Here is a 112,520-nt window from a genome sequence, read left to right on the forward strand (position 1 = left end):
CCCTTTCACGGCGGTAACAGGGGTTCGAGTCCCCTAGGGGACGCCATTATTGCGGGAATAGCTCAGTTGGTAGAGCACGACCTTGCCAAGGTCGGGGTCGCGAGTTCGAGTCTCGTTTCCCGCTCCAAATTTTGTTTTTTGGGGCTACGCAGTTTCAAAAAACACAGAGAAGCAGCCTAAGGGCTGCTTTTTTTGTGCCTGCGATTTTTGGCGATGCTTCTCTACTGTTAGTGCTAAGCAAATAACCAATCGTTCTGCAAGAAAAGCGCAGCTCGCGCCACACAGAGGTGACTTCCACTTCTTTGTTGAGCTTCGCGATGGCGCATTTTTTTGATCTTGCCCAGCAACGGGATATACAAGCTCTGGCTCGCACGTTTACTGGCCGCACCCAATGGCCAACCTGGCTGTTACTGATTGCGGTACCCGGCGCATGGTTTACGTTGCTGTTATACAGCCCTCTAATAGGCGTTTTCTGGACAACCGTTTTACTGATCCCGGTTGTCGTGTTGTGGATGTCGGTGCAACACGAGCTGTTGCATGGTCATCCCACCGCCTTTCAGTGGCTGAACAAGTTGCTGGGGTATGCCCCCTTTGCTCTTTGGTATCCGTATACCTTATACCGCCACAGCCACCTTGAGCATCACCGCGACCATGACTTGACAGTGCCCGGCCTTGATCCGGAAAGTCGTTACCTTAAGCGTGCTCATTGGCCGCAAACCCCAGCAATAGTGCGGGGCTTACTTTGGCTGAACAAAACGGTAGCCGGGCGTTTGCTGGTCGGGCCACCGCTGGCGTTGTTCGGCCTCGCTGCACAAGAGCTCACGCGCTTGCGTCAAGGTAATCGTCAGGCATGGTGTATGTGGCTCACCCACGGTTTTTTTACCCTGTTGATGTTTGGCTACATTGCCCATTACAGCGTGTTATCGATTGCACATTACGTCTTTCTGGTGACGGTGCCCGCGCTTTCTGTGGGCGCACTTCGTTCTTATTATGAGCATCGGCCAGCCGTTTGCCCTGAACACCGAACAGTCATCAACGAAGCCGGCTGGCCATGGAGATGGTTGTTTCTCAATCTGAATTTGCACTTGGTTCACCATGACCTGCCGGGCTTGCCATGGTTTTATCTACCTAAGGTTTACAGAGCACGGCGTGAACAATGGCTACAGCGCAGTGGCGGTTTTCTGGTTGAAGGTTATGGCGTGTTCCTGCGTAACCATGGCCTGCGTGTCATCGACAGCCCGCAGCATCCTTTCAGTTGATAGAGCACGGAGCCCACCATGTCTGGACGTTATGCAGAACTCACTATGTACAGTGCTCCGGCGCCCGTTGACGCGGCGAATCAGCACTGGTTGGATCGCATCATGCAGCTGTTGAAGCAGGCCCGGGAGAAGCCGCAAAACCTTGACTCATTGGCACTTTTTCGTGCCCCTGAACTCGTGTTGGCGCAAACCTGCGGCTACCCGCTGGTGACTCAATTGCGCGATCAGGTGCGAGTGATCGGTCGGCCACGTTACGACTTGCCTGATAGCACAGAAGGTATTCATTGCAGTTTGATCATCAGCCGCGCCAATGATAAGCGCGAGGCGCTCGCTGACTTCAAGGGCAGTCGCGGGGTGGTCAATGACGTGCATTCGAACAGCGGCATGAACCTGTTTCGTCATCTATTGGCCCCCTTGCATGAGAACGGGCGATTTTTTTCTTCGTTGGGCATCAGTGGCGCGCATCGACAGAGTCTGCGATGGGTAAAGACAGAGCGCGCGGATCTGGCAGCGATCGACAGCGTCACCTATGCCTATTTGGCGCGTTATGCCCCCCATGAGGTCGCAGGCCTGCGTGTCGTGGCGCGTACTGCGCCAAGTCCTACATTGCCCTACATCACCGCGCAGACTTCCAGTCATGCCGAGGCGGAGCGCATTCGCGCCGCCATGAACACCGCACTTGGGCAATTGCCTGAGGTGGGTGCCTGTTTGGGGATCAAGGAGGTGTTACCGGCACGTCCGATGGACTATCAAATACTGCTCGACTATGAGCATGAAGCGGCCAGGCAGGGATTTGCCACGTTGTGCTAGCACGTGTGTCGACTGCGTTTATATATCCAAAATTGATGTTTAAATATTTTTTTAATATTTAAAAGAAATATAAGCCTTTGCTAGGATCGCCGCACCGGATCACCGGACTGACCGCTATCAACTCATTTTTGGAGCCTTTATGTCCGGGGCCGACACCGCTCACCGTGAATACGTGAGGCAGCTCTTTAGCGCTCACTATTTATGGTTAAGTGCACGTTTAAGCTGCTACCTCAATTCGAGCAGCTACGCTGAAGACATTGCAGCCGATACATTTGTCCAGTTATTGAGTACGCCTCAAGCCTTGGTTATCCGCGAGCCACGGGCGTTGTTGACCACTATTGCACAGCGTCTGGTTTACCAGCTCTGGCGCCGTCGTGATGTTGAGCGAGCTTTTTTGATGACGTTATCCAGCCGTGAGCTGGAACCTGTGCCTTCGCCAGAAACAATGGTGCAGTTTTATCAAACGTTGGACTGGGTGGAGCGCCAACTTGAACATTTACCCGACAAGGTCAAAGCGACCTTTGTGCTCTCTCGTCTCAATGGCATGACCTATACACAAATAGCAGCACAATTGGGTATATCTCAGCGTTCGGTCAGCGATTACATGAACCTTGCACAACGTCGTTGCTCAAAACCTGACAGCACACTGCTGAAAAGCCGTCCCCCCAAAACAAGAGAATACGCATGAACAGACTGAAAAAGTGGCTCGGTGGCTCGATTCTGGCGGTTGGGCTCATCGCTCATCCGGTTTTGGCACAAGAGCAGGTGGCGCCTGTCCATTTCGGTGACATCACCTGGGAAAGCGGCAGTCTGATCACGGAAGTACTGCGATATATCACCGAGCATGGTTACGACGTCGCGACCGATACCTTGCCCGGCAGCACGGTCAGTCTCGAGGCCGCACTGGCCAAGAATGATATTCAAGTCATTGGCGAGGAATGGGCAGGGCGCAGCCCGGTATGGGTCAAGGCCGAGGCTGAGGGCAAGGTTTCAGGCTTGGGCGATATCGTCAAAAACGCGAGTGAAGGCTGGTGGGTGCCAGAATACGTGATCAAGGGCGATCCGGCCAAAGGGATCAAACCTCTGGCCCCGGACTTGAAATCAGTGGCGGATCTGGCCAAGTACAAAGACGTGTTTCGTGATCAGGAAGACCCGACTCGGGGGCGTTTCCTCAATAGCCCGACGGGCTGGACTTCTGAGATTGTTAACAGCCAAAAGCTCAAGGCCTATGGTCTGGACAAGGATTTCGTCAATTTCCGTACCGGTTCAGGTGCTGCACTGGATGCCGAAGTCAGTTCGTCGATTCGCCGTGGTAAACCGGTGCTGTTCTACTACTGGTCTCCGACCCCGCTGATTGGACGTTACAAACTGATCAAGCTGGAAGAACCCGCCTTTGATGCCGAAGCGTGGAAGACCCTGGCCGACGCCAACAACCCCAATCCCAAGGGCACCCGCTCGTTGCCGGCCAAACTGGCAATTGGCGTCTCAGCCCCCTTCAAAGCCCAGTATCCGCAGTTGGTTGAGTTCTATGAAAAGGTCGATTTCCCAATCGATTTACTTAACACCACGTTGGCTAAAATGAGCGAAAAACGCACTGAGCCGCGTACAGCGGCCCAAACGTTTTTACGTGAACAGCCCAACATCTGGCACGGCTGGGTCACTGCGCAAGCGGCTGAAAAAGTTGATCAAGCCCTCAAATCCAACTAACTGACCGAGCGTGGGCATTGAATGTTTCCTGACAACCTGACGTTTTCCATCGCAGGGTGGGTCAATGACGGGGTTGATGCGCTAGTCAGCAATTACGGGGATGTGTTTCGGCACATCTCTGACACCTTGCTGTGGGCCATCGTTAACCTCGAAAACCTGCTGCGCATGACCCCGTGGTGGCTGATGTTGCTCATTGTCGGGGTCATCGCCTGGCACGCCACTCGCAAAGTGGTCAGCACATTGCTGATTGTGGGCTTGCTGTTTTTGGTCGGCGCAGTCGGGCTGTGGGACAAGCTGATGCAAACCTTGGCTCTGATGATGGTGGCCACGGTGATTTCAGTGCTGCTGGGTATTCCCCTGGGCATCCTGGCGGCCCGTAACAACCGCCTGCGTTCGGTCATGATGCCGCTGCTGGACATCATGCAGACCATGCCCAGCTTCGTGTACTTGATACCCGTACTGATGTTGTTCGGATTGGGGAAAGTCCCGGCGATTTTCGCCACGGTCATTTATGCCGTGCCGCCCTTGATCCGTCTCACCGACCTGGGTTTGCGCCAGGTTGATCGTGAGGTGATGGAAGCGATCAACGCCTTTGGCGCCACCCCGTGGCAGCAACTGTTCGGCGTGCAATTGCCGCTGGCCCTGCCGAGCATCATGGCCGGGATCAACCAGACCACCATGATGGCGTTGTCGATGGTGGTCATCGCCTCGATGATTGGTGCCCGAGGTCTGGGTGAAGACGTGCTGGTGGGCATTCAGACGCTTAACGTTGGCAAAGGGCTGGAAGCCGGGCTAGCCATCGTGATTCTGGCTGTGGTCATCGACCGCATTACCCAAGCCTATGGCCGACCACGGCATGGGGCAAAAGATGAGTGATGTTGTGATCAACAAGATTGAAGTGCGCAACGTGTTCAAGGTTTTCGGCACGCGCGAAAAAGAAGCCCTTGCACTGATAAAGGCCGGTAGAAGCAAAGACGAAGTATTGGCTGAAACAGGCAGCGTGGTGGGTATCAACGACTTGTCGTTGTCGATTCACGCGGGGGAGATATTCGTCATCATGGGGTTGTCCGGCTCCGGCAAGTCGACGCTGGTGCGCCATTTCAATCGCCTGATCGACCCGACCAGTGGCCAGATTCTGGTGGAGGGTGAAAACATCCTTGAATACGACATGCCAGCTTTGCGCCAGTTTCGCCGGAAAAAAATCAGCATGGTGTTTCAAAGCTTCGGCCTGTTGCCCCATCGCAATGTCCTGGACAACGTGGCCTACGGTTTAAAGGTGCGGGGCGAAAGCCAGGCGCAGTGCAATGAGCGTGCGCGGCACTGGATCTCGGTGGTGGGTTTGCAGGGTTACGAGCAGGCATTTATTCATCAGCTCTCAGGGGGCATGCGCCAGCGCGTGGGATTGGCGCGTGCACTGGCCACTGACACGGATATCATCCTGATGGATGAAGCCTTCAGTGCTCTCGACCCGCTGATTCGTGCCGAGATGCAAGACCAACTGCTTGAGCTGCAACGCAACCTGAAAAAGACCATCGTTTTCATCACTCACGACTTGGACGAAGCCCTGCGTATTGGCAACCGCATTGCGATACTCAAGGATGGGCAGTTGATTCAAGTCGGCAGCCCTCAAGAGATACTGCAGTCTCCGGCTGATGATTACGTAGGTCGTTTTGTTCAACGCCATCATGCTCAAGCGCGTCATTAACATATCCCGTTACCGCCCTGGGTAAGGTGTTCACGCGTTAAATCACAGAAACAGGCTTAGCCGTCGCGAGTGCACGGGCTAAGCCATTTTCTGTTAACTGACGCGATGAACATCCCATGAAAGAACTCTCAAAAAACCCCGATCTGATAGCGGCGTATTCAGTATTAAGCAGTTTTAAAGCCGAGGATTTTGGCCCGCGTCCCAGCTTTCAGGATGTGGTCAAACACGTGTTCAAAATAGCACTGGAGGATAAATTTCCGACCTTATCTGTCGCTGTTGCTGATTTGAAGTTGGCAGAGCCATTGACGGCATTTGATCCCGATAACGCACAGCCCCGGCACTACCGTTTTATGGCCCCGGACGAGGTCATGATTCAGCGGTTCATAGATGACTCGTCCTTCACGTTGATAGAGGGCGAGCACCGCCTGACAACCAGTTCCGATACCGTGAACCCTCTTGCTCAGTTGGTGAACATGGACAGCTTGCAGACCTTGATCAATGACCATTCACCGTTGTTGATCGGGGCATACCAACAGGCCGTGGCCGCGTTTTGGAGTGAACGGCGTGAAGGTAATCAGACGCCTTTTCAATGGCTGTCTCGATCACTGAAAGCGGGATTGAACTCGACGACTTCCAGTCGCAACCGTGTGCCTGAATTATCGAATGAAAAAGGGGTTTCATTGGCCGTGGTTAGCGCATTTCCAGAAAAAGCCGAGCGTTTGGAAGCTTCTTCTGAAACCCCGTTACACGCTTACCTGGTCAATATTCAAAGTACGGAAAAAACCGGACCACAGCGTTTTCAGTTGCCGGGCACGCTGGTGGTCACCCGGGACATGGCCGATCGTTCTTTTATTCTCAGCTATGCCCCTGAGCGTGGCGTAGAGCAGTTTCGATCAATGCAATGGCTGGGCAACAGTTTTATTCCACGTGTCAGTGAGCGAGTGGGGGCGTCATTATTTACGTGGACCTTGTATGAGCCAGAGGGGGATGTATTTGAAGCGCTAACGCTGACGTTAATTGATGCGCAACTGCACAGGATTGCCAAGCTGGGTCAAACCGCCCAAGCCGAACGCTGGAGTGTGCCGAGGCTGATACGGGCGCTGGATGATGCCGGCGGTCGTATCCCGCTCTTTAATCCGCAAGAGCGTAGTTACCTCGATCATGTCATTGCGAACTTGCCATCGTGGTTGCAGAACGCCGAGCCCGACGATCAGTTGTCATACAGCGAGTTGTTGTCGGCTCAAATCTTTTGGCAGCAAAAAACCAAGGGCCGCACTTTTCTTGAGGGCATAGACGCTTTACCCATCTACGCCGAGCAGATGCTGACGCAGCGACTTCATCTTGATCATCCCGAGGAGCGGGTCGATGTTAAGAACATCCAGGTCATTGAACTGACCGTTGAAAATCTGCAAGTGCCGCAGTTCAACGAAACTCGCACCTCTCTTGTCGAATTCGCGTTGAGTTATAGAGGTGGATGGCCAGTAGGGTTGATTGAAGTTCAAGACAGCCGTGACAGGCCGGTGCCACTATGGTTGACAGGCAGTTACGTTAAAAATCTTATTGATGAGCTGGATATAAGCACCCATTACATCGAGCTCATCAAGCGTTTATTGATGGATGATGAAGTCGGGCTTGTAGAGCGTCAGGCTTTGTTCAAATCGCAGATTAGCGTGCAATTGTCGATGCTGGCGCTAGAGAAAAAAATCAAGAGAGAGGGTGGATTTACGGCTGAAGGCTGGCAAGTTGTGACGCGACTCATGCGCCCTGATGACGGGTTGGTCGTGGGTCATTGCAATATCTGTGTTCGGCCTTTGGGGTTCCATGCTTATGAGGGATCAGCCGTTGATCCGGTATCAAATATGTATGTACTGGGGCCGTACGATATTGATACCGGGCCTTTTATTCTTTATCGGCCATTAACGGCTGAACCTCTGCTTGAGTTCGCCACTTGGGGTGCGCTGCTGGAGGCTATCAAGCAGCCTGGCGAGCTTCAGGTCAGTGTACTGGCATGGTTTGATGAAAACGCACATGGCTTTTATGCCGACGGGGGTTTCGAACGGCCCCACCTTGAGAGTGTATTGAACGAAGGATTTTTAGCGCTATTGCCTAGAAGTCCGGCGATTCTGAGCACTCAGCGTATTGTCGGCGATTATTTTGAGGCGATGTATCAAGCTCATGCCCAAGCGTTGATAACCTTGGCAGATAAACAAACGATTTCGGTCTCTGAGCGGCGCTGGTCTTCAATCAAGCGTTACGGCTGGAGCCTGTTCAACGGCTTGACCTTTTTCATCAGCGGGCCGCTGCAAAAAGCAGCATGGATATTTCAGACGCTTTTAAGCCTTGATAACGGCCTTCAGGCTCGACTCGATGGTGATAAAGAGGCAGCCATGCAAACGGTCGTCGACTTGTTGTTCAACATCAGTCTGGCATTGCTGCATGAAGGACTGAATTTTCGAGCCACTGCTAACGAAAAGTGGCGACTCGATGCCCCGCTGGATGAGCCGATGCTCTCGGTGTACAACGATAAGAAACCTGAGCCGGGCTTAATTCCGGAAGCACCTGCGCTTGTACAGAAAAAACTGCCTGATCTTCAAACGCCGCAAACCATCATCGAGTACTCATCTATGGATTACTCGTGGTTCAGTTCCTCAGTGCAGTTAACCCCCGCATTACGTGCTGCGCTTGACACCTTTGCTGTAGAGGTCGATTTGACTCAAGGCGCGCGTATAGATGAAGGACCCTTTAAGGGCCTGTTTACACTTCAAGACAGGCACTATGTACTGTTGGATGAAAAAGCGTATTTCGTGAGTGCTGATGCTGACGGTGTAGTGATACGCAAAGAACACGATCTACAGGCGTCAGGTCCTCGCCTTAAAAGCAGTTCTTCAGGTGAGTGGAGCCTTGATTTTCGGCTGGGGTTACGTGGAGGCAGTCCCAAAGAAACCGTTAAGGCTAGACAAGCCAAAAATACTGAAAAGGTTAATCGGTTAGTGGCACAAACTGAAAGTATTCAGAGTGATGTCGCTCGCCGTGAGATGGCCATGAATATCCTTGACGGGGTTCTTGATACAGACACGGCGCGCAGGGAAATGCATTTGGACCGATATGAATTTGAACTCGGCGAATGGCGAAAAAAGATCATAGACATTATTCAGCTAATGGATGAGGCCCATAAAATAATCCCTGCTGACGGGCATGAAGTGATTAAACAAAATACATGGGCCCGTCTAGCGCTTAAGTCGTTCAGGTTTCAAAATAAATTAGAGGAATACTTGCGGGAATTGACGGTGAGCACTGCTCAGCCTGATTATGATCTTTCATTAAGTTCAGCGATTGAAGCGTTGGCAAGCGGAATAAGCACGCCCTACGAGCAGTGGGTCGATAACTTGAAAATTACCGAGCGTTTTGAAAAACGTTTGTTTAAAAATTCTATTCTGGAAGTTGAAGCACTTGATCAAGTTAGAAAAAGGCCGCTGTCTAATAGCAGTCCCTTGGCTGAAATAGTAAACAGCCCTAAAAATAGATACTTTGATAGGCACTGGACGGCCACCTATTTAGAGACCCTGTGTGAATTATTGATTCGGCGAGGAAGTGAAAATCTGTCACCGGAAGAGCAATATGCATTTGACTGGTTTGGGCAAGGAACGCTGGTTGATATCGCATGGTCTCAATTAAACCTGGGACGTGAACAGCAAGTCTATACACCCGAACATCTAAGCTTTTTTGACAATGTACTTCAGCGCTATGACGCGACTGAGGCCGTGTGCCAGAGTCTACTGGAGTTGAATTCTGAACACTTACGCAATCAATACCTTCCTCCTATGGTGGAGGTCATCAAGACCTTGCGAGAGTTCGCTGAAAAACAAATGGCTGAAGTGATTATCGACTCGGAAAGTTCATCCTCCGAACCCGATGAGCCGAGGCCTGGGCCGAGTCGAAGTGTCAGTCAGCAGGGCGCCGAACAGGGCTCTAAAAAAAAGCAGCGCATTATCACGACCGATAAAAAACAGATGCTGGTAGGCACGCTTCGCCCTTCTGGTCCTGACTCGGCAGATGAGATTGTCGATGTCATTGAGGGCGTGGAGAGATTGAAGATTCACTCCTATCGAAGGATTCAAAGTGGAGAATGGGAGAAGATTAGCCTTCAGCGGCCTTCGACTTTACAGGCCACTCACGTCAAAACATTAACCAAGCTGGAAATGGATGCTCGAACCTTGCTGGGGCAATTTAGAAATGCGATCGCCAGCGCCCGGGCGAGTGCTGAATTTACGAAGATTCCAATCGAGATGCAGGAAATTCTGGAGTTCAAGGCTATGTCACTTGAGCAAGTGGCTACGCAGATGGACAGCATCATCCAGCGCGCCAGCGCCGAAGTTGAGGCGCTCAGTGATGAGCGAAGAGTTGCCGCCAATGCGCTGATCCACAATCTCAAACAGGGCGCCGCCAAGTTAAGGGAGGAGGGACGCAACCTTCGTATCAGCATTATCAAGCGCCTTCCACCCACGGGGGCCAATGTGGACTATTTAAAAAACCAGGCTGCCATTGAGATTGTCCGGCTAGGGCCCAGAAAGCATTTAACCAAAGGACAACGAAAAGATTTTCTTCAGGAATATGTCGTCAAGGACCTGGAAGGGCGGGAGTTATGGTTTGCTCATTTTCATTACAAAACCATGCTGACTCCGGCCAGTGAGTTCGATGTCGCGCATTTGAAAACTGCCGCGCAGCGCACCTTGAGTGAGAAGGCACTGTATGCCAAGGCTCAAAGCCCCAAGGACTATGTCGAGGTCTATCGGGCCAAGCTGGACCTCGACTTGGCAACACGGTTGTTTTTATCCGTTGAATAATCAGTTCAGGTCATAACGGACGTGACAACACGTGGAGCTTTCTCACTTTCAGTCAGGGTGGCGTGTGGCTTCTGTACAGGCTTTCGCGTTACTTGCCACTGAAAGCTGCGGGTGTTTATCAGGTATCGGATGCAGCGGCTGACGCAAGAGCCACCCTTGGGCTCGTGACAAAAAAACCCGCACGGTTAACCGGGCGGGTCTTGGATATTCAGGTACTCAATCAGTGTTGCGGGCTGTCTTCGTGGGTGGGCAGCGCCATCAGTTGTTTTTCCTGATTCCAGTCGAACGGCTCGTCATTCTGTTCGGCCTCATAACGGCGCTCTTCCAGCGCTTCGTACATGTTCAACTCTTCATCGGACAAGTAGTTAAAGCACGCGCCGCCGAAAAACCACAACAGGTCACGGGGTACCAGGTGGCCAATTTGTGGGTAGCGTTCAATCACTTGGCACAGGATGTCCTGACCCAAATATTGGCTGCTGTCGAAATCGGTCAGCAAACCGCTCTTCATCTCATCGAAACGTTCGATAAACAGAGCGTGGCTTTCTTCCGGAATCTGTTCGGCATCACCGACAGCAACCAGAATGCTACGCAACATATCGAGCAGGACGAGGTTATGGTTGAGATCGTTGGTAGCCATCACGGCGTCCTCTAAAGCAAAACGGGCGCGAGAGTATAAAGCTCTGTGCGCCCGCTGTCGTGCTAGCGAATTTTTCCTTCGCTGAGGGTGAGTTCTTCCTTGTCGAAGTCATCCACGTCAATCACCTTGCGCCGGGCGGTTTCCGCGGTGCGTAATGTCTCGGCTTCATCGGGTTGCAGCACGCCTGCCTGAAGGGCCGAATCGATGGACGGTTCGCCTGCTGCCGGTTTGAACTGGCCGCTTTTATGGGCTTGATGCATTTTTTTGTACACCGGCTGAGCGTTACGCAGCACGTCACTGGCATGTTGCAAGGCGCCTACGGCATCGTCGGGTGACTGCGGGCGGTAACAGCCCGCCAGTAAGGCTTCCAATGCCGGATCGCCCTTGGCGCGGCCCAATACCGCAGCGACCTCAGCGTCGAGAGCGTCCGATGGGCCGGTATGGCGGCGCCCAAACGGGAACACGATGCCACGCAACAAGACACCTAGTGGGCGGCTCGGGAAGTTTCTCAACAATTCATCCAGTGCGCGTTCAGCGTGACCCAAACTTTCCTCCATGGCCCAAATGAACAATGGATTGAGGTACTCGGGCGAGTCAAGGTCGTGATAGCGCTTGAGCGCAGCCGACGCCAGGTACATGTGGCTGAGCACATCACCCAGTCGCGCCGACAGGCGCTCACGGCGCTTCAGCTCGCCGCCCAGCAGCATCATGCTCAGATCGGCAAGCAGCGCAAAAGCAGCTGCCTGACGATTGAGCGCACGGAAGTAACCTTGGCTCAAGGTATTGCCGGGTGCGTGGTCAAAGCGCCCTAGACCCAGATTCAGCACCAGGGTACTGGCTGCATTACTCAGCGCAAAACCGATGTGCTTGAGCAGCAAGCCATCAAATTCCAACAAGGCCTGGTCCTTGTCTTCACGGTGCGCGAGTGCCATTTCCTTGAGCACAAAGGGGTGGCAGCGAATAGCACCCTGACCAAAGATCATCAGGTTTCGCGACAGGATGTTGGCCCCTTCCACGGTGATGAAAATCGGCGCCCCCTGCCAGTTGCGGCCCAAATAGTTGTTAGGCCCCATGATGATGCCCTTGCCGCCGTGGACGTCCATCGCGTGGCCGATGCATTCACGGCCGCGCTCGGTAAGGTGATACTTAAGAATGGCCGACAGTACGGAGGGTTTTTCACCCAAATCCACCGCATTGGCCGTCAGGATACGGGCGCTGTCCATCAGCCAGGCATTGCCCCCTATCCGGGCCAGCGCCTCTTGAATGCCTTCGAAAGCGGCCAGGGGAACATTGAACTGCTCGCGAATTTGAGCGTATTGGCCGGTCACCAGACTGGTGAACTTGGCCGCACCGGTGCCGACTGCAGGCAACGAAATAGAGCGTCCGACGGACAGGCAGTTCATCAGCATCATCCAGCCTTTACCGAGCATCTCCTGACCACCAATCAGGTAATCCAGCGGGATAAAAACGTTCTTCCCCGAGTTCGGCCCGTTCATGAAAGCGGCGCCCAAGGGCAAGTGTCGGCGGCCGATTTCCACACCGGGAGTGTCTGTTGGAATCAGTGCGAGGCTGATGCCCAAGTCGTCTTTGTCGCCCAGCAAATGCTCGGGGTCATAAGCCTTGAATGCCAGACCCAGTAACGTAGCCACCGGGCCAAGGGTTATATAGCGTTTTTCCCAATTCAGGCGCAGCCCGATGACTTCTTCGCCTTGCCATTGGCCTTTGCAAATGATGCCGGTGTCGGGCATCGCGCCAGCATCCGAACCCGCCAGCGGGCCGGTCAAGGCAAAGCACGGAATATCGTCGCCACGGGCCAGACGCGGCAGGTAATGGTTGCGCTGTTCATCAGTGCCGTAATGCAGCAGCAGTTCGGCCGGGCCAAGTGAGTTGGGCACCATGACAGTGGACGCGAGGTCGCCACTGCGGGTGGCGAGTTTCATCGCTACCTGCGAGTGGGCGTATGCAGAGAAGCCTTTGCCGCCGAACGCTTTGGGAATGATCAAGGCAAAAAAGCCGTGAGTCTTGATGTGCGCCCACGCTTCGGGGGGCAAATCCATCGCCTGGCCTATTTCCCAGTCGCTGACCATTGCACACAGCTCTTCTGTGGGGCCGTCGATAAAGGCCTGCTCTTCTTCGGTCAGTTGGGCTTTGGGGTAAGCCAGCAATTGTTCCCAATCCGGGCGGCCACTGAACAGCTCGCCATCCCACCAGACGGTGCCTGCATCGATCGCATCGCGCTCGGTTTTAGACATGGGCGGCAAGGTTTTCTGGAACCAGCTGAATAACGGTGCAGTGAACACTTTGCGCCGCACATCAGGCAGCAACAACAGGGCGGTGGGCACGGCCAGCAGGATCCATAAAATGGCCAGCAACCAGCCCGACACATGGCCAATGACCCCCATTGCCAGCAGGTATACCGCGGTCACACTGATAATCGTCAAAGGGGCGACGCGTCGGTGGGCCAGCCAGGCAATGCCCACGATCAACACCAATATCCACAACAACCACATATTCAATCCTCCATGAAGCCAAGGTCGGGAGCCCTGAGTCTAGAACACCGTACCAAGTGTGACTGCGTGCAAGAGGCGCAGTTCACCATCCCGGCGTAGACTCCTTTGGCGTCTATCAATCAGGAGTCTGGTCATGCTGAAAGTGTGGGGTCGCAAGAATTCGTCGAATGTCAGAAAAGTATTGTGGTGCATTGAAGAGCTGGCGCTGAGTTACGACAGGGAAGAGGCGGGCGGTGCCTTTGGTGTAGTCGACAGCCCGGAGTATCGAGTGTTGAACCCCAATGGCCGTGTGCCCATGATTCAGGATGATGATTTCATCTTGTGGGAATCCAACACCATCGTGCGTTATCTGTGCGCCGAATACGGAGACGATACGTCCTGGTATTCACGGGTCAATCGGGTCAGGGCTCAGGCCGACAAGTGGATGGACTGGACGACCGCATCCTTTGCCGTTGCTTTTCGTGACGTGTTTTGGGGCGTTTTACGTACGCCGCCGGAGCAACAGGATTGGCTGACAATTAACGCTGCCATCAAGGCGAGTGCGCAGTTGCTGGCGATCGCCGATCAGGCGCTGGCGGAAAAACCTTTCCTGTCAGGTGAAGAAATCGGGATGGGTGATATTCCACTGGGATCATTTATTTATGCCTGGTTTGAAATGCCCATCGAACGCCCGCCGATGCCGCATCTGGAGGCGTGGTATGAGCGCCTGAAACTGCGTCCCGCCTACCGCAGCGCCGTGATGACCGCGTTGACTTAATAGACACTATTAACACGGGTGACTGTACTTGTGCGGCAAGGCCGAGCACCATGGGTAGTGTTAAATGGCCTTGTCGGACTTGTCTTACAGACAATCCGCCCTCATTGAGTCATCCCCATTCCCCCACCTTGGTGCGTAATCCGATATGAGTTCCGCTCTGTCCATACGGCAGCTAACCAAAACCTACGGCAACGGTTTCCAGGCCCTGAGTGGTATCGATCTGGATGTTGCTGAAGGTGACTTCTTCGCCTTGCTCGGTCCCAACGGCGCCGGCAAATCCACCACCATTGGCATTTTGTCCACGCTGGTTAACAAGACCAGCGGCACGGTAAATGTGTTTGGTCATGACCTTGACCGCCAGCCTGCTGCGCTCAAACGCTGCATTGGTGTGGTGCCGCAGGAATTCAACTTCAACCAGTTTGAAAAGACCTTCGACATTGTGGTGACCCAAGCGGGTTACTACGGCATACCACCCAAAGTTGCCAAGGAACGAGCGGAAAAGTACCTGACGCAGTTGGGACTTTGGGACAAGCGCGATACGCCTTCGCGTTCATTGTCGGGTGGTATGAAGCGCCGCTTGATGATTGCCCGGGCCTTGGTGCATGAGCCGCGTCTGTTGATTCTCGATGAGCCGACGGCGGGTGTGGACATAGAGCTGCGTCGCTCGATGTGGAGTTTTCTCACCGGTTTGAATGAGCAGGGCACCACCATCATTCTGACTACGCATTATCTGGAAGAGGCTGAGCAGCTGTGCCGCAATATCGGCATCATCGACCATGGCACCATTGTCGAAAACACCAGCATGCGCAATCTGCTGGGACAGCTGCATGTCGAGACCTTTTTGCTTGACTTGAAATTTCCATTGTCAGCGTGCCCGCAGTTGATCGGCTACCCGAGTCAGTTGCTCGACGCCCATACGCTGGAAGTCCAGGTCGATAAGGTGGTCGGCATTACCGGGTTGTTCACTCAATTGGCCGCGCAAAACATCGAAGTGGTGAGTCTGCGCAATAAAACCAATCGCCTTGAGGAGTTGTTTGTGTCGCTGGTCGAGAAAAACCTGGCAAAGGTGGCGGTATGAGTTCAGAGCTGCGTCCCAACCTGATTGCACTGAGCACCATTATCTATCGCGAAGTTCGCCGTTTTATGCGGATCTGGCCGCAGACCTTGCTACCACCTGCGATCACCATGGTGCTGTACTTCGTCATCTTCGGGAACCTGATCGGTCGGCAAATTGGCGATATGGGCGGGTTCACGTACATGGAGTACATCGTGCCCGGCCTGATCATGATGTCGGTGATCACCAACTCCTACGGCAACGTGGTGTCGAGCTTCTTCGGCAGCAAGTTCCAGCGCTCCATTGAAGAACTGATGGTATCGCCCGTCTCCCCTCACACGATCCTGATCGGCTTTACCGTAGGCGGTATCTTGCGCGGGTTGATCGTTGGATTGATCGTGACGTTGCTGTCGCTATTTTTCACCCATTTGCAAGTTCATCACTTGGGGCTGACCATTGTCGTAGTGGTGCTGACGGCGACTATCTTTTCGCTGCTGGGCTTTATTAACGCCGTATTCGCGCGAAACTTCGACGATATTTCGATTATCCCGACCTTCGTGCTGACGCCGTTGACGTACCTGGGCGGGGTGTTTTACTCCATCACTTTGCTGCCGCCGTTCTGGCAGAGTGTGTCGCTGGCCAACCCGGTGCTGCACATGGTCAATGCCTTTCGCTACGGCATCCTGGGCGTTTCTGACATTAAGATCAGCGTTGCGCTGACCTTTATGGTGATCGCAACCATCGTGTTGTATATCGGTTGCGCCCGACTGCTGGTCAGTGGACGAGGAATGCGCCAGTAGACACGTGTTTTTACATCAATGGCCCCTTTTGGGGCCATTTTTCATGGGCGATGGTTTTTTCGTTTCACCCACTTGCGGCTAACCCACCAACGCCAATACAGCATGGTCAGGCAATAAGCCAGCGCGCCAAACACGACGCCGCATACCACCGAGCCCAATAAAAACGGCTGCCATACCGTGGAAAGCTGAGCGCTGATCCATTCCCAGGTCAGCTCGTCGGGCAGGGTGCGCGCGGGCACATTCATCAACCAGGCTCCCAGCTTGTAGGTGCAATAAAACACCGGCGGCATGGTGATGGGGTTGGTGAGCCACACCAGCCCTACGGAGATGGGCATATTGCTGCGTACGTTAATTGCCAGAAAGGCGGCCAGCAGCATCTGAAAGGGCATGGGGATAAAGGCTGCGAAAATGCCTACAGCCATTGCCCTGGACACGGAGTGCCGATTGAGATGCCAGAGATTCGGGTCATGAAGCAGCGTGCCTAAAAATCGTAAGGACTTATGTTCCCTGATCAGGGCCGGATCTGGCATGAAACGTTTGATTAAACGCCGTGGCATGGGCCTCTCCCTCGGTCAAGAGGCCAGTATGACCAAATTCTGCAGGATGCCTATTCAGACTTTGTGACAATTATTTAAGTGCCTGCAGTGGGTTTCAGCTAATCCGGGGGATGGGAAACTTTTGGACGGGCGATGCATACAGGGATGTTGGCGCTGGCGTCGGGCTTGATTGCCTTGCGCTTTTTACCGGAACTGCCGCCGGTGTGGAGTGTTTATCTGTTGCTGGTCGCGGGGCTGGGATTGCTGATTTGGCGCAGGTATCCGGCCGGTTTGTTTTTGCTAGGCATCAGTTGGGCCTGCCTGCAAGGGCAATCGGCCCTTGAAGATCGATTGCCCTCTGCACTCGACGGGCGAACGCTTTGGGTCGAGGGGCGTGTCGTCGGACTGCCACAGCCAACGGACAGCGGCGTGCGTTTCGAACTGCAAGGCGCCCGTTCGCGGCACGTCGAATTACCGGCGAGCTTGCTATTGAGCTGGTGGGGCGGACCGTCGGTCAACAGTGGCGAGCGCTGGCGATTGGCGGTCACCCTCAAGCGTCCTAAAGGTTTACTCAATCCGCAAGGGTTCGACTATCAGGCGTGGTTGCTGGCGCAGCGAGTCGGCGCAACAGGGTCTGTCAAAGATGGTCAGCTCATCACGTCAGCCACCCATGCCTGGCGTGATGGGTTGCGCCAGCGCCTGCTCGGCACGGATGCCAACGGTCGTGCGCCGTGGCTGGCTGCGCTGGTCATGGGCGATGGTTCGGGGCTGAGTCGCGATGATTGGCAACTGTTGCAAGCCACCGGTACCGTCCATTTGTTGGTGATTTCCGGGCAACACATCGGTCTGTTTGCCGGTTTGCTCTATGGCCTTGTCGCCCTGCTGGCACGCTACGGGTTATGGCCCCGTCGGCTGCCGTGGTTGCCTTGGGCGTGCGGGCTGGCGTTTGTCGGGGCGACGGGCTACGGCCTGTTAGCGGGGTTTGAGGTGCCGGTGCAGCGTGCCTGCGTGATGCTCGGGCTGGTGTTGCTGTGGCGGTTGCGCTTTCGTCATTTGGGCGTGTGGATGCCGTATTTACTGGCGCTCAATGCAGTGTTGATGGTCGATCCGCTGGCGAGCCTGAGGCCTGGGTTGTGGTTGTCCTTTGGCGCGGTGGCCGTATTGATTTTAACCTTCAGCTCACGCTTGGGGCCGTGGAGCTGGCGGGCCGCATGGCTTCGGCCGCAAGGTTTGATCGCTCTGGGGTTATTCCCGCTGTTATGGGCACTGGGCTTGCCCATCAGTTTGAGTGGGCCGCTGGCCAATCTGGTGGCAGTGCCCTGGATCAGTCTGCTGGTGCTGCCCACGGCGTTATTAGGCACGTTCATGCTGCCAGTGCCCTGGCTGGGTGAGAGCCTGCTCTGGCTGTCGGGCGGACTGCTGGATGTGCTGATTCGCGGGCTTAACCTGTTATCCGGTGTGTTCACGCCCTGGTTGCCCGTAGAAGTGCCTGTCTACGTCTGGTTATTGACCGCCATGGGCGTCTTGATTCTGCTCTTGCCCGCGGGTGTGGTACTCAGGCCGCTGGGTTGGCCGCTGGTACTGCTGGCCGTTTTTGCGCCGCGCGAGCAGATACCCCACGGTCAAGCCGAGGTGCTGCAACTGGATGTCGGGCAGGGCTTGGCGATCGTTTTGCGCACCCGCAACCACACGCTTTTGTACGATGCGGGGCCCAAAGTCAGGAATTTGGATCAAGGTGAGCGGGTGGTGGTGCCCGTGTTGCGTTCATTGGGGGTTAAGGCGCTGGATCTGATGTTGATCAGTCACGCCGACTCGGATCACGCAGGAGGCGCACTGGCGGTGCAGCGCGGCATCAAGGTGTTGCGAGTCATCAGCGGTGATGTGCCGGGGTTGCCTGCGCAATTACAGGCGCAACCTTGTCGCACCGATGAGCGCTGGGAGTGGGATGGTGTTCGGTTTTCGCTGTGGCAGTGGCAAGAGGCAAAGGACAGCAATCAGAAGTCTTGCGTACTACAGGTAGACGCCGGCGGTGAACGGTTGTTGCTGACGGGTGATATTGACGTTAATGCAGAACGAGCCTTGCTGAAGTCCTCGCTGGCGGTGCCCACGCAATGGCTACAAGCCCCGCACCACGGTAGCCGAACTTCATCTTCGATGGTGTTTCTCAAAACACTGGCGTCCAGTACGGTGCTTATTTCTCGGGGTCACGGCAATACGTTTGGCCATCCGCATCCTCTCGTGTCGGCGCGATATCAGGCGTTGGGGATGCAGGTTCTCGACAGTGCCGAGCAAGGAGCCATCGCGTTCAGGTTGGGAGCCTTTGGTTCTGCGGTGGGTTTTAAAGAGCAGCGCCGGTTTTGGCGTGATTAAATCTGCCAAACCGTGATGCAGCCAGTGCGCGAGAGCGCCAGTCTTGTCGTCGCAGACGAGATACGGGGCTGCGATAAGACTCGAAAGGCCTTCAAAAAGCGGGTGTCGTTGCGCAGCACTTGTTAAGCGAGCACTGAACGCTATGGTAGAGTGGCGCACTTTTTCGAGGGGATTGTCACTGTGTGGGAACTGGTCAAATCCGGCGGCTGGATGATGCTGCCGATCATTCTGAGCTCTGTTGCCGCGCTGGGCATTATTGTCGAGCGCCTGTGGACCCTGCGTGCCAGCCGTGTCACGCCGCCTCATCTGCTGGGTCAGGTGTGGGTCTGGATCAAAGACAAGCAGCTGGACAAGGAAAAACTCAAACAATTACGTGCCGACTCTCCGCTGGGTGAGATCCTGGCCGCCGGTCTGGCCAACTCTCGGCATGGCCGCGAGATCATGAAAGAGTGCATTGAAGAGGCCGCCGCCAGGGTCATTCATGAGCTGGAACGCTACCTCAACGCGCTGGGCACCATTGCTGCGATGGCCCCTCTTTTAGGGCTGTTGGGCACCGTACTGGGCATGATCGATATTTTCAGCTCGTTTATGGGCTCGGGCATGACCGCTAACGCGGCTGTGCTCGCAGGAGGCATTTCCAAAGCGCTGATTACGACCGCCGCCGGTTTGATGGTGGGTATTCCTGCGGTGTTCTTCCACCGTTTCCTGCAACGCCGGGTTGATGAACTGGTGGTGGGCATGGAGCAGGAAGCGATCAAACTGGTCGAAGTGGTGCAGGGCGACCGTGAAGTCGACATGGCCGGGAGCAACGCGTGAAGTTTCGCCGCAAACCACGAGAAACAGTGGATATCAACCTCGCGTCGTTGATCGACGTGGTGTTTATCTTGCTGCTGTTCTTTGTTGTGACCACCACCTTCACACGTGAAACCCAATTGCGCGTGGATTTGCCGGAGGCTGTCAGCGGTTCTCCCGAGCAGGAGCCCAACAGCAAGCAACTGGATGTCGCCATCAGCGCGGACGGTGTGTTTTCGGTGAACAACCAGTTATTGCCAAAAAATGATCTGGCTAGCCTGATCGAAGCCCTGCAAAAAGAGTCCGGGGGGGATACCAGTCTGCCTCTGTCAATCAGTGCCGATGGTAAAACCCAGCATCAGGCGGTCATAACGGCCATGGATGCCGCAGGCAAATTGGGCTTCAGCCATCTGCGCATGACCACTGTCGAGGCGCAGACGACTCCCTGATGGCCATGTCCGATCGTTTGCTGCGTGCCTGGTATGCCGGGCACCCTTTGCTCAAGTTGTTGAGCCCTCTTGAATGCTTGTATCGCCGTGTGGTCGAGCGTAAACGTGCACGTTTCTTGGCGGGCGAGGGCGAGATCTATCGTGCGCCGGTGCCGTTGGTCGTAGTCGGCAATATCACTGTGGGCGGTACGGGCAAAACACCCCTGATCCTCTGGTTGATCGAACATTGCCAAGGTCAAGGTTTGAAGGTAGGTGTGGTGAGCCGCGGCTATGGTGCCAAACCGCCGCACCTGCCGTGGCGTGTGCAGGCTGAACACAGCGCCGCCGTGGCAGGCGATGAACCCTTGTTGATTGTGCAGCGTACTGGCGTGCCGTTGATGATCGACCCGGATCGCAGCCGCGCCGTCAAAGCCTTGCTGGACAGCGAGCCGCTGGACTTGATTCTGTCTGACGATGGTTTGCAGCATTATCGGCTGGCCCGGGATCTTGAACTGGTATTGATCGATAACGCCAGAGGCCTGGGCAATGGCCATTGCCTGCCAGCGGGCCCATTACGCGAGCCAGCTGAACGCTTGAACAGTGTTGATGCGGTGTTATACAACGGCGCAGCCAACGATCCGCCGGGCGGGTTTTCCTTCCAGTTGAAGCCCACGGCACTGATTAATCTGGTCAGTGGCGAGCGTCAGGCGTTGGATTATTTTGCGCCGCAACAGGCCTTGCACGCCGTGGCCGGGATCGGTAATCCGCAGCGTTTCTTCACTACCCTTGAAGCGCTACACTGGCGGCCAATTGCCCATGCTTTCGCAGACCATGCGCCTTACAGCGCCGAGGTCTTGAATTTCAAGCCGTCATTACCCTTGGTGATGACGGAAAAGGATGCGGTGAAGTGCCGCGATTTTGCGTCCCCCGACTGGTGGTACCTCGCGGTGGACGCTGTGCCGTCGCAGGCTTTTGTACGGTGGTTTGACCAACAGTTGTCGCGGCTTTTACCGAATCATCTTTAACCCTAACTCATTCTTTTCAGGGGAACCCTATGGACACCAAACTGCTCGATATTCTCGCTTGCCCGGTTTGCAAAGGCCCGCTCAAGCTCAGCGCCGATAAAACTGAGCTGATCAGTAAAGGGGCTGGCTTGGCTTACCCGATTCGCGATGGCATTCCGGTGATGCTGGAAAGCGAAGCCCGTACCCTCGACACCGATGAGCGTCTGGATAAATGATCCCGGTTTTTACCGTCGTTATTCCGTCGCGCTTTGCGTCGACCCGTTTGCCCGGCAAGCCGCTGCAGATGATTGCGGGCAAACCGATGGTTCAACATGTTTGGGAACAGGCCTGTAAAAGCAGTGCGCAACAGGTGGTGGTTGCCACTGACGATCAGCGCATTGTCGACGCCTGTCATGCGTTCGGTGCGCACGTGGTTCTGACCCGTGCAGACCATGAGTCCGGTACTGACCGTCTGGCAGAGGTCGCGACCCAATTGGGATTGGCCAGCGACGCTATCGTGGTCAATGTTCAGGGCGACGAGCCGATGATCCCGCCGCAGGTGATTGATCAAGTCGCGGCCAACCTTGCCGCTCATCCTGAAGCCCGCATGGCAACACTGGCTGAACCGATTGAAGACGCCCAGACCCTGTTCAATCCGAATGTGGTCAAGGTGGTCAGTGATATTAATGGGTTGGCACTGACGTTCAGTCGCTCAACCCTGCCATGGGCGCGTGATGATTTTGCACTGCACCCCGACACACTGCCGCAGGGTGTGCCTTATCGTCGTCATATCGGCATTTATGCCTATCGCGCCGGATTCCTGCATGACTTCGTAAGCTGGGGCCCTTGCTGGCTCGAAAACACCGAGCGTCTGGAGCAATTGCGGGCACTGTGGCATGGCGTGCGCATTCATGTGGCTGATGTGCTTGAAGCCCCGCCTGCCGGTGTCGATACCCCAGAAGACCTTGAGCGCGTTCGGCGTTTGCTGGAGGTTCGATGATTGAGCTGAAGGGGCGCTTATGAGTTTGCAGTTGCAGGTCAATGCCTCGCTCAAACCGTTTAACAGTTTCGGTGTGGACGTGCGCGCCACCCTGTTTGCCGAGGCTCACAGCGATGACGATGTGCGCGAGGCCTTGCAGTGCTCGGTGCAGCGCAATCTGCCCCTGTTGGTTATCGGCGGCGGCAGCAATTTGCTGTTGACGGCCGACGTACCTGCTTTGGTGGTGCGCATGGCGACCCGTGGGATTCGTCAGGTCGAATGCGACGGTGAACGTGTGGTGATTGAGGCCGAAGCGGGCGAAGTGTGGCACGCCTTTGTGCTGTGGACGCTTGAACAGGGCCTGTGCGGGCTGGAAAACCTTAGTTTGATTCCCGGCACCGTTGGCGCTGCACCCATGCAGAATATTGGTGCTTATGGCGTTGAGATCAAAGACGTCTTTGCGGGGCTGACCGCGCTTGATCGTCAAACGGGCGAGTTGCGTGATTTCACCTTGGACGAATGCAACTTTGGCTACCGTGACAGCGTGTTTAAACAGCAGGCAGGGCGCTGGCTGATTCTGCGGGTGAGGTTTGCCTTGAGCCGCGCCCCACGCTTGCGTCTGGAATACGGCCCAGTTCGCCAGCGTCTGAGCGAGCAAGGCATCGAGCAGCCGACGGCGACCGATGTGAGCCGTGCCATCACGAGCATTCGCAGCGAAAAACTGCCTGACCCTGCGGTACTGGGCAATGCCGGTAGTTTCTTCAAGAATCCGGTGGTGTCTGCTGCCTTGGCTGCTGAATTGAGGCTGGCGCACCCCGATTTGATCGGCTACCCGCAAGCCGATGGCCGAGTGAAGCTGGCGGCAGGTTGGTTGATCGAAGCAGCAGGCTGGAAGGGCTTCCGAGAGAACGATGCCGGGGTGCACCGCTTGCAATCTCTGGTGCTGGTCAACTATGGCTCGGCCACCGGCTTGCAGTTGCTGGCGCTGGCGCAGCGTATTCAGGCAGACATCGAACAGCGGTTCGCGGTGCAGCTCGAGATGGAACCTAACCTGTATTAATGGAGCCAGCCTGACGTATGTATGCATGCGCAGGCTTTTCGGTCTGGATCATCAATGAAGTCTCTTCCTGCTGTGTCGCTAGCGCTCTGTCTGGCGACGTTAACCGGGTGCACGACCGCCCCGCCCAAAGACCAGGGCAATCTCTGTTCGATCTATCGTCAATATCCGGCCTGGTACAAGGACTCGGTAGCGATGGAGAGTAAGTGGGGCACCCCTCCCCATATCGCGATGGCAATCATGAAGCAGGAAAGCAGCTTTGTGGCCGATGCACTTCCGCCCCGTGCCTACCTTTTGTGGGTTATTCCGTGGGGCAGGGTCAGCCCTTCCTACGGGTACGCGCAGGCTCAGCCGCCCGCCTGGAGCGATTTTGAACGAAGTATGGGCAGTGGCGGTTCGCGCGATGACTTTGGTGACGCCATCATGTTTATCGGGTGGTACGTGGCGGGCACCCAGCAACAATTGGGCATTTCCAAGTGGGATGCCTATAACCAGTATCTGGCGTACCACGAAGGCCGGGGTGGTTTCAGCCGTAACACCTATCGGGCAAAACCCTGGTTGAGGCAAGTGGCGCGCAAAGTCGATCAGCAGGCTAAAACCTACGGCGCGCAGCTCAATCAGTGCCGGGGCGAACTGGAGCGAGAACGTCGCTCTTTCTGGTTCTTTTAGAAACTGAAACACGGCGCATAAAAAAAGCCCCGCCAGTTCAGAACTGGCGGGGCTTTTTAGTGGACTTCAGAATCAGGCGAGGGGTTTAGGCTCGTGCTCTGCTTCGGGGGCTACGGTTTCGCTGGCTGCTTGAGCGGCAGCAGCAGCAGCTGCAGCTTCACGCTTGCGGCGACGCACTTCGCGTGGATCGTTAGGCGCTCGACCGTTGCTTGGCTGAGTGCTGACAACCGGTGCGGCCACTACCACTTCAATCACTTCGGTCGTTACTACAGTTTCAGCCGGAGCGGTTACAGCAGTCTCGATCACCGTGGCTTCAGTGACAACAACTTCAGCAGCAACGGGTGCAACTGGAGTCGGAGCCGGAGCAGTTTCTACGGCGGCAGGCTCGGCAATGGGCTCGCGAACAACGCGTGCTTCCTTGACGTGCTCAGGCGCTTTTTCGAAGACTGGCTTATCGGCTGCCGGCGCTTCTGCACGTGGCGCTTCTACTGCCGGCGCTTCAATGACCGCTTCAGCCACTGGTTCTGGCGCAGCAACCGGGGCTTCGATGGCAGGTGCAGGCTCAGCAGTAGCCTTGATTTCAGGTTCTGCTGATACCTGTGCAGCCACTTCAACTTCAGGTGCCTTGACAGCTTCGATTGCTGTTACCGCTTCAACCACAGGTGCTTCGACATTCGGAGCTTCAGCGGCTGGCGCTTGAACCGAAGGCGTCTCAACCACGGGTGCTTCTACCGCAGGGGACTCGACGATTGGCGCTGTAACAATAGCAACGGCAGTCGTTTGGGCTTCAGCAGCCACAACGGTTTGGGCCAAGGCCGAGTCGTGGTTGGCTTGGGTAGCGCGTTCAGCTTGCTGATGAGCCTCGGCTTCAGCGGGTGCGCTGATGACCGAGCTCGCAACGGCTTCAGTGACAGCCAGACCGGCAGCCAGTTCAGCGGTGGTTGCTGGAGCGTTTTCGCCGTTGGATTCTTCGCTTTGCTCTTCAGAGCCTTCAATCACGTTGCCATTGGCATCGCGTTGACGTTCGCGACGGTTGCTGCGGCGACGCTGACCCCGTGAGCGGCGGCGTGGGCGTTCGCCTTCGGCGTTCTCCTGCGACTCGTCCTGGGTTTGTGCTTCGCTGGACAGTACTTCTTCGTCTTCAGGTGCGGCGACCGGCTGAACTTCGCGTGGTGCACGTTCTTCGCGCGGAGCGCGTGGTTGACGTTCTTCACGCGGCGCACGGGCTGGGCGTTCTTCTTCGGTAGCCACGGCTGCAGGCGCCACGACAGGAACAGCGTCCAGAGGCTCACGCAGTTCGCGAACACGCTCTTCACGGGCTTCGCCGCGTGGTTTACGGTCTTCACGAGGAGCACGTGGTGCCCGTGGTGCACGTTCTTCACGCGGAGCACGTTCTTCGCGAGGAGCGGTTACAACCGGCGTTTCTTCGCGTGGAGCGCGTTCTTCACGTGGAGCGCGTTCTTCGCGTGGGGCACGTTCTTCGCGAGGTGCGCGTTCTTCACGAGGCTTGCGCTCTTCGTCGCGGCGGCCATTGCGATTACGGCTTTGCTGGCGGCCATTGCGACGCTCTTCGTTGCGTGCAGGGCGCTCAGGTGCCGCTGGTTTTTCAGCGACAGCAGGTGCGGCCGGCTCTTCTTTGGAGGCGAACAGGCTGACCAGTGACTTCACAAGGCCTTTGAACAGGCTTGGTTCAGCGATGCTGGCAGTCGGCGCAGGTGCCGCAGCGGCAGTTGCAGTGCTGGCTTCAGTCGGTACCGGAGCCGAAGCGCGCGGCGGAGCTGTTTTGACGGCTGCTTCCTGGCGAACCAGGGTGCGGGTCGCAGCGGCCGGTTGAACTTCTTCAACTTCGGCGGCAGCGGCAGCAATTTCGTAGCTGGACTGGTTGGTGTTGGCTTCCGGGCTGTCATCACGCAGGCGCTGAACTTCGAAGTGCGGCGTTTCGAGGTGATCGTTCGGCAGGATGATGATGCGGGCGCGAGTGCGCAGTTCGATCTTGGTGATCGAGTTGCGCTTTTCGTTCAGCAGGAAAGCCGCCACCGGGATTGGCACCTGAGCGCGTACTTCAGCCGTACGGTCTTTCAGGGCTTCTTCTTCGATCAGGCGCAGGATGGCCAGCGACAGCGATTCAACGTCACGGATGATGCCGGTGCCGTTGCAACGTGGGCAAACGATGCCGCTGCTTTCGCCCAGCGATGGGCGCAGGCGCTGACGGGACATTTCCAGCAGGCCAAAGCGCGAGATACGGCCCACTTGAACACGGGCACGGTCTGCTTCCAGGCATTCGCGGACTTTTTCTTCCACTGCGCGCTGATTTTTAGCCGGTGTCATGTCAATGAAGTCGATGACGATCAGGCCGCCAATGTCGCGCAGGCGCAACTGACGGGCGATTTCTTCGGCGGCTTCAAGGTTGGTTTGCAGTGCGGTTTCTTCGATATCGCTGCCTTTAGTGGCGCGCGCCGAGTTGATGTCGATGGACACCAGGGCCTCGGTCGGGTCGATAACGATGGAGCCGCCGGAAGGCAGTTCAACGACGCGCTGGAAGGCGGTCTCGATCTGGCTTTCGATCTGGAAACGATTGAACAGCGGAACGCTGTCTTCGTAGAGTTTGATTTTGCTGGCGTACTGCGGCATCACCTGGCGGATGAAGGTCAGGGCTTCGTCCTGAGCTTCAACGCTGTCGATCAGCACTTCGCCGATGTCCTGGCGCAGGTAATCGCGAATGGCGCGGATGATCACGTTGCTTTCCTGATAGATCAGGAATGGCGCGGAGCGATCCAGCGAAGCTTCTTTAATGGCGGTCCACAGTTGCAGGAGGTAGTCGAGGTCCCACTGCATTTCTTCGCTGCTGCGGCCAAGGCCGGCAGTGCGCACGATCAGGCCCATGTCGGCAGGGGCGATCAGGCCGTTGAGGGCTTCACGCAGTTCGTTGCGCTCTTCGCCTTCAATGCGACGGGAGATGCCGCCAGCACGCGGGTTGTTTGGCATCAGTACCAGGTAACGGCCAGCGAGGCTGATGAAGGTGGTCAGGGCTGCGCCCTTGTTGCCGCGCTCTTCTTTCTCGACCTGCACGATGACTTCCTGGCCTTCGCTCAGGACGTCCTTGATGTTGACGCGACCTTCAGGGGCTTTCTTGAAGTACTCGCGGGAGATTTCTTTGAGGGGCAGGAAGCCGTGGCGCTCAGAGCCGAAATCGACAAAGGCAGCCTCAAGGCTTGGTTCGATGCGAGTAATACGGCCTTTGTAAATATTGGCTTTCTTCTGCTCGCGTGCACCCGACTCGATGTCCAGGTCGTAGAGGCGTTGGCCATCTACCAGTGCAACGCGCAACTCTTCAGGTTGAGTTGCGTTAATCAGCATTCTTTTCATGTTGTACCGTCGGTTTCCGGGCTACCGGAAACGGCGTTCGGCACACACGACTTCTCACGGTCGGTGTCAGGTGCGTCAGGAGTAGTTGGCCACTCCAGTGTCCAGCGAGGTTCGACCAATGGGGGCGAAGTCGCGACTTACGCTTCCTGCTTGCTGTGGTGACTTAAGTTAAGCACTCAGTCAGGAGGAGGAATCAACCAGCGGCTGTGGACGAGATGAAGCGTCTTGAAAAAGCCTAGTGCTACACAGTCCGACGGTTGTGCATCTCCACCCTACACGTATCCCTGATAATTCGGGTGCTGCCGCGCGCAGAATCCGCAGCGGGTTGGCATTTACCGTGTTCTCCAAAAGGGGAGTTCACGCATCATGGCTAATAAAGGCGAAGTTTCCGAAGCATTCGCTCGCATTACCGGCAGCTGACTGCACTTTGTGAACTGGCCGTGAATATCGGCGTAAAAGGCGAGTTTGCACTCTGCTTTCCAGGCTCGCTTCAGGCCTCATGTCACCTGCGCTTGTTACAACTCCAAGTGGTGCGTATACAGCAAAAGCCCCGTAGGACGGCCTCGCGTCCTGATCAAGAGCGTTGGTCAGGGTCGGTGAATCACCGTTAATCCTCTGTCCAGGCCGCTTTTGGCGGCGTTCGCGACTATAGCAGCAATGATTAAGTGCTTCAATTCCATAAAAAATTGTTATCATTCGCGGCATGACGACCACGACCCCCCCGACCCCCAGCGTTCAGCTGCTTGAGGTCTCGCCGGAATATGCCGGCCAACGCATCGACAACTTTTTACTTGCACGGCTCAAGGGTGTTCCCAAGACCTTGATTTACCGCATTTTGCGTAAAGGCGAAGTGCGTGTGAACAAGGGGCGGATCAAGCCCGAGTACAAGCTACAAGCGGGCGATATCATACGAGTGCCGCCGGTTCGCGTGCCTGAGCGCGATGAGCCGGTGCCTCTCGCTCAAGGCTTGTTGCAGCGTCTCGAAGCCGCCATTGTCTATGAAGACAAGGCGCTGATCGTGCTGAACAAGCCCGCCGGCATTGCTGTGCATGGCGGTAGCGGCCTGACGTTTGGTGTCATTGAAGCCTTTCGTCAGTTGCGTCCCGACGCTAAAGAACTTGAACTGGTGCATCGCCTGGATCGCGACACGTCCGGCCTACTGATGATTGCCAAAAAGCGCAGCATGTTGCGTCACTTGCATGCTGCGTTGCGGGGTGACGGTGTCGATAAGCGCTACATGGCTTTGGTGCGTGGTAACTGGGCGACGTCCATCAAGCAGGTGCGCGCACCCTTGATGAAAAGCAATCTGCGTTCCGGCGAGCGCATGGTTGAAGTCAATGAAGAGGGTAAGGAGTCGGTCACCGTTTTCAAGGTGCTGCGCCGCTTCGGTGATTTCGCCACCATGATTGAGGCCAAGCCGATTACCGGTCGTACTCACCAAATTCGCGTGCACACCTTGCACGCTGGGCATTGCATCGCCGGTGATACCAAGTACGGCGACGAAGATTTCTCCAAAGAAATTCGCGATCTGGGCGGCAAACGTCTGTTTTTGCATGCCTATATGCTGACTGTGCCGCTGCCCGAGGGCGGGGAGTTGAAATTGCAGGCGCCGGTAGATGAAATGTGGGCGAAAACCGTGGAGCGTTTGCTGAGTGCAGAATGACTACGCGCTGCTGATCTTTGACTGGGACGGGACGCTGGCTGACTCTATCGGGCGCATTGTCTCTGCCATGCAGGTGGCGGCGCAGCGTGCGGGGCATCCGGAACGTAATGATGAGGCGGTGAAGGGGATTATTGGCCTGGGGTTGCCCGAGGCCATCTTGACCCTTTATCCCGACATGACGCCTGAGCAGGTGGGTTCATTTCGCCAGCATTACGCCGATGTCTATATCGCTATGGATGCCCAGCCTTCGCCGCTTTTTGCAGGTGTTAAGGAATCGCTGGAGGCCTTCAGGGCTGAGGGCTATCGTCTGGCTGTCGCGACGGGCAAGGCCCGGCGTGGTCTTGATCGGGTGCTCAAGGCTAATGGCTGGGAAGATTTCTTTGACATCACTCGTGCAGCCGATGAGTCGGCCAGCAAGCCTGATCCTTTGATGCTGAACCAGATTCTTGCCCATTGCGATGTGCGGCCCGAGCAAGCCTTGATGGTGGGGGATGCCTCCTTCGATTTGCTGATGGCGCGTAATGCAGGCATTGATTCTGTTGCGGTGGGCTATGGTGCTCAGTCGATGCAAAGCCTGATGGCCTATGAGCCACGACTGGCCATTGAGCGTTTTACCGAGTTGCGTACCTGGCTGGATCGCCGGGTTAATTAAAGTCTTTGCTGGGGTAGAGCATGGTTGATCAATGGAAAGCGCCTTCCGAGGCAGAGCCGAGTGTCGGTGATGACAAGAGCTGGAAGCTTCTGGAAAAAACCTTGTTGGCGGGTATTCAGGAGCAGCGCCGTTCGCGTCGCTGGGGTATTTTTTTCAAGTTGCTAACCTTTTTCTATCTGATTGCCATGTTGTTTTTATTTACACCTTTGCTGGATATGGAGCGCAGCGCAACCAGTGGTTCGGGCTATACCGCATTGATTGATGTGCGTGGTGTGATTGCTGATAAAGAGCTGGCCAGTGCCGACAATCTGGTGACCAGTCTGCGGGCTGCGTTCGATGATCCAAAGGTCAAGGGTGTCATTCTGCGCATCAACAGTCCGGGCGGCAGCCCTGTCCAGTCGGGTTATGTCTACGATGAGATTCGTCGCCTGCGTGGCTTGAAGCCGAACATCAAGGTGTATGCGGTCATTTCCGATTTGGGGGCTTCCGGCGCTTATTACATTGCCAGTGCGGCTGATGAGATTTATGCGGACAAGGCCAGTCTGGTTGGTTCGATTGGTGTGACGGCGGCGGGCTTTGGTTTCGTGGGCGCCATGGAGAAGCTGGGTATTCAGCGCCGTGCTTATACCTCGGGCGACCATAAGGCCTTCCTTGATCCGTTCGAGCCTGAAAAACCGGACGAGACCAAGTTCTGGCAGGGCGTGCTGAATATCACTCACGAGCAGTTCATTGCCAGCGTGAAGCAGGGTCGAGGCGATCGTCTAAAGGATAAGGACCATCCTGAGCTGTTTTCCGGTTTGGTCTGGACGGGTCAGCAGGCGCTGCCGTTGGGCTTGATCGATGGGTTGGGCAACGCCAGCTCGGTCGCTCGCGATGTGATCGGCGAAAAAGAGCTGGTGGACTTCACCGTGGAGGAGTCTGCGTTTGATCGCTTCTCTAAAAAACTCGGTGCCAGTGTGGCTGAGCAATTGGCGATGTGGATGGGCTTTCAAGGGCCTACGCTGCGCTGATTGGCAGTGATGCGCACAAAAAAACGGCCTTCGGGCCGTTTTTTTGTGCGGGATCTGTAGCCGCTGACGAGGAACGAAGGCTGCGATCGGCCGCGAAGCGGTCGCAAAATGGGATGTGTGGGTGCGTCAGGTTCTACGACCGCTTCGCGCTCGATCGCAGCCTTCGTTTCTCGTCAGCGGCTACCCGATTTGGTTGTCCCCTTTTTTCACTCAGGGGATAGCAACCCCTTCTGCTATCAGCATGTCGACCAGGCGGATCAGTGGCAGGCCGACCAGGCTGGTGGCGTCCTCGCCTTCTGTGCGCTGAAACAGGCTGACGCCCAGGCCTTCTGCCTTGAAGCTGCCGGCACAGTCATACGGCTCCTCGGCGAGCAGGTAGCGTTCTACCTGCTCTGGGGTGAGGTTGCGCATGTGAACGGTAAAGGGGATGCAGTCGGTCTGATAATGGCCTGTCTGACTATTTAGCAAGGTAAGGCCAGTCAGGAAGCTGACGCTGGCGCCGCTGGCATTCAGCAGTTGTTGGCGTGCCTTGTCGAAGGTGTGCGGCTTGCCGATGATCTTTCCGTCCAGCACAGCGACCTGATCAGAACCGATGATCAGGTGTTTGGGGTGGCTGCTGGTCATTGCTTGCGCCTTTTCCAAAGACAGGCGTTTGACCAGATCAATGGCGGATTCGCCGATTTGATGGCTCTCATTGATGTCCGGTGAGCTGCACGTGAAGGGTAAGCGCAGGCGAGACAATAAATCGCGGCGATAAACCGAGCTTGAAGCGAGTAATAAAGGTAGCATGCGCGACTCCTGTGGGTTGCTGGCGATTCTAATGGTCGTACGCGATGTCGCACAGGCACAATTTCCTTTGACACGTGAAGGGGTCCTCCCTAGAATGCTGCGCCTATGTTGAATGACCCGATTCCACCTCACGTTGACCCGCGCAAATTGGCTGATCGTGGCACTACCCTTCAAGGTGAAGTGTTGCTGGCTGATTTGGAGAGACTCTGCGATCCGCTTTCCGACGATGTCGGTGCGGTCCAGGCTAAATTTGTTTTTGAGCGCGACGAGCGAAGATCTGTGGTCATACACAGCTCCATCGACGTCGAGGTCAAGATGGTTTGCCAGCGTTGTCTTGAGCTGGTCACCCTGCCGATCCACAGCGAGTGCAGTTATGCTGTGGTGAAAGAGGGTGCGAATACCCAGTCGTTACCGAAAGGTTATGACGTGCTGGAACTGGGCGAAGATCCATTGGATCTGCATGCACTGATCGAGGAGGAGCTTTTGCTCGCCTTGCCCATTGTGCCTGCTCATCATCCGGAAGAATGCCAGCAGCCGGCGGGTCTCGATGAGCCCGAGCCAGGCGAGGACGAGGTAACGCGGTCCAACCCGTTCAGTGTATTGGCGCAGTTAAAGCGTGACCCAAACGTTTAGGAGTTAATCAATTATGGCTGTTCAGCAGAACAAAAAATCCCGCTCTGCCCGTGACATGCGTCGTTCGCACGATGCTCTTTCGGCTAGCACTCTGTCTGTAGAAAAAACCACCGGTGAAATTCACCTGCGTCACCACGTATCGCCAGAAGGCGTATACCGTGGTCGTAAAGTGATCGACAAGGGCGCTGACGAGTAATCACTTGTCTGTCCAGGTCATCGCGATCGACGCAATGGGCGGGGACTTCGGTCCCCGCAGCATTGTTCAGGCATGTATTGCTTGCCTGTCAGCTACTCCCTCGTTACACCTGACCCTCGTCGGTCAACCTACCGAACTTGAATCCTTGATTGCCAGCTATTCGGCTGTTGATCGCTCGCGCCTGACCATTGTCCCTGCTACAGAAATCATTGCCATGAATGAGCGTCCTTCGCATGCATTGCGCAGCAAGCCGGATTCTTCCATGCGCGTGGCCCTGCAATTGTTGCGTGACGGTCAAGTTCAGGCCTGTGTCAGTTCCGGCAACACCGGCGCGTTGATGGCGTTGTCGCGCCATGTGCTGAAAACCTTGCCGGGCATTGATCGTCCGGCCATGGTCGCGGCGATCCCTACGCAAACCGGCTACTGTCAGTTGCTGGACTTGGGCGCCAATGTTGATTGCAGTGCGCAGCAGTTGTTTCAGTTTGCGGTGATGGGGTCGGTGGCGGCTCAGGCGCTGGGTATTCTTCGTCCGCGAGTGGCTTTGCTTAATGTTGGCACAGAGGACGTCAAGGGTAATCAGCAGGTCAAAGAGGCGGCGGCTTTATTGCAGGCGGCGGCAGGTCTGCATTACATCGGCTTTGTTGAAGGCGATGGGGTGTACCGGGGTGAAGCGGACGTGGTGGTGTGCGATGGGTTTGTCGGCAATATTTTGCTCAAATCCAGCGAAGGTCTGGCGACGATGATTTCGAGCCGGATTGAGGCTGAGTTCAAGCGCACGCTGTTCGGACGGTTTGTAGGTGTGCTGGCGTTGCCGTTGATGCGTCGTTTGCAGGCTGAGTTGGCGCCTTCGCGGCACAATGGGGCAAGCTTGCTCGGTTTGCAGGGCATTGTGATCAAGAGTCACGGTTCGGCAGGTGCTCAGGGCTTTCAAAGTGCGATAGAACGCGCGCTGATTGAAATCCATGAAGACCTGCCAAAGCGTTTGTATGGGCGCCTTGAAGGGTTGTTGCCGTAGGCGTTTTACCTGCCGGGCGCTTAAATGTGACTGCCCGGTCAAATCAGCCATCCAACTGTCAGTTTCTTGCGTCCGCCAAGGCGAGACGTCAATTCTCCGACGACAAGATCATTAGGGGCTTGTTACATGTCTACATCCCTCGCATTCGTCTTTCCAGGGCAGGGTTCGCAGTCCCTCGGCATGTTGGCCGAGTTGGGCGCGGAGCACCCGCTGGTTCTGGACACCTTTAAAGAAGCGTCTGATGCTCTGGGTTACGACCTGTGGGCGTTGACTCAAAACGGTCCAGCTGAAGAACTGAACCGAACGGATATTACCCAGCCTGCCATTCTGACCGCCTCGATTGCCTTGTGGCGTCTGTGGCTGGCAGAGGGTGGCAAGCGTCCTGATTTCGTTGCGGGCCATAGCCTGGGCGAATATAGCGCGTTAGTGGCTGCCGACTGCTTGAGCCTGGCTGAGGCCGTCAAACTGGTCGAGCGTCGTGGTCAGTTGATGCAAGAAGCTGTTCCGGCCGGTCAAGGCGCCATGGCTGCCATTCTGGGGCTGGATGATGCGGTTGTTCTGCAAGCCTGTGGGGATGCCGCTCAAGGTGAAGTGGTGAGCGCGGTTAACTTCAACTCCCCGGGCCAGGTCGTCATTGCCGGGGTCAAGGCTGCTGTTGAGCGCGCCATGGCGCTGTGCAAGGAGGCGGGTGCCAAGCGTGCCTTGCCACTGCCGGTGAGTGTGCCTTCGCACTGCGAGCTGATGCGTCCTGCTGCCGAGCGTTTTGCCGAGTCCATCGAAGCGATCGACTGGAAAATGCCGAGCATTGCGCTGGTGCAGAATGTCAGTGCGGCCGTTGCCGCTGATCTGCCAACGCTCAAGCGTGATTTGCTTGAGCAGCTGTATAAGCCTGTGCGCTGGGTTGAATCGGTTCAGGCGCTGGCAGCCAATGGCCCTGTTGATTTGGTTGAATGCGGCCCGGGCAAAGTCCTGGTGGGCATCAGCAAGCGTTGCGCTGAAGGCGTAACGACACACAACTTGAATACACCCGATGCATTCGCCGCTGCGCGTGCGGCGCTGGTCTGAAGAATTAGGAGAAGCCTGCATGAGCTTGCAAGGTAAAGTTGCACTGGTAACGGGCGCGAGCCGTGGCATTGGCCAGGCAATCGCATTGGAGTTGGGTCGTCAGGGCGCCATTGTCATTGGCACTGCGACTTCGGCTTCGGGTGCCGAGCGTATCGCTGCCACACTGAAAGAAAACGGTGTTGAAGGCACCGGCATGGAACTCAATGTCACCAGCGATGAATCCGTGGCTGCGGTGCTGGCGAGCATTCAAACACAGTTCGGTGCGCCGGCGATTCTGGTCAATAATGCCGGTATCACCCGCGATAACCTGATGATGCGCATGAAAGATGACGAATGGCATGACGTTATCGATACCAACCTGAACAGTCTGTTCCGCCTGTCCAAGGGCGTTTTGCGCGGTATGACCAAAGCCCGTTGGGGACGAATTATCAGTATTGGCTCTGTAGTGGGTGCCATGGGCAACGCAGGCCAAGTAAACTACGCCGCCGCCAAGGCAGGTCTGGAAGGTTTCAGCCGCGCGCTGGCACGTGAAGTGGGCTCGCGCTCGATCACTGTCAACTCGGTTGCTCCCGGTTTTATCGACACTGATATGACCCGTGAGCTGCCAGAAGCTCAGCGTGAAGCCTTGCAAACACAGATTCCGCTGGGGCGTTTGGGGCAGGCTCAAGAGATCGCCAGTGTGGTCGCTTTCCTGGCTTCAGACGGTGCAGCGTACGTGACAGGAGCTACAATTCCAGTCAACGGCGGGATGTACATGAGTTAAATGTGACGGCCTGTTTGAAAAAAATGTCATACGTGCTGTCCAAAATCCGTTATAAAGCTGCAATCTTTTTATAGGCGGCGGGTCATTGCGGTGTGAGTGCAAAGCTTTCAGTTGAAAAACTGAAAAGCCTTTCGATACACTTGCCCACTGGCCAGCTGCCTGAATTTGTCCATTAGGAGTGAAAACAAGGTATGAGCACCATCGAAGAACGCGTCAAGAAAATCGTAGCCGAGCAACTGGGCGTTAAAGAAGAAGAAGTTGTTAACTCGGCTTCCTTCGTTGAAGACCTGGGTGCCGACTCCCTTGACACCGTTGAGCTTGTGATGGCTCTGGAAGAGGAATTCGAGACTGAAATTCCTGACGAAGAAGCTGAAAAGATCACTACTGTACAAGCAGCTATCGATTACGTTACTAGCCACCAGGCGTAATAGTTTGTAATCGCTGTTTGCTGTCATGGAAAAACCGCACTGCCGCTCTGGCGTGCGGTTTTTTCTTTAGGTGTGATGCAAAGTGTCGTCAATAGAATAAAGGAGAGTGCTGTGTCGCGTAGACGCGTCGTAGTCACCGGTATGGGGATGTTGTCGCCACTGGGTGCGGATGTACCTAGCACCTGGCAAGGCATTCTGGCAGGCCGAAGTGGCATTGGTCTGATCGAACACACAGATCTTTCTGCCTATTCCACCCGTTTTGGCGGCTCGGTTCAGGGCTTTAACGTTGAGGATTACCTCTCCGTCAAAGAGTCCAGAAAACTTGACCTGTTTATTCAATACGGTCTGGCAGCCGGGTTTCAGGCTGTGCGCAATTCCGGCCTTGAAGTCACGGATGCCAATCGTGAGCGCATCGGTGTGGCCATGGGGTCGGGTATTGGTGGTTTGACCAATATTGAAGAAACCAGCCGCATTCTGCATGAGCAAGGCCCGCGACGGATTTCGCCGTTTTTTGTGCCTGGCTCGATTATCAATATGATTTCCGGTTTTCTGTCTATCCATCTGGGTACACAGGGGCCTAACTACGCCATTGCCACAGCCTGTACCACAGGTACTCACTGTATCGGCATGGCGGCGCGCAATATTGCATACGGCGAAGCCGATGTAATGATTGCAGGCGGCTCTGAAATGGCCGCCTGTGGTTTGGGCATGGGCGGCTTCGGTGCCTCCCGTGCGCTGTCCACGCGCAACGATGATCCGACTCGCGCCAGCCGTCCATGGGACAAAGGCCGTGATGGCTTTGTACTGGCTGACGGAGCCGGTGCGCTCGTGCTTGAAGAGCTTGAGCACGCCAAGGCACGTGGCGCGACCATCTACGCTGAGCTGATTGGTTTCGGGATGAGCGGGGACGCTTATCACATGACCTCACCGCCCGAAGATGGCGCGGGTGCTGCACGCTGCATCACCAATGCATTGCGCGATGCCCGGATCAATCCTGATCAGGTTCAGTACATCAACGCTCACGGTACCTCGACACCGGCAGGCGATTTGGCAGAAGTCGCTGCGATCAAGTCAGTGTTTGGTGATCACGCCTACAACTTGGCCGTCAGCTCGACCAAGTCGATGACCGGTCACTTGTTAGGTGCAGCAGGCGCGGTTGAGGCGATTTTCAGCGTGCTGGCGATCAACAGCCAGATTGCTCCGCCGACCATCAATCTGGATGAGCCGAGCGAAGGCTGCGACCTTGACTTCGTACCGCACACCGCCCGCGAAATGTCGATCGATGTGGTGCTGAGCAACTCGTTCGGTTTTGGTGGCACCAACGGCTCGCTGGTGTTCCGCCGGTACGCCGAGTAATGCACAGTTGGGTCGACGGTCAGCCAGCGCATGCGTTAGCGTCGCTCAAAGACCGTGGGCTGGCTTACGGCGATGGTCTGTTTGAGACCCTCGTCGTCAAGGCTGGCCAACCGCTGCTGCTGGACCTGCACCTGCAGCGTCTGGCGCAGGGGTGCTCCCGCTTGGCAATCGTTGCGGATCACTCATTGATCCGCAACGAATTGCTGACCTATGCGCAAGCGATGGGCGAGGGCGTCCTCAAGCTGATTGTGACCCGTGGCGACAGCCTGCGCGGTTACAGCGCTTCACCTGAGGCTCTGCCTCGACGAATTCTTCAAGCCAGTCCGCCTGCTGCCTACCCTGAGGCGAACGCCTTGCAGGGTATTCAGCTGTTTGACTGCGCCACACGTTTGGCCGAGCAGCCGCTGTTGGCCGGGCTTAAACACCTCAATCGCCTCGAACAGGTGCTGGCGCGTGCCGAGTGGCAAGACCCGGCCTACGCCGAGGGGTTGATGCGCGACACGTCCGGGCGAGTGATCGAAGGGGTGTTCAGCAACCTGTTTTTGGTGCGCGATGGCAACCTGTACACCCCCGACTTGCAACGCTGCGGTGTAGCCGGTGTGATGCGGGCTGCGCTACTGCTTGAAGCTGAGCGACAGGGTATCGCGTGCCACGTCACTGACCTCAGCCTTGCCCAACTGCGCCAGGCTGATGAACTCTTTGTCTGTAACAGCGTGTATGGCATTTGGCCCGTGCGGGCTTTTGCAGACCTGAGCTGGCCGGTGGGGCCGCTCACCCGTAAACTGCAAGGCATTGCTCGCACCCTATTGGATGTCTGATTCGTGAAACGTAATTTTTTGCTGCTGCTGGAGACCGGTCTGGTGCTGGCAGGCTTGCTGCTGGGCGCCAGTGCGTGGAAGCTCAATTCGGCGGTGGAGCAACCCCTCAACTTGACCCAGGAGCAACTGCTCGACGTTCCGGCCGGTGCAACACCGACGGGAACGTTCAATCGTCTTGAGGCGGACAACACCTTGCACGATGCCTTCTGGCTGCGTCTGTATTGGCGCTTTAACCTTGAAGGTCAGCCGTTGCACAGTGGTGAGTACCGGATGACACCCGGCATGACCGCCCAGGACCTGATTGGCCTGTGGCAGCGCGGTGACGTTGTGCAATACAGCTTGACGCTGGTAGAAGGCTGGAACTTCCGTCAGGTGCGCAGCGCTCTGGCCAAACATGAAAAAATTGAACAGACCCTCGACGGTCTGAGCGACAGCGAGGTGATGGCCAAGCTCGGCCATGCAGGTGAATTTCCTGAAGGCCGATTTTTCCCTGATACCTATCGCTTTGTCCGTGGCATGACCGATGCGCAGCTTTTGGAAAAAGCCTACGGGCGCCTTGAAAAAGTATTGGCAGAGGAATGGGAGCAACGAGCGTCCGATCTACCCTATGCGACGCCCTATCAAGCGTTGATTATGGCTTCGCTGGTCGAGAAGGAAACGGGTGTGCCCCAGGAACGTGGGCAGATTGCCGGGGTTTTTGTGCGCCGCATGAAAATCGGCATGCCGCTACAAACCGATCCAACGGTGATTTACGGTTTGGGAGAGCGTTACAGCGGTAAATTGACCCGTGCTCATCTGCGTGAGCCAACGCCCTACAACACCTACACCATTCCCGGCCTGCCGCCGACACCGATTGCCATGGTGGGGCGTGAGGCCATTCACGCCGCTTTGCATCCGGTCAGTGGCAGCAGCCTTTACTTCGTCGCCAAGGGCGACGGCAGCCACACGTTCTCAGATGATCTGGATGCGCATAATAATGCCGTTCGCGAATTCCAGATAAAGCGTCGTGCCGACTACCGCTCAAGCCCCTCGCCGACACCCGCCGCTGAGCCGGCGAGCCCTGCGGCCGAGCCGCAAAGCCCGAATGAAACTGATTAAGGATTGCTGCCTGTGACTGGCTTGTTTATTACCCTGGAGGGCCCCGAAGGCGCGGGCAAAAGCACCAATCGCGACTATCTGGCCAAGCGTTTGCGTGGGCAAGGTATCGATGTGGTGTTGACCCGCGAACCTGGCGGCACGCCTTTGGCTGAGCGCATCCGTGAACTGTTGCTGGCGCCCAGTGATGACGCCATGTGTGCCGATACTGAACTCCTGCTGGTGTTTGCCGCCCGCGCTCAGCACTTGGCCGAGGTGATTCTCCCGGCGCTGGCTCGTGGTGCCGTGGTGTTGTGTGACCGTTTTACCGACGCCACCTACGCCTACCAAGGTGGTGGACGCGGTTTGTCGCATGAGCGCATCGCCACGCTGGAAACCTTTGTTCAAGGAGCGCTGCGTCCAGACATCACGCTGGTGTTTGATCTGCCGATTGAAGTCGGTATGGCCCGCGCCATTGCCCGAGGCCGATTGGACCGTTTCGAGCAGGAAGGTCGTACCTTTTTCGATGCAGTGCGCAGTACTTACCTCAAGCGGGCTGAAGCTGAGCCGGCGCGTTATCGCTTGATCGACGCCGCCCAGTCGCTGACTCACGTTCAGCAGCAGCTGGATGCACTGTTGCCGCAACTGCTGGAGCTGTACCGTGGCTGAGGCCTACCCGTGGCAAGACAGCTTGTGGCAGCAAATGGCCGGGCGTGCGCAACACGCTCATGCCTATCTGTTGCATGGCCCTGCGGGTATCGGCAAGCGCGCCCTGGCGGAGCGACTGATGGCCAGCCTGCTGTGCAAACAGCCGGGCGGGCTTGAAGCCTGCGGGTCGTGCAAGTCCTGTTCATTGCTGGCTGCGGGCAGTCACCCGGATAACTACATCCTTGAGCCGGAAGAAGCCGACAAAGCGATCAAGGTTGATCAGGTGCGTGAACTGGTCAATTTTGTGGTGCAAACCGCGCAGTTGGGCGGGCGCAAGGTGGTCTTGGTCGAGCCTGTCGAGTCGATGAACGTCAACGCGGCGAACGCTTTGCTCAAAAGCCTTGAAGAACCGTCGGGCAACACCATTTTGCTGCTGGTCAGTCACCAGTCGAGTCGACTGTTGCCGACTATCCGCAGTCGTTGCGTGCAACAAGCGTGTCCGCTGCCCAGCGAAGCCATGAGCCTAGAGTGGCTGGCCAAGGCGCTGCCCGAGTGCAGCGATGCCCAACGTATTGAATTATTGACGCTGGCCGCAGGATCGCCCTTGGCTGCCGTCAAGTTGCAGGCTCAAGGTGTACGCGAACAGCGTGCAGCGGTGGTCGAAGGGGTCAAGAAGCTGCTCAAGCGAGAGATCTCGGCCACTCAACTGGCGGAAAGCTGGAATGCGATCCCGTTGCTGCTGCTGTTTGACTGGTTCTGTGACTGGTCGAGTCTGATTTTGCGTTATCAATTGACCCAGGATGAAGCCGGGCTGGGGCTGGAGGACATGCGTAAAGTGCTGCAATACCTGGCCCAGAAAACCCCGCAAGACAAAGTGCTGGCGATTCAGGACTGGATTCTCGCGCAGCGTCAAAAAGTGCTGGGCAAGGCCAACCTCAATCGGGTGTTGTTGCTGGAGGCATTACTGGTGCAGTGGGCAAGCCTGCCCGGCCAGCGTTGATTTGATTGATTTGAAAAACAGGTAATTGTGTATGTTGGTTGACTCCCATTGCCATCTTGACCGTCTGGACCTCAGTGCCCACGACGGATCACTGGACGCAGCGCTGCAAGCCGCGCGTTCGTGTGGTGTCGGTCATTTTCTGTGTATTGGCGTCAGCGCCGAGAATGCCGCCGATGTCAAAGCCTTGACTGATCGCTATGACGATGTCGATTGCTCGGTAGGCGTGCACCCGCTGGACGTGCAACCGGGTGCGGCACCTGCCCTGGACTGGTTGCTGGGCGAACTGAACCACCCGCGAGTCGTTGCCATTGGTGAGACCGGTCTGGACTACCACTACGAGCCTGAAGCCGCCGAATTGCAGCAGTTATCGTTTCGGGTCCACCTTGAGGCGGCTCAGCAAACGGGCAAACCCGTTGTTATTCACACACGCGGTGCTCGTCAGGACACCCTGAGCATGCTGCGCGAGGCTGACTTGCCCCACGCCGGCGTGCTGCACTGTTTCACTGAAGACTGGGACATGGCCAAAGCGGCGCTGGACATGGGGTATTACATCTCGCTGTCAGGCATCGTCACGTTCCGCAATGCCGATGCGCTGCGCGATGTGGCCCGGCAGGTGCCCGCCGACCGTTTGCTGGTGGAGACGGATTCGCCGTATCTGGCCCCGATCCCTCATCGCGGCAAGCCTAATCTTCCGCAATACGTGCGTGAAGTGGCCGAGTTTTTGGCAATGTTACGCGGTGAGTCTTACGAGCGTTTCTGTGAGCAGACCACCGAAAACTTCAAGCGCTTGTTCCCGTTAGCGCGGGTTAAATGACTCTGTAGCCGCTGCCGAGAAACGAAGGCTGCGACCGCAGGCGCGCGCAGCCGTCCTGGAAGCTGATGCAACCAGGTAGCTATTTGGCGACCGCTGCGCGCTGATCGCAGCCCTCGTTTCTCGGCAGCGGCTACGAGGTCAGCGCAAAATATCGACTTTTTGGGCAAAAAAAACCCGGACTCTGGGGAACCCGGGTTAAGACCATTAGGAGTAAAACAAAGGGCACATTCCGTTGTGACCTTGATCGGCAGCCACTTGGGGGGATGTGCCGCCGACTCCTTTAGTATTGGTCAGCTTTATTGAACGTCCAGTCCTGCTTGATCGTTTTTTAAACAGATTTGGAATACCCATGATTCGGTTGACTGCTCATACGGGTTATATGAATTCCACTCAAAGCAGGCAAACGCAGGATGGTCCGTGCAATTTAGCGTGACTAATGCATAATACTCCGCTTCGATTTTGACCCGAACAGACCTTTTCTTATGCACAAAGAACCCCGTAAGGTCCGTGAGTTTCGTCGCCGCGAGCAAGAAATTCTCGATACCGCGCTCAAGCTGTTCCTCGAACAAGGTGAAGACAGTGTCACCGTCGAGATGATTGCTGATGCCGTCGGTATCGGCAAAGGCACGATTTACAAGCACTTCAAATCCAAGGCCGAGATTTACTTGCGCCTGATGCTTGATTACGAGCGTGATTTGAACGAGTTGCTGCATTCCGCTGACGTCGATAAAGACAAAGAGGCGCTGTCGCGAGCCTACTTTGAGTTTCGTATGCGTGACCCGCAACGTTACCGGCTGTTTGACCGCCTTGAAGAAAAGGTCGTTAAAGGTAATCAGGTGCCCGAGCTGGTTGAAGAGCTGCACAAGATCCGCGCTTCCAACTTTGAGCGTTTGACCCTGCTCATCAAGGGGCGTATCAGTGAAGGCAAGCTTGAAGATGTGCCGCCGTATTTCCACTATTGCGCAGCTTGGGCATTGGTACACGGTGCAGTAGCGCTGTATCACTCGCCGTTCTGGAGCAATGTGCTGGAAGATCAGGAAGGTTTTTTCCAATTCCTGATGGACATCGGTGTGCGCATGGGCAACAAGCGCAAGCGTGACACGGACACCCCGGCTGTCGAGTAGCGGGGAGGGGCTTTATCATTCATGGCCGCGTGCCCTGAACCTTTTTACCAGGTGTTGGCGCGGCTCGATCCTGTGCGTCGGAGTCATTCATGATTGTTGACCGCCAAGGCAGACGTTTTCGCAATTTACGTATCAGCCTGACGTCTGCGTGCAATTACGCCTGCACCTATTGCGTACCCAACGGTAAACGCCTGGTGGCGGCTCAGGATGAATTGTCGGCCGAAGCCATGATCCGTGGTGTCGCCTACCTGATTGAGGCCGCCGGCATAGAGCGCTTGCGCATTACCGGCGGTGAACCGCTGGTGAGCCCCAAACTTGAAACCTTTATGCAGGGTGTTGGTTCGTTAGGCTTGAGTGATATCAGCCTGACCACCAATGGTCAGTTGCTGGCGCGAAAATTACCGGTGCTACTGGAGGCGGGCATACGTCGCCTCAATGTTTCCCTCGATACCCTGAACCCGGAAGCCTTTCGCACCATTGCCCGTGGTGGTGATCTGCCAACCGTGCTCGACGGCATGCGTCAAGCCAGTGAGGCGGGTATCAAAATCAAGGTCAATATGGTGCCGTTGCGCGGGCATAACCTCGATCAGGTAATGCCTTTGCTGGATTATTGCCTTGAACGGGGCTTCGAGCTGCGATTTATCGAGCTCATGCGCATGGGGCATCTGGCCAGCGATGGCAACGCATTCCTGCAGCAATTTGTCAGCCTGCAACAGTTGTTGTCGCTCATCGGCGAGCGCTATGAGTACTTGCAAGCCGACGCGCCCGTCGATGCAACAGCGGTGCGCTATCAGATTTCAGGTCAGGGCTATTTCGGTGTCATTGCCAACGAAAGCGTGCCGTTTTGCCGGACTTGCTCGCGTTTGCGCCTCTCTTCAACGGGCTGGCTACATGGTTGCCTGTCTTCGAGCAATCGCCACTATGTGGGTGATTTGCTGAACAAGCCCCGTCATCAGGCCTTGCCTGCACTGCAAAGTTTGCTGATGAAAGCCTTGGGTGATAAGCAAGACATTGCCTTCTCGGGCGGTGCTACCGTGATGAAGATCATCGGCGGATAATCATTAAATCCCTAAATATGGGATGCAAAATTATATATTGAGACTTTGCAGTTTCCGGGTTTATAGTCGGCTTTAGCTCCACGCACTCACACTAAAAAAATAATATGGTGAAGTGATGCCGAGATATTCCAGGACGCCCCTGCGCGCACGCGGGACTCCCCAATGCCCCCTTTTAATTGGCCGGTCATCGAAAGATGCCCGGTTTTTTTCGTGCCTTTTTTGTGGAGTCCTGATTCATGGCTGAACCTCTTTCTTTACCTGCGGTGGCCGAGCCGCTACGTGGCGAACGTCTGAAAAACAAAGTGGTGGTACTGACCGGCGCTGCTCAAGGCATTGGCGAAGCCATTGTCGCCAGCTTTGTGGCTCAGCAGGCGAAAATGGTCATTAGCGATATTCAGGCCGAGAAGGTCGAAAAGGTGGCGGCCCATTGGCGCGAGCAGGGTGGTGATGTGCAGGCGATCAAGGCTGATGTGTCGTGCCAGTCAGACTTGCATGCGCTGGTCGCGCGGGCGATGGAGCTGCATGGCCGCGTGGATGTACTGGTCAATTGTGCCGGAGTCAACGTGTTTCGAGATCCGCTGGAAATGACCGAAGAGGATTGGCGGCGCTGTTTTGCTATTGACCTGGACGGGGCCTGGTATGGCTGCAAGGCCGTGTTGCCTCACATGATTGAGCAGGGTGTTGGCAGCATTATCAACATCGCGTCGACTCATTCCACCCACATTATTCCAGGCTGTTTCCCGTACCCGGTGGCCAAACACGGCTTGCTGGGCTTGACCCGCGCCCTAGGCATTGAATATGCCCCCAAAGGGATACGAGTGAATGCCATTGCGCCGGGTTATATCGAAACCCAGCTCAATGTCGATTACTGGAACGGCTTCGCCGACCCGCATGCAGAACGCCAGCGTGCGCTGGATTTGCACCCCCCGCGGCGAATCGGGCAGCCACTGGAAGTGGCCATGACCGCTGTTTTTCTGGCAAGCGATGAAGCGCCGTTTATCAATGCGTCCTGCATCACCATCGATGGCGGGCGCTCTGTGCTGTACCACGACTGACCAACAGGTCGGACCGATCAGGCTTCAAACACGTTTAAAAATAACAACAAGAGGGTTTGCCATGAAACGTCGTCCCATCCTTCGCGCTCTGTGCTGCATGGCACTGACAGCGACTGCGCTGAGCTTCGGTCATACCGTGCTCGCTGCTGATCCGGTAAAAATCGGTTTTCTGGTCAAACAGGCGGAAGAACCCTGGTTCCAGACGGAATGGGCTTTTGCTGAAAAGGCCGCCAAAGACAAAGGCTTCGAACTGATCAAAATTGCCGTGCCCGATGGGGAAAAAACCCTGTCGGCCATCGACAGCCTGGCCGCCAACGGTGCGCAGGGATTCGTGATTTGTCCGCCGGACGTCGGCCTCGGCCCAGCGATTATGGCCAAGGCCAAGCTCAACAACTTGAAAGTCATCGCCGTGGATGATCGTTTCGTCGATGCCAAAGGTGCGTTTATGGAAGACGTGCCTTATTTGGGCATGGCGGCATTTGAAGTCGGCCAGCAGCAAGGCAATGCCATGGTGACCGAAGCCAAAAAACGTAATTGGGACTGGAAAGATACTTACGCCGTCATTAACACCTTCAACGAATTGGATACGGGCAAAAAGCGCACCGACGGATCGGTTAAATCCTTGAAAGACGCAGGTCTGCCCGATGATCACATTTTGTATTCAGCGCTAAAGACGCTTGATGTACCCGGCAGCATGGACGCCACCAACTCGGCATTGGTCAAGCTGCCCGGCGCTGCGAAAAACCTGATTATCGGGGGGATGAATGACAGCACTGTGCTGGGCGGTGTGCGCGCCACGGAAAGTGCCGGATTTGCCGCCGCCAACGTGATCGGGATTGGTATCAACGGTACCGACGCGATTGGCGAATTGAAAAAGGCCAATAGCGGCTTTTATGGCTCCATGCTGCCGAGCCCGCATATTGAAGGCTATAAGACCGCCACCCTGATGTTCGAGTGGATCACTGAAGGCAAAGAGCCGCCGTTGTACACGGCCATGGACGAAGTGACGCTCATTACCCGGGATAACTTCCAGGAAGAGCTGACCAAAATCGGGTTGTGGAACTGAGTCGGAGGTTCCTATGCAGCCGCTTATACAGAGCCAAGCTTTATGCAATGACAGTCTGCGCTTCAATGCCATCAGTAAGGATTTTCCGGGTGTGCAGGCGCTGGCCAATATCAGTTTTGTGGCGTATCCCGGTCAGGTGCATGCGCTGATGGGCGAGAACGGTGCCGGTAAATCGACCCTGTTGAAAATCCTTGGTGGGGCTTACGCACCCAGCAGTGGAACGGTGCAGATCGGTGAGCAATCAATGGTGTTTAAATCCACCGCAGACAGCATCGCTCACCGGGTCGCTGTGATTCATCAGGAATTGCATCTGGTGCCGGAAATGAGCGTGGCCGAAAACCTGTTTCTGGGGCATTTGCCTGCGCGCTTTGGCTTGATCCAGCGCGGCGAGTTACGGCGCAACGCATTGGCCTTGCTCAAGGGGCTGGCCGATGAAATTGATCCGCAGGAGAAGGTTGCACGCTTGTCGCTGGGCCAGCGCCAACTGGTGGAAATCGCCAAAGCGTTGTCCCGTGGTGCTCATGTCATTGCCTTCGACGAGCCGACCAGCAGCCTTTCAGCGCGGGAAATCGACCGGCTGATGGCGATCATTGCGCGCCTGCGCGACGAAGGCAAAGTGGTGCTCTATGTCTCTCATCGCATGGAAGAAGTGTTCCGTATCTGCAACGCGGTCACCGTGTTCAAGGACGGTCGTTACGTTCGTACCTTTGAGCAGATGAGCGAGTTGACGCACGACCAACTGGTGACCTGCATGGTCGGTCGCGATATTCAGGATATTTACGACTATCGGCTTCGTGAACACGGTGCGGTGGCCCTCAAGGTTGATCGTTTGATCGGCCCGGGGCTGCGCCAGCCGGTAAGTTTCGAGGTGCGCAAGGGGGAAATTGTGGGGCTCTTCGGTCTGGTTGGGGCCGGGCGCACGGAGTTGTTGCGTTTGTTAAGCGGGCTGGCGCGCCACAGCGCAGGGCAGATTGAGCTAGAGGGCGAGCCGCTTACGTTGCGCTCGTCCCGTGACGCGATTAATGCCGGCGTGCTGCTGTGCCCTGAGGACCGAAAGAAAGAAGGCATCATCCCTCTGGCCAGCGTTGCTGAAAACATCAACATCAGTGCCCGCAGCACGCATTCCACCTTGGGTTGGGTGTTACGCGGCAAGTGGGAGCGCGACAACGCCGATAAGCAGATTCGGGCGCTGAACGTGAAGACACCCACGGCCGCGCAGAAAATCATGTTCTTGTCCGGCGGTAATCAGCAAAAAGCCATTCTGGGTCGTTGGCTGTCGATGCCGATGAAAGTGCTGCTGCTCGATGAACCGACCCGCGGCATCGACATCGGTGCCAAGGCCGAGATCTACCAAATCATCCATAGCCTGGCGGCCAGCGGCATTGCCGTGATCGTAGTGTCCAGCGACCTGATGGAAGTGATGGGCATCAGCGACCGCATTTTGGTGCTGTGCGAAGGGGCGCTAAGCGGTGAGTTGCCGCGTGCGCTGGCCAATGAATCCAGCCTGCTGCAAATGGCCTTGCCCCGTCAGCGTGGCTGACGCCGTGACCCACTGAGAGGTTTATATGACAACCCAAGATTCGACATTGCCTACCACCCCCCGCAAACATCTCGATATGCGCCGTTTTCTCGACGATTGGGTCATGTTACTGGCTGCAATTGCGATTTTCCTGCTGTGCACTTTGCTGATCGACAACTTCCTGTCGCCGTTGAACATGCGGGGTTTGGGGTTGGCCATTTCAACGACCGGGATTGCGGCTTGCACCATGCTGTATTGCCTGGCCTCGGGGCATTTCGACCTGTCGGTGGGGTCGGTGATTGCGTGTTCAGGGGTGGTTGCGGCAGTGGTCATGCGCGACACCGACAGTGTGTTTTTGGGCGTCAGCGCGGCCTTGGGCATGGGCCTGCTGGTGGGCCTGATCAACGGTATCGTCATCGCCAAACTGCGGGTCAATGCGCTAATTACCACGTTGGCCACCATGCAGATTGTGCGCGGTCTGGCGTATATCTTTGCCAATGGCAAGGCCGTGGGTGTTTCCCAGGAGTCGTTCTTCGTGTTTGGTAATGGTCAGTTGTTTGGCGTACCGGTGCCGATCCTGATCACCCTCGTGTGCTTTGTGTTTTTTGGCTGGCTGCTCAACCACACCACCTACGGTCGCAACACCATGGCCATTGGCGGTAATCAGGAAGCGGCGCTGTTGGCCGGAGTGAATGTCGACCGCACCAAAATCATCATCTTCGCCGTGCATGGGCTCATTGGTGCGCTGGCGGGCGTGATTTTGGCGTCGCGCATGACCTCGGGGCAGCCGATGATTGGCCAGGGGTTTGAGCTGACCGTGATCTCGGCCTGCGTATTGGGTGGGGTGTCGCTGAGCGGTGGCGTCGGGATGATTCGGCATGTAATCGCCGGGGTGCTGATTCTGGCAATTATTGAAAACGCCATGAACCTGAAAAACATCGACACCTTCTACCAATACGTCATACGTGGCTCGATTCTGTTGCTCGCGGTGGTGATTGATCGGCTAAAGCAGCGATAGCTTGTATGGCAAAGTTGGCGCTCAAAACTGGCGCGCAAACTGCATCACGCGACTATTCGCCGGTTTTCTGTCACCGGCCATCGGGAGAATGGGATGCGTGGTCTGTTGGTGTTGCTGGCTTTTTTGGCGCTGGGTGGCTGCATGAAGGTCAGTGATCTGGGGGAGGGCGCCCGTTATCAAATGAGCGATGCGGGCCTGCTTAATCACAGCAATACGCGGCGCAGCAATTCGCTGCGCATCCAGCCGGATTCCTTTATCTATATCGCCCAGGGGCCATTTGCGCCCATTGGCGACCCTTATGTGCGGCCCAACGTGGTGGCCGAAGAGGCTTTTAACGGTTTCGTTGAATATTTCCCTATGGTGCGCCGCGCCAAGGAGCCAGCGGGGCTTGATCAGGCCATGACCGACGCCCGTGGTTTTGGCGCGCATTACTTGCTTTACACCCGTTTTGCGCGCGCAGACGACCGCATCAGCAACAGTGACGAATGGCTGGATCAGGAAGAAATCAGCCGTTTGGGTGTCGATAGCGGGGTGATTCAGGTGATGCTGATCGAAACCAGCACCCAATACTTGATTGATACGGCGACTATCCGCAGTCGGGGTGGCCTGTTGACCTTTCATGACACCAAGCCCGCGGACTTGATTGGCCCGCCGCTGGCGAAGTACGCACGCAGCTTGATAGGCTTGAGCGACGAATAAGTCGAGGAGAGCATCATGAGTGAGCCTGTAGACGTCAGTAACCTGTTGGCGCAAATCCCTAAAGCCGACAAAGGCCTGCCGCCGGTTCACTTATGGGACACGGCCTTCTGCGGCAATATCGACATGCGCATCGCCCGCGATGGCACTTGGTATTACATGGGTACGCCCATTGGCCGTAAACCCATGGTCAAGCTGTTCTCCACCATCATTCGCCGTGACGGTGACGACTACTTTCTGATTACTCCCGCTGAAAAAGTCGGCATTGTCGTCGATGATGCACCCTTTGTTGCGCAAATTCTTGAGGTCGAAGGTGAGGGCGAACAGCAAGTCCTGCGCTTCATCACCAACGTTGACGAGCAGATCACCGCGGACAGCGAGCATCCGCTGCGCGTGGTCATCGATCCGCAAACTCAAGCGCCAACTCCTTACGTGTTAGTGCGCCGCAACCTTGAAGCACTGATTCATCGCAACGTGTTCTACCAATTGATTGAACTGGCCGTTTCTCGCTCTATCGACGGTCAATCGTGGCTGGGCGTGTGGAGCAGCGGGCAGTTCTTCCCCATTGGTCCTGAGCCGGACTGACACCTTTAACTTCTCATTTCTTGTAATCACTGCCGAAGGTTGCGATCGGCGACGAAACCGTCGTCAGTCGACCCGTGGGTAAGTGTCACAAACTTGCTTTATCAATTCCCTATATATGGGACTGCAATTTATATATTGAGATATTGGTTGCTCAAGGTTTATAGTCGCCCGCACTGAGACACAGCATTCACTGCTAAAAACAAAACAGGTGAAGCGATGCAGGCGCAATTGATTGCACTCGATTGGGGGACCACCTCCCTTCGTGCTTACTTACTCGGTCCCGCAGGGCAGGTGCTGAACACGCGCTCGCTGGATTACGGGATCATGCAACTGCCCGTCACAACGCGTCAGGTGGCTGGCCAGCAGTGCGCAGATGGCTTTGAACTGGCTTTCGACGAAGCTTGCGGCGACTGGCTGGACGCCCATCCCGGTATTCCCGTTATCGCGTGTGGCATGGTTGGCAGCGCCCAAGGCTGGCGCGAAGCTCCTTACCGCGAAACCCCTGCCAGCCTTCAAGCGCTGAGCACCGCCCTACAGATCGTGCGCAGTGTGCGTGGCGTTGATGTACATATCGTGCCGGGTGTCATCCAGCGTTCCACCTTGCCCAATGTGATGCGCGGCGAAGAAACTCAAGTGCTGGGCGTCCTGCAAAGTCATCCGCTGATCAACGATTGTTTAATCGGCTTGCCCGGCAGCCATTCAAAATGGGTGCAGGTTCAAGACGCCAGCCTCGTGCACTTCGATACCTTCATGACCGGTGAGCTGTACGCCGCCGTCTGTGAACACACCATTTTGGGCCGCACCCAGCAACGCGACGGGTCGTTTGATCAGTCCGCTTTCGAGCGCGGCGTACGGGTAGCCTTGTCTGCCGAGGGGCTGCTTGGACCGCTGTCGACGTTGTTTAGCGCTCGCACATTGGGCCTGACGGGGCAATTGAGTGCCACGGCGCAACCTGACTATGTGTCTGGTTTGTTGATTGGCCATGAGCTGTGTGCGTTGGCCAATGCATTGCGTCACCGTCGTGGCGAGCAGCCGTTGCCCGCGATCATTCTTATTGGCAATTCCCAACTCTGTGAACGCTACCGACTGGCGCTGGCTGCCTGTGGGTTTAGCGACGTGCGTCTGGCTGAACAGGCCACCGAACAGGGTTTATGGCACCTGGCTCACGCCGCCGGGTTAGTGCGACATCACACTCTGGAGGGCTGACATGCTCAAGCAAGCACTGGCAAAAAACGGCTTGATCGCGATTCTTCGCGGTCTGCATCCGCAAGAGGCGCAGGCCATCGGCAAGGTGCTGTATGACGAAGGCTTTCGTACCCTTGAAGTGCCGCTCAACTCCCCGCAGCCCTACGACAGTATCCGCATTTTGCGCGACAGCCTGCCCGCCGACTGCCTCGTGGGTGCGGGCACGGTCCTGACGCCCGAGCAAGTCGAACAGGTTAAGGCGGCGGGCGGTCAAGTGATCGTGATGCCTCACAGCGACCCTAAAGTATTGCGTGCGGCTAAGGCGGCTGGCCTTTACCTGGCGCCGGGCGTCGCCACCCCCACCGAAGCGTTTGCCGCACTGGCCGAAGGGGCCGACGTGCTGAAATTGTTCCCGGCCGAGCAAATGGGCCCGGCGGTGGTCAAGGCCTGGCTGGCCGTATTGCCCGTTGGAACCTTGTTGATACCGGTCGGCGGTATCACCCCTGACAACATGCAGGTGTTTCTCGACGCCGGCGTTGCAGGTTTTGGGCTGGGTTCGGGGTTATTCAAACCTGGCCTGACTCCACAAGAAGTGGCCGTACGGGCCAAGGCGTACATGAGCGCCTGGAATACGCAGCGTTACGCTGATTGATCGACGCTGCGGCGTCCCATCGAATAAGAGAGACAACACGATGAAAATCACCAAACTCACGACGTATCTGGTTCCGCCACGCTGGTTGTTCCTCAAGGTTGAAACCGACGAAGGCGTTACCGGGTGGGGCGAGCCTGTGGTTGAAGGGCGCGCCCACACCGTGGCGGCCGCGGTAGAGGAACTGTCCGACTACTTGATCGGCAAAGACCCGCGCAATATCGAAGACATCTGGACAGTGCTATATCGCGGCGGTTTTTACCGGGGAGGTGCAGTGCACATGAGCGCGCTGGCCGGTATCGACCAGGCATTGTGGGACATCAAGGGCAAGGCGCTGGGCGTGTCGGTCAGCGACCTGTTGGGCGGGCAAGTGCGCGACAAGATTCGCGTGTACTCGTGGATCGGGGGTGACCGCCCGGCGGACACCGCCAAAGCCGCTAAAGAAGCCGTTAGTCGTGGTTTTACCGCGATTAAAATGAACGGCACCGAAGAGCTGCAGTTTGTCGACAGCTTCGAAAAAGTCGATCTGGCGCTGGCCAACGTCGCCGCTGTCCGTGATGCGGTCGGGCCGAATGTAGGCATTGGTGTGGACTTCCATGGCCGGGTGCACAAGCCGATGGCCAAGGTGCTGATGAAAGAGCTGGACCCCTACAAACTGATGTTTATCGAAGAGCCGGTGCTCAGCGAAAACTACGAAGCGCTCAAAGAATTGGCGCCGTTGACCAGCACCCCAATTGCTCTGGGCGAACGCTTGTTCTCGCGCTGGGACTTTAAGCGCGTGCTCAGTGAAGGCTATGTCGACATTATCCAGCCGGACGCTTCCCATGCGGGCGGCATCACCGAAACCCGCAAGATCGCCAACATGGCTGAAGCTTACGACGTGGCGCTGGCATTGCATTGCCCGTTGGGCCCGATTGCACTGGCCGCTTGCTTGCAGCTGGACGCGGTGTGCTACAACGCCTTTATTCAGGAACAGAGCCTGGGCATCCACTACAACGAAAGTAACGACCTGCTGGATTACATCAAGGATCCATCGGTATTCGACTACGACAAAGGCTTCGTCAAAATCCCTAATGGCCCGGGTTTGGGGATTGAGATCAACGAAGAATACGTACGCGAGCGTGCGCTCGTGGGACATCGCTGGCGCAACCCGATCTGGCGCCATGCTGACGGCAGCTTCGCCGAGTGGTGAGTTGCACCCTTACTAGGTAGCAGCTGCCGAAGGCTGCGTCCGGCGACGAAGTCGTCGTAAGTTCAGGTAATGAGATCGTCCAGATGAAACAGGATCTCAGGGTTTACGACCGCTTCGCAGTCGGACGTCGCCTTCGGCAACTGCTACGGATTTAACGACCTCAATAACCATAAGAACGAGGCACATCCCATGACAATCACTGTCGCGCAAGCGTCTATGGTGACGCCTAGCCGTAAGCGTTTTTTCATCATGGTCCTGTTGTTTATCACCGTGGTGATCAACTATCTGGACCGCAGTAACTTGTCGATTGCCGCTCCCGCGCTGACCAGCGATCTGGGCATCGACCCCGTCCATGTTGGTCTGATCTTCTCCGCGTTCGGCTGGACCTACGCCGCCATGCAAATCCCCGGCGGCTGGCTGGTGGATCGCGTACCGCCGCGCATTCTGTACAGCGTCGCCTTGCTGCTATGGTCGATCGCGACGGTCATGCTCGGCTTTGCAGCCAGCTTTATTGCCCTGTTTGTTCTGCGCATGGCGGTCGGTGCCCTCGAAGCTCCGGCGTACCCGATCAATAGCCGTGTGGTGACCACCTGGTTTCCTGAGCGCGAACGCGCCACCGCCATTGGCTTTTATACTTCTGGTCAATTTGTCGGTCTGGCGTTTCTGACCCCGGTTCTGGCTTGGCTGCAACATCAGTGGGGCTGGCACATGGTGTTCGTCTGCACCGGTGCTGTGGGTATTATCTGGGCGGGCATCTGGTATGCGGTCTACCGCGAGCCACGAGACTTCAAGGGTGCGAACGACGCCGAAATCGACTTGATCATCGAGGGTGGCGGACTGGTGGATATCCAGTCGCAAACGGCCAAGCGCAAAGCGCCCTTCAGTTGGGCGGACTTGGGGATCGTGCTGACCAAGCGCAAGCTGTGGGGTATCTACCTCGGCCAGTTTTGCCTGAACTCGACTTTATGGTTCTTCCTGACCTGGTTCCCTACCTACCTCGTCAAATACCGTGGCATGGACTTCATCAAGTCCGGTTTGCTCGCTTCGTTGCCGTTTCTGGCGGCATTTGTCGGGGTGCTGTGCTCGGGGTTCTTCTCCGACTGGTTGATCCGTCGCGGCTACACGGTGGGCTTTGCCCGCAAACTGCCGATTATTGGCGGCTTGCTGATTTCGACCACCATCATCGGCGCCAATTTTGTCGAGTCAACGCCGTGGGTGATCGCGTTTCTGGCGCTGGCGTTCTTCGGCAACGGCCTGGCGTCGATCACCTGGTCGCTAGTATCCACCCTGGCCCCGGCCCGATTGCTGGGTCTGACCGGCGGTGTATTCAACTTCATCGGCAACCTGTCAGCGATTGCCACGCCTATCGTGATCGGCTTTTTGGCCAGCGGAGACTCGTTCGCTCCCGCCATCACCTACATTTCGGTATTGGCGCTGTTAGGTGCGCTGTCCTATATCTTGCTGGTGGGCAAAGTCGAGCGGATCGAACTCTAGGGTCTGTTCCCGTTTCATTGCAAGCCGCGTCGCGGCTGCTATGAAACGGGAACAGACCCTAGCCGCGCGTCTGCCGGGCGACCATAATGCCGCCCGGTATTCACCCTCCAATCCAAAGGCTGGCTATGCAGGACGACACCCCGAAAATTGCACCGACCGGCACCCAAACCTTACTGCGCGGCCTGGCGGTCGTACAGGCCGTGGCCAATGGTGCGCGTGACCTCAAGGACATCGCCCGGGCGATTGGTACCACCCGCAGCACCACGCACCGTCTGGCCAGTTGCCTGGTAGACGAACGCTATCTGCGTGTATTGCCGCAGGTGGGATACTTGCTGGGGCCGAAGTTGATCGAGCTGGGTTTTCAGGCGCGCGAAGAAGTGCCGCTGGTGACATTGGCCGGGCCGTTTCTGGATGAGTTGTCGGCATTGACCGGCGATACCGTCCACCTGGCCGTGCGCGAAGGTGATGAAGTCTTGTACCTGCACAAAATTCCGGGGCGCAATGGCCCGGAAATGCGATCGCGTGTGGGGCATCGCATGCCGCTGGCGCGCACAGGGATTGGCAAAGCTATGTTGCTGGATGCACCGTTGGGGGAGTGGCGACGTTTGTATGAAGCGAGTCATTCGACTGCGGTGAAAAATCCGCTATGGCCCGACCACGAAGAAGTTTCGTGGGAACAATTTGAAGCGCGCATGCGCGGCTATGTTGCGGGTGGGTATGCCTTTGATCTTGAAGACAACGAACCGTCGATTCGTTGTGTCGCGGCGCCGATAAGGGATGCCAGTCGCAAAATCGTTGCGGCCATCAGCATCGCCAGTACCGTGCCTTACATGTCGCTTGAGAAAATGACCGGGTTGATCCCGGTCATCACTCATGCTGCACAACAGATATCGGCGGAGTTGGGCGGCTGAGTAGCAGCCGCAAGCCGCAAGTTATAAGCTTGAAGCTTGAAGCTTGAAGCTTGAAGCTGCTTTTAAGCCTTCAACGTTTTCATGTCGATTACAAAACGGTATTTCACGTCGCCTTTAACCACGCGTTCAAAGGCTTCGTTAATGTTTTTGATATCGAGCATTTCGATGTCGCAGGTAATCCCGTGTTCAGCGCTGAAATCGAGCATTTCCTGAGTTTCAGCGATACCGCCGATCAGCGAGCCAGCCAATACGCGGCGCTTGAACACCAGGTTGAAGGCGTTCAGTGCAGGCTCAACAGGTTCGATCAGGCCGACCAGAATGTGTACGCCGTCAAACGCCAGGGTTTCTAGGTACGGGTTAAGGTCGTGCGGCACCGGAATGGTGTCCAGCAGGAAGTTGAAGGTGCCGGCGGCGGCTTTCATCTGCTCGGCATCGGTGGACACGATCACGTGATCGGCGCCTTGGCGGCGGGCTTCTTCGGCCTTGGCTGCAGAGCGCGTGAAGAGGGTGACTTCAGCGCCCAGAGCTTTGGCAAACTTGATGCCCATGTGGCCCAAGCCGCCCATGCCCAGAATCCCGACTTTGTCGCCCGGCTCTACACCGTAGTGACGCAGTGGCGAATACGTCGTGATGCCTGCACACAGCAATGGCGCGGCGCTGGCTGGGTCGAGGTTGTCCGGGATGCTCAGTACAAAGTGTTCGCTAACGACCATTTTGTCGGAGTAGCCGCCCATCGTCAGGGTGCCGTCGATACGATCCGGGCTGGCGTAGGTTTGGGTCATGCCTTCCAGGCAGTATTGCTCCAGGTCTTCCTGGCAAGCAGAGCAGGTGCGGCATGAATCGACCATGCAGCCTACGCCGACCAGATCGCCGACCTTGTGCTTGGTGACCTTGTCGCCGATTGCAGTCACTTTGCCGATGATTTCATGGCCGGGCATCAGCGGGTAAGTGGCGAAGCCCCAGTCATTGCGTGCCTGGTGAATGTCGGAGTGGCACACGCCGCAGTACAGAACATCCAGAGCGACGTCGTCTGGGCGCAGGGCGCGGCGGTTGAATTGCATGGGTGCCAACGGAGCCTTGGCGCTCTGAGCGGCATAACCGATTGCGTTGTAGGTGGACATGAAGAACCTCTCGAAACGTTGACTTTGAACAGGGGTGGATTTTGCGCTTCTGTGCTGGACAGGACTATGACGATTCCTACGCCTCTTATGCCTAATACTCCGGAGTCTCGGCTCAGATGTGGCGTTGGCCGGTAATTCTGCGAAGATGCGCCTGTCTATTCCTCCTGCGAAGTTGTTTCCATGTTTCTGACGCGTCACCGAGATGAGAACGCCGGGCTGGTTTCGCTGATCCGGCCTTTGGCGTTAAAAACCGGCTTTGTTTCCACTTTATTGCCTGAAGTGCGGGTGGTATCGGCCTGCAACGCCGTGGCGCGCATGCCGCAGATCTATGAGCCTAGCCTAATGGTCATCGCACAAGGCAGTAAGTTGGCCTATTTAGGCCAGCGGACGCTGGAGTACGGCGCTGGACATTATTTGGTGCAGGCACTTTCTGTCCCTTTTGAGTGTGAAACCTTCGCTTCTGCCGAGGTGCCGCTGCTGGGGGTGGCGATCAGCATTGACCGGGCCGTGCTCGGTGAGCTGGTGCTGGCAATGGGGCTGGACCCGGATCGCAGTGCCGTGGCGCAAACGCCGGAATCGATGACATCGGCGGTGCTGGATGACGAGATGCGTGACGCCGTGGAGAGGTTGTTGCGCTGCCTGCATGATCCCGTGGAGTGCCGAATCATGGGCAAGGCGCGTTTGCGCGAAGTCTTGTTCGCGGCATTGCGTGGGCCGCAGGCCGGCGTGTTACGGGCATTGGTCGAGCAACAAGGGCAATTTGCCAGAGTGGCGGCGTCCTTGAGCCATTTGCACGAGCATTTTGCTGAACCCTTGAATGTCGAAACGCTGGCGCGTTGCGCCAATATGAGCGCCTCCACGTTTCATGAGCACTTCAAACGCAGCACCTTATTATCGCCGGTGCAGTACCTGAAACGACTGCGCCTGTTGCGAGCTCAGCAATTACTGCTGAATGAGCGCTTGGGTGTGGCGCAAGTGGCCGAACGAGTGGGCTATCAAAGTGCCTCGCAATTCAGTCGCGAGTACAAACGCTACTTTGAGCGTAGCCCTGGCCATGAAGGGGCGGGATGCTGACGAGCTTTTCGTAGCCGCTGCCGAAGGCTGCGTTCGGCGGCGTAGCCGTCGTAATTCAGAGATCGCAGTGCATCTGTTAAAGCGCGAGCTCAGGTTTTACGATCGCTTCGCCATCAGACGCAGCCTGCGGCAGCGGCTACAGGATGAATACCAGGCGCAATAAAAAAGGCTCCTTCGCAGGAGCCTTTTAGCTTACATATTTGGATAAGTCGGGCCGCCAGCGCCTTCCGGGGTCACCCAAGTGATGTTCTGTGACGGGTCTTTAATGTCGCAGGTTTTGCAGTGCACGCAGTTTTGCGCATTGATCTGGAAGCGCTTCTCGCCGCTTTCCTGAGTGATGACTTCATATACACCTGCCGGGCAGTAGCGCTGTGCTGGCTCATCATAAAGCGGCAAGTTAACGCTGATCGGAATGCTTGGGTCGCGCAACTTAAGATGGCACGGCTGCTCTTCTTCATGGTTGGTGCTGGACAGGAAAACCGAGCTGAGTTTGTCGAAACTGATTTTGCCGTCCGGTTTCGGGTAGTCGATTTTCTGGCAGTCTTTGGCCAGCTTCAGGCAGGCGTAGTCAGGCTTGGTGTCGTGCAGAGTGAAAGGCAGTTTGCCGCCGAACAGGTTCTGATCCATCCAGTTGAAGCCTGCACCCATGATCGGGCCAAACTTATGCATGGCCGGGCCGAAGTTACGGCTGGCAAACAGTTCTTCATACAGCCAGCTGGCTTTAAACCCTTCAACGTAAGAGGTGAGGGTATCGCCGCCTTCACCATCTGCCAGCAAAGCGTCAGCCACGGCTTCGGCGGCGAGCATGCCGGACTTCATGGCGGTGTGGCTGCCTTTGATTTTGGCCACGTTCATGGTGCCCAGGTCGCAACCGATCAACGCGCCGCCATTGAAGACCATTTTTGGCAGCGAGTTCAAACCGCCTTTGGCCAGTGCGCGAGCCCCGTAGCTGATGCGTTTGCCACCTTCAAGGTATTGCTTGAGCACCGGGTGATGCTTAAGGCGCTGGAACTCATCGAAGGGCGACAGAAAGGTGTTGCTGTAGGACAGATCAACGATCAGACCAACAACGACCTGATTGTTCTCCAGGTGATACAAGAAGGAGCCGCCCGTGTTCTCTTTGCTGACAATATCCAGCGGCCAGCCTGCGGTGTGAACCACCAGACCCGGCTGATGCTTGGCCGGGTCGATTTCCCAGATTTCTTTCAGGCCGATGCCGTAGTGCTGAACATCCGCATCGCTGTCGAGGTTGAAGCGCTCGATCAGTTGCTTGCCCAAGTGGCCGCGGCAGCCTTCCGCGAACAAGGTGTACTTGCCGCGCAGTTCCATACCGGGGGTATACAGGCCTTCTTTAGGGTTGCCCTCACGGTCAATGCCCAGATCGCCGGTGATGATCCCGCGAACCACATTGTTTTCGTCAAACAGCACTTCTTGTGCGGCGAAGCCTGGGTAAACCTCTACGCCCAGGTTTTCAGCTTGCTGTGCCAGCCAGCGGCACAGGTTACCCAGCGAAATGATGTAGTTGCCTTCGTTGTGCATGGTTTTCGGCACAAACAGGTCGGGCACCTTGGTGGCGGTGCTGTCGCTGCGCAATACATAGATATCGTCGCGGGTGACCGGTGTGTGGAGCGGAGCGCCGAGTTCTTTCCAGTCCGGGAACAATTCGTTCAGGGCGCGGGGTTCAAACACCGCGCCCGACAAAATATGAGCACCGACTTCAGAGCCTTTTTCTACCACGCAGACGCTGATTTCTTTACCGGCTTCGGCGGCCTTCTGCTTCAAACGGCAGGCGGCGGACAAACCGGCAGGGCCGGCGCCGACGATGACCACGTCGAATTCCATGTATTCGCGTTCCACAGGTTCTCTCCTACTCAAGGCTCAACGGTATTTTTCTAATTGGAGGTTTGGCGTTTCATCCATTATTCCTTCGGCCCGAAGCTAAAGACGCAATGGATGAGGCGCCGCTCTCTCTATGGGGCGGGCATTATATCTACACCACTAACAGCGTCCAATACAAACGTTTGTTTGAATTGGCTGTAAGCCAGACAAATCAAAGACGCGCGGCTCAAAACTGGCCGATTTGCTGTATTGACCGCAAATGGCGTTCCGGTCAAGATACGGGCGGTTTTGCGCTCGCCGTAGGCTGATCGTCGGTTTCAAGAGCACCTCTAAAGACAGGGCATGGGCTCAACTCAGTAGGAGCCTGCCATTCTTCGAGCGGAGTTTACACGTCCTTTTGGTGTATGACTTGCAGTCACACCTGACAGACGGTCGCATGTGAAGCCTTTGGCGCTCGTCATTCTTTCTATTAAGAACGGCACGGCAACGATCTTTGGAGGTGCCCTTGTGCCACTGTGCATCAACCGCCAGGTTCGCCTAGGCGACTTTCTTTTCACCGGAGAGTAACGAGGAATCCATGAAGGTTCTTGTAGCTGTCAAACGAGTGGTCGATTACAACGTTAAGGTCCGCGTCAAAGCGGACAACTCCGGCGTTGACCTCGCCAACGTCAAGATGTCGATGAACCCCTTCTGCGAAATCGCCGTGGAAGAAGCCGTACGCCTGAAAGAGAAAGGTGTTGCGACTGAAATCGTCGTTGTCTCCATCGGCCCGACCACGGCTCAGGAACAGCTGCGTACCGCGCTGGCTCTGGGTGCCGATCGTGCCATTCTTGTTGAGTCCGCCGAAGACCTGACGTCGCTGGCCGTGGCCAAGCTGCTTAAAGCGGTGGTGGACAAGGAACAGCCTCAGTTGGTGATCCTGGGCAAACAGGCCATCGACAGCGACAACAACCAGACCGGCCAGATGCTGGCTGCGCTGACCGGTTACGGTCAGGGCACCTTTGCTTCGAAGGTTGAAGTGGCAGGCGACAAGGTTGCCGTGACCCGTGAAATCGACGGCGGCGCACAAACCGTGTCGCTGAGCTTGCCGGCCATCATCACCACCGACCTGCGTTTGAACGAGCCGCGTTATGCGTCCTTGCCAAACATCATGAAAGCCAAGAAAAAGCCGCTTGAAGTGCTGACGCCTGACGCGTTGGGTGTTTCGACGGCATCGACCAACAAAACCTTGAAAGTCGAGGCGCCAGCAGCACGCAGCGCAGGCATCAAGGTCAAGTCGGTGGCTGAACTGGTCGAGAAACTGAAAAACGAAGCGAAGGTAATCTAATCATGACTATCTTGGTAATCGCAGAACACGACGGTAAGGCGCTGGCTCCGGCTACGCTGAACACCGTTGCCGCCGCTGCCAAAATCGGTGGCGACATCAACGTTCTGGTTGCAGGCCAGGGCATTGGCGCTGTGGCTGAAGCGGCCGCGAAAATCGCTGGCGTGGCTAAAGTGCTGATGGCTGATAACGCCGCTTACGCACATCAGTTGCCTGAAAACGTTGCTCCGTTGGTCGCAGAGCTGGGTAAGGGCTGCAGCCACATCTTGGCCGCCGCGACTTCGAACGGCAAAAACATCCTGCCGCGCGTTGCTGCCCAGCTGGACGTTGATCAGATCTCCGAGATCATCTCGGTCGTCAGCGCTGACACCTTCACCCGCCCAATCTATGCCGGTAACGCCATTGCTACCGTGCAGTCGACTGCGCCGGTCAAAGTGATCACCGTGCGTGCCACCGGTTTCGACCCGGTTGCCGCTGAAGGTGGCTCGGCTGCCGTTGAAGCGGTTGCAGCGGTTCACGATGCAGGGACTTCGTCGTTCGTCGGTGAAGAGCTGGCCAAGTCGGACCGTCCAGAACTGACGGCTGCCAAAATCGTCGTATCCGGCGGTCGTGGCATGCAGAACGGTGACAACTTCAAACACCTGTATGCACTGGCTGACAAGCTGGGCGCTGCGGTGGGCGCTTCTCGTGCCGCCGTGGATGCAGGCTTTGTACCCAACGATATGCAGGTCGGTCAGACCGGCAAAATCGTTGCGCCACAACTGTACATCGCGGTCGGTATCTCCGGCGCGATTCAACACTTGGCGGGTATGAAAGACTCCAAAGTGATCGTCGCGATCAACAAGGATGAAGAAGCACCGATCTTCCAGGTGGCCGATTACGGCCTGGTAGCGGACTTGTTCGAAGCCGTGCCTGAGCTGGAGAAACTGGTCTAATCCAGTTGCTTCACTTATAAAGAGCCCGGTCGTTTGGGCTGTGGGAAAAACGCAACACTTTGTGTTTGCATCTTTCCTGCGGCCTGAGCGACCGGGCTTTTTTATGCCTATGAATTAAGTGTGCGGAGTGCAGGGTTATGGATGTGCGTCAGATAAGCAGGCTGCTGTTGGGGTTGGTGCTATTGCCACTGCTGTCCCAAGCGGCGGGCAAGTGCGAACGCCTTGTTGTGACGGGCAGCCCGGATGCGCCGCCTTATTTGTGGCGCGATCCCGCTGATCCTGCACATTTGATCGGTGCCAGCGCGGATCTTTTTCAACAGGTCGCTCAGGAGCTGGGAATTAAGGTTGACGTCCTGTATGGCGGCAAGCGTTCACAGGCTCTGGCCGAGGTCCAAGCCGGGCGAATGGACATGTTGCTGGATGCCCCGTTGTCAGTGGCAGGGCTTTCGACCCTGGACTACATCCATCCGCCGCTGGTGCGCAATGACTATCTGGTCTGGACCCGTAAAGACTCGTCGTTAACCTATGAAACCCCAGCTGATTTGCATGGGCATTCGGGTGCCCTGTCTGAAAAAGCGCGTATGACTGAAGCCTTCGACGCTTTTGCTCAGCACCAACTAACCCTGGAGCGTCAGCCAGGGTTGCCGCAGGCGATTCAGAAATTGCTAGAGGGCCAAGTTGAATATGTACTGGCGAGTCGTTATGCGGGCATCGCTACCCTGCAAGCTCTTGGTTTATCGGAAGATCTAGTGGCGCACCCACAACCGATTGACCAGCCCGGCCTGTTTTTGGCGATCTCCCATGACTCGGCCTGCAACGAGCCGTGGCTGCGCGGACAGCTTGCCAAAAAGATGACAGAATTGCCCGCCTCCGGCATGGCCGAGGCGGCTTTGCAACGCAATCTGGAACGTTGGAAATCACAGTTGCAGCAACCTTCAGCGTCCCAAAACAGTAGGAATCCTTAGTGACAATTCGACCTCTTTTCGCTGCCTTGGCTGTTGTGGCTTTGGCGGGTTGTGCAGCTGACCCAGCGCCGAATGAACAATTGCGTTTGACTGAACAGGCGCTTGAGCAAGCCAGGGCCATAGGCGCCAGTGCTGACACGGTGGCTGAACTCAAGCAAGCCGAAGACAAGATGGCTCAAGCGCAGGCCGATATGGCTGAAGCGTCTTACAAAGACGCTCGCATGCAGGCCGAACAGGCCGAACTGGATGCACGCTTGGCGGAAGCCCGCGTATTGACCCAAAAAAGCCAGGAACAATTGAACGTGCTCACTACCCGAATTACACGCTTGCGCAAGCAACTGGCGCAAGCGCAATGAACCTCGCGTCTGGTGTTTTCAGTGGTGCGTTGTTAGTGGCTTGCACCAGTTTGTCCGGTTGTGCCACTCATACCAATAGTGAGCAGGCTTTGCAGCAAGCCAGCAGCGAGTTTCAGGCGGTCAAGGAAGACAGTAATGTGCTGCGCATCGCGCCTAAAGACGTCATCCGGGCTGGAGAATCCCTTGCTCGCGCGGACCGCCTGTCCTCGTTCTGGGGCAGTGGCAACGATGTGGTGCATTACGCGTATCTGAGTCAGCGTTACAGCGACATTGCTCGCGAACACACCCAGCAAGTGCTTAATCAGGAGCGGGCAGCCAAGCTCGAACTGGAGCGCCAACGCCTGCAACTGGCTCTGCGTGAGGCCAAGTTACTGAGTGTCCAGCAGCAGGGTCTATGGCTCGAAGAGCAAATTATCAATCTGGCAACAACCCAGACAGATCGCGGCTTGGTGATGACGTTGGGCGATGTGCTGTTTGATACCGGTGCCGCCGAATTGAAAAATTCAGCCAACCGTACAGTGCTCAAACTGGTGCAGTTCCTGCAATTGAACCCCAAGCGCGTTGTACGCATTGAAGGCTACACCGACAGCACGGGTGGCCAGGAGGATAACGTCAAACTTTCTCTGGCTCGCGCGCAAGCGGTGGCGGATATGTTGATAGACCTTGGGATTGATGAAAAACGCATTCAAGTTGAGGGTTACGGTGATCAGTACCCTGTGGATGTCAATGCGACCGAGCGCGGCCGAGCACAGAACCGTCGGGTCGAAATCGTATTTTCTGACGAAAAAGGCCAGTTGGGCGCTGTCCGTTAAGCATTTAGCCCATCATGAGGGCGGTGGTTACTGATGTTTGTACCCATACAGTTACCCCCGCGTATGCACTGTACGGCTTAGATGAGTGACAACTGTGCCCGTACACTTCTAAACTGTTCCGGTATTGTTCGACACAAAAATAAAGCCTGAACAGTGAGTGCTACGCCATGACCAACCTGTTGCTGTATCAACGCATTGCTCAGCAATTGGCTGAGGATATTCGGCGTGGCGTTTACCAGCCGGGCGAGCGCGTGCCTTCGGTCCGCAAGATGAGCTCTCAGCTCAATGTCAGCCACGCCACGGTGTTGCAGGCTTACGCCAACCTTGAAGATCAAGGCCTGATTCGGGCGCGGCCACAGTCTGGCTACTATGTGCACCAAACCCCGGCGCTGACCGCACCCACCCCCGATATTGCCCGCGTGGAGCGCCCTGGACTGGTCACCCGCAGCAGCATCATCCAGCAGGTGTTGGTCGAATCACGTCGTGAAGGTGTCTTTCCACTGGGGGCCGCAGTCCCCAGTGTCGACTATTTGCCCGTACGGGCACTCCATCAACAATTGGCCAAGGTCACGCGCTTTCATAGCCCGCGAGCGTTCAGTTACATGTTCAGCCCAGGCTTTGAGCCGCTGCGCCGGCAGGTGGCGATCCGTATGCGTGACGCAGGGGTTGTGGTCGATCCGTCGGAAGTCATCATCACTCACGGGTGTGTCGATGCCTTGCAAATGTCATTGCGGGTGCTGACGCGTCCGGGTGACCTGATTGCAGCCGAGTCACCGACCTATTACGGGTTACTGCAACTCGCCGATCTGCTGGGTTTGAAAGTCATCGAAATCCCCAGTGACCCTGCCACGGGCATGAGTCTTGAGGCTCTGCAACTGGCCGCTAATCAGTGGTCAATCAAAGCCTTGGTGTTGACCACTCGCCTCAGCAATCCGCTGGGCGGCACCATGCCGGAAGAGCGACAAAAGCAGCTGCTACGCTTGGCCTCGGATTTCGATATCCAGATTGTTGAAGATGACATTTACGGCGAACTGATGTTTGAAGTCGGGCGCACCAAAGCTTTGAAAGCGTATGACCGCCTGGATCGTGTGATTTATTGCTCAAGCTTCTCGAAAACCCTGTCGCCGGGTGTGCGAATAGGCTGGATGATAGCCGGTAAGTTTCAGCAAGAAATTCAGCGGCTGCAAACCTTCACCACTCACTCGGCCTGTAGCGTCACGCAGATGGGCGTGGCGGCATACCTTGAAAATGGCGGCTATGACCGCCATTTGCGTTATATCCGACAGGAGTACCGCAAAAATCTGAGTGCATTTCAGTTAGCCGTTCAGCAGCACTTCCCACAGGGCACGCAAATGTCGCGTCCCAGTGGCGGTTTTATTTTGTGGGTAAGCTTGCCTGGTCGAGTCAATACTCAAGAATTGCATGTGCGGGCTTTGCAGCAAGGGATCAGCATCGCGCCTGGGCTGATTTTCAGCAACACCGAGCAGTTTAATCACTGCATTCGACTAAACTGCGGTATTCCTTGGAATCGCGAGGCCGAGCGGGCGTTAATGACGTTGGGGATGCTGGCCAGTCAGCTTTGCCAAGAGACAGCGAGCCTATACTGAATGAGCTGTGCGTACCCTGTTCATACCGGATGCTGAAATTCGGCTTGTCAGCCTATGACTAAAAGGCCAGCATTTGCACCTTAACCGTTGAAGCTGTGGAGTTATGAAAGCGAGATATTGTCTGGGATTCATATTGGCGGGCCTATTGACGGCGTTGAATGCTGTGGCGGCTACCGCTGATCAGCCGCAGCCTGAAGCCGCCAGCGTCAGGCCGCATGCGACCAAACCCGCGGCAAAACCTGCGGTCAGCGCGAAACAGGCAGCGGCCGAAAAAAAATCCTCCGCGGCGTCCAAATCAAAATCCAAGTCCAGATCGGCGCGCAAGAGCGCGAAAAAGCCTTTGCCCGCTGCCAAACTGGATTTAAGCTTGCCGCCTGACATGGTCCGACAACTCAGGCCTTTGGGCACTGTTCCGATGCCTGCACATAAACCTCTGTTACCCAACATGTTTGGTGACAAGACGGCTCAAGACAGTCCTTTTCAATTGAACGGGCGCCTTATCAGCAACGAGATGGGCCTGCAGTTGCGTAACGAAGCACGACAGAATGAAATCGAAGGTGCTGCATTGGAGTTTGAATTCAAGCAGTAGTCGGTGAGATGCAGCTTTTTATTCCCCAATGCCTGACTGAAAACTGACTGTTCAGTCACCTCGTTTTCTGCTGAACGGTCAATTTCAAACGCCTGTTCCAGCGAGTACTATCCCTTGTCATCCAACCACTTTGCCCCTCAATGAGACGCTTATGAATTGCCGTGAAGGCTGTGGCGCTTGCTGCATCGCCCCCTCCATCAGTACACCCTTGCCGGGCATGCCCAACGGTAAGCCGGCCGGTGAGCGTTGCTTGCACCTTTCAGTCGACGCTTTGTGTGGATTGTTTGGCCAGCCTGAGCGCCCCGCGGTATGCAGTGATTTCAAGGCCAATATCGACGTGTGCGGCAGCGACCGGGAAGAAGCTATAAACCTGATCGGTTGGTGGGAGCGGATGACAGCGGCTTAGTGTGTTTAGGCTCAAAGAACAAACCTCAACAATAAGGAATAAGACAATGGGTTCGTTGCATAAAGTAGCACTGGCATGTGGTTTGAGTGTTCTGTTGGCAGGTGTCGCCCACGCAGAAGACTGGAAAGTGGCAAAAGATGAAGATGGCATTAAAGTCTCCTTAAGTGAGGTGCCAGGCTCGCAGTACAAGGCTTATCAAGGTGTTACGCTCATCAACGCACCGGTTGCCAAAATCAGCGCCCTGCAAGAAGACGTTGCAGGTGCTTGTGCCTGGATTCACGAGTGCAAAACGCAAAAACTGCTCAAGCACGAAGGCGACAAAAGCTGGACCTATACCCAATTCAACACGCCTTGGCCTGTGACTCCGCGTGATTCGGTTCTACTGGTCACCAGCACCACAGCACCTGACGGCACCTTGACTCGTACACTCGAGGGAACCCCTACGTATTTGCCTGATGAGAAGGGTTTTGTCCGTGTTGCACAGGTCAAAGGCTTTTGGAAGCTGGTGCCTAAAGGTGCCAACCAGACGGAGGTCACTTATCAGGTGCACACCGAGCCAGGTGGCAGCGTGCCTTCGTGGCTGGCCAACAAATTTGTCGTTGATGCACCCTTCAATACTTTAAAGGCGCTTAAAGAGCGTGCGCAGAAGTAATACGTCTTTGTAGGAGTGATCGCCCGGTTCTGAATAGCGCATCTGTGCAGAGGTCGGGCGACGCCGTTAGGTCTTGTATTTAATCGTAAATATTTATTTATATTTCTGCCTCTACTTGGCAGTTCATGTCGCAGAGGACTACTCTGCTTCCAGGCCGGAGACATATACGCCCGGTTCTGATCTTGTTCGCTACATGCTTATTACTCCCGAATCGGACAAACCCTTGCCGTCTCGGAAGCGCTAAATGTCTATCCATTGCGAGGAGGACGTTTCATGAGCACAGCCCATCAAGAAGACCTCAGCAGCTATGTGCTGCGCCGCATGAAAGAAGGCGGTTTTGATTTTGCACGTATTCATCCCATTGAGTTTTACGCCATCTTCCCGGATGAGGAGCGGGCGCGCAGGGCTGCAGGCAAATTTTGTGGAGAATCTCTTAATGCCCAGGTCAATGTGCGTGATGACGGTGCCTGGCATCTGGAGTTGAGTAAGGTGATGTACGCCACCTACGGCGGTATTGGCGACTTTGAGCAGGACTTCGAAGCGGTCGTTGTTCCGCTGGGGGGAGTTATTGAAGGTTGGGGCGTAAAGCAGGAGGTACGAGGTCTGCTTAACTAAATCTGAGAGGGGTGATCAACGGCTGGCCTTGGGGTCGGCCGTTGACGTTTATGGAGTACGGTGCGTGAGTCTATTTTGCGCTGACGAAGATATGTCATCCGATAACCTTGGTCAGATTCGGCAAAATCAGCAACAACGTGGTGGCGAAGACAATGAGTCCTGCTTGGCGTACTTTCGTGTGTTTAAACATGGCGACCTGCCTTTTTGTTGTTATTCCTGAACGGCGACGCTCCATGACAAAGCCGCGCCCTCTGATAAGCGCCGAACCTGTCAACAAAGTTAACCTTAGAGCCCCATAACACATGACTTAGAACCGTTTCACATCATCTAAGTGCAGTAGGTTTCTAAAACGCTATTACTAACCCGGCACTCGCCCTGTCAGGCCATTGCTAGACACTGCGGGCAATTCGCCATCATCTACGCTTAGGTGCCTACCGTTCGTCAGGGAATGTTTTTCCGGCGTCATTTGATTGTCGATGGTGCTTTTATAGGGGCAGTCATTCGCTTGTAGGGCGAGCGTTGAGTGCTTGCCTTGAAATGTCGCACAAGGCAGGCTTTAGCGAGTTGCCCACTTCACAATCGCCGTTATCGTGCCAGGAACTTTTATGTCGCTACGCATCTGCATTCTGGAAACCGACATCCTGCGTCCAGAGTTTATTGATCAATACCAAGGCTATGGGCAGATGTTCAAACATCTGTTCTCCCAGCAGCCCATTGCGGCCAGCTTCGAAGTATTTAACGTGATGCAGGGTGACTATCCTGCAGATGATGAAGTATTTGACGCTTATCTGGTAACAGGCAGTAAAGCGGACTCCTTTGGTACCGACCCCTGGATTCAGACACTCAAAGACTATTTGCTCATCCGCTTCGAACGAGGCGATAAATTGCTGGGCGTGTGCTTTGGTCATCAGCTGCTGGCGCTGTTATTGGGGGGCAAGAGCGAGCGCGCGACCCAAGGCTGGGGCGTGGGTACTCATCAATACACGCTGGCGGCCAAGGCGCCGTGGATGTCCCCGGTCGTTGAGGACCTGACACTGTTGATCAGCCATCAGGACCAGGTCACGGCATTGCCAGAGAACGCAACGGTCATTGCATCGAGCGACTTCTGCCCATTTGCTGCCTATCACATCAACGACCAAGTGTTGTGCTTTCAAGGGCATCCCGAGTTTATTCATGACTACTCACGAGCCTTGCTGGATCTACGTCAAGAGCATCTTGGCGATCAGATCTATACGACTGGGGTTTCCAGTCTGGAGCGCGAGCATCACGGTCGTACCGTTGCCGAATGGATGATGCGTTTTGTTTCTCAGCCACACACTGTTTGACGTTAATCACTGACGTTCAGAAACGGGGCCAGACGGCCCCGTTTTGCGCTTTCACCCTGGGTACGTGTTATAGCCAGCCTGAGCGCTTGAAGCTGACCCATAACCCCGTCACGCCCAGCGCGATAAACCCCAGCACACCGAAATAACCGTAATGCCATGTGAGTTCCGGCATGTTCTGGAAATTCATCCCGTAAATACCGGCAACCGCCGTCGGGAAGGCCAGGATAGCTGCCCATGCGGCGAACTTACGCTGCACGATGCTTTGTCGTGAGGATTCCAGCAACACCACGATCTCTATGGTTTGCGTGGCGATATCGCGAAGGGTGGTGAGGTCCTCCATTTGGCGCGTGACGTGAATTTGCACATCACGAAAATACGGGCGCATGTTTTTGTCGATAAAGGGAAAGGTCAGGCGCTGTAATTCCTCGCTGATCTCGACCATAGGTGCGACATAGCGGCGTAACCGCAGAACATCACGACGCAGGCTGTGCAAGTGCACGATGTCAGCTTCATTGAGGGTATTGCCGAGAATATTACGTTCCAGTTGTTCGATTTCGGCGTGGATGGCCTCGCTGACGGGTTGATAGCTCTCGGTCACAAAGTCGAGCAGGGCATAGAGTACAAAATCCTCGCCATGCTCCAGAAGCAACGGGCGGGCCTCGCAGCGCTGACGTACAGCCCGATAGGAGGCAGAGTGGCCATTGCGGCAGGTGATGATATAGCCATTGCCAGCGAAGATATGAGTTTCGATGAACTCTAAGGTGCCGTTCGTGCGAATCGGGGAATAAATGACGATGAACAGCGCATCACCAAAGGTTTCGAGCTTGGGGCGACTGTGTTGCTCCAGTGCATCTTCGATAGCCAGTTCATGCAAATGGAATTGGCGCTGCAAGTCGGCTAATTGTTGCGCGTCAGGCTGCTCCAGGCCCATCCAGACGAAGTGGCCGGGCTTTTGAGCCCATACGCTGCTTTCGTCCGGTGAAATGTCCGTGATTTTCTTGCCTGCGTTGTAAACCGCGGCCGCAATAACTTTCCCCATAGTTCTAATCGCTTCTTCTTCAAAGGGTTAAGGCACGCAGCAGCTTAGCGCGCAATGCCTCCCTTTGAGTCAACAAACATTCAGAGGTTCGGGTTTGACGCTGTGGCTTTAGGTTTTGCCGCGACCGGCAGGCGACGGTTGTGTTGAGTGAGAAGCTCTCGATCCATTGCCTCAATGCAGTCACGCATTTGTACGCGACACTGTTCCATCAGGGCGGGCATGTCATCCAGAGTCAGGCCAGCGGTTGGAATGGCAGGTAATGAACGAATCTGGATATCGGCACTGTGCCAGCGGTTAAGTTGCAAATGCTGTGAGTATGTGCTCACACACACCGGCACAATGGGCACGCCAGCAGTGATCGCCATCTGAAATGCGCCTTTTTTGAAGGGCAGCAAGGTTTTGCCAAAATTGCGTGTGCCCTCCGGAAAGACCCAGATCGAGGTGTCCTTTTCTTGGAGCGTGCGGGTCGTCATCAGCATGGATTTGCGCGCTTTGTGCGCATTGCCGCGATCAATCAGCACATTGCCGGCCAGCCAGAACAACTGCCCGAAGAGGGGGACCCATTTGAGGCTTTTTTTGCCGATGCATACGGTGCGGCGGGGCACCACGTTGCCAAATACAAACAGATCATAGTTGGATTGATGGTTGGCAATGATCACGCAGCTCTGCGGCTTGTCCATCAACGGACCGACTTCGGACTTCAGCCTGTAACCCAAAATCCATTTTGCGGGCCAGGCGTAAATCCGAGCGCAGAGTCTGCTGTTATCCGGGTTAAAAGGTCGGCACATACCCAGCAGTACGCCTAATACACCCGCGAGCACAAAATGCAGGCTCATTAACATCATACGGAACGAAAGTAGCATTTACAGGATCGCCAAAATCAAAGGTGGCGCAGTGTACGGATGTGCTCCGTATTCGGCAATTACCCCGATACACGTAGGAGATTACTGATGTTTAAGCATTTGTTTCAATGAGAGCCCTGAAGGACAAGCTAAAGGTGTTTACCGTGCGTAAACAGCCTGAGGGGCAATCCCGATTGCCGGGAGCAATCGGGGTGACACCTTGCCCCAAGGTTAGAGAGCGTGGTCTTTATCCAGTTCGATGGCCTTATCCAGCGTGTCCAGCAGCTCTTTGCGCACTTTGAGCTTGGTGTTCTTGTGTGCCTTCATATTGATTTTCTTCAATTGGCGCGCCACTTCCCGTGCTGTATCCAGCAACGCCTCAGGCTTGACGACCTGATCCAGAAAGCCTGCCTCTACCGCGCTGACCGGGTTAAACATCTCACCGTTGATAACAGAGCGGTGGAACGCCGATTTACGCAGCCGATCGCGGGCCAGCTCAATGCCAGCGTGGTGCATGGTCATGCCGATTTGCACCTCATTCAGACCAATGCTGAAGGGGCCTTCAACGCCGATCCGGTAGTCGACTGAAAGCAATAGAAAAGCTCCCTTGGCCACGGCATGGCCCGGGCAGGCAATTACCACAGGGAAGGGGTGAGACAGAAGGCGTCGCGCCAGAGAGGAACCTTGGCGAACCAGCTCAATCGCCTGTTCGGGGCTAGCCGTCATCACCTTCAAATCATAACCACCCGACAGAATGCCTGGCTGCCCGGTAATGATGACCACCGCGCGATCTTTCTCGGCTTGATCCAGTGCCGCGTTAAAAGCAGAGATCACCTCAGGGGAAATGGCGTTGACCTTGCCATTGCTCAAGGTCAGGGTGGCGATACCGTCGTCCAGCTGATAGGAAATCAAGTCACTCATGGCGCAATTCCTTGTAGTTAAGTGGGTCAGACGTTACCCAGCGCCGCGACGCAGGTAAAGCGCTGTGACTGACCGGTGAGTCAGGCCATTTGCTGGCGCCTTCTCTATAGAAGGCGGCGCGTCTGCGGTGTGGGTTTGAATTGGCATTGAGCCCAGGCTGGAGTTTGGCTGATTCGCCCCTTCGATAAGCCCCTGAAATGAGCTAATTCTGTAAGCACATGAAAAATCTGAAAAAAACATTTGTCATATCGAAAGCTTTCGACTACATTAGCGCGCCTCGACAGACAGAACTTGTTTGACGAGATACGGTGAAGTGTCCGAGTGGCTTAAGGAGCACGCCTGGAAAGTGTGTATACAAGAAATTGTATCGAGAGTTCGAATCTCTCCTTCACCGCCACATTCTACAAACACAAACCCCTGATTTTCCTAGAGAAAGTCGGGGGTTTGTGGTTTCTGGCGTCTGGAAAAGGGCGATATGGGGCTGAAAAGGTCTGAGGTATCTTTTGCGACCATTTAAGCAAGGTCAATTCAATCAGCGCTTAAGGACATAGTGGTTGGTCAGACGGGTTGATCAGTCGTTACGGCTGTTCAGCTTGGGTGATCTTGCGCAGAGGCTGGGCGGCTGGACTGTTATTGGTTTTCTGGGGTGCTCATGCGCCGGTCATGTAGAAATCTACCAATTGCCACAGGCAGCTATCAGCCAGAGCCGGTCATCGTGTGGACACAAGCTCTGGCCTGTTTAATCTTCAACAAACTCATATATGCAGTACATATTGAAGTTATAAAAGCCCTCTCATTTAAATCTCATGAGAGGGCCTTTTTTAAGGCGTATTAATGACTGAGGAGTCCATTATTTAGATGGGTTCACCTCCCATTTACGGGGTAAGATTATTATCTCGACCAATTAGTCTGGGTGTTGTAGTTACGATAGCAAGACTTCCGCTTTTAACCGTTCGATATGGGCCAAGCGATTCTCGCGGTGAATACGTTTAGTGGTCGTTCGTTCCGGATAACAGCGCATGAACATATTGGTGAAGTGTTCACCATAATGAATGGATGCATCTTTTCGCTCCCTAACACCGGGCGGGCAACAGCTTCGAAGTGGGGTTCGTGGAAGTAGGCGAATGCAAAACGCTCACGGGTGTTCAGCTTGACTTTATGGGGCGTAGATAGCAACAAACCATCAGTTAGAAACTGCAGAATATCCCCGGGGAAGACTGTAAAAACCTGGGGGACTGGTTTGACATATGTCCAAGGCTCATCATGTTCGAATTGACCGGCAGAACTCTCTGTTTGTAACCAGTTTCTGTTGCGTTTTTCTCCTGCAACTGGCGGGCGAATATACAAGCCCCCCACATCATCCTGGCTGGCGATGACCAATAAGCCATAATCTGTATGGGCGCCAATCCCTCTGGATGTGCTGGAGGACTCGGCAGGGAAGCGAAGCACACGCATATGGTGCCATCCGTTTTTAGTCAGCGATGTCAGGGTGTCCTTATCAGGCAGCCCAAGCCCCAGGGCAACCAGCTCCAGCAGTTTTTCCCCTACATGGCCTAGCTCGTCCATATAGTTCTGCATGCTGGATTTATAGTCGGCGTCGGGCCATGGTGCGGGGCCGTGACAAGGCCAGCCCTGTTGGACCTGTTCGCTGGTATGCGGTAGATCTTTGCAGACCGTGAATATCTCCGGGTTGTCCCGTTCGCCAGCCGTAACTTCTTCGCCTGAAAATACATATCCGCTGTAGCTTAGATCGCTCAAGCAACTGGCTTTTCCGCGTGAGGCATTTTGAAAAAGCGCTTGCTAGCCTGCAGAGCACTTTGCAATGCGAGCTCTTGCGCGGTTGTGCTTGCTATCTGGAAGATCCCGTCGGTTTGCCATGCATTAATCAGTGCGTGACCTAGCGCTTTATCGGCAGAGCTGCCGGTGATGCGTTCGGGCAAAACGAAAGTGTGTAAGTCAGTCATTGTCGTTCCCTCTTAATCCATTTAAAGGGATGTACTCTCAATCAATGAGGCGTTGGAATTCGATACTGCGCTCAACGGAACTGCACCAGAACAGTGGTTAGACACTGCTGGATCATGTACATCTAAAAATCCCCTTGCGGGAGTAAATTTCTAGCGTGGATTAGCGGTTTAAGCAAGAGGCTTTAGTAATTATTTTCCCCTCCTTGATGCAGGCGCATAAATTAAACTGCGACGATGAGAGTTGTTATAATTTGTTACTTATAGCTAGTTGTTTACTGCTTATTACTTATTACTTATTACTTGTTACTTATTAGTTAACAAAAATAGGCTTGTGCTTATGGTTGTCCATTCAGGGAGTGAATTTTGTTTTGGACGCAGATAGCAGAGGTTAATTCAGGTCCCTACTGGCTGGTGAATCACATTTGCACGTGTGTGGCCCAGCGCATCGACCCGGCACTAAAGGCCACTCACTGACGCGCTGTTAGTCCTACAGCAAATTGCTCATTCGTAAGGTCTCCCATCTTTATGCGTGAACTGCCACTTGCCGTCAGCACCCATGACGGTTTGTAGATCGTCTGATGGGTAAGTGACGCTGTCCCCAGCGCTGCGGTCGCCCACCTCTAGGATGACGCAGTCTTCGTCAGATAGATTCTCAAGATGATGTGCAAGGCCTTGGGATGGAAATCCCACGACCATACCCGGTGCCAGTTGCACGGTTATCTCCCCGCGAATCAAGGTGGGAAAACCCTCCAGGACATAGATAAATTCATCCTGTCGCGAGTGTGTGTGATGAAGCGCTGAAAGGCTTCCGGGTGATAGCTGGATCAGGTTCACGCCAAAGTTTTTGATATTGAAGAGGTCGCCCAGCGGCCTTTTTTTGCGTCCCTGTGTGAGGGAGGCAAAGGGCCCAGGATAGTTGTTGGGTCGAGTCCTTTCTGGTGCATCGATCGCTTTAATTGGGGTTGGCTCAGTCGGTCCCGTCATTTTATTTTCCTGGGCTATTTTCAAGGGTGGCTGTTAACAGGTTGGCGCTTTCTGACGTACGCCACTGCTCCACTCGTCAGAAAAATGCATCCTTATCTAAACCTTTGCCACCCACGGCCTTCAGATTCTTAGCAAGGAATAAACCTGCCTTTTTCTGGAGGACGTTATGAATACCCTGAAGGGCCTTAATCGCTTTGTTGCTGGCTGTGCTTTAGCGTGTTGCGCTTTAGTCGCAGGTCCGGCGATGGCAAACAGCCCGGCCGACTTCGTTGAAAAGGTTGCTGCAACGAGTGTTGCAGAAATTGAAACCAGCCGGATGGCGATCGGTAAAACCTCGTCCACCGATATCGAAAGTTATGCAGTAGAAATCATCAAGGATCAGACCGACGCCAACCGCGACTTGAAGAAAATTGCCAGTGAGCAAGATCTGCCCGTGCCAACGCACGAGCAAATACTTAGCAAAGCCAAGCCCATGATGCTTGAGGTGCAGGAGGGCGATTCATTTGATGCTGCCTATGCCGCCAGTCAGGTCAAGGCGCGTGAAGAGGCAATCGAGTTGTTCAAGCAGCAAGTTGATACGCCCGCGTCACCTGCGCTGAAGGCCTTTGCGGAGAAGTATTTGCCTAAATTTGAAATGCACTTGGTAATGGCCAAAAAGCTCGTCGATGCCCATCACAAGTCCTGAGACTTCTGCACTCGCCACTCCATGTCTAGAGCAGGCAGTGGCGAGTGCAGGGTGTTACTCGGTGACGTTGTCCCTTTTGGTCACAGTGGCGTTAAAGGATGTTTCAGTCACGTTAAACTGCATTTCTTGATCCTCGCCCATGCGTTGGTACTGTTTACGAATTGCCGTGAGCTCTTTTGCCGTGAGTCGATCTAGGCCCAATACGGCGTTCTGTGCTTGCTGGGTGGCGCGAAGCAACTCATCAATCTTGATGTGGAGCACATCGTTGTCCCGGTTTTGGGTGTTCTGAATCAAGAAGACCATCAAAAACGTGATGATGGTGGTGGACGTGTTGATGATCAGTTGCCAGGTATCGTTGTAGTGAAACCACGGGCCGGAGGCAGCCCATAGCACGATCATGAAAAGGGCGAACTGGAAAGTTCGGGGGCTCCCGGCCATTTTGGACAGGTTCTGGGAAATTTTTTCGAAACGCATGACAGCAGTCCGCAGAGAAGTGGTTCAGGTATGACCTCAGCCGTCCTCTGGAATTCTTTTTTTTACCGCGTCTTATTAAGCGTCTTTAGTCGTGAGTCGTGGCCTCTCAGGCTGCATCGTTTCGGACGCAGCCTGGTCGGGGTTTAAGGTTTCATCGTGCCCGACGGTGCGGGTACAGCACTGGCAGGGCTGTCATCGTCGTTACCCATCGAGCCGTTGCCGTCGGTATTCATACCGCCTTGACGGCCAGGATCATTGCCCTGCATATGCGGATCCACAGAAGGATGGGTGGGTACATCCGAATCGTTATGGATTTTGGCATCGGGGGTAATGGTCGGTTTTATATCTTGGCCCGCAGGTGGCTCCTGAGGGTTGGTGGGTACTGTCGGGCCTGGCGGCGAGGCAGCAAAACCGTTTGTAAAGAGCACACAAAGCAAGGCAGCCAGCGAGAGCGTTTTAAGCGATGAAGTGATCATGGTTGCGTCTCCAGACATTGGGGAGTCGTACCTGATATTGGTGTGCTGGCGTGCAGGTTTAGTGCCGTGCAGGCGACGAACGGCGGGCCGTTGGCCCTGTGTCGCCTGCAAGCGCGATGGAATCAAACAGTGATGTCATTGAACCCGCAATATTCCTCCCAGCTCATGTCAAGCGCTTCAGCGACTTCCTGATGGACTTCGAGTCGCATGGCCTTGAGCTCTTCGGGGCTGCGTGCGATCAGTTCCAGCGCCAGTTCCCAAGGGTCAAGCCCGCGGTTTTGAGCCTCGTCTTCGAATGCCCAGAGAATTTGTTGCTGACGGTCTTCTGCGCTCAGGTCTTTCATTTCTTCAAGCAGCTCAGGGTGCGACTTGATGAAGGTGTCCAGGGCCAGCTCGTTACGGGATTCTTTAGGGATCATGCGGCGTCTCGAAACAATAAGGTGACCCGCGTGGGTGGGCCGTTTTCGGGTGGGTTACGCATCCTAGGGGCTGTTCCCGTTTCTTTGCAAGCCGCGTCGCGGCTGCAATTAAACGGGAACAGAGCTTGGCGAGTTACCCCAGGGATGAAAAGTGTTGCAGCCGTGCTTAACCGACAGGTTGTAACTTGCTTTCGCGTTGCAGGCTCAAGCCCCACACCGCCAGTGCCAGTGTTGCCACAACCGCCCCGACAATGACGATGCCGTCCCAGCCAAAGGCCGGATAGGTCTGCGCGCCCACCAGTGAGCCCAAAGCACCCCCTATGAAATAGCAGGTGATATAACCGGCATTGAGGCGATTTCGTGCGGCTGGACGAACCTTGAACACGGCGTTCTGGTTGCTGACGTGCACCAGTTGTACGGCAAAGTCGAGCGCCAGTACGCCGATCAGCAAGGCGGCCAATGAATGGCCGGCATACGCCATAGGCAACCAGCACGCGAGAAGAACCAGCAGGCCTATGGTGGTGGCCAACTGTCCCTTGCCGCGGTCGGCCATGCGCCCGGCCCAGTTTGCAGCCACGGCGCCGACGGCCCCCGCGAGGCCAAACAGGCCGATGACCGCGTCGGAGAAGTTGTAGGGCGGCACGGCCAATAGAAAGGCCAGCGGCGTCCAGAACAAGGCGAATAATGAAAAGGTCAGCAAGCCCAGCAGGGCGCGCAGGCGTAGCACAGGCTCTTCGACAAACAACGTGAACACCGAGCCGATGAGTTTGGGGTAGCTCAGTCCGGCGCTGTGATGGTGGTTGGGGAGTGCGCAGAACAGAGCAATGGCACTGATCAGCATCAGAGCCGCAGCCAGCAGGTAAATAGCTCGCCAGTCACCGGCCGAAGACAAGGCGCCCGCCACCGTGCGAGCCAACAATATGCCCAGCAGCAGGCCGCTCATCAATGTGCCCACCACACGGCCACGGCTTTGCGGGTCTGTCAGGCTGGCCGCCATAGGCACCAGCACTTGAGCTGAGACCGAAAACAATCCCGTCATCGCCGTGCCCACCAATAGCCAGGTCAGTGACGGTGCGAATGCGCTTATCAACAGGCCTAACGCACTGAGCAAGGTCATGGTGACGATGAGTCTGCGTTGCTCAAACAAATCCCCCAGCGGAACCAGTAGCAGTAAACCTACGCCGTAACTGAGCTGCGCGGTAATCACCACGGTGCCGGCGCTGCTCATGCTCAGGCCTAGCTCTTGGGCGATGGTATGCAGCAAAGGCTGCGCGTAATAGTTACTGGCGACAGCGAGGCCAGTGGCGGTGGCCATCAGCAATATCAGGGCCGTGCTGAGCGGTTTGGTTGCAGGGGGAGAGGCGGACATTGACTGTCTCGTTGGCAGGGGGAGGTGATGAATTATCCGGATTGACGACCACAAATGTAATTAAATATGTATATGCGTCTGATTACTGAATTGAAAAAGCCCCTCACCATGACAGTGAGGGGCTTTCAGTGAGTCACTACGCTGACTAGTTGCGACGGCCCAGCAACAGGCCCACCACCAAGCCGAAACCGGCAGAGATGGCTACGGTTTGCCATGGATGGCCACCGATATAGTTTTCGGTCGCATCCACCACAGGTTTGGTGCGTTCACGCACATTGCTCACCGAATCCAGCGCCTGTTTCAGCTTCAGGCCGACCTGCGCACGCAGGGTTTCGCCTTCTTCGCCCACCAGCGATGCACTGTCACTGAGCAGCTTTTCAGATTCGGCAATCAAATCTTGCAGTTCACTGAAAGCTTGATCCTTGATTTGATCTTCAGCAGCTTGTACGGCGTTTTTACGAGCCATTGCGGTACTCCTAGCAGGTCAAAGGGTGATGAGTTATGGAGTCAACCCGAGACTAAAAAGTTGCATCGGTTTGCGGGTTGTTTTTTGAGGGCGGATTGAGCCTGAGGTAACAGCGTAGTAAAAAACCAGACTGAGACACTTCTTTCGACGGTGTAAGATGTCGCCTTATTTACACCGCAGGAAATTCTCATGAGCTTCAACCTCGCCAACAAGCCCCTCGCTGAGCGTGCGGCGCTTGAAGATGAAAAATCCCGTTTGTATGACCTTTGGCAGAGCAATCTGGGTAAAGCCAAAGGGGATGCTGCGCGCCTGTTTGGTGAGCGCGCCAAGCGCAAGGGCAATTGGTCGCAATGGGTGCGCGCCGAGCTGGATGCGATGTCGCCCCCGGAATACGCAAATATGGTGCGCAGTGAAGTCAATCGTTTGATGGCTGCCAAGTAGCACGCCAGTGTCAATGGGTGTTGCAAACCATAAAGGTTTGTACCGAACCGCCGACGTTTATCTGCACGTCGTCGTCAGGCTGCTTACGTAACAATGCAGCGCCCAAGGGGGAGCGTGGCGTGATGACGGTGATTGTCTGGCCTTCATGAGTCAGCTTGAGTCCGGCCGCGTCAGGGGCGAGAAAGACCCACTGTTCGTTGCCGTTATCGGCCTCCAGCCGTATTAAATCCCCGATTTGAATGCCTTGCGCCGTGTCGTACGGCACCTGTGTCATGGCCTGGCAGTTTTTAAGCGCTTGGCGAATCTCTTCGACCCGGCGCGCTTGGCCTGTTGCCAGATACGAGGCTTCAAGGCCAAGGGTGTCGTACTTGTTCTCGGCGATATTTTCTTTGTCGGTCGCCGCTTCGTAGGCCGTTTGCGCTGCGCGTTGGAGCACATCAAGGTCGACTTCGAGTTTTTTCAGCAGCAACAGGTACACAGCGTTTTTATTCATGGTTTTCAATAGGGCAGGTCGACAAGCAGGGATTGTCGCACGACTACCCGACCGATTAATCCGTCACACGTCTTCTGCCTGCGTTGAAATATGCGGACAATCGGCCCTTTTAATATGGGAGCCCGGAATGAAAGCCTCCTGGGATATTTTTTGCAGTGTGGTCGATAACTACGGCGACATTGGAGTCACTTGGCGTCTGGCCCGGCAATTGGTCGCCGAGCATCAACAGTCCGTGCGGTTGTGGGTTGATGACTTAAATGCCTTTGCACCCCTTTGCCCTGAAGCTGACGCGAGCGTTGCCCAGCAATGGCAGCAGGGTGTTCACGTGTGTCAGTGGCCTGAGCAATGGCGTACGGTAGAAGTCGCCGATGTGGTGGTTGAGGCCTTCGCCTGCAAGCTGCCAGAGCCTTATTTGCAGGCTATGAAAGCCCGCGACACGCCCGGTTTGTGGATCAACCTTGAGTATTTGAGCGCTGAAGACTGGGTCAGTGGGTGTCATGGCTTGCCATCGCTGCGGCCTGATGGCTTGAAGCGAATGTTCTTTTTTCCAGGGTTCGGTGCTGGGACGGGAGGGCTGCTGCGTGAAGCAGATTTGCTCGCTCGGCGACGTGCATTTGATCAAACTCCCCAAGCGAAACAGGCATTTTTGCAGGAGTTGGGCGTGTATGCGGCTGATAACGCCCGCCTTATTTCCCTGTTTGCTTACGAGAATACCGGCTTGGCCAGTTGGCTGGATGCCATGGCCGCAGGCTTGGAACCCACTCATCTGTTGGTGCCGCAAGGCCGCATTATGGGTGATTTGCTGCGCTGGCTCGGGGTGGAGGAACTGGCGCTGGGTTCGGTCGAGCAGCGCGGGGCATTGGTCGTTCAAGCGTTGCCGTTTGTCCGCCAACAAGATTACGACACGCTGTTATGGTGCTGTGATTTCAATGCAGTGCGCGGCGAGGACTCTTTTGTACGGGCGCAATGGGCAGGGCGGCCATTTCTTTGGCACATCTATGAGCAGGAAGAAAATGCGCACTGGGACAAACTCAATGCCTTTCTCGCTCTGTATGTTAAAGACCTTACCCCGGCCGCGGCTCATGCATTCAAAAGTCTATGGCATGCCTGGAATGCCGGTTCTGATATGGCGCCGGGCTGGAATCTGCTGCTTGAGCACTGGCCAGAGCTGGTTGCACATGCCGAGCGCTGGTGTCTGGAACAGTCATTGCAAGCTGATCTTGCTCAAGCGCTAGTACTGTTTTATAGAAATTGGATATGATACGCGGCCTAGATTTTTGTAAATCTCAATCCAAATTCGGATACTCGCAATGAAAACTGGTAAAGAGCTTAAACCCGGTACAGTCATCAAGCTCGAAAACGACCCTTGGTTGGTTCAGAAAGCTGAATTCACCAAGTCCGGTCGTAACAGCGCAATCATGAAGACCAAGCTGAAGAACCTGCTGACTGGCTACAAGACTGAAATCGTATACAGCGCAGATGACAAGCTGGAAGATGTGATCCTGGATCGTAAAGAAGCGACCCTGTCCTTCATCAGCGGCGACACCTACACGTTCATGGACACCACTGACTACACCATGTACGAGTTGAACGCTGAAGACATCGAAGCTGTTCTGCCTTTCATCGAAGAAGGCATGACCGACGTTTGTGAAGCTATCTTCTTCGAAGAGCGTCTGGTATCCGTAGAGCTGCCGACCACTATCGTGCGTCAGGTTGACTACACCGAAGGTTCCGCTCGCGGCGACACTTCGGGCAAGGTGATGAAGCCTGCCAAACTGAAAAACGGTACTGAGCTGAGCGTTGCAGATTTCGTTGAAATCGGCGACTGGATCGAGATCGATACCCGTGACGGTGGCTCCTACAAGGGCCGCGCCAAGGTTTAAACCTGGCGTTAACCGCACGCTGAAAAGCCCGGCCATAAGGTCGGGTTTTTTTTTATTCATCAAAAAGGCCCGGTTTAGCGCTTTGCCGTGCGCAAGTGACTGGGTAGCATGTGTGCTCCCGAAGAGAGGCCCGCAATGCTGATTGATTTTGTTATGTATGGTGCCTTGGGCATCGCCATGGGCGCGCTGGGTGGATTGTTTGGAATTGGCGGCGGGCTGATCGCCATTCCTGTGCTGGGGTTGTGGTTCGGTCTGGATCAGCAGTTGGCGCAAGGTACGGCTTTAGCGATGTCAGTGCCCAACGTGTTTTTGGCCCTGTATCGCTATCAGCAGCGCAACCGGATCAATGTGCGTCAGGCATTGCCACTGGTGCTGATGAGCTTTTGCTTCGCCTGGCTGGGCGCAATGCTCGCGGTTGGGGTTGATGGACGACTTATTCGCTGGGGTTTTGTCATCTTTTTACTGGCAATCACCTTGTACAACCTGATCAAGATGTTTATTTCGCCGGCCTCGCCGGTGAGTGGCTCACGTTTTGGCTGGCCATGGTTCGGTGTCTTGGGCGCTGTGGCGGGTACCACGGGCGGTCTGTTTGGCGTGGGCGGCGCGGTGGTAGCGGCTCCCGTACTGACCAGTGTGTTTGGTACAACTCAAGTGGTTGCCCAAGGCCTGTCGCTGGCCCTTGCTGCACCCAGCACCGCGGTTACGCTGGTGACCTATGCGGTCCATGGTGAGGTCAACTGGGGCATGGGAGTGCCGCTGGCGATCGGTGGACTGTTGAGCATCAGTTGGGGCGTGAAGATGGCTCATGCCATGCCGGAGCGCCTGTTGCGAGGCTTGTACTGTGCCTTTTTGCTGTTATGCGCTGCGTTGCTGGCGCTCAAAGCTTAAAGCCTTCAACGATGTACTCTGCAAAGCACTCAATAATGGGCGAAGAAACACTGTTGGGCTTTCGCAATAGCACAATACTGGCCGAGGGAAGCGTGGGCAGGTTTTCCTCCTCGCCGATAATTCGCAGATTATCCGTGAGCAGACTTTGCAGCTGGGCAGTTACAGCCAGTCCGGTACTGACCACGGCATTGATCGCCGCCAGGCTGGCACTGGTGTAGGCCACACGGTATTCGCGTTGCTGAATATCCAGTGCATTGCAGGCCCAGGTTCGGCAAAAACAATCGGTATTGAACATCGCCAACGGCAAGGGTGTTTGTTCGTGGGGCGAGAAGCCTTGGGCCACCATCCATACAAAACGCTCCTGACGCAGGATCTGGCCCATTTCAGTGCCGGGTTTTCGCGTCACGATGGTCAGGTCGAGGTCATTGCGTTGCAGCAACATTGATGACGGTTCGCAATGCACTTCGACATTGATCAGCGGGTAGTCCTGAGCAAAGCGAGACAGCACGCCGGGTAAAAAGCGCATCACATAATCATCGGGCGAACCGATTTTGACGGTGCCGACCATGTGTGGCTGGCGCAGGGTATTAATCACTTCGCTGTGCAGTTTAAGAATCCGCCGGGCATAACTGAGCAGCACGACCCCTTCAGGGGTGAAGCTGACAGTACGTCCATCACGCTGGAACAGTGCGCATTGCAGCACATCCTCCTCCAGGCGTTTCATTTGCATGCTCACAGCTGATTGCGTGCGATTGATGACTTCAGCGGCACGGGTAAACCCGCCGTGATCGGCAATCGCGGCGAAGGTGCGCAACAAATCAGTGTCGATACTGGGGAAGTCAGCCATTCATCAATCTCTGAGATGTATCGCATAAGAAACATTCGTTGGATTGATATTACGCCCGAGCTGAGACTTGAGCCATCTCAAAGGAGGTGCCAAGTGATGAAAGGTCAAAGAGGCAGGGTGTGGATGACTCAGGTTGCTCGCTGGTATCAGCTTTCGCGGGAAAGAGCCTGCCTGAGGCGAATCAGCGATGCAGCGTTGAAGGATCTGGGGCTGAGCAGGGCGGATATTGAGACTGAAAGTCAGCGGGCTTTTTGGGATGATCCGTTTAACAAGTGAGTGCGCGTTGTCCGTGGCCCTTAGCCCAACCCTCTCCCAAGGAGAGGGTTGGAAGCTTTTAGCGTTTAACCTGTTTCAATGTCTCGGCAATCAAAAACGCCAGCTCCAGCGATTGGTCGGCGTTCATGCGCGGGTCGCAGTGGGTGTGGTAGCGATCCGATAACCCGTCTTCAGTAATCGGGTTGGCCCCGCCGATGCACTCGGTGACGTTCTGGCCGGTCATCTCGATATGAATGCCGCCGGCATAACTGCCCTCGGCCTCATGCACCTGGAAGAATTGCTTCACCTCGCCGAGGATCTGCGCAAAATCACGGGTCTTGTAGCCGCTGCTCGCCTTGATAGTGTTGGCGTGCATCGGGTCGCAGCTCCACAGCACCTGCTTGCCTTCGCCCTCGACGGCGCGAATCAGCTGAGGCAAATGGTCGCCCACCTTGTCAGCGCCCATGCGCACGATCAGGTTGAGACGGCCCGGATCGTTTTGCGGGTTAAGAATGTCGATCAGACGAATCAAGTCCTCGTTGTTCATGCTCGGTCCAACTTTGACCCCGATCGGGTTGTTGACCCCGCGCAGGAACTCGACGTGGGCGCCATCGAGCTGACGTGTCCGGTCACCGATCCACAGCATATGGGCCGAGCAGTCGTAGTAATCGTTGGTCAGACTGTCGCGGCGTACAAAGGCTTCTTCGTAATTGAGCAGCAACGCTTCGTGGGCGGTAAAGAAGCTGGTTTCGCGCAGCTGCGGCGAGCTGTCCATGCCACAGGCGCGCATGAAGGCCAGGGTTTCGTCGATGCGATCAGCCAGTTGGCTGTATTTCTCAGCCAGCGCTGAGTTGGCGATAAAGTCCAGGTTCCATTTGTGTACCTGGTGCAGATCGGCAAAGCCGCCTTGGGCAAATGCGCGCAGCAGGTTCAAGGTGGCCGTGGACTGGTGATAGGACTGCAGCAAGCGCTCAGGGTCAGGGACGCGGCTTTGTTCATCAAAGCCGATACCGTTGACGATGTCGCCGCGATACGCGGGCAACGTAACCCCATTGATCGTTTCATCATTGGCCGAGCGCGGTTTCGCGAATTGCCCGGCCATGCGCCCGACTTTCACCACTGGGCAACCGGCGGCGAAGGTCAGGACAATGGCCATTTGCAGCAACACTTTGAAGGTATCGCGGATCTTGGCGGCTGAAAATTCCGCAAAACTTTCGGCGCAATCACCGCCCTGAAGCAGAAACGCCCGTCCTTGAGTCACCTCGGCAAACTGTCGGCGCAACTCGCGGGCCTCTCCGGCAAACACCAGTGGCGGATAACTGGCCAGGCTTTGCTCGACTCGCAGCAAGTGCGCCGCGTCCGGGTAGTGGGGTTGTTGCTGGATCGGCAGGGCGCGCCAGCTGTCAGGGCTCCAGGATTGGCTCATCGCAGACTCTAGTATTCAGAAGGGGGTGGTGCATGTTAGCAGCAATTAGTGCGTGACCTGTTAAGCCGCAATCGCTGACAATCGCGCCTTTGCGCTCATGCTGAGTGGTTGATTTTTACAGTGCTGCGGGTGTGCCGGAGCGCGGCAAGGAGAGGAAATGACTGAGGAGCGCGTGGAGCGTCTGCTCGCTGAAGTCCATGATGATTTCGGCATGATTCGAGTGCTGGAGGTTGCTGACTACCGCTTCCTCGAATTTGGTGATGCGATCGAGCAAAGCTGTGTGTTCACGGCGGACCCCAGCTGGCTGGAATACGACTACACCCGCGCCATGCTGATCGGGGCGCTGTGCCATGAAGCGCCGGAGAGCGCGTTGTTTCTGGGGCTGGGTGCCGGCACTCTGACTCAGGCCTGTCTTAAGTTCTTGCCCCTTGAAGACGTTGAAGCTATTGAGCTGCGTCCGGACGTGCCCCGTCTGGCCATCGAATACTTGGGGTTGGACGATGACCCGAGGTTGTACATCCGCATCGGAGATGCGCTTGAACTGCTGGACACCGCCGAACCGGCCGACCTTATTTTCGTCGACCTGTATAACGATTTGGGACCAGCCGCCGGGCATTTAGCGTGGACATTTTTGGAGAACTGCCAGAAGAAGCTCGCGCCCAATGGCTGGCTCATCATTAACCAGTGGGCGACCGACGACGGCAAACCGCTGGGGGCTGCTCTGCTGCGCGGACTTTATCACCGTCATTACTGGGAACTGCCGGTCAAAGAGGGCAATGTCATCCTGATGGTGCCTGCCGAGCTTGACCAGACACTTGATCTAGACGCGCTGACGGCTAGGGCTCAAGCCTTGGCACCGCGGTTGGGCTATTCACTAGAGTCGCTGATCAAGGCGATTCGCCCTGCTACGTGAGGTGTAAAGATGAATCGTTTTAGCGTTTGCTCCCGTGCAGGCAGGCGTTTGACGATTTTTAAACCTCGAAAATATCGTTGAAGCCCGGCCTACAGAGGCATACAGGCTATTTTGTCTTAAAAAAGCGCTTCTTTTTTTTGATAAATCCGGTATAGTGCGCGCCGGCCTTTAGCCGGGCCACGTTTAGGTGTCGCATTTCCCGAAGCACGCTTCGGCTGCTCGTCCGTTTCGCGGACAACCCTGAACGCTCCATTCATTTAAACGTTTTCGCAAATCCCCGCCGACAAAGCAGCCAGGGCGACTCTTGAGTCTTACACGGCATGCGCAGCTTTGGAGCATGGGTCTTTGCGGATGCACTTAGAGGCAGACCCATGACCCAGGAAACCGGCGGCTTCGCCGCTTTTAATCTTAATCCGAACATTCTTGCAGCAGTCGCAGCGACTGGCTACGAAGAACCTTCGGCTATTCAGCATCAATCGATCCCGATCATTATGGCCGGTCACGACATGATTGGTCAGGCGCAAACCGGTACGGGTAAAACCGCCGCGTTCGCACTGCCGATTCTGCATCGCATCGATCCTGCTAAGCGCGAGCCGCAAGCCCTGATCCTGGCGCCAACCCGTGAGTTGGCGCTGCAAGTAGCAACCGCTTTCGAAACCTACGCCAAGCAAATGCCGGGCGTTACTGTTGTAGCCGTTTACGGCGGCGCCCCTATGGGCCCACAACTGAAAGCAATCCGTAATGGCGCTCAGATCGTTGTCGCCACTCCGGGCCGTCTGTGCGACCACTTGCGTCGCGACGAAAAAGTATTGGCGACTGTGAACCACCTGGTTCTCGACGAAGCCGACGAAATGCTCAAACTGGGTTTCATGGACGATCTTGAAGTTATCTTCAAGTCCTTGCCTGCAACCCGCCAGACCGTACTGTTCTCGGCAACTTTGCCGCAGTCGATCCGTGCCATTGCTGAGCGCCATCTGCGCGATCCGCAACACGTGAAGATTCAGACCAAGACTCAGACCGTTACCGCGATCGAACAGGCTCACCTGTTGGTTCACGCTGACCAGAAGACCTCGGCTGTATTGAGCCTGCTGGAAGTTGAAGACTTCGACGCGCTGATCATGTTCGTGCGTACCAAACAAGCGACCCTGGATCTTGCCAGTGCCCTTGAAGCCAAAGGCTATAAAGCTGCTGCGCTGAACGGTGACATTGCTCAGAACCAACGTGAGCGCGTTATCGACTCCCTCAAGGATGGCCGTCTGGACATCGTTGTTGCGACCGACGTTGCTGCCCGTGGTCTCGATGTTCCACGTATCACTCACGTGTTCAACGTTGACATGCCTTACGATCCAGAGTCCTACGTTCACCGTATCGGCCGTACTGGCCGTGCCGGTCGCGAAGGTCGCGCATTGTTGCTGGTGACTCCACGTGAGCGCCGCATGCTGCAAGTGATCGAGCGTGTAACCGGTCAGAAGGTTGCTGAAGTCCGCCTGCCGGATGCTCAAGCTGTTCTTGATGCCCGCATCAAGAAATTGACCAACAGCCTGACGCCGCTGGTAGCTGACGCTGAATCGACTCATGGTGATCTGCTGGATCGTCTGATTGCCGATATCGGTTGCAGCCCACGTGCTTTGGCCGCGGCCCTGCTGCGTAAAGCAACCAATGGTCAGGCCCTGACGCTGGCGGCTATCGAGCGTGAGCGTCCACTGGTGCCTAACAGCGCACCGCGTGAGCGTTCCGAGCGTTCGGGTGACCGTCCGGACCGTGGTGATCGTGAGCGTCGTGCTCCGGTTCCATTGGCCGAAGGCCGTGCTCGCTGCCGTACTGCGCTGGGTGCGCGTGATGGTATCGCTGCCAAGAACCTGCTGGGCGCTATCCTCAACGAGGGTGGCCTGGCACGTGAAGCGATCGGTCGCATCCAGGTGCGTGATAGCTTCAGCCTGGTAGAGCTGCCGGAAGTGGGTCTGGAAGGTTTGCTGGCCAAACTGAAAGACACCCGCGTTGCTGGCAAGCAGCTCAAGCTGCGTCGCTACCGCGAAGATTAATCACTGTTGCAGTGATTGATCGCTAAAAAAATCCCCGACTGGTTCGGGGATTTTTTTTGCCTGTGATGTGAGCGGGTCCCGTAGTCGCTGACGAGGAACGAAGGCTGGGAACGGCGGCAAAGCCGTCGCAAAACCTGGCATGCCGAGGTGCCCCCTATTGCGACCGCTTCGCGCTCGATCGCAGCCTTCGTTCCTCGTCAGCGGCTACAGGTGTTAGCCAAAACGATAAATATCCATCCCCAGCGCGCCCAGCGTCCACCCTTTGTGCGCAACACTGAAATCACCGCCTGCACCGCGAGCAAAATACAGCGGCAGCAAGTGCTCGTCGCTAGGGTGGTTTCGTGCCGCAAAGGGCGCTTGCTGCCGGTAATCGTGCAGAGCCGCCTCGTCGTTGGCCGCCAGCTTTTCAATCATCCATTCGCGAAAGGCCAATGCCCAGGGCTCGGCGTTTTCAGTGCCTGCGTGCCAATCCAGTTCGCGCAGGTTGTGAGTAATGCTGCCTGAACCGATCAGCAGCACGCCTTCGTGGCGTAAAACGCTTAACGCCTTTCCTACCTCGGTTTGGACTGTTGGCCCAAGGGCGCTGGGCAAAGACACTTGCACCACAGGAATATCCGCCGCTGGGTACATCAGTGATAACGGCACCCACGCGCCGTGGTCAAAAGGTCGGTTGGGGTCAAGACTGGCTGACAGGCCATGCTCGTCAAGTAGGTGAACAACTTGGGCCGCAAGCGTCGGCTCACCCGGGGCGGGGTATTGCACGGCAAATAAGGCGGGCGGGAAACCGCCGAAGTCATGCCAGGTTGCCGGGGCAGGGTGGCTGGCAACGCGCAAGTCAGTGCTTTCCCAGTGCGCCGAAACCAGCACAATGGCTTTGGGCCGCGGTAACGCGGCGGCCAAGCGCTCAAGCGCCGGGCCGCTGGCGCCCGGTTCCAGCGCTAGCATCGGCGAGCCGTGAGAGATATACAGGCTGGGAAGCATGGACGATGTCCTCAAGGTTAAGATGGGTCATCTTCATCCCGATCATTGATCTAAATCCAATATAAGTTTTAGCGCTTATTTATCGAATTTAAAGGTGAATCATGCAGCCCGAATTTTGGCACGACCGTTGGGACCGCAATCAGATTGGCTTTCATCTTCAAGAGGTCAACCCTTACCTGAGGCGTTTGTGGCCCACACTGGATGTGGCGCAGGGCAGCCGGGTTCTGGTGCCTCTATGCGGGAAAAGTCTGGATTTAAGCTGGCTGGCGGCACAAGGCTATGGCGTGTTGGGCGTAGAGCTTACGCAGACAGCCGTGGAGCAATTTTTCAGTGAGCAGAAGGTCGTGCCGAAGATCCGGCAGCAAGGCGCCTTTAAGGTTTATGAGGCCGGCCCTGTGAGCATTATGTGCGGGGACATCTTTGAGCTATCAGCGGCAGATGTTGCTGACTGTTCGGCATTGTATGACCGGGCGGCAATGATTGCTTTCCCTGGTGACATGCGTGCCGCTTATGCGCGGCATCTGACGCAGATTCTCCCGAAGGGGTGTAAAGGGCTATTGATCACGCTTGATTACGATCAGTCACAGATGAAAGGCCCGCCCTTTTCAGTGCCGCATGCAGAGGTTGAAAGCCTCTTGTCTCATGCTTGGTCATTGGAGGTCGTCGATCAGCAGGACGTTCTTGATCAGGAGTGGAAATTTCTCAAGGGCGGCGTTACGCGTCTGGTTGAGCGGGTCTATCGGCTGGATAAAACAGCCAATGGCTGAGTGCGGCCACAAAAAAGGGTGACCAGCGTCACCCTTTTTTCTTTGCACAGCGTTTGCCGGGAGTCTTAACCGCGGCGACGCAGCGCGTCGATACGTTCTTCAAGTGGCGGATGGCTCATGAACATCCGCGCCAGGCCTTGCTTGAGACCACCATTGATACCAAATGCAGCCATTGTGTCCGGCATGTGCACGGGCAAGCCCTGTTCGGAGCGCAGGCGCTGCAGGGCACTGATCATGGCGGTTGTCCCCGCCAACTGAGCACCGGCTTCGTCAGCACGGAATTCACGTTTGCGTGAAAACCACATCACGATGGCGCTGGCGAGGAAGCCCAGTACCAGTTCGGCGAAGATGGTCGCTACGTAGTAAGCAATCCCGCGGCCTTCATCATTCTTGAACACGACTTTGTCGACAAAGTTGCCGATGATGCGGGCGAAAAACATCACGAAGGTGTTCACCACGCCCTGAATCAGCGCCAGTGTCACCATATCGCCGTTGGCGACGTGACCAATTTCATGGGCCAGAACGGCTTTTACTTCATCGGGCGAAAAACGCTCCAGCAGACCCTGGCTCACCGCGACCAGCGCGTCGTTTTTGTTCCAGCCGGTGGCAAAGGCGTTCGCCTCATAGGCTGGGAAAATACCCACTTCGGGCATCTTGATTCCAGCTTCTCGCGAGAGCTGCTCAACCGTCTGTATCAGCCATTGTTCATGGCGGGTACGTGGTTGAGTAATCACTTGGGTGCTGGTGCTCATCTTCGCCATCCATTTGGATATGAAGAGTGAGAACAAAGAACCAGCAAAACCAAAGACGGCACAGAATATCAATAGCTGACTGAGGTTCAGATCAACCCCGTTGGCCGCCATGAACCCGTCAAAGCCGAACAGGCTCAAGGTAATGCTGGCAATCAGCACGACCGCCAGGTTAGTGGCCAAAAACAGCAGAATGCGCATCATGGTTGTAAGAATCTCCTCGTCTTAAAGGTGTTGCCGCATGCGGGTATATAAGGTGCTGCCACAGGCTATTCAACCGAGCGACTATTTCAAACTGTGTCCTACAAATGAATTCTAGTCACACGCAAGAAATTTCCTAATAAAGAGATGGGCTTTTTTGCTGCGGATTTTCACGCCATAGCCAATAAAACCGGGGTTTCACGGTTTTAAAAAATTTCCAGGCCGTCAATTTGCGGGGGTATAGGAATGAAATGAAGAATATTTAATTGGACACATGCTGTGCGATTTTTCTGTCATCGCACAGCACAGGGTGAAATTACTGACGGTAGTTTTTAAGAAAGTTGCCGATTCGACCGATTGCCATGTCCAATTCATCTACACGTGGCAATGTCACCACGCGGAAGTGATCCGGCCAAGGCCAGTTGAACGCGGTGCCTTGAACCACCAGTAATTTTTCCGAAAGCAGCAAGTCCAGAACGAACTTTTCATCGTTGAGGATCGGGCAGACTTTAGGATCGATACGTGGGAAGGCATAGAGTGCGCCCATTGGTTTTACACAGCTGACCCCCGGGATGTCGTTCAACAGTTCCCATGTGCGATTACGCTGCTCCAACAGGCGACCGTTAGGCAGCACCAGATCATTAATGCTCTGATAGCCACCGAGTGCGGTTTGAATGGCATGTTGGCTGGGTACGTTTGCGCACAGACGCATATTGGCCAGCATGTCGATGCCTTCAATGTAACTTTGGGCATTATGCTTGGGGCCGGAGATGGCGATCCAGCCGGAGCGGAAACCTGCCACCCGGTATGACTTGGACAGGCCATTGAAGGTCAGGCACAACACATCGGGCGCCAATGAAGCGGTGCAGATGTGCACCGCGTCGTCGTAAAGAATCTTGTCGTAAATCTCGTCCGAGAACACCACCAGATTGTGCTGGCGTGCCAGTTCGAGCATGCCCAGCAGCACTTCCTTGGAATACACCGCCCCCGTCGGGTTATTGGGGTTGATGATGACCATCGCCTTGGTATTGGGGGTGATCTTGGCCTTGATGTCTGCCAGATCGGGCCACCAATTGGCCTGTTCGTCGCACAGGTAGTGCACAGGATGGCCGCCGGCCAGTGTGACGGCGGCGGTCCACAGTGGGTAGTCCGGTGCTGGCACCAGCACTTCGTCGCCATTGTTGAGCAGTGCTTGCAGCGACATCACGATCAGCTCGGACACACCGTTACCCAGGTAAACGTCTTCGATACCGACGCCTTCAACCTGTTTTTGCTGGTAGTACTGCATGACGGCCTTGCGCGCGCTGAAGAGGCCTTTTGAGTCACTGTAGCCTTGCGCCGTTGGCAAATTGCGGATCACGTCCTGGAGGATTTCATCCGGCGCTTCAAAACCAAAGGGCGCCGGGTTGCCGATATTCAGCTTGAGGATGCGATGACCTTCCTCTTCCAGTCGTTTGGCGTGCTTTAGCACTGGGCCGCGAATGTCATAACAGACGTTGGCGAGCTTGTTTGATTTGCTGACCTGCATGGCGATGTGATCCCGAAAATGAACGATCCAGACCGTGTGAGTACCACAGCCCTGGGAAATTCTGCGTTTTCACGCAGTGGCAAACACCGCCTTGCTTCAAGAATCCGTTTGTATGCAGATAGAGCGGGTGCCAGACTGGCGCATAACGAGGCGCAATCATACGTGCCACCCGATCCCTGGAAAAGCCACTGGTCGGGCTTTTTCAGTTGCAGAGGCAGAACCATGGAAAAGTTAATTAAAACCCAAGAAGAATGGAAGGCGATGCTTGATCCTGAGCAATACAACGTATGCCGCCTCAAAGGCACCGAGCGGCCTTTCTCGGGCAAATACAACGCGACTAAAACCGATGGGGTTTACCACTGTATTTGCTGCAATGAACCGCTATTTGATTCCAGCACCAAGTTTGATTCCGGCTGTGGCTGGCCGAGCTTTTACGCACCCATTGGTGACAATGCGATGGTCGAGATTCGTGATGTCAGCCATGGCATGGTCCGAACCGAGGTGGTCTGTGCGAAGTGTGATGCACACCTGGGCCATGTATTTCCAGACGGCCCGCCACCTACCGGGCTGCGTTACTGCATCAACTCGGTGTGCCTGAACCTGGTTCCCCGCCCCTGATAGTCCGCCTGTGAGGCTGCACCATGACTGACACTCTGTTCACGATTCCCTGCATCACACTGGGCGGCGAGCAAAAGACTCTGGCAGACTTTGCTGGCAAAGCGGTATTGGTGGTTAACACCGCCAGCAAATGTGGCTTCACGCCTCAGTACAAAGGCCTTGAGAAACTCTGGGAGGCCTATAAAGACCAAGGGCTGGTGATTCTTGGCTTTCCGTGTAATCAATTCGGTAAGCAAGAGCCGGGGGATGAGGCGGCAATATCCGAGTTTTGTGAATTGAATTTTGGCGTGACCTTTCCATTATTCAAGAAGGTGGAAGTCAACGGCCAGCATGCGCATCCACTGTTCATTGAGCTCAAAAAACGGGCTCCCGGAGTCTTGGGCTCTAAAGGGATCAAGTGGAACTTCACCAAGTTTCTGATTGAGCCTGACGGACGCGTAAAGCGCTTCGCCCCGGCGACCAAGCCCGAAGCGCTCAAAGCGGACATTGAAGCGCTGCTTGATAAAAGCCGCTAGCGAGCCCCTGCTGGAGATAACGGTACCAATGGCTGGCGTCACAGTGCTATGCCTTGGGAGGCACCCATGTATCCAGCAGGGCCGCCAGTTCTTCTCGCCTGAACGGTTTGGCCAGGTAATCGTTCATACCTGCGGAACGGCAGCGCTCCCGCTCCTCTGGCATGGCATTGGCAGTCAAGGCAACAATCGGCAGCTCTGACCAACGACTGCTCTGGCGAATTTGTCGGCTGGCCTCATAGCCATCCATAACCGGCATGTTGCAATCCATTAACACCAAATCAAATGAGTCGCCTTCGAGCAGGCTTAATGCTTCGCCTCCATGGCTGGCTATGACGACATCGCAGCCCAGCTTACTGAGCATCCCTTTAGCGACTAACTGGTTCACAGGATTGTCTTCTACCAGCAATATGCGAGCACGATGTTTGCTGGGTGAATTGCTAAGTTGCACACTGAGGTTGTCGCCGCCGCCCTTATGCAACAGATGCTGCAAGGCTTGATAAAGAGCGTGGCGTGACAAAGGTCGGGCTTTCTGCAGCAGCGGTGCCAGTGCATTGACCTGATCACCGGGCATAAAATTGCCATAGGCTGTGACCAGCAGAATAGGTGCCGTAATGGCTGGCCGGATGCCAAGCAAGCATTCAGGGCAGTCGGTGATCAACAGATTCAGGTCGATGCCCACCAATGAAGTGTCGAGGTTGTGGCGGCTATATTCCAGACCCCATAGTGGCAAATAGCTTTTTAGCAGTTCATTGAGGCCACTCCCCTCAGCACTGACAGCAATGACCTTCCCTGATAACGGAGGGGGACTGATCGCCGGAGTATGGCCGGGCAATGGCAATTCTGCGCAAAATTGGCTACCGAAACCAATTTCAGAACTGATAGTCAGGCGCCCCTTCATGACTTCGCACAGGCTGCGGGTGAGCGCCAATCCCAGTCCTGTACCGCCATACTGACGATTTATACCCACCCCGGCCTGTGTGAATGGGCTGAAGATACGTATTTGCGCTTCTTGTGCAATACCGATACCGGTATCGCACACCTGGATACTGACTTTATCGTCATGGGCGCTCAACCGCACATCGACACGCCCGAAGCGAGTGAACTTCAGTGCGTTGGATAATAGATTGCTGACAATTTGTCGTACCCGTGTCGGGTCACCCATTACTAATGTCGGGAAGTGCGGGTCGATCAAACAGGTCAGTTCAACGCTGGGGGCGGCATTTTGCGACAGCAGATTGGCCGTGTCTTCAACCAGCGTTCCCAGATCGAATGCAATATGTTCAAGCTCCAACTGCCCGGCGTCGAATTTCGACAGGTCGAGAATGTCATTGAGAAGTTCGACCAGTACTTTGCCTGAGTCATGGGCAATCGAAAGCTGCTGGTGTTGCTCAGCGTTCAGCGGGCTGTCCAGGCACAATGCCAGCATGCCCAGAAGTCCATTCAGAGGGGTGCGTATCTCGTGACTCATCGTGGCGAGGAACGCGGAGCGGGCCTGAGCCATTTTCAACGCGGTACTGCGTGCGGCTTCCAGCTCTTCATTGGATTGGCTGAGGCGCGTATTGATCGCTTCGAGTTCCTGGGTACGCGCCTTGACCATGTCTTCGAGTTGGGACAAATATTCATTCAGGCGATTTTCTGCGTTGCGCCGCTGCTCTATCTCCCTCGCAACTGCGTCAAATTGCTGATTGGCTGCGTTGACCAAAACACCTATTTCATCGTCTTCGTGTCGGGGTGGGCACTGAATGCGCGGTTGTTGCGGGTCTCCTGGTTTACTGCTGCTGAGTGCGCGAATGACCCGCACCAGTGGCTGCGTGAGCATGAAGTAGAACAGCCCCAGAAGAATGAACGTCAGCAACAAACTGCGGGCAAAACCGTTGAGTAATGTAATTTCGGCACGGTGCAGGAATCGGCTTCCAAAAGGGAATGTATCCACCTCAAGGTGCAACTCACCGACGCTGAGTTCGGGTAAGTGATTGAAATAAAGTCTGTCGTCAAAGCTGCGCATGGAGCCAAACAAAAAATCGCTGAGCGCCCGGAAGCGGCCGTTTTCAGGTTGCTCCTGAACGGCGGCGAGGACATTTTTATCGTTGTCGCTGATTGTTGCGCCTGTGATGGCCGGTGAACGCAGCAGACCCATTACCAGTTCTTGTGCTAGTTCTGAGTCCAGGTTGTAAGCAATTCGCGACGCCGGGTTATGGCTGATATCTAAAAGGGATTGGATTTCACGATTGATGGCGGCGTTTTCACTGGCATAATCGATACCTATTTGCACCACGCTCAGTATGGTGCCCAGAATGAAGCCGACCAGCACTGTCAACCTAGCCTGTTTGTACGACAGGCGATGGGTGAGTTTTATGTCCATGGGTGCTGCACCTGATTCCATTCCCTTTGGCGGGCAAGAGTAATCGATATGCCGCTTGAGCCGCATCAATTTCAGGCCTGGCGGATTTATCGTGTGTACCGCCTTGTGGGCGGGGACCGAACGCTTAATTTAATGCGCCATCATGTGTATCAGTCTGAGGAGATAGTGTGGAGTCTAAACTTGAGGCTTTTTTAGAGCGGGCTGAATCAGTTCTGGCGCGTCTTGAACCTTTACTGCCAGCGCATCGAGAGCCGATACAGTGGGGAAATTGTCTGGCTGCCCGCTGGCAACGTGAAGGTCGCTCGGGTTACTTGATGCCACTTCAAGTCAGCCTTGAGATGCGTCTTACTGACCTGATCGGTGTCGATAGCCAGCGTGATCAGTTGGGGCGCAATACTAAACAATTTCTCGAGGGGCTGCCGGCCAACCATGCTTTGCTGTGGGGCTCGCGCGGTACCGGAAAATCGTCACTCATTCGCGCGCTGCTTGCCGAGTACGCCCCGGCTGGCCTGCGTTTGATCGAAATTGAACGTGACCATCTGGCGGACCTCCCGCGAGTTGTCGAACAGTTGCAAGGTTTGTCACAACGCTTTGTTTTATTTTGTGATGACTTGTCATTTGAATCTGGTGAAGGTGATTACCGGGTTCTGAAAAGTGTGCTCGATGGATCGCTTGAACAAGCGCCCGACAATGTTTTGCTCTATGCGACTTCAAACCGTCGGCATTTGGTTCCCGAAAAAGAAAGTGACAACGAGAACTGGAAGAACGTAGAGGGCGAGCTTCACCCTAATGAAGCGGTTGAAGACAAGATTGCACTGTCTGACCGATTTGGCCTTTGGCTATCGTTTTACCCCTTTACTCAGGATCACTTTCTGAGTGTGGTCGAGCACTGGATTGACGTGCTGGCCAGTAAGGCTGGTTTGCAATGGCAGCGCGATGCAGCGTTGGATATTTTAGCTGTGCGCTGGGCGACAGGGCGCGGCAACCGCAACGGGCGCTGTGCCTATCAGTTCGCGCGTTACTGGGTTGGATTGAAATTGTTGGAGCAAGCGAAATGATTGATTTGAACGCCACAGGCGCTGGCCTGGACGGTTACACATTGTTGACGGCCCAGTTGGAGTCCTTGTTGGCGGATGAGCGGGATTTTATTGCCAACGCCGCCCAGTTCTCGGCTTTTCTGTACCACCAGATTGATGACCTGAATTGGGCCGGGTTTTACCTGAATCGCAATGAGGAACTGGTATTAGGGCCTTTCCAAGGGCAGATCGCCTGTGTGCGAATTCCGTTCGGGCGGGGGGTGTGTGGCGCGGCAGCAGCGAGCAAGCAAACCCAGCGGGTCGAAGATGTACATGCGTTCGCTGGGCATATTGCCTGCGACAGCGCCTCAAACAGTGAATTGGTGGTGCCGTTGATTAAAGACGGGCGTCTTATTGGCGTACTTGACCTGGACAGCCCAAGCATTGGTCGCTTCAGCGAACAGGATCAGCAGGGTATTGAAGCCCTTGCCGCGATTTTCTTGCGTCTAACCGATTGCTGATCATGGCTTAGTTTAAAGCCCGGCTTTGAGCAGTAGTGCTTCGAGATCGACGCTGTCGATTTGATGTGGCTCAAGAAACTGCCGGGCGTAGTGCATGTAAATCTGTTCGCGTAAAAACAGCTCAAACAGTTGCGCATCAATATGGGCATCACGGCACATGCCCGTCATGATCTTCAGCGCCTCGCTCAATGTTTTTCCGCGTTTGTACGGGCGATCCGAAGCTGTCAATGCTTCGAAAATATCAGCAATGGCCATCATTCGCGCCGCCAGGCTCATTTCCTCTCGCTTCAACCGTTTTGGATAACCGCTGCCATCCATCTTTTCATGGTGACCGCCTGCAATTTCCGCAATATTCCCAAGGTAGCCGGGGAAGGGCAGGTGGCTGAGCATCAAAATGGTTTGCACGATGTGGTTGTTGATGATGTAGCGTTCTTCAGGGGTCAACGTACCGCGGGTGATGCTCAGGTTATACAACTCACCCCGATTGAACTTGAATGCCGGTACGTCGAGCTTGAAGCCTGAAGGATTATCGGGGTTGATAATTTCAGTCTCGGGTCTTAAAAAAAGGTGTTCGGGTTTGTCGTCCAGTAACCACTCGGTGACGGGAAGGCTCTGCTCCTCGCGGCCTTCTTGACGTTTGTTCTCTTCCCAGGAAACACCCAGCCGGTCATCCAGCGTCCGCGTCCAGGTGTATTTGGCAATGGTGCTTAAGCGCTGAAGGTCTGCTTCAGCCATGGCTTCGCCGCCCAAATTGCAGCGTGCTACAAACGCAAAATCATCATCCAGTTGCGACAGTCGAGTATCACGCTGCAAGGTTAAATGCTGATCGTCACCCCCCAACGCCCGCCCTTGCCAATAGTCGATCCAGGCGTCACGTTTAAGCACTTCGAAACGTGTGCGGATTTCATGAATGCGGTCATAAAGGGTTTCAAGTTTAGTGGCCTTGTCGACCACATATTCAGGCGTGGTGACCTTGCCGCAGTCATGCATCCAGGCAGCGATGTGCAACGCTTCCCACTCTTCATCTGTGGGGTTGTACTGAGCAAATTCAGGTAGCTGGCTCGCAGCCGCTGCTTCGGCCAACATAAATGTGAGTACTGGCACTCTTTGGCAATGCCCCGCAGTGTAGGGGCTTTTGGCATCGATGGCCCCTGCCAGCAGTTTGATAAAAGCGTTGAGCAACTGTTTTTGTCGATCCTGCAGGCGCTGACTTTCAATCGCTACTGCGGCGGCTCCGGAAACGGCCTCGATAAAGGCAATGCGGTCAGATCGCAGGTGCTCCTGATCAGCAGCGGTGCCCGTATTAGTGAGTAGCAGCACCAGCACCCCGACGGTTTCGCCGTGGCGGTTGTGCAGACGAATACCAATGAGATGCACGCTCTGACTGTCGAGAATCTGCATCACCGGTTTTAACTCGGTGGCCTGCTCGACGGTGAAGGTGCGCACAACACTGTCATTGCCATCGCATAGCACGCGTAGCCATTCGGGGGGAGCGTCGTCCTGAAGGTTGATGACGCTCGTTGCGAGGGCGTCCACGGTCTGGGGCTGATCGTTAACGATCAATCCCTTCAACACCAACTGCGTACCCTCGTTCTCCATGAGATAGATCAAGCCTGCCTGGGCTTGAGCGATCTTGATGGTTTCAACCAGAACTGACTGCAAAAGGGGTTCAAAGCGAGTGTGTGCTGACAAGCTTGCGGTGATTTCAAAAAAACTCGAGAGGGTCTCTTTCATCCGGCGCATGGACATTTCAAGTTGATCAATTTCCAGCACCGGTGAGTGGTGTTTGATCGGGTAATTGAAGTCGAAGCGGCGAATGGCATCTGCTTCCTCCACCAGGGTTTTCAGGGGCTTGACCATCAAGCGCGAGGTCAGCCAACCCAAAGGCAAACACAGCAGCAATATCGCCAACGTCATGAGCATACCTTCCCAGCGAATCTGGTAAACGTCGGCCAGAAGTTCGTCCTCAGGCACCATTAGAGCCAGTTTCAGGGCATTTGAGTCTTTGTCATTGATAGTGGTTTGAGAGGTTATCCATTGGCGATCGCCGTCACTGAGGCGTTGTTGCTTGTCTGTGCCGTGCTGAGTCAACAATTTCAACGCAGGGTTCAAGGTGGCGATTTCAGGTAGTTGTGTAGCCTGTGTATTGGTTAAAAACTGCTCTGAATCCGGGTAAGCCACGACCCGGCCATCGCCATCGAACAGGACGATTTGCGTATTGGGCGTTACCCGATGTCGAGCGAGCGTCTCGGACAGTTGCGAAAGGCTCAGGTCGGCGCCGATCACTGCTTTTGCCGTGCTGCGTTGTGACAGCGTGGTGCCAGCTTCCTGAGTGGAAAAAAACAGGTAAGGATCGGTTGTCGTGTGGTCGAGGCTGGCACGTGCCGGAATAAACCAGCTTCGCTGCCTCGGGTCGTAAGTCTGATTAGGCTCGTTACGTTCTTCCAAAAGTGTCAGCGACTCATCAAAGAAAAGTTTTTTTGATTCCACCCGGTTGGGGTCCATAAACCTTTTGAGGGTCCACACGCTGTAAGCCGACTGTGGGGGGGCATTCAGACGGGCCTTGATCGCCTGATTGCGCAAGGGCCTGACCAGGAAGAAGTTTCCTTGGTTATCACCGATAAACAGTGCCGAAAGTCTGGGGTTATCTTGCAGAGCCTGCGCAAACGGCTGCAACAGTCCCATCCTGTCTTCGAATGAGTCGGTGATGGCATTCGGGTTGAGTGCCAGCAGGTTTAACGCATGCCGGATGGGTTGATAGGTGTTAAGCACATCCTGCTGTACATCCTGAGCAATCTGGTTGAACTGTTTTTGGCTGCTATCAAGAATGATGCGAGTGGTTTGCGAATAGTTGAACACCGCCAAGGCAATGCCAATTAATAACAGCAATAGTGTGAACACCGCGCTGATATGCACGTGAAGCGGGAATTGACGCTTTTTTAGAGAGGCCGTAAAGGACATGACTGAGTCTGCATGGATGGGGGAGCAGCAGTAAGCCTAAGCATAGTGAAAAAGGGCCAATCTGCCGGAATATCAGCCATGCACACCTCAAAGCTGCCCCTCGTCGGTTTCAGCCTCCCTTCGACAGTTCATTCACCATTGCTTGTTCCAATGACTCCATGGCGCGCTGCATGGCGGTGCGGCACGCCGGCAGTGTTGCGGGGCTGGCTTGCTCAAGGGCTTCACACTGTTTAATAAGGTCGTGGGCGCCGACAATTCGCGCTGCACCCTTAATTCGGTGGGCCAGATTATTAAAAGGTTCCGGATCTTCAGTGAGTGGCAGCTCCAGAAGCGATTGCAGGTCATCCCGGTTGCTGCGCAACAACTCCTCCAGCAAACGCTTAATCCTCGACTCGTCACGCCCTGACAGTGCGTAAAGGCTTTCGATATTGATAATCTCGGACTTCTGATAGGGAGGATCAATTGCATTTAAACGCTGGCTCAACAGCGTCAAGCTGATGGGTTTGAACAAGCAGTCATTCATGCCGGATTTCTTGCAGCGAAGGCGCTCTTCAGGCTGAGCATTGGCGGTGAAGCCTAATATGGTGCAGGGGGGGCGTTGCAAGGTCTGTTCATGCTGGCGTATCGCTCGCGTTAGATCGTAACCATTCATCACGGGCATGTTGCAGTCTGCAATGACCAGATCGAAGGTGCCTTCTTTCCAGGTTTCCAGTCCGGCAGCGCCGTTTTGCTCTGTGGTAAATCGATGGCCTAAAAAGCCCAACTGCTGGCACATCAACAATCGATTGGCTGGATGATCATCAACCACCAGAACATTCAACTGGCGCGTGCCGGGTGAGATGTCTGGCTCTTGCGTGACGGTATTCAGGCAAGGTGCCAACGTGGGGGCTTTGAGCGTGATGTGAATGTGGGTGCCTATTGAGGGCTCACTGGTTAAACCCAGCGTACCGCCCATCATTTCACACAGGCTGCGGCAAATGACCAGGCCCAGACCTGCGCCGTTGAGTGCAAGCTGGCCGCTGTTTTCGACTTGTGCAAAGGGTTCAAACAAACGCTTCTGATCTTGCTGGCTGATCCCAATGCCCGTGTCTTTAACGCTCAATCGAATCTCGACCTGTTCCGGGCTCTCTGTCGCCAGCATGTTGAGCTCCAGTGTGACCTGACCGCGCTCGGTAAACTTGATGGCGTTACTGATCAAATTGGTCAGGATCTGCTTGAAACGAAGCGGGTCGATCAATACATCCGGAGCTATACCTTCGGGTTTGAAAATAAGTATCAACCCCAGAGACTTCTGACGTGCAAGACCATCAAATACCCGAATGACCGAATTGGCCAACTCTCGCAGGTTAACGCGTTCGGGGGTCAGATTCATGCGACCTGATTCGATGCGGGCGATATCGAGAATGTCGCCAATCAACTCCAGCAGATCTTTGGCTGAATTGTAGGCAACCTCGATTGAGGGTCGATCGAGGTGCCCCTGATCAGCGCGTTTCAAGGTGAGTTCCAGCATGCCTATGACTGCATTCATCGGCGTGCGTATTTCATGGCTCATGGTTGCGAGGAATGTACTTTTTGCACGATTGGCGTCATCGGCCAGTTCTTTGGCAGCACGCAATTCATCGAGGAGCTGGCGCCGGTCGCTGATGTCAATCCAGCCACCGATGATGCCCTGAACTTCACCCAGCGAATTACGATACGGAAGTATCCAGTGATAAATGGTCAGGGTGGTATCGCCAATATGCAGGGGGCGATCAATGACCAGAGGCAAGCCTTCGCGCATCACTCTCAGGTAATCAGCCTGGTAGTCTTGGGCTTCGTGAACATTGTTCAGCATGCTTTGAGTTTGCATGACTGTTTTGCCAATGACGTCTTCACGCCTGGCTGAAAAAGCTTTCAAGTAGCTGTCGTTGCAGGTTTGCAGAATTCCATCGCGATCACGGACATAGATTGGATGCGGTGTGCCGTCGACAAGAGCACGCATGAACTCGTACTGATCGTTGAGGGCTCGTTCGGCCGTTCTGCGTTGTTGAATCTGGCGCCGCATATAGGCGTTCCAGATCAATGACAGCACCAATAACAGGCTGGTACCCATAATGATCTGGTAGATCAGGCGGTGGTAGTTACGCCAGTAACTGTCTGACGCTGGCACGTATCCGCGCCAGCGACTGTTGATAATGCCCAGTTCATCCGGGGCGATACTTAACAGTGCTTTATTGAGAATAGAGCTCAACTCCGTGGCATCACGGGCGGTAGCCAGTGAAAACGTAGCGGGTTGGGTTCCAAGGGACGCGCTGATCTGTAAGCGGTCCTGGAACACTTGGGAAGACAATAGGTAATTAGCCAGTACGAGAGTATTGACTGCCCCTTGTACCTTGCCTTCGGCCAGCAATTCCGTGGCTTGATAGATGTCGTCAGTTTCGACCAGCGTAATCTTCGGGTGCTCGGTGCGCAGATACTCTGTCAGAGGGTTTCCCTGTGTCAGTGCAAGCCGTTTGCCTGATAATTGTTCAAGGCTTGAGGGTTGTTCATGGCCCTTTGCTGTGAGCAGGACAAACGAATTTTCCAGATAGGGCCGACTGAAGCTCAGTGCGCCTTCACGGGACATTGACGGGCTGATGGCGGAGATGATGTCTGTTTCGTGTTTATTGATCATCTCAATCATCGTGGCAAGACTACGCGCCCGCTGGATTTCAAAGCGTAGGCCGGTGCGCAGGCGAATGAGTTCGAGCAAGTCGGCAGTGATGCCCCTGAAATTGCCGTCCGCATCAAAAAAAGTCAGTGGAGCCATGGTTTCATTGACCACCACTTTGACCGTGGGGTGCTGAGTGATCCAGCGCTCTTCGCGATCGGTCAGCTGGAGTTTTTGGTCGGTCAGCAAGATGTCGCTACCGGCACTCCAGCGCTTGGCAATGCTCACTCGCTCGCTGTTAGGCACCGCCCTGAGTGTGGCGTTGATAATGTCGAGCAATTGGGTGTTGTTACGCCTTACGGCAAAGCTGAAGCCATAGGTTTCCTGCTTGCCGAAATTAGCCATTTTGATGTTCTTCAAATAGCCCTTGTTGATCATGTAGTGAGTGGACACCGTGTCCCCCATAAACACATCAGCCTGGTCAAAAGCCACTGCATTGATTGCGTTTTGAGCAGACGGGTAAGACTGGATGATCGCTTTAGGATAGAGGGCCTTCACCTCTTCCAGGGGAAGGTAGTGGTAAACCATGCTCAGACGCAGACCCTCGAGCCCCTCGGAGAGAGAGCGAGTTTCGCCCTCGCGAGTCACCAGAACGGGTTGATCAATGGCATAGGGCGTGGAGAGCAGCAGTTGCGGATGAGCCGCTTCGAAACCGTTGGAAGTGCCCAGTAAATCGATTTTGCCTTCCTCCAGGGCTTTGATTGCAGCGTCTCTGGTCGCAAAACGCTGCACTTTGATGGACACATTGAGGGCGGTGGCCAAGAGGCCAGCGTAGTCGGCAGTCAAACCTTCGTAGTCCTGACCGCTGGCGGTCATGTCAAACGGTGGGTAGTCCGAGGATGATGTGCCCACAACGATTTGGCGCTTTTCCTGCAACCAGTTACGTTGTTGTTTATCCAGAGCAACGCCTATGTGGTAGGTGCCCGAGCGGCTGAGCAGCGAATAGCTTTCTATTTGGGACTGCTCGGCGAACACGGATGTACACAGAATTAATCCTGCGAGCAGCGACAGATATTTCATTAACCGCGTGGGCATCCTGGTTCTCACACTAAAGCGTTGCGTTTAGCCAGTTCGATAAGGTCTACCAAGGAATTGGCTCTTAATTTTTGCATGAGCCGTTTTTTATAAGTGCTCACGGTTTTATTACTGAGGAACATGCCGGTGGCAATTTCCTTGTTTGTTTTACCTTGTGCAAACAGCTTTAGCACCATGAGTTCACGGTCATTGACTTGTTTAAATAATTCAATTTCGGAAAGTGTGTCGCCTTCGTTCTTCTCGGGACACAGTGCCTGACTGGGAAAGTAATTGTACCCAGAAAATACAGCCTTGATCGCACTGACAAGTTCACTTAAGTCTTCTTGTTTACACACATACCCCGCAGCGCCGGATTGCATGCAGCGCATTGCAAATAACGCAGGCGACTGAGCGGTCAGGACCAGCGTTTTCAGGGTCGAATTCATCGCGCTGAAGCGTGCAAGCACTTCCAGGCCATCGAGTTTTGGAATGCTGATATCAAGAATGATCAGGTCAGGCACGCATTCTCGGATCATTTGCATGGCATCTACGCCGTTGTCGGTTTCTCCGACTATTTCATAACCTTCATGCTCTAACAACATACGTATGGCTAATCGGATTACCGGGTGGTCGTCAACAATAAATACGGTGCTCATATTAATTTCCCATAAAGTACTGCATAGAAAGGGCGCACCTTAGCTCAGTTACTCGAACGGGGGCACGAAACGAGTAGCCTACGAATGTAGTATGGGAATATTCCTACATTAAATAAGGCGCAAGCTCACACTTTGTATGAGGATGTAAGGTTGTTTAATAGTGTCCAGCTCATTTGTTAAACAAGATGAGTACAATGATTTGATTGTCTGGAGAGTGTTTGGTCATGTTGTTTATTTTCGAGTGGCCATGTTTAGCCGGACTATTTGAGTCTTGAGGGCTAAATCGTAAGCTGCAGGCGGTTAGATTCGGTTTTACGAGGGTGCAGATGCCCGCCCTCCTGCTAAAGGGCGGGTCTAGTCAGTCAGGGCTGGAGCGCCCGGTCATTTCTCTGGCCATTTGTGTGGCATAGCTGTCGGTCATACCTGCAATAAAGTCGATGATTCGCATAAACGATCGATGCAATGGCCACTTCGCGTCAGGGGCGTTACTTCCCAGCAAGTCGAGGATGCGGCGATTTTTGAATGACGGAGTCCGCCCGCCATGTTGCTCAAGTGCCGCCCCACAAAACGCATTCAACAAAATTTCCAGGGTGGTGTAGGCGCCGATTTCGTGAAGGGTTTTACGTTTGTCCTGAAAAATTTTCACCCGTGCCATATTTTTGGCATCCAGTACGCACCGCTGTGCTGCGCCGTGCATATGTTCGACCAAATCCCCCTGTAAGGTGCCCATCAGCAAAGCATCCTGCTGCTCCACAAAGGCCAGGGCGGCCGCATTGGTGAGGTGTTCAATGGCTTTTCCGCGCAAAATCGCCAGCTTGCGCCGTTGCGAGTCTGAGGGGCCGAGCAATCGATATGTTTCAGGCAGATCGTCGCCCACCAGCCCCAGCAACAATGACTCCACTTCACGGTACTCAAGCAGGTCCATCTCAAGGCCGTCTTCAAGGTCAATGAGGGCGTAGCAGATGTCGTCGGCAGCCTCCATCAGGTACACCAGTGGATGCCGCGCCCAGCGCTCATCTTCTATTTGTGGCAAGCCCAGTTTGTGGGCAATGCTTTCGAGCAAGTGCAGTTCGCTTTGGTAGCATCCGAACTTGTGCTTCTTGTACCCCAGCGAGTCAGCATGACGTGCGGTCCAGGGGTACTTGAGAAAAGTACCCAAGGTTGCATGGGTGAGGCGGGTGCCTCCGTCAAACTGGTGGTACTCAAGCTGTGTAAGCACTCTAAAGCCTTGTGCATTCCCTTCAAAGCTCAAGAAATCATTACGTTCGGCATCGCTCATGTCATCCAGCCAGCCGCGATCTGCAGCCTGTTGGAACCAGTTGCGGATGGCATCTTCGCCGGAGTGACCAAAGGGCGGGTTACCAATGTCATGAGCCAGGCAAGCCGATTGCACCACCATGCCCAGATCAGCCGGGTCGCACCATTCGGGCAGGGCGTCACGGATCGTCTCGCCCACGCGCATACCCAATGAGCGTCCGACACAACTGACTTCCAGTGAGTGGGTAAGGCGGGTATGGATATGGTCGTTACTGTTGACAGGATGGACTTGTGTTTTGCGCCCTAAACGGCGGAAAGCACCCGAAAATATGATTCGGTCATGGTCTTTATGAAAAGGACTGCGGCCGAGCTCTTCGGGGCTGTGATGGGGTTTTGCCAGGCGTTCGCGGTTAAGCAGGGTTTGCCAATCCAAGGCGCTGTGCTCCGTCAATGACTGATGACGCAGCTTATCGCTTCACGGCAAAGATATGTAGCCGCTGGCGAAGACTCACTCAGCGGCCACACACGGCGATATCAAGGCTTGCGCGTAGCCTGAATCACCATCTTGATCAACGGTATCAAGCCCGTGGTCAGGCCTATCAGACGCGATGTGCCACTGGTGTTTTTACTTTTGGCGCCTCTGCCGGTCAGAAACCCGAGCAGGGTGACAATCCCGACACCCCAAAGTGGGCCGTGCTTGAGGCTCAGGTTTTGCTTCCAGTGACTGGTCATCCCGCGCATTTTTTGCAGCGGTTCCATTAACTGTTGAGATTCATGGCGAATTTCCTGGCGATGCATTTCCATGCGCAGGCGAATCAACAATTTGCGCATTTCCCGGCGAGAAGCGTTTTGCGGCATTTCAGGCTGGCTCATGGCATCAATCGCTCGCGGTCTTTGGCCAACTCTTCGAGCGTGGCATTGAAAGGAGAGGACTCATCGAACACCGCTGCCTTGAGGCGTATGCCACAGAAGACGGTCGCCAACGCATAAAAAATACACAGCCCGATAATGGCGGCCAACCGGTGATCGTCCCAGAAAACGATAAGCACCAGCGTAGACAGCCCGACCAACAGAAGCAGAGCAAATACTAACGCCAGTCCTGCAAACAGGAGCAGGCTGACGGTGCGCGCTTTCTGCTCCTGCAACTCAATGCCCAGCAGCTCGACATGGCTGTGTAACAGACCCAGAAACGCGGCACCCAGGCGCCGCGGTGAGGAACGGGGGGAGCCGGAATCTTCGTTTGTCATATCAGCGCCGAGTTGCCAGCAGACCAATCAAAAAGCCAACGCCCGCGGCGATACCGACGGACTGCCAAGGGTTTGCCTGCACGTAGTCTTCAGTGGCCACAACAGCTGCCTGGCTGCGCTCTTGCAAGTTGTCTTTGGTATCAGCCAGCGTTTCACGGGCCTTGACCAATCGGTCCTTAAGCTGGGCGCGCAACTCCTCAGCCTGATCACCGGCAAGTGTCTTGGTGTGCTCCAGCAAGCGTTCAGTGTCGATGACCAGTGCTTGAAAGTCAGCTGCCAGTATTTGTTGAGCATTCTTTGCTGTTATGCGGGCCATGTTTAACTCCGTGAGTGGCTTATGAATGGTTCGAGTGTAGGCATTAGCTGAAGGTTCACTGCAATTCTCTTAGCCATAGCGATAGGAAAGCTTCTGGATAGTACTGAAGCAAACTTTTTCAAGCTTGGCCTAGGCAAAACCTTACCTTAGATTATTCATTTTCGTGGGGGAAAACTGTTGTTTCACGCGGATCTGATGTTTCGAAGCATCCTTCCAACAAGTGATAGCGGTCATGACGGACTTGATCTACGCGTTTCTGCACGGCTTTTTCAGGTAGCCCCAGCATGATCAACGCATGGGATGCGAGCATCAGGCTGGACTCCAGTAGTTCAGGTACAACTTCTGTAGCGCCGGCCACTTTAAGCTCGGTGAGCAGGCTGTCGTCGCGTGTTCTGACCAGAACAGGTACTTCCAGGGTGATTAAACGGGCTATCTCCAACACGCTCATGGCCACCTCGGTGTTGTCCACCGCGATCACCAGCAGGCGCGCACGGTCAAGGCCGACGGCGCGCAGCAAATCAGCCCTGCGCGCATCGCCGTAGTGCACGTTGTTAGCACCTTTGGCAGCTTCCTGGATCTGGTCGGGATCATAGTCCAAAGCAACAAACTCAAAATGCTCACTGCTCAAAAAACGTCCAATAGACTGACCGACACGTCCGTAACCGCACAGCACCACGTGCCCGTGCAGTTCGGCGCTTTGGGCCGCAATCTCCTCCAGTTCTATTGCTTCATTGGATTTACGGTGCAGGCTGGCCGCAATTTTCGGCGCCGCGCGCAGCAGTAAAGGTGTTAGCAGCATTGAGCAGAATGTGGCCGCCAGCAGATGAGCGGCAATGTCGGGAGGGATAAGGTTGCTGAGCTGCATTTGCGACATGAGCGCGAAACAGAATTCACCGCCTTGGGCCAGCGCAAGCCCACTGCGCCATGCGGTTTCACCGTCGCGGCCACGCAGCTTGAGGATAATGCCGACCACGCCACCTTTAATCAGCATTAACGCCAGGGTGAGGCCCAGAATTTCAAAGCCGTGGTGAAGGAACAGTTGCAAGTCAATCAGCATACCGATGCTGACGAAAAAAAGGCCCAGCAGGATATCGCGGAAGGGTCGTATGTCCGCCTCAATCTGGTGCCGATAGTGGCTTTCGCCCAGCAACATACCGGCCAGAAATGCCCCCAGTGCAGGTGATAGACCCAACAGATGGGTGAGCCAGGCGGTCAACAGTACGATGACCAAGGCCAGCAGCACGAACAACTCAGCTGAGCGGGATGCCGCTACTTCGTGGAAGAGACGGGGCAAAATATAGCGGCTGGCCAGCAGTAAACCGACGAACAGAATGACGGTCTTTCCCAAGGTAACCGGGAGTGCCCAATACCACGCCTGATCGCTACTGCCGGCAAATACCGGAACCAGTGTGAGCAGCAGTACAGCGACTACGTCTTGAAACAGCAGCACTCCTATGGCGTTTTGGCCGTGCGTGCTGAAGATTTCGCCCAGACTGGTGAGCTCTTTACTAACGATGGCGGTAGACGATAAAGAGAGCCCTGCGGCGAGCATGAATGCAATGTTGGCGCTCATTCCGAAGGCATACAACAAACTCCCCAGAACCGCGGTAGTGGCCAAGACTTGAAGTGTGCCTAAGCCAAACACCACGTGGCGCAACTTGATCATCTTGGGCAGGGAGAATTCAAGACCCAGCGAGAACAGCAAAAAAACCACGCCTAGCTCGGCCAGATCAGGGAGGTTTGGACTTTCATGTATCCAGTCCAGAGCGGTCGGGCCAATCATTAAACCGACACACAAGTACCCCAGCACGGGTGGCAGTTTCAGGCGCCGAAATAATGCGATCACAACCAGCGAAGACGCCAGGATGATGAGTAAATTGGCAAACATGAAATCTTCCTTGTCAGTTCGAAAAAACAGCTGCGAGCATCCAGCACCCCAGACAGACCGACGCTGATGTGGATCAAGCGTAGTCGTCACACACACAATTGGGTGAATGTATTAGGGCTTTTCAGTCAAAAATGATGAGGCGCGGATAACTCGACGAGAGGGGGCATGGCGCCTAAAATGAACATTTTATGTGAGCCAGTCATCATGACATCCGAATGTCAGTTGTTCGGCACCGTGGGCTGCCATCTGTGCGAACTGGCCGAAGTACTTTTGATGCCTTTGGTCGAGCATGGGCTGATGGTCGAGCTGGTGGATATTGCCGACAGCGAAGCCTTGTTTGAAACTTACGGGTTGCGAATTCCAGTCCTGCGTCGAGTCGATACGGGAGAGGAGCTGGAATGGCCGTTTGAGAGTGAGCAGGTGGTGAGTTTTCTTCTATAGAGATTCTTTTTTTGCGCGATAATCCTGTGCTCGCCTTAACCGCTTTGAGTTGTCTATGTCGAACCCGCCTTTCAACCCCGCTGAGCACCAAGCCAGCACGTTGTACCTGCCTCCCGGAACATGGCCGACGGTGCTCGACTGTTTGTGTGCGCACTTTCGAGCCATCAGCCGGGAGCAGTGGCTTGACCGCATTGCCCGTGGTCGGGTACTCGATGCCGGCGGTGCACCTATAAGCCCGTTCCTCGCCTACAAGGAAGGCCTGCGCATTCACTACTTTCGTGAAGTGCCTAACGAAACGCCTATTCCCGTTCAGGAAGCGATTTTGTATGCCAACGAGCATCTGGTAGTGGCAGACAAGCCGCACTTTTTGCCCGTGACCCCAGCCGGTGAATACGTTGAACAGACGCTGTTGCGCCGTTTGATCCGCACGCTGGATAACCCACATCTGGTGCCGCTGCACCGTATCGATCGGCATACCGCCGGGTTGGTGTTGTTTTCCGCTAACCCGGACAGTCGTTCGGCGTACCAGTCGTTATTCCCGACGCGAAAAATCGAGAAACGCTACGAGGCGATTGCCAGGGCCTTACCTGATCTTGAATTGCCGCGTGTGCATAAAAGTCGACTGGTTGAGGGCGAGCCCTTTTTCCGCATGCGTGAAGGCGAGGGCGTCAGTAATACTGAAACGCTTGTGGATGTGTGCGAGAAGAACGGCGATTTGTGGCGTTATGCACTTTACCCGGTCACTGGCAAAAAGCATCAATTGCGTGTGCATATGGCGGCGCTGGGCGCGGGGATATGCAACGATCCGTTCTATCCCGAGGTACTCAATGATGCTTTGGATGACTATGCCAATCCGCTAAAGCTGCTGGCGCAGAGTCTACGCTTTGCCGATCCGCTGACAGGGCAAGAACGCTTTTTTGAAAGCCGTATTCGTCTGGATTGGTAGTGGTATAAGCGAAACAACCCGCGCGAGGCGGGTTGTTGTGAGAACCTGAAACTTACAGTTCTTTAACGGTACGAACCTGGTCTTTGTTGATGCGGGTTTCTTTACCGTCCAGTTGTTTGAACTGGTAGAAGCCAGAATCTTCGTCGAACTTAGGTGTATCCACCGCTTGAATCTCACGGCCGTCGTTGAGCGTGATCACGGTTGGCGAAGCGCAGCCAGCAAGGGCGGCCAGACCAGCAGCGAGCATAAGGGCGGCGAGCGAACGATGAGTCATGGTGTATCTCCAACGAATGAAAGTGCTTTAAAGAGTAACTGTCCCTGAGACGTATACAACGTCTGCAAGTTCCTTGGCTAGTGTGACAAGTTCCGCGTGCGCGGTTAACCGAGCAAGTCAGGGGTATTGAAATTAGTCAGTCGAGGATCATTGTCTGCGCATTGCAAGGCACGTGCATTGAGCTGGAGCATGATTTTGCGAGGGCTGCGCTCTCCTGCCCGCCAGGCCTGTTCAAAAGCTGCTGTCAGTGCCTTGGGGATGACGCAGAGCAACGGTTCCCAGTGCTCGCCATGACGCACCATGACAGGATTCTCTGGAGACTGAAGAGCCACTTCCAGCAAGGCACCCAATAGCGAAGCGTCTATATGAGGTACATCGCACGGCAATACCAGCAGGTGCGAATGCCGAGCTGCCGCCAAACCGGCCCGGATGCCCGCCAGCGGCCCGTCAAAGTCTTGGTTACCATCATTGACCAACTGATCGGCATAGCGTGCGTAGTGTTCATGATTGCGGTTGCACGAAATGATCAAGTCATCGGTCAATGACCGGGCTGCACGTTGGGCATAAGCTATCAGTGGCTGCCCGCGCCATATCACCAGCCCTTTGTCCTGCCCGCCCATGCGCTGGCCACGGCCACCTGCCAGCAGCAAAATGGAACATTTAATCTGACTCATGGGGGTGATCTCCGCGCAACCAGGCAAAATAAGCGCTGTGATATAACACCGGGCTGTTTCCCCTACAACTGGACCTCGTCTATGAAAGCCAAGGTTGATACACCTTTAGTACCTTTAAATATCGCGGTTCTTACAGTCAGTGATACCCGTACCCTTGAAACCGATACATCGGGCCAGGTGTTTGTCGATCGCCTGAGTGAGGCGGGTCATCGGCTGTCTGCGCGGGTATTGCTCAAGGATGATCTCTATAAAATTCGTGCCCAAGTCGCGACCTGGATCGCCGCTGATGACGTTCAGGTAGTGTTGATTACCGGTGGCACTGGCTTCACGGCCCGAGACAGCACGCCGGAAGCCGTGACATGCCTGTTGGACAAACAGGTCGACGGCTTTGGTGAGTTGTTCCGCCAGATCTCGGTGGCCGATATTGGCACCTCGACCGTGCAGTCCCGCGCATTGGCCGGCTTGGCTAACGGGACGCTGGTGTGTTGCCTGCCGGGATCGACCAATGCAGTACGCACAGGTTGGGACGGCATATTGGCTGAACAACTGGATTCGCGTCACCGGCCCTGCAATTTTGTCGCGCACTTGAAGCAGGCACCGGCCTGCGAAAGCCGTGGATAAGCCGGGTCATAACGGCCTCCTGATGCCCGTTGAAGAGGCGCTTGCGCGGCTCTTGGCGTTGGCCGACGCCACCCCTGTCAGAGATAGCGAGTCGGTGGTAATAGCCGAGAGCGAAGGCCGGGTATTAGCCAATAATCTGGTGTCGACATTGGATTTGCCGCCGTGGCCTAACAGCGCCATGGACGGTTATGCGCTTGATTTAGCTGATTGGACGGGCGAGCCGCTGCCGGTCAGCCAGCGTATTTTTGCAGGTCAGGCTCCGGTGCCATTAGAGGCTGGTACCTGTGCCCGGATCTTCACTGGGGCGCCTGTGCCCGCGGGGGCTAACTGTGTCGAAATGCAGGAAAACGCTCACGTGCAGGCCGATGGCCGGATTGTGATCACCGAGCCTTTACAGGTGGGCCAGAACATTCGTCCTCAAGGGCAGGAAACCACGGTTGGTGAAATCGTGCTCTCGGCCGGGACACGCTTGGGCCCAATTGAACAAGGGCTGGCTGCCTCGTTGGGTTGCGCCACCCTGGAAGTCATTCGTCGGGTAAAAGTGGCGGTGCTGTCGACTGGCGATGAGCTGGTCGAGCCGGGCCAACCTTTGGGGCCGGGACAAATCTATAACAGCAATCGTGTGTTGCTGTGCAGTTGGCTCACGCGTTTAGGCTGTGAGGTGGTGGATGCGGGAATCCTGCCTGATGACTTGCCCGCCACCCGTCAACGTCTGACAGAGTTGGGCGCCGTGGACCTGATTTTGTCCACGGGCGGGGTGTCAGTGGGCGAGGCAGACTTCCTCGGTATTGCCCTGCGCGAAGAGGGCGAACTGTCCCTCTGGAAACTGGCCATCAAACCCGGAAAACCGCTGACCTGCGGGTATTTTCGCGGCGTGCCCGTCATAGGCTTGCCTGGCAATCCGGCGTCAACACTCGTGACTTTCGCTCTATTGGCCCGCCCCTATCTGTTGCGTCGACAGGGCGTTCAAGCAGTCGAGCCGTTGAAATTTCAGGTACCCGCCGGTTTCGTCTGGGCTAAACCGGGTAACCGTCGCGAATACCTGCGCGGTCGTTTGGAGCAAGGGCGTGC

At 55.3% G+C, this 112,520-nt stretch carries 110 protein-coding genes and 2 tRNA genes (1 of these 112 running past the window's edge); 77 read left to right on the forward strand and 35 right to left on the reverse strand.

From position 1 onward, the window contains the following. The first annotated feature begins 51 nt into the window (after positions 1-51). The 8 genes from ACI7MX_RS16955 (at position 52) to ACI7MX_RS16990 (ending at position 10,325) form a co-directional block, all read left to right on the forward strand. Positions 52-127: transfer RNA gene (locus ACI7MX_RS16955), tRNA-Gly, on the forward strand. A gap of 190 nt (positions 128-317) precedes the next feature. Beyond that, a complete protein-coding gene (locus ACI7MX_RS16960; protein WP_405591420.1) occupies positions 318-1,259 on the forward strand; it encodes a fatty acid desaturase in 942 nt (313 codons plus the stop codon). A gap of 18 nt (positions 1,260-1,277) precedes the next feature. Next, positions 1,278-2,069 (forward strand): PhnD/SsuA/transferrin family substrate-binding protein, encoded by a 792-nt coding sequence (locus ACI7MX_RS16965; protein ID WP_314490239.1) that lies wholly within the window; start codon positions 1,278-1,280, stop codon positions 2,067-2,069. 139 nt (positions 2,070-2,208) lie between these two features. After that, positions 2,209-2,757, forward strand: a complete 549-nt coding sequence (locus ACI7MX_RS16970; protein ID WP_314490244.1) for a sigma-70 family RNA polymerase sigma factor — start codon at positions 2,209-2,211, stop codon at positions 2,755-2,757. Beyond that, a complete protein-coding gene (locus ACI7MX_RS16975) occupies positions 2,754-3,776 on the forward strand; it encodes an ABC transporter substrate-binding protein (RefSeq protein WP_405591416.1) in 1,023 nt (340 codons plus the stop codon). Before ACI7MX_RS16970 ends, ACI7MX_RS16975 begins: the two co-directional genes overlap by 4 nt. Positions 3,777-3,797: 21 nt before the next feature. Beyond that, positions 3,798-4,652, forward strand: coding sequence for a proline/glycine betaine ABC transporter permease (locus ACI7MX_RS16980; RefSeq protein ID WP_314490250.1), 855 nt, complete (start codon positions 3,798-3,800; stop codon positions 4,650-4,652). Then, entirely contained in the window at positions 4,645-5,481 is an 837-nt protein-coding gene (locus ACI7MX_RS16985) for a glycine betaine/L-proline ABC transporter ATP-binding protein (protein ID WP_405591413.1), read from the forward strand. Before ACI7MX_RS16980 ends, ACI7MX_RS16985 begins: the two co-directional genes overlap by 8 nt. Before the next feature lie 116 nt (positions 5,482-5,597). Further along, a complete protein-coding gene (locus tag ACI7MX_RS16990; protein WP_405591410.1) occupies positions 5,598-10,325 on the forward strand; it encodes a dermonecrotic toxin domain-containing protein in 4,728 nt (1,575 codons plus the stop codon). 220 nt (positions 10,326-10,545) lie between these two features. On the opposite strand, the gene ACI7MX_RS16995 is transcribed toward ACI7MX_RS16990, so the two are convergent. Further along, positions 10,546-10,962: a PA2817 family protein gene (locus tag ACI7MX_RS16995; protein WP_314490259.1), complete on the reverse strand. Its 417-nt coding sequence runs from the start codon at positions 10,960-10,962 to the stop codon at positions 10,546-10,548. 62 nt (positions 10,963-11,024) lie between these two features. Then, positions 11,025-13,472, reverse strand: coding sequence for an acyl-CoA dehydrogenase (locus ACI7MX_RS17000; protein WP_405591406.1), 2,448 nt, complete (start codon positions 13,470-13,472; stop codon positions 11,025-11,027). A gap of 133 nt (positions 13,473-13,605) precedes the next feature. Between ACI7MX_RS17000 and ACI7MX_RS17005 the strand changes: the two genes are divergently transcribed. The 3 genes from ACI7MX_RS17005 to ACI7MX_RS17015 all read left to right on the forward strand — a co-directional run bounded on the left by ACI7MX_RS17005 (position 13,606) and on the right by ACI7MX_RS17015 (position 16,083). Next, a complete protein-coding gene (locus ACI7MX_RS17005; protein ID WP_314490266.1) occupies positions 13,606-14,229 on the forward strand; it encodes a glutathione S-transferase in 624 nt (207 codons plus the stop codon). A 145-nt stretch (positions 14,230-14,374) separates the two neighbouring features. Continuing rightward, a complete protein-coding gene (locus tag ACI7MX_RS17010) occupies positions 14,375-15,307 on the forward strand; it encodes an ABC transporter ATP-binding protein (protein WP_314490269.1) in 933 nt (310 codons plus the stop codon). Continuing rightward, positions 15,304-16,083, forward strand: a complete 780-nt coding sequence (locus tag ACI7MX_RS17015; protein ID WP_314490271.1) for an ABC transporter permease — start codon at positions 15,304-15,306, stop codon at positions 16,081-16,083. The genes ACI7MX_RS17010 and ACI7MX_RS17015 overlap by 4 nt, the downstream gene beginning before the upstream one ends. A 41-nt stretch (positions 16,084-16,124) precedes the next feature. On the opposite strand, the gene ACI7MX_RS17020 is transcribed toward ACI7MX_RS17015, so the two are convergent. Beyond that, a complete protein-coding gene (locus ACI7MX_RS17020; RefSeq protein WP_314490274.1) occupies positions 16,125-16,640 on the reverse strand; it encodes a DUF2062 domain-containing protein in 516 nt (171 codons plus the stop codon). 132 nt (positions 16,641-16,772) lie between these two features. Between ACI7MX_RS17020 and ACI7MX_RS17025 the strand changes: the two genes are divergently transcribed. The 8 genes from ACI7MX_RS17025 to ACI7MX_RS17060 all read left to right on the forward strand — a co-directional run bounded on the left by ACI7MX_RS17025 (position 16,773) and on the right by ACI7MX_RS17060 (position 23,918). Further along, a complete protein-coding gene (locus ACI7MX_RS17025; protein WP_405591401.1) occupies positions 16,773-18,989 on the forward strand; it encodes a DNA internalization-related competence protein ComEC/Rec2 in 2,217 nt (738 codons plus the stop codon). Between the two features lie 180 nt (positions 18,990-19,169). After that, a complete protein-coding gene (locus tag ACI7MX_RS17030; RefSeq protein ID WP_146426791.1) occupies positions 19,170-19,805 on the forward strand; it encodes a MotA/TolQ/ExbB proton channel family protein in 636 nt (211 codons plus the stop codon). Further along, entirely contained in the window at positions 19,802-20,230 is a 429-nt protein-coding gene (locus tag ACI7MX_RS17035) for a biopolymer transporter ExbD (protein ID WP_314490280.1), read from the forward strand. The genes ACI7MX_RS17030 and ACI7MX_RS17035 overlap by 4 nt, the downstream gene beginning before the upstream one ends. Next, entirely contained in the window at positions 20,230-21,234 is a 1,005-nt protein-coding gene (lpxK, locus tag ACI7MX_RS17040) for a tetraacyldisaccharide 4'-kinase (RefSeq protein WP_314490283.1), read from the forward strand. The genes ACI7MX_RS17035 and lpxK overlap by 1 nt, the downstream gene beginning before the upstream one ends. Positions 21,235-21,263: 29 nt before the next feature. Next, positions 21,264-21,449 (forward strand): Trm112 family protein, encoded by a 186-nt coding sequence (locus ACI7MX_RS17045; RefSeq protein ID WP_153376982.1) that lies wholly within the window; start codon positions 21,264-21,266, stop codon positions 21,447-21,449. After that, positions 21,446-22,213: a 3-deoxy-manno-octulosonate cytidylyltransferase gene (gene kdsB / locus ACI7MX_RS17050; RefSeq protein ID WP_314490287.1), complete on the forward strand. Its 768-nt coding sequence runs from the start codon at positions 21,446-21,448 to the stop codon at positions 22,211-22,213. The genes ACI7MX_RS17045 and kdsB overlap by 4 nt, the downstream gene beginning before the upstream one ends. A 19-nt stretch (positions 22,214-22,232) precedes the next feature. Further along, entirely contained in the window at positions 22,233-23,252 is a 1,020-nt protein-coding gene (gene murB / locus ACI7MX_RS17055; RefSeq protein WP_314490290.1) for a UDP-N-acetylmuramate dehydrogenase, read from the forward strand. A 54-nt stretch (positions 23,253-23,306) separates the two neighbouring features. Then, positions 23,307-23,918: a hypothetical protein gene (locus tag ACI7MX_RS17060; protein ID WP_405591394.1), complete on the forward strand. Its 612-nt coding sequence runs from the start codon at positions 23,307-23,309 to the stop codon at positions 23,916-23,918. Between the two features lie 72 nt (positions 23,919-23,990). On the opposite strand, the gene rne is transcribed toward ACI7MX_RS17060, so the two are convergent. Then, the gene (gene rne / locus ACI7MX_RS17065; protein WP_405591391.1) at positions 23,991-27,275 is read right to left on the reverse strand and encodes a ribonuclease E; all 3,285 of its coding nucleotides are present in this window, start codon (positions 27,273-27,275) and stop codon (positions 23,991-23,993) included. Positions 27,276-27,987: 712 nt separating this feature from the next. On the opposite strand from rne, the gene rluC reads away from it, so the two are divergent. The 3 genes from rluC to sppA are packed head-to-tail and all read left to right on the forward strand — an operon-like array spanning position 27,988 to position 30,609. Then, positions 27,988-28,947, forward strand: a complete 960-nt coding sequence (rluC, locus tag ACI7MX_RS17070; protein WP_314493025.1) for a 23S rRNA pseudouridine(955/2504/2580) synthase RluC — start codon at positions 27,988-27,990, stop codon at positions 28,945-28,947. Continuing rightward, entirely contained in the window at positions 28,937-29,599 is a 663-nt protein-coding gene (locus tag ACI7MX_RS17075; protein WP_314493028.1) for an HAD-IA family hydrolase, read from the forward strand. The genes rluC and ACI7MX_RS17075 overlap by 11 nt, the downstream gene beginning before the upstream one ends. Positions 29,600-29,619: 20 nt before the next feature. Then, on the forward strand, positions 29,620-30,609 hold the full coding sequence (sppA, locus tag ACI7MX_RS17080) for a signal peptide peptidase SppA (RefSeq protein WP_314493031.1): 990 nt from the start codon (positions 29,620-29,622) through the stop codon (positions 30,607-30,609). 210 nt (positions 30,610-30,819) lie between these two features. On the opposite strand, the gene ACI7MX_RS17085 is transcribed toward sppA, so the two are convergent. Then, positions 30,820-31,398, reverse strand: a complete 579-nt coding sequence (locus ACI7MX_RS17085; protein ID WP_405591386.1) for a Maf family protein — start codon at positions 31,396-31,398, stop codon at positions 30,820-30,822. Between the two features lie 105 nt (positions 31,399-31,503). On the opposite strand from ACI7MX_RS17085, the gene ACI7MX_RS17090 reads away from it, so the two are divergent. The 25 genes from ACI7MX_RS17090 to ACI7MX_RS17210 all read left to right on the forward strand — a co-directional run bounded on the left by ACI7MX_RS17090 (position 31,504) and on the right by ACI7MX_RS17210 (position 54,760). Continuing rightward, positions 31,504-32,031 carry a YceD family protein gene (locus ACI7MX_RS17090; protein WP_122783949.1) on the forward strand — a complete coding sequence of 176 codons (528 nt, stop codon included), beginning with the start codon at positions 31,504-31,506 and terminating at the stop codon, positions 32,029-32,031. 13 nt (positions 32,032-32,044) lie between these two features. Beyond that, positions 32,045-32,227: a 50S ribosomal protein L32 gene (gene rpmF / locus ACI7MX_RS17095; RefSeq protein ID WP_003442519.1), complete on the forward strand. Its 183-nt coding sequence runs from the start codon at positions 32,045-32,047 to the stop codon at positions 32,225-32,227. Between the two features lie 4 nt (positions 32,228-32,231). After that, positions 32,232-33,242: a phosphate acyltransferase PlsX gene (gene plsX, locus ACI7MX_RS17100; protein WP_405591381.1), complete on the forward strand. Its 1,011-nt coding sequence runs from the start codon at positions 32,232-32,234 to the stop codon at positions 33,240-33,242. A gap of 126 nt (positions 33,243-33,368) precedes the next feature. Continuing rightward, entirely contained in the window at positions 33,369-34,307 is a 939-nt protein-coding gene (gene fabD, locus ACI7MX_RS17105) for an ACP S-malonyltransferase (protein WP_405591378.1), read from the forward strand. Positions 34,308-34,326: 19 nt separating this feature from the next. Then, positions 34,327-35,070, forward strand: a complete 744-nt coding sequence (gene fabG / locus ACI7MX_RS17110; protein ID WP_405591375.1) for a 3-oxoacyl-ACP reductase FabG — start codon at positions 34,327-34,329, stop codon at positions 35,068-35,070. 191 nt (positions 35,071-35,261) lie between these two features. Next, entirely contained in the window at positions 35,262-35,498 is a 237-nt protein-coding gene (gene acpP / locus ACI7MX_RS17115) for an acyl carrier protein (RefSeq protein ID WP_122783953.1), read from the forward strand. Between the two features lie 111 nt (positions 35,499-35,609). Continuing rightward, positions 35,610-36,854 (forward strand): beta-ketoacyl-ACP synthase II, encoded by a 1,245-nt coding sequence (gene fabF, locus ACI7MX_RS17120; RefSeq protein ID WP_405591371.1) that lies wholly within the window; start codon positions 35,610-35,612, stop codon positions 36,852-36,854. Then, positions 36,854-37,672 (forward strand): aminodeoxychorismate lyase, encoded by an 819-nt coding sequence (gene pabC, locus ACI7MX_RS17125; protein ID WP_405591368.1) that lies wholly within the window; start codon positions 36,854-36,856, stop codon positions 37,670-37,672. Before fabF ends, pabC begins: the two co-directional genes overlap by 1 nt. 3 nt (positions 37,673-37,675) lie before the next feature. Next, entirely contained in the window at positions 37,676-38,770 is a 1,095-nt protein-coding gene (mltG, locus tag ACI7MX_RS17130; protein ID WP_405591365.1) for an endolytic transglycosylase MltG, read from the forward strand. Between the two features lie 12 nt (positions 38,771-38,782). Next, positions 38,783-39,415, forward strand: coding sequence for a dTMP kinase (gene tmk / locus ACI7MX_RS17135; protein ID WP_405591363.1), 633 nt, complete (start codon positions 38,783-38,785; stop codon positions 39,413-39,415). Beyond that, entirely contained in the window at positions 39,408-40,394 is a 987-nt protein-coding gene (locus tag ACI7MX_RS17140; protein ID WP_405591361.1) for a DNA polymerase III subunit delta', read from the forward strand. Before tmk ends, ACI7MX_RS17140 begins: the two co-directional genes overlap by 8 nt. 31 nt (positions 40,395-40,425) lie before the next feature. Continuing rightward, complete coding sequence (locus ACI7MX_RS17145) at positions 40,426-41,208, forward strand: TatD family hydrolase (protein WP_314490982.1); 783 nt, start codon at positions 40,426-40,428, stop codon at positions 41,206-41,208. Between the two features lie 482 nt (positions 41,209-41,690). Further along, positions 41,691-42,332, forward strand: coding sequence for a TetR/AcrR family transcriptional regulator (locus ACI7MX_RS17150; RefSeq protein ID WP_153376995.1), 642 nt, complete (start codon positions 41,691-41,693; stop codon positions 42,330-42,332). A gap of 89 nt (positions 42,333-42,421) precedes the next feature. After that, positions 42,422-43,390 carry a GTP 3',8-cyclase MoaA gene (locus ACI7MX_RS17155; RefSeq protein ID WP_405591357.1) on the forward strand — a complete coding sequence of 323 codons (969 nt, stop codon included), beginning with the start codon at positions 42,422-42,424 and terminating at the stop codon, positions 43,388-43,390. Positions 43,391-43,626: 236 nt separating this feature from the next. Then, entirely contained in the window at positions 43,627-44,445 is an 819-nt protein-coding gene (locus tag ACI7MX_RS17160; RefSeq protein WP_405591354.1) for an SDR family oxidoreductase, read from the forward strand. Positions 44,446-44,506: 61 nt separating this feature from the next. Continuing rightward, the gene (locus tag ACI7MX_RS17165) at positions 44,507-45,511 is read left to right on the forward strand and encodes a substrate-binding domain-containing protein (RefSeq protein ID WP_314490995.1); all 1,005 of its coding nucleotides are present in this window, start codon (positions 44,507-44,509) and stop codon (positions 45,509-45,511) included. Positions 45,512-45,524: 13 nt separating this feature from the next. Beyond that, positions 45,525-47,051, forward strand: coding sequence for an L-arabinose ABC transporter ATP-binding protein AraG (gene araG, locus ACI7MX_RS17170; protein WP_405591351.1), 1,527 nt, complete (start codon positions 45,525-45,527; stop codon positions 47,049-47,051). 25 nt (positions 47,052-47,076) lie between these two features. Then, positions 47,077-48,048, forward strand: coding sequence for an L-arabinose ABC transporter permease AraH (gene araH, locus ACI7MX_RS17175; RefSeq protein ID WP_314491001.1), 972 nt, complete (start codon positions 47,077-47,079; stop codon positions 48,046-48,048). Between the two features lie 93 nt (positions 48,049-48,141). After that, positions 48,142-48,747 carry a DUF4823 domain-containing protein gene (locus ACI7MX_RS17180; RefSeq protein ID WP_314491004.1) on the forward strand — a complete coding sequence of 202 codons (606 nt, stop codon included), beginning with the start codon at positions 48,142-48,144 and terminating at the stop codon, positions 48,745-48,747. Positions 48,748-48,762: 15 nt separating this feature from the next. Further along, entirely contained in the window at positions 48,763-49,329 is a 567-nt protein-coding gene (locus ACI7MX_RS17185) for a DUF1285 domain-containing protein (protein WP_314491007.1), read from the forward strand. A 216-nt stretch (positions 49,330-49,545) separates the two neighbouring features. Then, on the forward strand, positions 49,546-50,535 hold the full coding sequence (locus tag ACI7MX_RS17190; protein WP_405591346.1) for a 2-dehydro-3-deoxygalactonokinase: 990 nt from the start codon (positions 49,546-49,548) through the stop codon (positions 50,533-50,535). Position 50,536: 1 nt separating this feature from the next. Beyond that, positions 50,537-51,166 (forward strand): 2-dehydro-3-deoxy-6-phosphogalactonate aldolase, encoded by a 630-nt coding sequence (locus ACI7MX_RS17195; RefSeq protein ID WP_405591343.1) that lies wholly within the window; start codon positions 50,537-50,539, stop codon positions 51,164-51,166. 40 nt (positions 51,167-51,206) lie between these two features. Then, entirely contained in the window at positions 51,207-52,355 is a 1,149-nt protein-coding gene (gene dgoD, locus ACI7MX_RS17200; RefSeq protein WP_314491016.1) for a galactonate dehydratase, read from the forward strand. A gap of 189 nt (positions 52,356-52,544) precedes the next feature. Then, the gene (locus ACI7MX_RS17205) at positions 52,545-53,849 is read left to right on the forward strand and encodes an MFS transporter (protein WP_405591340.1); all 1,305 of its coding nucleotides are present in this window, start codon (positions 52,545-52,547) and stop codon (positions 53,847-53,849) included. A 125-nt stretch (positions 53,850-53,974) separates the two neighbouring features. After that, positions 53,975-54,760 (forward strand): IclR family transcriptional regulator, encoded by a 786-nt coding sequence (locus ACI7MX_RS17210; protein WP_314491021.1) that lies wholly within the window; start codon positions 53,975-53,977, stop codon positions 54,758-54,760. 62 nt (positions 54,761-54,822) lie between these two features. Here ACI7MX_RS17210 and ACI7MX_RS17215 read toward each other — a convergent pair whose 3' ends face one another. Beyond that, entirely contained in the window at positions 54,823-55,881 is a 1,059-nt protein-coding gene (locus ACI7MX_RS17215) for an NAD(P)-dependent alcohol dehydrogenase (protein WP_146383891.1), read from the reverse strand. A gap of 180 nt (positions 55,882-56,061) precedes the next feature. Between ACI7MX_RS17215 and ACI7MX_RS17220 the strand changes: the two genes are divergently transcribed. Next, a complete protein-coding gene (locus tag ACI7MX_RS17220) occupies positions 56,062-56,955 on the forward strand; it encodes an AraC family transcriptional regulator (protein WP_314491027.1) in 894 nt (297 codons plus the stop codon). Positions 56,956-57,147: 192 nt separating this feature from the next. Here ACI7MX_RS17220 and ACI7MX_RS17225 read toward each other — a convergent pair whose 3' ends face one another. Next, on the reverse strand, positions 57,148-58,812 hold the full coding sequence (locus tag ACI7MX_RS17225; protein ID WP_405591335.1) for an electron transfer flavoprotein-ubiquinone oxidoreductase: 1,665 nt from the start codon (positions 58,810-58,812) through the stop codon (positions 57,148-57,150). A 559-nt stretch (positions 58,813-59,371) separates the two neighbouring features. Between ACI7MX_RS17225 and ACI7MX_RS17230 the strand changes: the two genes are divergently transcribed. From ACI7MX_RS17230 to ACI7MX_RS17280, 11 genes are all read left to right on the forward strand, one after another. Further along, the gene (locus ACI7MX_RS17230; RefSeq protein WP_131655269.1) at positions 59,372-60,121 is read left to right on the forward strand and encodes an electron transfer flavoprotein subunit beta/FixA family protein; all 750 of its coding nucleotides are present in this window, start codon (positions 59,372-59,374) and stop codon (positions 60,119-60,121) included. A gap of 2 nt (positions 60,122-60,123) precedes the next feature. Then, the gene (locus ACI7MX_RS17235) at positions 60,124-61,053 is read left to right on the forward strand and encodes an electron transfer flavoprotein subunit alpha/FixB family protein (protein ID WP_405591007.1); all 930 of its coding nucleotides are present in this window, start codon (positions 60,124-60,126) and stop codon (positions 61,051-61,053) included. A 137-nt stretch (positions 61,054-61,190) separates the two neighbouring features. Beyond that, positions 61,191-62,018 carry a transporter substrate-binding domain-containing protein gene (locus ACI7MX_RS17240; RefSeq protein ID WP_314492683.1) on the forward strand — a complete coding sequence of 276 codons (828 nt, stop codon included), beginning with the start codon at positions 61,191-61,193 and terminating at the stop codon, positions 62,016-62,018. Next, positions 62,018-62,374 carry a DUF4398 domain-containing protein gene (locus ACI7MX_RS17245; protein WP_405591011.1) on the forward strand — a complete coding sequence of 119 codons (357 nt, stop codon included), beginning with the start codon at positions 62,018-62,020 and terminating at the stop codon, positions 62,372-62,374. The genes ACI7MX_RS17240 and ACI7MX_RS17245 overlap by 1 nt, the downstream gene beginning before the upstream one ends. After that, complete coding sequence (locus ACI7MX_RS17250; protein WP_314492679.1) at positions 62,371-63,186, forward strand: OmpA family protein; 816 nt, start codon at positions 62,371-62,373, stop codon at positions 63,184-63,186. Before ACI7MX_RS17245 ends, ACI7MX_RS17250 begins: the two co-directional genes overlap by 4 nt. A 167-nt stretch (positions 63,187-63,353) precedes the next feature. Beyond that, a complete protein-coding gene (locus ACI7MX_RS17255) occupies positions 63,354-64,793 on the forward strand; it encodes a PLP-dependent aminotransferase family protein (RefSeq protein ID WP_153377014.1) in 1,440 nt (479 codons plus the stop codon). 103 nt (positions 64,794-64,896) lie between these two features. After that, on the forward strand, positions 64,897-65,382 hold the full coding sequence (locus ACI7MX_RS17260; RefSeq protein ID WP_314492676.1) for a translation initiation factor 2: 486 nt from the start codon (positions 64,897-64,899) through the stop codon (positions 65,380-65,382). 151 nt (positions 65,383-65,533) lie between these two features. Continuing rightward, positions 65,534-65,788 (forward strand): YkgJ family cysteine cluster protein, encoded by a 255-nt coding sequence (locus ACI7MX_RS17265; protein ID WP_122783983.1) that lies wholly within the window; start codon positions 65,534-65,536, stop codon positions 65,786-65,788. 46 nt (positions 65,789-65,834) lie between these two features. Continuing rightward, entirely contained in the window at positions 65,835-66,440 is a 606-nt protein-coding gene (locus ACI7MX_RS17270; RefSeq protein ID WP_314492674.1) for an START domain-containing protein, read from the forward strand. 273 nt (positions 66,441-66,713) lie between these two features. Next, positions 66,714-67,055: a ribonuclease E inhibitor RraB gene (locus ACI7MX_RS17275; protein ID WP_314492672.1), complete on the forward strand. Its 342-nt coding sequence runs from the start codon at positions 66,714-66,716 to the stop codon at positions 67,053-67,055. A 605-nt stretch (positions 67,056-67,660) separates the two neighbouring features. Continuing rightward, complete coding sequence (locus tag ACI7MX_RS17280) at positions 67,661-68,380, forward strand: amidotransferase (protein ID WP_405591018.1); 720 nt, start codon at positions 67,661-67,663, stop codon at positions 68,378-68,380. 67 nt (positions 68,381-68,447) lie between these two features. On the opposite strand, the gene ACI7MX_RS17285 is transcribed toward ACI7MX_RS17280, so the two are convergent. The 3 genes from ACI7MX_RS17285 to ACI7MX_RS17295 form a co-directional block, all read right to left on the reverse strand. Beyond that, the gene (locus ACI7MX_RS17285) at positions 68,448-69,419 is read right to left on the reverse strand and encodes a magnesium and cobalt transport protein CorA (protein ID WP_405591021.1); all 972 of its coding nucleotides are present in this window, start codon (positions 69,417-69,419) and stop codon (positions 68,448-68,450) included. Between the two features lie 80 nt (positions 69,420-69,499). Further along, positions 69,500-70,282, reverse strand: a complete 783-nt coding sequence (locus tag ACI7MX_RS17290; protein WP_405591024.1) for a lysophospholipid acyltransferase family protein — start codon at positions 70,280-70,282, stop codon at positions 69,500-69,502. Between the two features lie 210 nt (positions 70,283-70,492). After that, on the reverse strand, positions 70,493-71,182 hold the full coding sequence (locus tag ACI7MX_RS17295) for a crotonase/enoyl-CoA hydratase family protein (protein ID WP_405591027.1): 690 nt from the start codon (positions 71,180-71,182) through the stop codon (positions 70,493-70,495). A 307-nt stretch (positions 71,183-71,489) separates the two neighbouring features. Here ACI7MX_RS17295 and ACI7MX_RS17300 point away from each other — a divergent pair. Next, positions 71,490-71,579: transfer RNA gene (locus ACI7MX_RS17300), tRNA-Ser, on the forward strand. Between the two features lie 548 nt (positions 71,580-72,127). Here the strand turns inward: ACI7MX_RS17300 and ACI7MX_RS17305 are convergent. The 3 genes from ACI7MX_RS17305 to ACI7MX_RS17315 form a co-directional block, all read right to left on the reverse strand. Then, positions 72,128-72,940 (reverse strand): 2OG-Fe(II) oxygenase family protein, encoded by an 813-nt coding sequence (locus tag ACI7MX_RS17305; protein WP_405591030.1) that lies wholly within the window; start codon positions 72,938-72,940, stop codon positions 72,128-72,130. Further along, positions 72,937-73,146 carry a 2-oxoglutarate and iron-dependent oxygenase domain-containing protein gene (locus ACI7MX_RS17310; RefSeq protein ID WP_405591033.1) on the reverse strand — a complete coding sequence of 70 codons (210 nt, stop codon included), beginning with the start codon at positions 73,144-73,146 and terminating at the stop codon, positions 72,937-72,939. Before ACI7MX_RS17310 ends, ACI7MX_RS17305 begins: the two co-directional genes overlap by 4 nt. Positions 73,147-73,647: 501 nt before the next feature. After that, on the reverse strand, positions 73,648-74,130 hold the full coding sequence (locus ACI7MX_RS17315) for a cupin domain-containing protein (protein ID WP_314492180.1): 483 nt from the start codon (positions 74,128-74,130) through the stop codon (positions 73,648-73,650). Between the two features lie 166 nt (positions 74,131-74,296). Between ACI7MX_RS17315 and ACI7MX_RS17320 the strand changes: the two genes are divergently transcribed. Next, positions 74,297-74,815: a DUF4142 domain-containing protein gene (locus ACI7MX_RS17320; RefSeq protein WP_314492178.1), complete on the forward strand. Its 519-nt coding sequence runs from the start codon at positions 74,297-74,299 to the stop codon at positions 74,813-74,815. 54 nt (positions 74,816-74,869) lie between these two features. Here the strand turns inward: ACI7MX_RS17320 and ACI7MX_RS17325 are convergent, their stop codons facing one another. From ACI7MX_RS17325 to ACI7MX_RS17345, 5 genes are all read right to left on the reverse strand, one after another. After that, positions 74,870-75,289 carry a low affinity iron permease family protein gene (locus ACI7MX_RS17325; protein ID WP_314492176.1) on the reverse strand — a complete coding sequence of 140 codons (420 nt, stop codon included), beginning with the start codon at positions 75,287-75,289 and terminating at the stop codon, positions 74,870-74,872. Between the two features lie 143 nt (positions 75,290-75,432). After that, positions 75,433-75,765, reverse strand: coding sequence for a hypothetical protein (locus ACI7MX_RS17330; protein ID WP_405591038.1), 333 nt, complete (start codon positions 75,763-75,765; stop codon positions 75,433-75,435). A gap of 122 nt (positions 75,766-75,887) precedes the next feature. Then, positions 75,888-76,184 (reverse strand): DUF6388 family protein, encoded by a 297-nt coding sequence (locus tag ACI7MX_RS17335; RefSeq protein WP_146383877.1) that lies wholly within the window; start codon positions 76,182-76,184, stop codon positions 75,888-75,890. Positions 76,185-76,350: 166 nt separating this feature from the next. Continuing rightward, complete coding sequence (locus ACI7MX_RS17340) at positions 76,351-77,553, reverse strand: MFS transporter (protein WP_314492169.1); 1,203 nt, start codon at positions 77,551-77,553, stop codon at positions 76,351-76,353. A gap of 145 nt (positions 77,554-77,698) precedes the next feature. Then, complete coding sequence (locus ACI7MX_RS17345) at positions 77,699-78,019, reverse strand: YqjD family protein (RefSeq protein ID WP_122783998.1); 321 nt, start codon at positions 78,017-78,019, stop codon at positions 77,699-77,701. A 189-nt stretch (positions 78,020-78,208) separates the two neighbouring features. On the opposite strand from ACI7MX_RS17345, the gene ACI7MX_RS17350 reads away from it, so the two are divergent. After that, positions 78,209-78,460 carry a hypothetical protein gene (locus ACI7MX_RS17350; RefSeq protein WP_122783999.1) on the forward strand — a complete coding sequence of 84 codons (252 nt, stop codon included), beginning with the start codon at positions 78,209-78,211 and terminating at the stop codon, positions 78,458-78,460. Positions 78,461-78,470: 10 nt separating this feature from the next. Here ACI7MX_RS17350 and ACI7MX_RS17355 read toward each other — a convergent pair whose 3' ends face one another. Beyond that, on the reverse strand, positions 78,471-78,953 hold the full coding sequence (locus ACI7MX_RS17355) for a transcription elongation factor GreAB (protein ID WP_405591043.1): 483 nt from the start codon (positions 78,951-78,953) through the stop codon (positions 78,471-78,473). 127 nt (positions 78,954-79,080) lie between these two features. On the opposite strand from ACI7MX_RS17355, the gene earP reads away from it, so the two are divergent. The 3 genes from earP to ACI7MX_RS17370 all read left to right on the forward strand — a co-directional run bounded on the left by earP (position 79,081) and on the right by ACI7MX_RS17370 (position 81,724). Next, positions 79,081-80,214 carry an elongation factor P maturation arginine rhamnosyltransferase EarP gene (gene earP, locus ACI7MX_RS17360; protein ID WP_405591046.1) on the forward strand — a complete coding sequence of 378 codons (1,134 nt, stop codon included), beginning with the start codon at positions 79,081-79,083 and terminating at the stop codon, positions 80,212-80,214. A 49-nt stretch (positions 80,215-80,263) separates the two neighbouring features. Next, positions 80,264-80,836 carry an elongation factor P gene (locus ACI7MX_RS17365; RefSeq protein ID WP_003446557.1) on the forward strand — a complete coding sequence of 191 codons (573 nt, stop codon included), beginning with the start codon at positions 80,264-80,266 and terminating at the stop codon, positions 80,834-80,836. Between the two features lie 135 nt (positions 80,837-80,971). Beyond that, the gene (locus tag ACI7MX_RS17370) at positions 80,972-81,724 is read left to right on the forward strand and encodes a sulfite exporter TauE/SafE family protein (protein WP_314492158.1); all 753 of its coding nucleotides are present in this window, start codon (positions 80,972-80,974) and stop codon (positions 81,722-81,724) included. On the opposite strand, the gene ACI7MX_RS17375 is transcribed toward ACI7MX_RS17370, so the two are convergent. Next, entirely contained in the window at positions 81,714-82,571 is an 858-nt protein-coding gene (locus ACI7MX_RS17375; RefSeq protein WP_314492156.1) for a LysR substrate-binding domain-containing protein, read from the reverse strand. The genes ACI7MX_RS17370 and ACI7MX_RS17375 overlap by 11 nt on opposite strands. Before the next feature lie 96 nt (positions 82,572-82,667). On the opposite strand from ACI7MX_RS17375, the gene ACI7MX_RS17380 reads away from it, so the two are divergent. Further along, entirely contained in the window at positions 82,668-82,847 is a 180-nt protein-coding gene (locus ACI7MX_RS17380; protein ID WP_314492182.1) for a DUF1127 domain-containing protein, read from the forward strand. A gap of 58 nt (positions 82,848-82,905) precedes the next feature. Here the strand turns inward: ACI7MX_RS17380 and ACI7MX_RS17385 are convergent, their stop codons facing one another. Further along, complete coding sequence (locus ACI7MX_RS17385) at positions 82,906-84,252, reverse strand: class II 3-deoxy-7-phosphoheptulonate synthase (RefSeq protein ID WP_405591050.1); 1,347 nt, start codon at positions 84,250-84,252, stop codon at positions 82,906-82,908. A gap of 157 nt (positions 84,253-84,409) precedes the next feature. On the opposite strand from ACI7MX_RS17385, the gene ACI7MX_RS17390 reads away from it, so the two are divergent. Continuing rightward, positions 84,410-85,165: a spermidine synthase gene (locus ACI7MX_RS17390; protein WP_314492151.1), complete on the forward strand. Its 756-nt coding sequence runs from the start codon at positions 84,410-84,412 to the stop codon at positions 85,163-85,165. A gap of 371 nt (positions 85,166-85,536) precedes the next feature. Then, entirely contained in the window at positions 85,537-87,207 is a 1,671-nt protein-coding gene (locus tag ACI7MX_RS17395) for a DEAD/DEAH box helicase (RefSeq protein ID WP_405591053.1), read from the forward strand. A 213-nt stretch (positions 87,208-87,420) separates the two neighbouring features. On the opposite strand, the gene ACI7MX_RS17400 is transcribed toward ACI7MX_RS17395, so the two are convergent. Continuing rightward, a complete protein-coding gene (locus tag ACI7MX_RS17400; RefSeq protein ID WP_405591056.1) occupies positions 87,421-88,188 on the reverse strand; it encodes a DODA-type extradiol aromatic ring-opening family dioxygenase in 768 nt (255 codons plus the stop codon). Between the two features lie 101 nt (positions 88,189-88,289). Between ACI7MX_RS17400 and ACI7MX_RS17405 the strand changes: the two genes are divergently transcribed. Then, positions 88,290-88,955 carry a thiopurine S-methyltransferase gene (locus tag ACI7MX_RS17405; protein ID WP_405591059.1) on the forward strand — a complete coding sequence of 222 codons (666 nt, stop codon included), beginning with the start codon at positions 88,290-88,292 and terminating at the stop codon, positions 88,953-88,955. A gap of 65 nt (positions 88,956-89,020) precedes the next feature. On the opposite strand, the gene htpX is transcribed toward ACI7MX_RS17405, so the two are convergent. After that, positions 89,021-89,908 carry a protease HtpX gene (gene htpX / locus ACI7MX_RS17410; protein ID WP_153377037.1) on the reverse strand — a complete coding sequence of 296 codons (888 nt, stop codon included), beginning with the start codon at positions 89,906-89,908 and terminating at the stop codon, positions 89,021-89,023. A 313-nt stretch (positions 89,909-90,221) separates the two neighbouring features. Beyond that, the gene (locus tag ACI7MX_RS17415) at positions 90,222-91,433 is read right to left on the reverse strand and encodes a pyridoxal phosphate-dependent aminotransferase (protein ID WP_153377038.1); all 1,212 of its coding nucleotides are present in this window, start codon (positions 91,431-91,433) and stop codon (positions 90,222-90,224) included. Between the two features lie 222 nt (positions 91,434-91,655). Here ACI7MX_RS17415 and msrB point away from each other — a divergent pair, with 222 nt between their 5' ends. Together msrB and ACI7MX_RS17425 are read left to right on the forward strand one after the other, a co-directional pair. Beyond that, positions 91,656-92,051 carry a peptide-methionine (R)-S-oxide reductase MsrB gene (msrB, locus tag ACI7MX_RS17420; protein WP_314488630.1) on the forward strand — a complete coding sequence of 132 codons (396 nt, stop codon included), beginning with the start codon at positions 91,656-91,658 and terminating at the stop codon, positions 92,049-92,051. Positions 92,052-92,074: 23 nt separating this feature from the next. Continuing rightward, positions 92,075-92,566: a glutathione peroxidase gene (locus ACI7MX_RS17425; RefSeq protein ID WP_314488627.1), complete on the forward strand. Its 492-nt coding sequence runs from the start codon at positions 92,075-92,077 to the stop codon at positions 92,564-92,566. A 46-nt stretch (positions 92,567-92,612) separates the two neighbouring features. Here the strand turns inward: ACI7MX_RS17425 and ACI7MX_RS17430 are convergent, their stop codons facing one another. Continuing rightward, the gene (locus ACI7MX_RS17430; RefSeq protein ID WP_405591065.1) at positions 92,613-94,928 is read right to left on the reverse strand and encodes a response regulator; all 2,316 of its coding nucleotides are present in this window, start codon (positions 94,926-94,928) and stop codon (positions 92,613-92,615) included. A 167-nt stretch (positions 94,929-95,095) separates the two neighbouring features. Between ACI7MX_RS17430 and ACI7MX_RS17435 the strand changes: the two genes are divergently transcribed. After that, on the forward strand, positions 95,096-95,986 hold the full coding sequence (locus ACI7MX_RS17435; RefSeq protein WP_314488620.1) for an ATP-binding protein: 891 nt from the start codon (positions 95,096-95,098) through the stop codon (positions 95,984-95,986). Further along, positions 95,983-96,465, forward strand: coding sequence for a GAF domain-containing protein (locus ACI7MX_RS17440; RefSeq protein WP_314488618.1), 483 nt, complete (start codon positions 95,983-95,985; stop codon positions 96,463-96,465). Before ACI7MX_RS17435 ends, ACI7MX_RS17440 begins: the two co-directional genes overlap by 4 nt. A 12-nt stretch (positions 96,466-96,477) precedes the next feature. Here ACI7MX_RS17440 and ACI7MX_RS17445 read toward each other — a convergent pair whose 3' ends face one another. The 8 genes from ACI7MX_RS17445 to ACI7MX_RS17480 all read right to left on the reverse strand — a co-directional run bounded on the left by ACI7MX_RS17445 (position 96,478) and on the right by ACI7MX_RS17480 (position 108,493). After that, on the reverse strand, positions 96,478-99,426 hold the full coding sequence (locus ACI7MX_RS17445) for an HD domain-containing phosphohydrolase (RefSeq protein ID WP_405591070.1): 2,949 nt from the start codon (positions 99,424-99,426) through the stop codon (positions 96,478-96,480). Positions 99,427-99,535: 109 nt separating this feature from the next. After that, on the reverse strand, positions 99,536-103,150 hold the full coding sequence (locus tag ACI7MX_RS17450) for a transporter substrate-binding domain-containing protein (RefSeq protein WP_314488611.1): 3,615 nt from the start codon (positions 103,148-103,150) through the stop codon (positions 99,536-99,538). Between the two features lie 8 nt (positions 103,151-103,158). Continuing rightward, entirely contained in the window at positions 103,159-103,785 is a 627-nt protein-coding gene (locus ACI7MX_RS17455) for a response regulator transcription factor (RefSeq protein WP_314488608.1), read from the reverse strand. 358 nt (positions 103,786-104,143) lie between these two features. Next, positions 104,144-105,475: a deoxyguanosinetriphosphate triphosphohydrolase gene (locus ACI7MX_RS17460; RefSeq protein ID WP_314488605.1), complete on the reverse strand. Its 1,332-nt coding sequence runs from the start codon at positions 105,473-105,475 to the stop codon at positions 104,144-104,146. 101 nt (positions 105,476-105,576) lie between these two features. Next, positions 105,577-105,915, reverse strand: coding sequence for a hypothetical protein (locus ACI7MX_RS17465; RefSeq protein WP_314488602.1), 339 nt, complete (start codon positions 105,913-105,915; stop codon positions 105,577-105,579). After that, a complete protein-coding gene (locus ACI7MX_RS17470; RefSeq protein ID WP_314488599.1) occupies positions 105,912-106,289 on the reverse strand; it encodes a phage holin family protein in 378 nt (125 codons plus the stop codon). Before ACI7MX_RS17470 ends, ACI7MX_RS17465 begins: the two co-directional genes overlap by 4 nt. Position 106,290: 1 nt before the next feature. Further along, complete coding sequence (locus ACI7MX_RS17475; RefSeq protein WP_314488596.1) at positions 106,291-106,605, reverse strand: YqjD family protein; 315 nt, start codon at positions 106,603-106,605, stop codon at positions 106,291-106,293. A gap of 151 nt (positions 106,606-106,756) precedes the next feature. Next, complete coding sequence (locus ACI7MX_RS17480; RefSeq protein ID WP_405591076.1) at positions 106,757-108,493, reverse strand: cation:proton antiporter; 1,737 nt, start codon at positions 108,491-108,493, stop codon at positions 106,757-106,759. A 204-nt stretch (positions 108,494-108,697) separates the two neighbouring features. On the opposite strand from ACI7MX_RS17480, the gene ACI7MX_RS17485 reads away from it, so the two are divergent. Continuing rightward, positions 108,698-108,934 carry a glutaredoxin family protein gene (locus ACI7MX_RS17485; RefSeq protein WP_405591131.1) on the forward strand — a complete coding sequence of 79 codons (237 nt, stop codon included), beginning with the start codon at positions 108,698-108,700 and terminating at the stop codon, positions 108,932-108,934. A 55-nt stretch (positions 108,935-108,989) separates the two neighbouring features. Continuing rightward, on the forward strand, positions 108,990-109,880 hold the full coding sequence (locus ACI7MX_RS17490; protein WP_405591079.1) for a pseudouridine synthase: 891 nt from the start codon (positions 108,990-108,992) through the stop codon (positions 109,878-109,880). Positions 109,881-109,932: 52 nt separating this feature from the next. On the opposite strand, the gene ACI7MX_RS17495 is transcribed toward ACI7MX_RS17490, so the two are convergent. Both ACI7MX_RS17495 and mobA read right to left on the reverse strand, forming a co-directional pair. Next, a complete protein-coding gene (locus ACI7MX_RS17495; RefSeq protein WP_314488590.1) occupies positions 109,933-110,154 on the reverse strand; it encodes a YgdI/YgdR family lipoprotein in 222 nt (73 codons plus the stop codon). 104 nt (positions 110,155-110,258) lie between these two features. Next, on the reverse strand, positions 110,259-110,828 hold the full coding sequence (gene mobA / locus ACI7MX_RS17500; protein ID WP_405591082.1) for a molybdenum cofactor guanylyltransferase MobA: 570 nt from the start codon (positions 110,826-110,828) through the stop codon (positions 110,259-110,261). Positions 110,829-110,909: 81 nt separating this feature from the next. Here mobA and moaB point away from each other — a divergent pair, with 81 nt between their 5' ends. Together moaB and glp are read left to right on the forward strand one after the other, a co-directional pair. After that, positions 110,910-111,449, forward strand: coding sequence for a molybdenum cofactor biosynthesis protein B (moaB, locus tag ACI7MX_RS17505; protein WP_314488587.1), 540 nt, complete (start codon positions 110,910-110,912; stop codon positions 111,447-111,449). Between the two features lie 22 nt (positions 111,450-111,471). After that, positions 111,472-112,520, forward strand: partial view of a gephyrin-like molybdotransferase Glp gene (gene glp, locus ACI7MX_RS17510; RefSeq protein ID WP_405591086.1) — the 5' portion only. The gene runs 139 nt beyond the window's last position; only the first 1,049 of its 1,188 coding nucleotides appear in the window; it begins with the start codon at positions 111,472-111,474; its stop codon lies off the right edge, out of view.

Source organism: Pseudomonas sp. 2024-210, assembly GCF_045062345.1.
Lineage (GTDB): Bacteria > Pseudomonadota > Gammaproteobacteria > Pseudomonadales > Pseudomonadaceae > Aquipseudomonas.

What these genes read in the sequence shown, in the direction of transcription:
- ACI7MX_RS17475 (WP_314488596.1), bottom strand. Translation starts at nt 106,605, where the DNA reads ATGGCCCGCATAACAGCAAAGAATGCTCAACAAATACTGGCAGCTGAC.
- ACI7MX_RS16975 (WP_405591416.1), top strand. Translation starts at nt 2,754, where the DNA reads ATGAACAGACTGAAAAAGTGGCTCGGTGGCTCGATTCTGGCGGTTGGG.
- rluC (WP_314493025.1), top strand. Translation starts at nt 27,988, where the DNA reads ATGACGACCACGACCCCCCCGACCCCCAGCGTTCAGCTGCTTGAGGTC.
- ACI7MX_RS17325 (WP_314492176.1), bottom strand. Translation starts at nt 75,289, where the DNA reads ATGCGTTTCGAAAAAATTTCCCAGAACCTGTCCAAAATGGCCGGGAGC.
- ACI7MX_RS17205 (WP_405591340.1), top strand. Translation starts at nt 52,545, where the DNA reads ATGACAATCACTGTCGCGCAAGCGTCTATGGTGACGCCTAGCCGTAAG.
- ACI7MX_RS17400 (WP_405591056.1), bottom strand. Translation starts at nt 88,188, where the DNA reads ATGCTTCCCAGCCTGTATATCTCTCACGGCTCGCCGATGCTAGCGCTG.
- fabG (WP_405591375.1), top strand. Translation starts at nt 34,327, where the DNA reads ATGAGCTTGCAAGGTAAAGTTGCACTGGTAACGGGCGCGAGCCGTGGC.
- ACI7MX_RS17165 (WP_314490995.1), top strand. Translation starts at nt 44,507, where the DNA reads ATGAAACGTCGTCCCATCCTTCGCGCTCTGTGCTGCATGGCACTGACA.
- ACI7MX_RS17145 (WP_314490982.1), top strand. Translation starts at nt 40,426, where the DNA reads ATGTTGGTTGACTCCCATTGCCATCTTGACCGTCTGGACCTCAGTGCC.
- ACI7MX_RS17060 (WP_405591394.1), top strand. Translation starts at nt 23,307, where the DNA reads ATGAAGTCTCTTCCTGCTGTGTCGCTAGCGCTCTGTCTGGCGACGTTA.
- ACI7MX_RS17085 (WP_405591386.1), bottom strand. Translation starts at nt 31,398, where the DNA reads ATGCTACCTTTATTACTCGCTTCAAGCTCGGTTTATCGCCGCGATTTA.
- htpX (WP_153377037.1), bottom strand. Translation starts at nt 89,908, where the DNA reads ATGATGCGCATTCTGCTGTTTTTGGCCACTAACCTGGCGGTCGTGCTG.
- kdsB (WP_314490287.1), top strand. Translation starts at nt 21,446, where the DNA reads ATGATCCCGGTTTTTACCGTCGTTATTCCGTCGCGCTTTGCGTCGACC.
- ACI7MX_RS17235 (WP_405591007.1), top strand. Translation starts at nt 60,124, where the DNA reads ATGACTATCTTGGTAATCGCAGAACACGACGGTAAGGCGCTGGCTCCG.
- ACI7MX_RS17425 (WP_314488627.1), top strand. Translation starts at nt 92,075, where the DNA reads ATGACTGACACTCTGTTCACGATTCCCTGCATCACACTGGGCGGCGAG.
- ACI7MX_RS17465 (WP_314488602.1), bottom strand. Translation starts at nt 105,915, where the DNA reads ATGAGCCAGCCTGAAATGCCGCAAAACGCTTCTCGCCGGGAAATGCGC.
- ACI7MX_RS17365 (WP_003446557.1), top strand. Translation starts at nt 80,264, where the DNA reads ATGAAAACTGGTAAAGAGCTTAAACCCGGTACAGTCATCAAGCTCGAA.
- ACI7MX_RS17370 (WP_314492158.1), top strand. Translation starts at nt 80,972, where the DNA reads ATGCTGATTGATTTTGTTATGTATGGTGCCTTGGGCATCGCCATGGGC.
- ACI7MX_RS17000 (WP_405591406.1), bottom strand. Translation starts at nt 13,472, where the DNA reads ATGTGGTTGTTGTGGATATTGGTGTTGATCGTGGGCATTGCCTGGCTG.
- ACI7MX_RS17265 (WP_122783983.1), top strand. Translation starts at nt 65,534, where the DNA reads ATGAATTGCCGTGAAGGCTGTGGCGCTTGCTGCATCGCCCCCTCCATC.
- ACI7MX_RS17260 (WP_314492676.1), top strand. Translation starts at nt 64,897, where the DNA reads ATGAAAGCGAGATATTGTCTGGGATTCATATTGGCGGGCCTATTGACG.
- ACI7MX_RS16960 (WP_405591420.1), top strand. Translation starts at nt 318, where the DNA reads ATGGCGCATTTTTTTGATCTTGCCCAGCAACGGGATATACAAGCTCTG.
- ACI7MX_RS17320 (WP_314492178.1), top strand. Translation starts at nt 74,297, where the DNA reads ATGAATACCCTGAAGGGCCTTAATCGCTTTGTTGCTGGCTGTGCTTTA.
- araH (WP_314491001.1), top strand. Translation starts at nt 47,077, where the DNA reads ATGACAACCCAAGATTCGACATTGCCTACCACCCCCCGCAAACATCTC.
- ACI7MX_RS17215 (WP_146383891.1), bottom strand. Translation starts at nt 55,881, where the DNA reads ATGTCCACCTACAACGCAATCGGTTATGCCGCTCAGAGCGCCAAGGCT.
- araG (WP_405591351.1), top strand. Translation starts at nt 45,525, where the DNA reads ATGCAGCCGCTTATACAGAGCCAAGCTTTATGCAATGACAGTCTGCGC.
- ACI7MX_RS17220 (WP_314491027.1), top strand. Translation starts at nt 56,062, where the DNA reads ATGTTTCTGACGCGTCACCGAGATGAGAACGCCGGGCTGGTTTCGCTG.
- ACI7MX_RS17445 (WP_405591070.1), bottom strand. Translation starts at nt 99,426, where the DNA reads ATGTCCTTTACGGCCTCTCTAAAAAAGCGTCAATTCCCGCTTCACGTG.
- ACI7MX_RS17455 (WP_314488608.1), bottom strand. Translation starts at nt 103,785, where the DNA reads ATGAGCACCGTATTTATTGTTGACGACCACCCGGTAATCCGATTAGCC.
- ACI7MX_RS17335 (WP_146383877.1), bottom strand. Translation starts at nt 76,184, where the DNA reads ATGATCCCTAAAGAATCCCGTAACGAGCTGGCCCTGGACACCTTCATC.
- pabC (WP_405591368.1), top strand. Translation starts at nt 36,854, where the DNA reads ATGCACAGTTGGGTCGACGGTCAGCCAGCGCATGCGTTAGCGTCGCTC.
- ACI7MX_RS17485 (WP_405591131.1), top strand. Translation starts at nt 108,698, where the DNA reads ATGACATCCGAATGTCAGTTGTTCGGCACCGTGGGCTGCCATCTGTGC.
- ACI7MX_RS17010 (WP_314490269.1), top strand. Translation starts at nt 14,375, where the DNA reads ATGAGTTCCGCTCTGTCCATACGGCAGCTAACCAAAACCTACGGCAAC.
- earP (WP_405591046.1), top strand. Translation starts at nt 79,081, where the DNA reads ATGAAAGCCTCCTGGGATATTTTTTGCAGTGTGGTCGATAACTACGGC.
- ACI7MX_RS17195 (WP_405591343.1), top strand. Translation starts at nt 50,537, where the DNA reads ATGCTCAAGCAAGCACTGGCAAAAAACGGCTTGATCGCGATTCTTCGC.
- ACI7MX_RS17345 (WP_122783998.1), bottom strand. Translation starts at nt 78,019, where the DNA reads ATGGCTCGTAAAAACGCCGTACAAGCTGCTGAAGATCAAATCAAGGAT.
- fabD (WP_405591378.1), top strand. Translation starts at nt 33,369, where the DNA reads ATGTCTACATCCCTCGCATTCGTCTTTCCAGGGCAGGGTTCGCAGTCC.
- ACI7MX_RS17355 (WP_405591043.1), bottom strand. Translation starts at nt 78,953, where the DNA reads ATGAATAAAAACGCTGTGTACCTGTTGCTGCTGAAAAAACTCGAAGTC.
- ACI7MX_RS17210 (WP_314491021.1), top strand. Translation starts at nt 53,975, where the DNA reads ATGCAGGACGACACCCCGAAAATTGCACCGACCGGCACCCAAACCTTA.
- ACI7MX_RS17495 (WP_314488590.1), bottom strand. Translation starts at nt 110,154, where the DNA reads ATGACTCATCGTTCGCTCGCCGCCCTTATGCTCGCTGCTGGTCTGGCC.
- mobA (WP_405591082.1), bottom strand. Translation starts at nt 110,828, where the DNA reads ATGAGTCAGATTAAATGTTCCATTTTGCTGCTGGCAGGTGGCCGTGGC.
- ACI7MX_RS16985 (WP_405591413.1), top strand. Translation starts at nt 4,645, where the DNA reads ATGAGTGATGTTGTGATCAACAAGATTGAAGTGCGCAACGTGTTCAAG.
- ACI7MX_RS17330 (WP_405591038.1), bottom strand. Translation starts at nt 75,765, where the DNA reads ATGATCACTTCATCGCTTAAAACGCTCTCGCTGGCTGCCTTGCTTTGT.
- ACI7MX_RS17185 (WP_314491007.1), top strand. Translation starts at nt 48,763, where the DNA reads ATGAGTGAGCCTGTAGACGTCAGTAACCTGTTGGCGCAAATCCCTAAA.
- ACI7MX_RS17190 (WP_405591346.1), top strand. Translation starts at nt 49,546, where the DNA reads ATGCAGGCGCAATTGATTGCACTCGATTGGGGGACCACCTCCCTTCGT.
- ACI7MX_RS17375 (WP_314492156.1), bottom strand. Translation starts at nt 82,571, where the DNA reads ATGGCTGACTTCCCCAGTATCGACACTGATTTGTTGCGCACCTTCGCC.
- dgoD (WP_314491016.1), top strand. Translation starts at nt 51,207, where the DNA reads ATGAAAATCACCAAACTCACGACGTATCTGGTTCCGCCACGCTGGTTG.
- ACI7MX_RS17250 (WP_314492679.1), top strand. Translation starts at nt 62,371, where the DNA reads ATGAACCTCGCGTCTGGTGTTTTCAGTGGTGCGTTGTTAGTGGCTTGC.
- ACI7MX_RS16990 (WP_405591410.1), top strand. Translation starts at nt 5,598, where the DNA reads ATGAAAGAACTCTCAAAAAACCCCGATCTGATAGCGGCGTATTCAGTA.
- msrB (WP_314488630.1), top strand. Translation starts at nt 91,656, where the DNA reads ATGGAAAAGTTAATTAAAACCCAAGAAGAATGGAAGGCGATGCTTGAT.
- ACI7MX_RS17285 (WP_405591021.1), bottom strand. Translation starts at nt 69,419, where the DNA reads ATGGGGAAAGTTATTGCGGCCGCGGTTTACAACGCAGGCAAGAAAATC.
- ACI7MX_RS17290 (WP_405591024.1), bottom strand. Translation starts at nt 70,282, where the DNA reads ATGCTACTTTCGTTCCGTATGATGTTAATGAGCCTGCATTTTGTGCTC.
- ACI7MX_RS17430 (WP_405591065.1), bottom strand. Translation starts at nt 94,928, where the DNA reads ATGGACATAAAACTCACCCATCGCCTGTCGTACAAACAGGCTAGGTTG.
- ACI7MX_RS17020 (WP_314490274.1), bottom strand. Translation starts at nt 16,640, where the DNA reads ATGCCACGGCGTTTAATCAAACGTTTCATGCCAGATCCGGCCCTGATC.
- ACI7MX_RS17490 (WP_405591079.1), top strand. Translation starts at nt 108,990, where the DNA reads ATGTCGAACCCGCCTTTCAACCCCGCTGAGCACCAAGCCAGCACGTTG.
- ACI7MX_RS16995 (WP_314490259.1), bottom strand. Translation starts at nt 10,962, where the DNA reads ATGGCTACCAACGATCTCAACCATAACCTCGTCCTGCTCGATATGTTG.
- ACI7MX_RS17025 (WP_405591401.1), top strand. Translation starts at nt 16,773, where the DNA reads ATGCATACAGGGATGTTGGCGCTGGCGTCGGGCTTGATTGCCTTGCGC.
- ACI7MX_RS17155 (WP_405591357.1), top strand. Translation starts at nt 42,422, where the DNA reads ATGATTGTTGACCGCCAAGGCAGACGTTTTCGCAATTTACGTATCAGC.
- ACI7MX_RS17280 (WP_405591018.1), top strand. Translation starts at nt 67,661, where the DNA reads ATGTCGCTACGCATCTGCATTCTGGAAACCGACATCCTGCGTCCAGAG.
- ACI7MX_RS17180 (WP_314491004.1), top strand. Translation starts at nt 48,142, where the DNA reads ATGCGTGGTCTGTTGGTGTTGCTGGCTTTTTTGGCGCTGGGTGGCTGC.
- ACI7MX_RS17315 (WP_314492180.1), bottom strand. Translation starts at nt 74,130, where the DNA reads ATGACGGGACCGACTGAGCCAACCCCAATTAAAGCGATCGATGCACCA.
- ACI7MX_RS16965 (WP_314490239.1), top strand. Translation starts at nt 1,278, where the DNA reads ATGTCTGGACGTTATGCAGAACTCACTATGTACAGTGCTCCGGCGCCC.
- moaB (WP_314488587.1), top strand. Translation starts at nt 110,910, where the DNA reads ATGAAAGCCAAGGTTGATACACCTTTAGTACCTTTAAATATCGCGGTT.
- rne (WP_405591391.1), bottom strand. Translation starts at nt 27,275, where the DNA reads ATGCTGATTAACGCAACTCAACCTGAAGAGTTGCGCGTTGCACTGGTA.
- ACI7MX_RS17450 (WP_314488611.1), bottom strand. Translation starts at nt 103,150, where the DNA reads ATGCCCACGCGGTTAATGAAATATCTGTCGCTGCTCGCAGGATTAATT.
- ACI7MX_RS17005 (WP_314490266.1), top strand. Translation starts at nt 13,606, where the DNA reads ATGCTGAAAGTGTGGGGTCGCAAGAATTCGTCGAATGTCAGAAAAGTA.
- ACI7MX_RS17150 (WP_153376995.1), top strand. Translation starts at nt 41,691, where the DNA reads ATGCACAAAGAACCCCGTAAGGTCCGTGAGTTTCGTCGCCGCGAGCAA.
- ACI7MX_RS17395 (WP_405591053.1), top strand. Translation starts at nt 85,537, where the DNA reads ATGACCCAGGAAACCGGCGGCTTCGCCGCTTTTAATCTTAATCCGAAC.
- rpmF (WP_003442519.1), top strand. Translation starts at nt 32,045, where the DNA reads ATGGCTGTTCAGCAGAACAAAAAATCCCGCTCTGCCCGTGACATGCGT.
- ACI7MX_RS17295 (WP_405591027.1), bottom strand. Translation starts at nt 71,182, where the DNA reads ATGAGTGACTTGATTTCCTATCAGCTGGACGACGGTATCGCCACCCTG.
- ACI7MX_RS17160 (WP_405591354.1), top strand. Translation starts at nt 43,627, where the DNA reads ATGGCTGAACCTCTTTCTTTACCTGCGGTGGCCGAGCCGCTACGTGGC.
- ACI7MX_RS17045 (WP_153376982.1), top strand. Translation starts at nt 21,264, where the DNA reads ATGGACACCAAACTGCTCGATATTCTCGCTTGCCCGGTTTGCAAAGGC.
- ACI7MX_RS17310 (WP_405591033.1), bottom strand. Translation starts at nt 73,146, where the DNA reads ATGACTGACTTACACACTTTCGTTTTGCCCGAACGCATCACCGGCAGC.
- ACI7MX_RS17405 (WP_405591059.1), top strand. Translation starts at nt 88,290, where the DNA reads ATGCAGCCCGAATTTTGGCACGACCGTTGGGACCGCAATCAGATTGGC.
- ACI7MX_RS17255 (WP_153377014.1), top strand. Translation starts at nt 63,354, where the DNA reads ATGACCAACCTGTTGCTGTATCAACGCATTGCTCAGCAATTGGCTGAG.
- ACI7MX_RS17240 (WP_314492683.1), top strand. Translation starts at nt 61,191, where the DNA reads ATGGATGTGCGTCAGATAAGCAGGCTGCTGTTGGGGTTGGTGCTATTG.
- ACI7MX_RS17380 (WP_314492182.1), top strand. Translation starts at nt 82,668, where the DNA reads ATGAAAGGTCAAAGAGGCAGGGTGTGGATGACTCAGGTTGCTCGCTGG.
- ACI7MX_RS16970 (WP_314490244.1), top strand. Translation starts at nt 2,209, where the DNA reads ATGTCCGGGGCCGACACCGCTCACCGTGAATACGTGAGGCAGCTCTTT.
- ACI7MX_RS17350 (WP_122783999.1), top strand. Translation starts at nt 78,209, where the DNA reads ATGAGCTTCAACCTCGCCAACAAGCCCCTCGCTGAGCGTGCGGCGCTT.
- ACI7MX_RS17390 (WP_314492151.1), top strand. Translation starts at nt 84,410, where the DNA reads ATGACTGAGGAGCGCGTGGAGCGTCTGCTCGCTGAAGTCCATGATGAT.
- ACI7MX_RS17480 (WP_405591076.1), bottom strand. Translation starts at nt 108,493, where the DNA reads ATGTTTGCCAATTTACTCATCATCCTGGCGTCTTCGCTGGTTGTGATC.
- ACI7MX_RS17440 (WP_314488618.1), top strand. Translation starts at nt 95,983, where the DNA reads ATGATTGATTTGAACGCCACAGGCGCTGGCCTGGACGGTTACACATTG.
- murB (WP_314490290.1), top strand. Translation starts at nt 22,233, where the DNA reads ATGAGTTTGCAGTTGCAGGTCAATGCCTCGCTCAAACCGTTTAACAGT.
- ACI7MX_RS17470 (WP_314488599.1), bottom strand. Translation starts at nt 106,289, where the DNA reads ATGACAAACGAAGATTCCGGCTCCCCCCGTTCCTCACCGCGGCGCCTG.
- ACI7MX_RS17270 (WP_314492674.1), top strand. Translation starts at nt 65,835, where the DNA reads ATGGGTTCGTTGCATAAAGTAGCACTGGCATGTGGTTTGAGTGTTCTG.
- ACI7MX_RS17385 (WP_405591050.1), bottom strand. Translation starts at nt 84,252, where the DNA reads ATGAGCCAATCCTGGAGCCCTGACAGCTGGCGCGCCCTGCCGATCCAG.
- sppA (WP_314493031.1), top strand. Translation starts at nt 29,620, where the DNA reads ATGGTTGATCAATGGAAAGCGCCTTCCGAGGCAGAGCCGAGTGTCGGT.
- ACI7MX_RS17090 (WP_122783949.1), top strand. Translation starts at nt 31,504, where the DNA reads ATGTTGAATGACCCGATTCCACCTCACGTTGACCCGCGCAAATTGGCT.
- ACI7MX_RS17340 (WP_314492169.1), bottom strand. Translation starts at nt 77,553, where the DNA reads ATGTCCGCCTCTCCCCCTGCAACCAAACCGCTCAGCACGGCCCTGATA.
- ACI7MX_RS17415 (WP_153377038.1), bottom strand. Translation starts at nt 91,433, where the DNA reads ATGCAGGTCAGCAAATCAAACAAGCTCGCCAACGTCTGTTATGACATT.
- ACI7MX_RS17275 (WP_314492672.1), top strand. Translation starts at nt 66,714, where the DNA reads ATGAGCACAGCCCATCAAGAAGACCTCAGCAGCTATGTGCTGCGCCGC.
- acpP (WP_122783953.1), top strand. Translation starts at nt 35,262, where the DNA reads ATGAGCACCATCGAAGAACGCGTCAAGAAAATCGTAGCCGAGCAACTG.
- ACI7MX_RS16980 (WP_314490250.1), top strand. Translation starts at nt 3,798, where the DNA reads ATGTTTCCTGACAACCTGACGTTTTCCATCGCAGGGTGGGTCAATGAC.
- ACI7MX_RS17015 (WP_314490271.1), top strand. Translation starts at nt 15,304, where the DNA reads ATGAGTTCAGAGCTGCGTCCCAACCTGATTGCACTGAGCACCATTATC.
- lpxK (WP_314490283.1), top strand. Translation starts at nt 20,230, where the DNA reads ATGGCCATGTCCGATCGTTTGCTGCGTGCCTGGTATGCCGGGCACCCT.
- ACI7MX_RS17230 (WP_131655269.1), top strand. Translation starts at nt 59,372, where the DNA reads ATGAAGGTTCTTGTAGCTGTCAAACGAGTGGTCGATTACAACGTTAAG.